The sequence below is a fragment of the Deinococcus hopiensis KR-140 genome, from assembly GCF_900176165.1.
GTDB classification, from domain to species: domain Bacteria; phylum Deinococcota; class Deinococci; order Deinococcales; family Deinococcaceae; genus Deinococcus; species Deinococcus hopiensis.
This window is the reverse complement of the sequence record NZ_FWWU01000011.1, coordinates 165640-280982: the sequence shown is the minus strand read 5'-3', so window position 1 is coordinate 280982 and position 115343 is coordinate 165640. Positions and strand designations below refer to the sequence as shown.

Below are 115343 nucleotides of genomic sequence, written 5' to 3'. Positions count from 1 at the left end.
GACGGGCTGCCCGCTCGATGTTGACCACCATTTGGGCAGGGCCGTAGTAGGTAAGGCCAAAGCTGACGATACCGAGCGTGCCCGAGCGCTGCGTGACCAGGCTGCGGGCCGCCTGGTTTGGCTGATACTTTAGCGTTTCAATGGCCTCCAACACCTTCTGACGGGTGCTTGGCGCGACGCTCAGGTGTTCGTTGATCACGCGGGAAACGGTCTGATGGGAAACGCCGGCGTGCCGAGCAACGTCGTGAATGGTGACGCGTGAGCCTGAGACAAATGGGGGCATCGCTTCTCCTGTTATCGTTCTCAGCTTAAGGAGGGGAGTGCATAGGGTCAAGTCATTTCATTTCTAACAACCTCTCTTGTCACGGGGGGTTGGCAAAGGTTATGGCAAGTGTGTTGGGGGAGGGTGGCGCGGAGCCGAGTGGGGGAGACTCCGGAGCTCCCCGCTCCCGCTGCAGGTATCGGTTTTGCGGTGAGGCTGTGTCACCGCCTCACCCTGGACTACCAGGACCCCGAAGAACTTCTGTTGGAACGGGGCACGGCCGTCACTGCGAGTCCGTGCCCACTGGGCGCATGAAGTTCAGTTGCCTCGTCGCCCGCGACCGGCGCCGCCGGGGTTCCCGGGAGCATCTCGATGAAATGTGCGTAGACGTTGGCGGTACCAGACGCTGGCTGTGGCAAGCCGTCTATGAACACGGCACCGTGTTGGACGGCTTTGTTGTAAGTACACCTGGATACGAAGCTTCCAAAACATTCTTCGTACGGCTGCTGGGGGAATACGACGTGGCAGGGTGTGGGTGCGGCCGTAAAAGGCCCTCTGCGGCATGGGCCTTTCCTTCGCTCACGGCTGCCCAGGCTCAAGCAGATCCGCTGGGCCCCCGCTCCGTTCCTCATGGCGGTGCAGACTGAGCCCTGCCCGCGCACGGTACGAATGCCTGGGTTCTGGCAACCTCACTGTAGCGAGTCCAAGGAGCCCAGCAGGTGGCCTGCTGCGGTGCTGGGCGGCTGTGGTAGTGATGCCGTCATTCTACGCTTCATCACCGTCATATCTCTGCGGTACTGGCGAGACGTTGGCCGGACGTCCAAACATCTGACCAATCGCTGGCTTCCCGTCGTGGCTGCCTCCTGGGCGTCTGGATTGCCGCGTAGCGTGGTGTTTCCGTTGGGTCCATCAGCAAACTGCACAAGACGGTGGTGAAGCCAACAGGCCCCCAGGAGCATCCTCGCTCCTGCCCGGGTACGAGAAACGGAAGCAGGAGTCAGGTCCTCCCGGCAGCACCGCGCTCGCGCAGCGTCTCGATAAACTCAGCCTGCAACTGCGCTGCGCCAGACACGCCTCGCCGCTCGTGGAGTGCTGCCGGGAGGACCTGCTGCGTGGTCCCCTGTAGGAAGGAAAGGGGGATGGGGCTCGTGCTGGCCCCATCCCGTTCCATCAGCCCCTTATCCTTTGAGCCCGGCCGTCGCCATTACCCCCTCGGTCACGCGCCGCTGGAAGATCAGGTAGGCGAGTGCAGTGGGTAGGGCCGCGGTGACAGCCGTGGCCATCGTCTTGGCATAGGCCACCCCATACGCGGACTGCACCTGGGTAATTCCGACTGGGATGGTTAATTTGGGCGGATCATTCAGCACGATGAAGGGCCACAGGAAGTTGTTCCAGGCAGCAATGAAGGTCACGATGGCGAGCGCCACGGTGATGCTCCAGTTCAGCGGGAGGAAGATACTGAAGAGTACCCGCCATTCTCCAGCGCCGTCGATGCGCGCGGCGTCGCCCAGTTCGGGGGGAATCTGGTCGAAAAACTGCTTGTAGATCACCACCGCGAGGGGCGCAGCCAGTTGCGGCAGAATCAGCCCGGCGAAGTTGTTCACCAGCCCCATTTTGTTGATCAGGATGAAGAGCGGGATCAGGCTCGCCTGAAACGGAATCATGAATCCCACCAGCACCAGCAGGTACAGCCAGCGGCGTCCCCGGAAATCAATTTGCGAGAGGGCGTAGGCACACAACAGTGAGAGCAGGAGCACAAGCACCGTGACCGTCAGAGAAGTCAGGAGGGAATTGGCGTACCAGCGCACCAATGGGCTGTTCTGGAGGATGTAGGTGTAGCTGCTCAGGTCAATAGGGTTCGGCCAGAAGGTGGGGGGGCTGGCGATGGTGTCATTGTCGGGCTTCAAAGACGTGACGACGGCCCAATACAGCGGAAAGACCCACAGGCCAGCCAGCACGACAGTCAGCGCAGTCACGACGCCACCCCAGAGCCGGGAGAGCCGGGCGGTGGGGGAAGCGGTACGGACGGCCTTCGTGGTCAGGGTCGTCATTTGCGTTCCCCCCGGTTCAATACCTTCGACTGGAGCAATGAGGCAGCCAGGATAATCACCATAAGCACCACCCCGATGGTCGATGCGTAACCTCCGTGCTGCTGTTGAAAGCCTTCACGGTAGGAGTAGAGGAGCAGCACGAGCGTCTTGTCAAAGGGACCTCCCGCCGTGAGCAGGTAAACTTGGTCGAAGATCTTGAACTGCGCGATCAGCTGTAACAGCAGCACCAGGCTGGTGACTGGCCAGAGATTGGGCCAGGTGATCGACCAGAAAAGCCGCGGCCCCGACGCTCCATCGAGGGCGGCCGCCTCATAGATCTCCGGCGAGATGTTCTGGAGGCCGGCGATAAAGAGCAAGATGTTGAAGCCCACCGTCCACCAGATGGTCACAAAGGCGACTGCAGGCATTGCCCACACCGGGTCTTGGAACCAGGCGGTGGTGCTCCCAGTCAGCGTGTTGACGATTCCAAAATTTGAGTCCAGAACCCAGTTCCAGATGTTGGTAACCACGCTGACCGGCAGGACGTACGGGAGGAAGAAGCAGGCGAGCACCAGGCCCTTGAGCCGCTTGAGCCTCACGACCAAGAGGGCCAGGCCCAGGCCGACGAGCGTGTTGGGGACAACCGTGAGCAAGATGAAATACAGCGTGCCCTTCAGCGCCGTCCAGAACGTGGGCTCCTGGAACAAGCGCAGGTAGTTACTCAACCCAACGTACTGTCCTTCCCCGGTGAGGTCCGCGTCAGTGAGACTCAGTTGCAGCACCCGAAGGGAGGGGTAGATCAGAAACACCAGGTAAATGAGGACGAACGGCGCGACCATCAAGAGGGCCGTCAACCCTCGCCTGCGGAGTTGGATCTGCCTCTCCTGGCTGGCCAGGCGCCCCGGCTTGGAAACGGTTTCGAGCATAACGCCGGGTTTTCCTTTCTCGTGGGAAACGGGGAAGGCAAAAGGGGAAGGCCACGGCTGCCTTCCCCTTTTGCCTTACTTGTTGAAGTTCAGCAGGGCTGTCTTGAATTTGCTGATGGCCTGGTCAACGGTGAGCTGCCCCAACAGGACTGGCGTGAAGTTGTTGCCAATTGCATCGTAAACGGGGCCACCTACGCCGAAGATGGGCAGGGTAGGTTCGAGGGTCGCGTCTTTGGCCGAGACCGCGCTGTACTGCGCAACAGGCTGCAGCGCCTTGAAGGATGTGCTGCCCTGAGTAGGGAGGTATGCGGGAATGTGACCGCCACCTGCCCAAGTCAAGCCGCCCTGCTTCTGCACATATCCGACGAACGTCATCACGGCCTTGAGCTTCTCCGGGCTGAGTTGCCCCTTCGCATTTGCGGGGATGGCCAGCATGTGGGAGTCCGCCCAGGTTTTCTGGTTTGCGTATAGCTTCGGAAAGCTCACCACACCGTAGTCGAACTTGAGGGTACCCTTCGTCTTGGCATCTACCATGGTGGGCACTTCCCAGTTGCCGTTTGCCATGATGGCCGTGCGCCCGGCGGTAAACAGCGCCACATTTGCTGGATACTGGGTGTTCTTGGGGATCAGTCCCTCCTTGGCCCAGTCCGCCATGACTTGGAGGGCGACTTTGCCCTTGGTGTCAAGATCTGTGAGGTCAAGTTTGCCATCCCGCACCAGCGTCCCGCCTTGTTGCAGGAACAGGGTGTACCACAGCCGCCAGACGTTGGCGGGGTCCTGGTTGGTGCTCAGGCCCAGGGGGGTGACGCCGGTCTTGGCCTTGATCTGGCGCAGCAACGCCGTCATGCCGGCGACGCTGTTCACGCCCACAAGTTGCCCATTCGCGCCCAACACGCCGGCTTTCTTCAGCAGGTCCTTGTTGAGGTACAGCACGAAAGTGTGGGTGTCGAGCGGAACTGCGTACCAGCTCGCCTGCCCCGCTTGGGCCTTGGCATCGGTGAGCATCGTATTGGCGAGGTTGGTCTGAAAATCAGCCGGCTTCAGGCCTCCCTGAGCCAACTCAGCCGCCGTGAGGGGACGCAGATCTTTGCCACGCAGGCCGGCGGGCAGGTGTGAAAGGTGGTAGGTCATCACGTCCGGGACCTGTCCGGAAACCACGCCGGTGTGCACCTTCGTGTAGAAGGGGTTCCCCCAGGTCTGTGTCGTGCGTTGCACGACGATGTCCTTCTGCGAGCTGTTGAATGTGTCAACGATTTGCTTCATGCGGGCACCGTCCCCACCGCCGAAAAAGTCCCAGAACACAATTTTGGTCTGTGCCTGTGCAGCAGAGGAGAGGGCGGCGGACATAGAAAGGCCGAGGGCAATCATCGTGTGACGCTTCATACATTCCTCCAATGGAAGTAAGGGCATGGACCAGACAGATTAGAACTGCCTAGAACGCAGGGGATGGCAAACAAGACCGGTAGATCGGCTGTAGACAGGCAGCAAGGTGGCCCGCCAAGTCGAACTTTTTATACATGTGAACGGTCACAGAGTAAGCAATTCCTGAAAGACTGTCAAGCGAGCTGGGTGTGTCGCTCCAAAGCATGGCTCTTGATCTGGAACAGCCTCCTGGTTGCTGTTCTGGTCACCTGTCTGGTTAGGCAGTTTGAGCTCTCGACCAGCGGTCGTACTTCCCCGCAGCTCTACAAGGCGCAGTTCATCGTTTGACGCAATCAATCTTTCCCGGGCATACTCGTTCAGTACGCGCCGGTAGCTATCCTGCACACGAAATTCAATACGATTGCGTGCCCGACATCCTTTATGGGTAAGGTCGTGCAGGACATCTTTATTAGACCTCTTGCGAAAGTGGTGGGCGAAGCTGGCAGTGTGGCGCGAGACCGTCTGAGACATACGCTGAAGATGAATCGCAAGCCGTTCCGTCGACGCACCGGGGTGTACCCAGCAACCTTTGCTGAGAAGGAAGAGGTGCTGGCCCTGCGCGAAGGACAGAAGAAATCTGGCCGCCCAGCCGCGCCCAGCGTGGCTGGGTAACTGCTGATGACGCTGGAATTCTGGCGCGAGTACTGGACCTTCGCGCGTCTCCGCGACGGGGCCGGGGCGTGCACGAAATGACCGTGTACCGCACGGTAGAACGCATGGAAGCGGCCCTGATCGCCAGTGCGCGGTTCCAGATGCTCAAGAGACGCGTGTTTCAGGAAGCGAAGCCCGTGTACAGCATCGACCGCGACGATGCTGCAGAAGTGCCGTGTGAACGGCCCAAAAAAAGCAGTGCGATTGGTAGAGCGGCGAGAAAAAGCGGCACATCCTGAAATTTCAGCTGCTGATCTGCACGGTGACGCAGCGCATCCTCAGCACCACCACGAGCGCTGGGGCCGTTCATGACCTGGAACTGTTGGGTCAGTCAGGCGTCCGTTTTCCTCACCAAACGGCGCTCATTGGAGACGCCGGGTATCAGGCCTGTGGAGAAGCCACAGGCCCGCCATCACTCCCCATAAGGCGACGCGAGCGCCCGCCTCTGTCCGCTGAGCAGCGCCAGGACAACCGTGTCCTGGCGCTGCTCAGCAGGGGGCCCTATATGTGATCCGTCACATGAAGATCTTCCGCGTCCAGGGGGCGTGTGCCGATATCGGCAGCGTCGGTTTGCGCTCCGGGTTCAGCTTATCGCGGCGCTGTGCAACTTCACCCAAGCCTGCCAATCATGACTTTCGCAAGAGGTCCAGTGTTACCTTCTCCTGCCTTTGAGGCGAAATATACATTGCGTTCGACCATGACGTTTGGACGAACCCCGGTTTCCTCGTCACACGGCCGCTCGCTGATGGCGCTCTTTTCGCTCCCCTGGGCGTACGGCTCTTCCTCCCCAGCTCCTGAATCGAAAACCTGGAGCGGCGTCAGCGCGCGGGCGTTTCTCTGGAATACCTGAAATACAAATCCAAAAGCGAAATGTCTTGGAAGAACTTGACCGTGTCCGGAAAGCGGGAGTGACCTTGAGAGGGTCTGCATCGCGGGTGGCACTCCAGGCAAGCACGGTACACACCTCCTGCCCAGGGAGGTGTGTACCATTGGGGAGAAATGCTGTGGTGAATGAAGTCAAATGCCACGTTACCAACAGCCCGGCTTCCACACCTGTGACGCCCCTGGTCCGGGAGACCACAGCCAAATGTGCCTGGGAAGTCCTGTTGATCTGTGCGTGAATTTGTAACGCCACTGAGCCAAAAGTTCACCCTGATCCAGCTCCACTGTCACCGCAGGCCGCTGAAGATGCATTCGCGCCTGGAGCTGGATCAGCGAGCCCGGAACAGGGGAAGCAGGCGTGGCTCGCCAATGCCAGCTTGAAATTGAAGTGAGGACGTTGGCCAGTTGGTTCCGCGCACAACTTTGCGTGGGGAAGTCGCTTCTCCAACTTGACCGAGAAGTTCTGCCTCTTCTCCGGGCGCTTCGGTATCCGGCAGTCCCCAGTCTGAGCCCAACACGTTCGGGGTATCGCCCTCTGGTGGCTGCTCGCCGCATTTGTCAGGTCACTCGTGATGCCCCGTCTCCGCCACCTGTGCAACACTTCAGGGGTTGCCACCGTGAACAGCCCCGACCAGCCCAAATACCGTGAGGTGTACGCTCGAATACGCGACAGCATCCTGACCGAGCAGGTGCGCCCAGGCGGACGCCTCGCCTCGTCGCGCCGCCTTGCTGAGCAACTCGGCGTTGCCCGTGCCACCGTCGAGCAGGCCTTTGACCAACTCGTCCTGGAGGGCCTCATTGTGCGGCAGACGGGGAGAGGAACCTTCGTGGCCGACCGCGTGCCGCATCTCCCCCGAGGGGTTGCCCCCCTTTCAGAACGGCCGACCCACCCGGCCATCCTCTCCTGCCGGGGCACCGCCCTCCTGTCCGCAGGGGTTGCCCTCGGCGCGGACGTCGCGCGCGGGTTCGCGCCTTGTGTGCCCGGGCGTGACACCTTCCCCATGCACGTCTGGAACAAGTTGGCCCACAGCCAGGCCCGCCGACACGGCCGCCACCTTGCCGGGGGTGGAGAACTGGGCGGTCTGCCTGAGCTGCGCGAGGCCATCGCCGTACACCTCGGCAGCTCCAGGGGGGTGCGGTGCGCCCCCGAGCAGGTTTTCATCCTGAGCAGCACCCAGCAGGCCCTCGATGTCACGGCACGGCTCCTGCTTGACCCGGGAGAGACCGTCTGGATCGAAGACCCAGGCTACCTGGGTGCCCGGAGCGCCCTGCTCGCGGCGGGCGTCCAGCTCGTGCCCGTTGCTGTGGATGAACAAGGCCTCCAAGTGCAACAGGGCGAGCACGCCGCGCCCCACGCGCGCCTCGCATTCGTCACCCCCTCGCATCAGTACCCGCTGGGCGTCACGCTGTCCCTGGCCCGGCGCAAGGCGCTGCTGGAGTGGGCCCGCCGTGCGGGCTCCTGGGTGTTCGAGGACGACTATGACAGCGAGTTCCGTTACGACGGACGCCCGCTGGCCGCCCTGCAAGGGCTCGGCCCCGAGCGCGTCCTGTACGCGGGCTCGTTCAACAAGGTGCTGTTCCCCGGCGTACGCCTCGCGTATCTGGTGGTGCCGCCCGCGCTGGCCGGCCCCCTGCTGGCCGCCCGGCAGGTGATGGATGGCCCCCCACCGTCCCTGACCCAGGCCACTTTGGCAGCCTTCATCGCGTCGGGCGCCTTCACCTCGCACCTGCATCGTCTGCGCGGCCTATACCGGGAGCGGCGCGACGCCCTGCTGACCGCCGCGCAGGACCTCCCAGAATGGGCCGTGCTTCGGCCCACCGACGCCGGAATGCACGCCACGCTTCTCTTTGAGAATGGTTTGGACGACGTGCCCCTGTCTTACGCCGCTGCGGCTTGGGCACTGGATGTGCCGCCCCTGTCCCGGTACTTCCTGGGGCAAGCGCCAACCCAGCGCGGGCTGGTCGTGGGCTTTGGTGCCATGATGCCCGAGAGCATTGCCCAGGGAATGAAGGTGCTCGGCCGGGTGCTGGGAGAAGCGCACCTTGAAGTCCGGTAAATGGGTCTGGTGAAACCAACTGAAATGGTCTACCGTTCCAGACCGATGTGCCTCTAGCCTCCTGTTCAGGTTCGTCTGAAAGGAGCACACCATGACCATCACCCAGGCCCCCCACTCTTCCGTTCTCGAAACGCCCGCCGCCTCGCCTGAGGACGCCGGGCGTCACTTCCAGGCAAAGCTCAGCGTGGAAACCGACCCCGCTGACGTCTACTTGGACATGCACAAGGGTGTCACCGGCTTCCGGGTGCTCGATGTGCGCAGCTCTAAAGCTTACGCGGAGCGTCACGTCCCCGGCGCGATCAGCTTGCCCGCCCGGCAAATCAACGTGGAGACGACCGCCAAGTTCAGTAAGGACGAGCTGCTGGTGGTGTACTGCTGGGGACCCGCGTGCAACGGCGCTACGAAGGCTGGGGCGCGGCTGGGGGCATTGGGCTTCAAGGTGAAGGAGATGATCGGCGGCATCGAATACTGGCACCGCGAGGGGCACCCGGTCGAGGGGACGCTGGCGGGCGATGTCGAGGCGATCGGCTGAGCCCACATGACCCCAGAAACCCAGGGGCGGCTTCGCCGCGGCCTGGTCGCGCCAAGATGAGGAGGCCCCATCCTGACACTCTTCGCTCTGCACGGGTTCTACCACGTCGGTGTGGGCCCCGAGCCGGGCCTCACCTTTTGGGGACCGGACGAATTGCAGCGGGGGATCGCCGCAATGCTGGCGCACAACCAGGGAAGTACGGCAGCGCTGCGCAACCTGTGCCTGTGTGGCAAGCGGGGCTTTTGGGAGTGGACCTATACGTTTCCGGGCGGCCTACCGGAGCGCGGCTGCGACCTCCTTGAGTTCCAGGGAGAGCGCATTCGAGTGAAGAACGCCTTGCGCAAGGTGCAGGGGGGTGCGTGAACGGGGACCTGCCGAACGTGCGCGGAGTGGAGCGGCGCGACCTGGCACGGGTGGTTGAACTTTGTGGAGACCACGCGGCCTTTGAACGTGCTGCCTACGATCCGGCGGGCAAGCAGGAGCGGCTGGAGCAGGCCCTGTTCGGCGAGGTGCCCAGGCTCCATGCCTGGGTGGCCGAGCAGGACGGCGACTTGATCGGATACGCCACGGCGACCCTGGACTACGCAACCTGGGACGCTGCGCCCTTCGTCCATCTCGATTGCCTTTACCTGCGTCCGCAAGCACGCGGACAGGGTGTGGGACTGCTGTTGCTGGCCGAGGTGCTCGCGTTGGGAAAGCGGGCAGGCTGTGTCAACGCCCAGTGGCAGACGCCGCAGTGGAATGAGGACGCAATCCGCTTCTACCGGCGGCAGGGCGCGGTGGGGTACTCCAAGTGCCGCTTCATCCTTCCGCTGCGTTCCTATCGAAGCCCGGTGGACGGTCCTGTCTGAGCCGGGAAGGAGGCAGGTGAGGTCTTGCTGACTTCGGCACAGTGCAAACAGCTGGGTCGCTCCCCACCCATTGGTGGGGGTACGCCCTCTTTGGTATGGTCTGCTCGATGGCGCCGGCCTGCTGATGCAAGAACGGCAGCAGGACTTCGACAAGTTCGTTTTCGCTGTGGACCTGCCCGTGCACCTGAGGCTGGGGCAGTGGAGGCTGGCCGCTCAGACGTGTTTTACGAGGTGATGTGCGCCATCTTTTACGTGCTGCAAGACGGCTGCGCGCGGCGCAATCTTCCTCACGACTTCCCCGCCTGACAGACGGTTTACGGGTACTTCCGGCCGTTTCAAGAAGGTAGGACTGAGGAAGGGGTCAACCGCTTCCTCCTGCGCCGAACACGGCGCAAAGAGGAGTGTAGGCCGAAACTGGGTGCAGGAATCGTGGACAGCCAGACGGTCCGCTGCACCCCGCAAGCCGGGGTGAACGCGGGGAAGAAGCCCAATGGACGGAAAAGCCACATGGTCGTGGACACATTGGGCCAGCCGCTGATGGTGTAGGTACGTACAGGAGCACTTCAGCACAGTGTCGCTGCCCCAATTCTGCTCGCAGCGCTCTCCAACCGCTTCCCAGGATTGCGCTACTTCTGGACAGAGGGGGGACCCGGGCGAACTCGTCAACCGGGCGAAAGACGCTTTGTCTTGGACGGTGAAGATGGTCAAAGGCGTGGAGCGATCCTTCGCCTGGTTTGCCCGTTCCCGGCGCCTCGTCCGACGCAATGCGTGCCCAACAGAGACGACTGAAGCCTGGCTCTACCTCGCCAGGCCCACGCTACGTCGTCTCGGGTCTGCTTCCTGAGCCTTTTAGAGGATCGGTCAACAAGAGGACTTCTTCTTGACCGACCAGAGCGAGTGAACTTGAATGCGCATTGGAGAGAATGGAGCCGTGAGGGGTGCCCTTCTGCGCACGGCTCCCCATTCGGACAAATGCTCTAAAGCGCGCTCTTGAAGCGGCCTGACAAGCGGCGTTTGCGCATTACCCGCAGCGCTCAGTTTCTGGATCCTTTCGGGGAAAGCGGCAAAAGCCACCCAATCCTTAGAATTTCAGTCCGAGTCCGTTGGGATACTGGCCCCATTGGGGGGCACCTACCTGTGGACAGGACCTGCGCGGCTCTTTGGCCACCACCCGTACAATGCAGCCGGACAGGGCGCAGGTGTATCCGTCTGCTTGAAGGTTGGAGCACGCGTCACAACAGCGTATTCGGTCTTCGTAGACGTTATCAGGCACCCACGCTCCTACAACCTGGAACATCGGCGATGACAGCATTTGCGCAATGTGGGCCTCGGTCACCTGGAAGTCCGTGCGGCAACCCTTACAGCCCCGGCGTTCAGGCGGAATCATGCTTCCATGGCGGGGGCGACTTCCAGCACGGTCACCGACATACGGGGCAGGGTAACGCGGATGATTGTTCCTTCAACCGCAAATGCCTTAAATTCGCTGGGCATTACCACGCCGGGCGCTTCGAAGGTATTGTGCGCATCCCGGATTTCGGAATTCATGACTGTTCCGGTCACCAGAACCCCAGGGGCTGCAAGCCCGCGCAGATCCAAAGTGACCTCGTTTTCGGACAGGAGGTCGGCATTGCATAGGCTGATGTGGAGGAGGCCCTGAGCGTCCTTGGAAGTCGAAACAGACAGGCTTGGGTGAGGGCGATCTTCATTCTGAATCCCGACTGGGAGCGCGTGCGTATCGACAAGCAGTGCGTCTTGGTGGACCTTGTACATGTTAAAGACGTGATATGTCGGCGTAAGGATCATCTTTTCGCCCTCGGTGAGGATGACCGACTGCAGCACGTTTACCATCTGCGCGATGTTGGCCATGACAACGCGGTCACAGTGTTCATTGAAGATGTTGAGCGAGATGCCCGCCACCAGTGCGTCGCGAATGGTGTTCTGCTGGTACAGAAAGCCGGGATTTGTGCCGACCTCCACGTCAAACCAGGTTCCCCACTCGTCAACGATCATGCCAATGCGTTTACTTGGGTCGTAGCGGTCCATGATTGCCGCGTGCTTGGTGATGAGTTCGTCTATAAACCACGCCTTGCGGATGGTGGTGGCCCACTCATCCTCTGAAAAACCGGTTGCTGCTCCTTTTCCCTTCCAGAATTCACCGGGGATGGTGTAGTAATGAATGCTGATCGCGTCCATGAAAGGATGCGTGTCCTTCATTACTCTTTCCATCCAGTCGTAGTCATCAATGTTTGGACCGCACGCGATCTTGTATATCTTGTTGTCGCCGTAGTTGCGCACGAAGGTCTGGTACTGACGGTACTGGTCAGCGTAGTACTGCGGACGCATATTACCGCCGCAGCCCCAGTTCTCGTTGCCCACTCCGAAGTACTTGACCTTCCAGGGTTCGGCGCGTCCATTGGCCTTCCGGAGCTCGGCCATCGGAGACTCTCCGTCGAACGTCAGGTACTCGACCCATTCGGACATCTCCTGGACTGTCCCACTTCCGACGTTCCCCGAGATGTAGGGCTCGCAACCCAGCAGTTCACACAGCAGCATAAACTCGTGGGTACCAAAGTGGTTGTTCTCGACCATGCCGCCCCAGTGGGTGTTCACCATGCGTTTGCGCTGCCCACGGGGTCCGATGCCGTCTTTCCAGTGGTATTCGTCCGCGAAGCATCCCCCTGGCCAGCGCAACACCGGAACTCGAATTTCCTTCAGGGCCTCCACCACGTCGTTGCGAATGCCGCTGGTGTTGGGTATGGGGGAATCTTCTCCCACCCACAGGCCTTCATAGACACACCGCCCCAAATGCTCTGAAAAATGGCCGTAGACGTTGCGGTTGATTGTGCCTTTCGTCATGTCGGCGTTGATGACGACGTAATGTTTCATAAAAGCTCCTCTACTTGGCAGGGGCCTGCCCGTACGGCGGTGTTGCTCTCCCTGAAGAGACGGGAGAGCAACACCGTGGCGGCTTGGATGAAAGGCCGAAGTACCCAGTGCTTGGCGCCGGGCATTACTTCAGTACGGGCCAGTCATTGACCCAGCCAAGCCGTTCGATGCTCATCACCGGCGCGTAGTTTTGCTGGGCGTCGTACGAGTGATAGATCAAGTAGTCGCTTTCACCTTCGTGAAAGACGTCTTGACCTCCAGCGGCGTGCAGGTTGCCACGGCCGGTGAGCAGCACCGTGCCGCCCCCCTCATCCAAGCGCTCGCCGTTTGCATCAAGGTAGGGCCCAGACGGCGTTTTGGAGCGGCCCACCGCGATCTTATAGGTGCTGTTGGCCCCTTGGCAGCAGCTGTCCCACGACATGAACAGGTAGTAATAGTTACCGCGCTTCAAAATTGCTGGAGCCTCGATGGGGTTGTACATCACGCCGGGTCGGCTGCCCAAGGTGGTCACCAGCCCGGTAGGTATCCGCATGTTCCTCAGTTTCTGCAATTTCAATCCGGACCAGAACGATCCCCAGGTGATCCACCACTGACCTCCGTCCTGAAACACCATGGGATCAATGGCATTGTGGTCATCACCAGGCTCTGATTTTAGGATCGGCCCCTGATCGTGCCAACTCGCGGGGTCACCGGGATTGGTGCTGACAGCCAGTCCGATCGCCGAGTGGTTCTTCCCAAATTCGGAAACGGCGTAATACAGGTGGTAGGTGTCTCCGTTCTTGACGACCTGTGGGGCCCACAAGTGTGGGGTTTTGTAGTTGTCATTGGCCCATTGGGGAACGGCCACAGCACCGATGGGTTCCCACGGCCCAGTAATTCCACCCGTTGAGCGGTGCATCAAGATGCCCCCAGGGTCGTCCTCGGTTTGGATCAGTCCTGTAGAAAACACGTAGTAGATGTTGCCTGCCTTGAAGAGCGTTGGGTCATGTGCGCTGAGGTCGCCCGTCAGGGCAAGGCGGTGAGGTGCGGCGGTCTTGCGGACCCGCACGGTGGTCATACCACCTTCCCGACCACCCGCGTCAGCCACACTGGCTCCAATCGGCATAAGCGACAACAGGAGGGCAACAGTCTTGGAGATCTTCACGGCACTCCCTTTCATGTCGAGCAGAAAATGGACGTCGAGACTCCTGGTCGTCCATCAGAAAAGTGACTTGGCGGACGCCGCCGAGCTCGCCTCCTGGTATTTGGGCCGGCGCGCCAGGGTTGGTCCTTTAAGTCCGCCGGAATCCGCTGGATGCCAGACCGCTTGATCAAGAGGAAAAGAGGCAATGTACGGAAAGGCCGACCAATACACCTGCGTTGGCGCAATCCACCCACCTGAACCGCACGTCAGGCTGGATCAAACCGCGGCAGCGGTTGTGTGGCGAGCGGAATTCATAGGGGTAGGGGCCTCAGTCGGTCCCCGTACACGAGGAGCCAAGGTGCAGCGCCAAACAGCTGTCCCAAACCAGGGTCCTGAAGCTGCCGGCGTCCTCAACGCACGCCGTTACTCCCACCCGCTTGAGAATGGATGCGGAAAGCGGCTTTGCGGGACGGCTTAGGCGAGTAAAACCCTACGAACATCAACTCCGTATTGCGGAGCCATGGGTTGCTCCGATCCTCCTCTAAGGTGAGTGGCAGCGGCGTATCCGGGCCCTGTTGGAATTGCCTGCTCCACCAGGAGCCCTCGCCCAGGGACCGTTATTTACTCCTGCGTCAGTTATGTTAACGGTCCCAGAGTAAGCGAGCGCGGAATGCCTGTCAAGGCTTGTCGCCTCACCCTTATGTGGCCCAGCAGTGACGCGCGTTACCTGACTGGATAGCAATAATAATGGAGTTCGGTACGCCTGAACCCTTCGGCCAAGTACAGGACAGACCGCTCTAAAGGGGGGTCCTCTTGACTGTGAACGGTCACACCGTATGCTGTTGAAGTCCGTCTGCCAACCTGCCTGCTCCCCCGACTGCGGGGGAAGGTGCGCCGTACAAGCCTGTACTCCCACTGCATGTGGAAAGGATCCTCCCGATGACTCAGACCAGCGCCACCGTCTATCTCAACACCCAACGCGTCATCTCTGAGATTTCGCCACTGATTTTCGGCGGATTTGCGGAGCATATGGGACGATGCATCTACGAGGGCATCTATGATCCCCACTCCCCACTCTCCGATGAGCGTGGCCTGCGCCGCGACGTCATTTCTGCATTAAAGGAAACCAACTACCGCATCATGCGCTACCCAGGGGGCAACTTCGTCTCCGGCTACCGCTGGACAGATGGCATTGGACCCAAAGAGGACCGGCCGCGGCGCCGAGCCCTTGCCTGGCGTTCAATCGAATCCAATCAGTTTGGGCCGCATGAGTTCATGGAGTTCGCTGAGGAAATTAAGACTGAGCCCATGTGGGCTGTTAACCTGGGTACTGGCAGCATTCAGGACGCAGCTGATTTGGTTGAATACATGAATCTGCCGGCCGGCACGCTGTACAGTGACATGCGCGTAAAGAATGGACGCAAAGATCCCTACAGCATCAAATACTGGTGCCTGGGGAACGAGATGGATGGGCCTTGGCAAATTGGGCAGATGGACGCGGTCAGTTACTCGGACAAGGCCGTACAGGCCGCCAAGTTGATGCGGTGGATGGATCCCAATATCAAGACCATCGCCTGCGGATCCTCTGCGACCGCGATGCCTGGGTATCCCGAGTGGGACTTAACGGTGCTGGAACGCACATACGATCAAATTGATTATTTCTCAATGCATCACTACGCAGCCAACCCCTACCCGACCATCTCCAACACGGAGGGCCTGCCAATTGACACGGACTCCTACCTCGCCAGCAGTCTGCATTTCGAGGAGCATGCGGATACACTCGCTGCCGCCATCCGCGTGGCAAAGGCCAAAAATCGTTCGAAGAAGAACGTACATCTCTGCTGGGATGAATGGAACGTCTGGTATCGCGCCAAGGGAGGGGACGGAGGCTGGAGCGAAGCGCCGCACATCTTGGAAGAGCAGTACAACTTGGAGGATGCGCTGGTCGTCGCAACCTGGCTCAACACCTTTTTGAAAAAAGCTGATGTGGTGAAAATTGCCTGTATTGCTCAGATCGTGAACGTAATTGCGCCGATCATGACTCGGCGGGATGGAATGTTCAAGCAAACGATCTTTTACCCACTCACCCTATTCAGCAACCATGCCAGTGGCTTTGCCTTAGACGCTCTCGTCCGGGCTCCTCTACGCGACACGGCCCGATATGGCGGGGTTCCACAATTGGACGTTTCTGCCAGCTTCAACCCGGAGACTGGGGAAGGAGCAGTGTTCCTCGTCAACCGCTCGCAGACAGAGCCGTTGCAGGTGGATGTGTGCTGGGAGGGCACAGCTCCCAACAGCGTCGCGCGCGCCTGGCAGATGGGCGGTGAAGATCCATTTGCCTCAAACTCTTTCGAGCAGCCCGAGAACGTGGTCGCCCGAGAAATCAGCGTCCCTCGACTTGACGGCAAGCGTCTGACTCTGGAATTACCACCCCTGTCTTTTACCACTTTTTTGACCAGCCACTCGCCATCTTGAGAGTTCTCGGTGAAGCTGGGAACTGACCTCCTCACCTCCGGAACACGCCAAGGGGTTTAAGCAGATCGCCTGGAATTGCTCCGGCGGGAGCGGTCCCTGCGTTTGCAGGTCTCCTCGTTGAACTCGCCGCTCACCCCATGTCCCCAAGCAAGTACGCCGCGGATCAACCCGGCACTCTCGAAGCTCCTGCCGCATGCAGACGGGGCCGACGCTTTCCCCTGAGGAACGTGGCTGGGACAGTCTGGAGTCACTTCAAAGCGAACTGGGCAGGTGTGGCGGTACCCTTGCCCCGCCCCTCGCCAGATCTGAAAAGCCCAGGACGGGCGAAATTCTCCACGACACGGGTACAGGACAGTCAGGTGGACACCGCGTTCAGTGTGGACCAAATCGTGCCGGTCTTTTCCAGACTGGTCAGGTCCACCGGCAGTCCGGTCCGGAACGCTGATGGAGCTGCTGTCGCCACATGCCTTGCGAGGGCTGTCGGGCGTGTTGCCCGAATACCCTGCAGAGTTGCCGGGTGTTCCAGGAGGCCTGGTTGGGTGAGCGGCTGAGCGCTGAGGGGGATTGGACAGTCGCCAGAATGGGTGACGGTCTGCCAAGACCACCGAGCAACAGACCGAGGAATTCCCGGTGCCGCTTGCGGGAAAAGCAGGGCAAGCTGGCAGAACAAAGTTGTCTGGAACGCTGTTCTTTTCGGTCGACCCTGCACTACGGGACCAAAAGCACGTTCCAGACAACTATCGCAAATGTCACTCAAGTGACGTCCACTGGATTTTAGCAGTCTGGTGCAGGCCACCGGCGCGTATCGGACGGCGCTTTAACGGGACAGGCCTGCTTCTGGCTTAAGGGAAAATGGAGGGGACACGTCGGTACTGCCACGTTCTTACGGTTCCCCTGAGGAGCGCTTGAATGACTGTGGACCTCCGTTTGATTTACGTTTGCCAACGACGCACCGCTCAGAACTTCGCGGCCTACTTGACCGCCTTCTTGCGCATCAGTGGCTGAGCGTGAGCGTCTCTGCTGCTTGTTGAATCTGCAGTTCTCCCAGGTGGACGGTGCCGGGAAACTGAATAAGCTCCACACCGTACGGTGCAAGCGTAAGGGTCTGCGGCAGAGCTGCGCCCTTACCCAACCGGACGCCGCCTTCTGGAAGATTGAGGCGAAGAGACTCAGTTGGGTGGACGTTGAGCAGGTGCAGCACTTGCGTATCACCCAGTTGAGAAAGCGTGATGTCAAGCTGGGCAGGAATGCGGCAAGTTGGCACAGAAGCACCATTCAGCGCCAGCTCCAACAGATGGATCATCGCCGCCAGAGGAAAGTCGCCCCCGACGTAGTAGGCGTGCCCAGCACCGAAAGAATGGCGCGTGACGGCCGGACCACCAGCTATGAAGTCATCCTCGAATGTGGCGAGCGTCTCTGCCTCTTGAGGGTGAATCACTTCGGCCCATTCGCGAACATCATAGGTCTCCCCACTGCCGTTGAAACGAAGGTGATTGCGCTCGTCCGGCTGCATGACCATCCACTCTTCGACCCACAGTCCAAGAACGTCGTTGAGCAAGGCAGGATACCCGCCAAGGTGGATATGTTCGTGCTCATCGACAATCCCGCTAAAGTACCCCGTGACGAGGGCGCCTCCCTCGGAGACGTAGCGCCGAATGTTGTCGGCGGACGCCTGAGGCAGAAGATAACTGTTGGGCACCGTGACAACGTCGTAATCGCTGAGGTTGCCCTCCGGGTGAACGAAGTCGACGTTCTGTCCGAGTTGCCTCAAGGCCGCATACCACTTCTGCACAATGGGCATAAGCTTGAGTGTGGAGGGCTTACTGTCGATTTCCAGCGCCCACCAATTGTTCCAGTCGAACATGATGGCCACACGCGCAGGCACCTGCGCCCGAGTCAGTTCCGTCAAGGATTTCAGCTCTTGCCCCAACGCCTTTACCTCCCGCCAAGTGCGTGAACGTTCTGGGCCCACGTGCTGCACCATGCCGCTGTGGAACTTCTCAGCACCCGCGCGTGACGCGCGCCATTGAAAAAACATCAGCCCGTTCGCCCCGTGCGCAAGAGCCTGATGGTTGAGCAGACGCATCAAACCTGGCCGCTTCAACGCGTTGCGCTGACGCCAGTTCACCGCGCTGGTGGCCTGCTCCATTAAAATCCAGCGCTGACCGCCCCGCAAGGAGCGCATGATGTCGTACGTCATACCTGCCTCGAGATGAGGCGTGGGCCCACTGGGATCCGGGTAGGCGTCCAACGACACGACGTCTTCCTCCTGCGCCCACTTGAAGTAGTCCAGGCCGGGCAAAAACCCGAGGAAGTTGGTCGTCACCGGGATATGGGGCGTGACTCCACGCAGGACGGCCACTTCCATGCGGTACAGCGAGAGGATGTTGTCACTGGAAAAACGCCGCCAGTCCAGTTGCTGCGTGGGGTTGGCGTAGGTGGGGGCGCGGCGCGGCGGCTGAATTTCCGCCCACTCGCCGTAACGCTGACTCCAAAAAGCTGTTCCCCAAGCCGCGTTTAAGGCGTCGAGGGTGCCGTATTTCCGCTGCAGCCACCCGCGGAATTCACCGGCACAGAGCGCGCAGAAGCACTGGTCAATGTGACAGCCATATTCATTATTGACGTGCCACAACTTCAGCGCTGGGTGATTTTGGTAGCGCTGCGCGATGTGCTTTACCAGTTGCTGGGCATGGGTCCGAAACCCCTGGTGGCTGGGGCAGTACAGCTGACGTCCGCCAACTTCCAGACGAATCCCATCCGCAGTGACTGGTCTGGAATCCGGATACCGCAGGGACAACCACGGTGGGGGAGAGGCGGTGGCCGTAGCGAGGTTCACGTTGACGCCGTGTGCGTGCAGCAGGTCAATGACCTCGTCCAGCCAAGCGAAGTCGTAGGCTCCAGGGTGGGGCTCCAGATGGGCCCAGGAAAAGATGGCCAGTGAGACGAGGTTGACTCCAGCTTCCTGCATAAGAAGGGCGTCTTCCCGCCAGGTTTCTCGAGGCCACTGCTCGGGGTTGTAGTCTGCGCCGTAAATGAGGCCGCCAAAGGAGTTGATATCAAACATAAGTTACCCTTCTGGAAGGACGGAGAGCTTGACTGCGGCCACAGCGGGAGAGCGGACGTGACTGCAGGGGGACGGGAGGTGCCAGCGGAGCGCGCCTTTAGTCCTTGACTGCGCCGCCCGCGATACCTGCGACGAAGTGACGTTGCAATGCGAGGAACAGGGCCAGGAAGGGGAGGGTGGCGATGGTGGTGCCGACCATCAATGCTCCCCACGACACGCGCGTCAGGCCTACCAGGGTGCCCAACGCAACCGGCATGGTGTAGCTGTCCTTTTGCGTCAGGACGATCAGGGGCCACAGGTAATCGTTCCAGCTTGCGAGGAACAGCAAAATGGCGAGCGCCGCCAGGGCGGGGCGAACGACCGGCAGAGCGATTTGCCAGAAGGTACGCCACTCATTCGCGCCGTCTATACGCGCGGCGTGCAGCAGGTCGTCGGGCACGGTGAGAAAAGCCTGACGCATGTAGAAGATGCCGATGGTGTTGGCCAGAGTCGGGAGAAGCACCGCCCAGTAGGTGTTGCTCAGGTGCAGGTCACGCGCCACCAGGATGAACTGCGGAATGATCGTGACGAAACTGGGAATGGTCAGTGTCGCCAGGATTAGGCCGAACAGCACGTTCCGCCCTGGAAAGGTATATTTCGAGAAGGCGTATCCGGCCATACTGGTGAGCAGCATGCTTAGCAGCGTGTATAGGGTAGAAATCACGAGGCTGTTGCCCAATGCCCGAATAAAATTGGTGTCAGCCTGAAGCTGCTTGAAATTCTCTATAAAGGCGTTGCCGAACGCGAGAGGCGGCGCTGGGCTGAAAATGGCGCTGTCGGGATGGGTACTGAAGACCGCCATCAAATACAGGGGCGCGAGGAACAACAGCGCGAGGGGGATCAGGAGGGCGTGCAGCAAGACGGTGGACAGGCGGCGGCGAGCGTGTAGCCGGCGATTTGTATCATTGGGCTCGGATTGACTGAGTAGCGCTGACTGTGAGGTCACGGGTCCCTCCCAAACAGGCGCAGCTGGATCATGCTGACGGTGGCGGCGATGGCCGCGACGGTGTAAGCGACGGCACTGGCGTAACCGAAGTTGAACGAGCGGAAGCCCTGCTGGTAGAGGTAGGTTCCCAGCGTCATGGTCGCGTTTCCAGGCCCACTGTTGGTGATAAGCGCGGGTTCGGTGAACAGCTGTAAGGTCCCAATGACGCTCAGGACCAGGCAGAAGAGCAGGCTGGGGCGGAGCAGCGGCAGCGTGATCTTCCAGAACTGGTGCCAAGGGGTGGCCCCGTCAATGGAGGCGGCCTCGTACAACTCTTCGCGAATCCCCTGCAGACCTGCCAACAGGATGATGGCGTTGTACCCCGTCCAGCGCCACGTCAGCGCCAGAATGATCACGGTCATCGCCGGTCCGGACTGATTGAGCCAGTCCACTGCAGGCAAACCGACAGTCGCCAGCATCCGGTTCACCGCGCCGTAGTCCGTATTGAAAAGTAGGCGGAAGACGGCAGAATACGCGACGGTGCCGACGACCAACGGGGCAAAGAATGCGAACCGAAACAGGCCCCTTGCCCGCAGGAGGCGGCTGTTCAGCGCAACAGCGAGGGTGGTGGCGAGCATCAGCATGCTGGGCACCTGGATCACCAGGATCACCATTGTGTTTTTTAGGGCTGTTCGAAAGAATTCGTCCCCCAGCAGCCGTGACCAGTTGGCGAGACTGAAGGGAGCGGCCGCACCCAAGCGCGAGTCTTTGAAGCTCATCAAGAAGGAGCTGATGATCGGCCATGCCCAGAAGGCGAGGAAGATCAACAAATAAGGCAAAATGAACAAGTACGGTGCGGTGGGCCGGCGGCGTTTGGGACGAGACGGTCCCGGTGGTGCAGGAACGGTGGTCACGGGCGAACCTCGTTATTCACGAATAGAAGAGGAAAGGGCGGCGAGCGTGAGCCCCCGCCCTGAACCCTTGACGTTGCGCCTTACTTAGCGACCGGGAGGCCAGTGGCGCTGCTGATTTTCTTTGCCGCGTCGTTCAAGGCTTCGCCAGCGGTCTTATATTTCCCTTTGAGGTAGTCGGCCTGCACCACAATCATGATCTGCCGGGCGTCTTGGAAGTACTGGGTACCACGCGCTTGGGGAACGTCGCCGAGTGTCCCCAAGATGGTCTGCCAGACCTTCTGATTCCCCCAGAAGGACTGCCCCTGCGCGACGTAGGGGTCCTTGGTGGCAGCGAGCAGGCTGGGCACCAGACCCTCGGACTTCAGCATGGTCACCTGGCCAGCAGTGCTGCCCAGCGCATGCTGCAAGAAGGCAAAGGCCGCTTCCTTGTTCTTACTGTTGCTTGGGATGGCGAGCGCGCTGCCGCCTAGATTGGCAGCGCGGACGCCTCCAGCTTTGCTCGCGGGCATCAGGTAGATTCCCCATTTGCCTTTCTGGTCAGCCGCATTCGAACGGATGGTTCCCTCGTACCAGGCCCCATACATGGCGCTGGCCGTCTTGCCAGCCTTGATGTTGGTGATCTGACCTCCCCAGTCACCAGTCGCAAGCACCTTGGCGTCGTTGAGTTTCTTGATGGTATTGAGGGCAGTAACGCACCCAGCCTGGTTGATCGTGACCTGCGTGGCAGCGTTATCAAAGTAGAAGCAGCCGTTCTGATTGGCCAGCATACGGAACCATTCGTCGTCCTGACCATTGGCAATAGTTGCCATTCTCACCTTGTTGCCGAACTTGGTATTGAGTTTCTTCCCAGCTGCAATAAAATCGTCCCAAGTCTGAATATTCGTCGGATTAATCCCAGCTTGTTGATAGAGATCACGACGGTAAAATAGAACCACGGGGCCGGAGTCCCATGGCATCGCATAGCGCTTCCCATTCGCAGTAAGCTCGGTCCATTTGAATGCGGGGAAGTTTTTGGCGACCTTATCGGCACCGAGCGTGTTCAAGTCAGTAAAGCAGTCGGGAAAACGCGCCCAGAACACCTCGGCTTCGTTGTTCTCAATGGAGTACACGTCGGGAAGGTCGGTCCCACCGGCCGCGCACCCGGCCAAACCACGGTCATAGACGTTTTGGTTGCCCAGGTCCACGACATTCACCTTCACGTTCGGATACTTTTTGTTGAAGCTGGGGACAGTGCTTTGAAGGGCTTTGGCAGCCACATCCCACGACCAGATGGTGACGGTGCCGGAGAGATTACTGGCCTGGGCGGCAGCGGAAGTGGCGAGGAACAGGGTGGACAGCAGGACCAGTTTCTTCATATGACCTCCAGGGCTAAAAGGGGTAGACACACGGCAAAGGAGAGCAACCGGTTACCAATGGAGCAAGAACACAAGAACCGTTGTGCTGGCAACCGGTTACTGAGGAGTTCAATTTATCCCTAATGACACTCAAACCTTAGCAACCGGTTTCTCAAAAAGCAATCCCCTTTCTCGACTGCACACTGGGAAAGCGAGAGTGGTAAAAATACCCCACCCAGAATGCGCACCCAAAGGGCTGGTCCCTCCGGACAGCCGGGGCTGAGACGCTCCTTGCGCATCTGGTCTCAGCGGGACTTGGAGGGAGAAAAGGAACAGCCTCTTGCGATGGTTTCTTGCTCACCGTTGGACAGGAGCGTTTAAATGCTCGACGCAGCCCTTACAATTTTATGGCGAACCCCGCCCGTAGTCCCAGCGCCGCTTTCTCTTTGGGCAGATATACCCTCGAGTAAAATTTTCATTGATTATTGTGCCGAGTCAAGCTGTTGCCTGCTTAAATAAGAAGGTACGGAAAATAATAATGAAAAGTAATCCTGATTTCTGTTATAAATTCCTATGTTGAGTGAAAAAGATGGAACTGTGTAATGCCATCTCCATCTGGGGATGTATTATTGCCCCGCTAAACAAGGTGGACATGACCTTTTTGAAATAACTGGACTGTGTATGTTTTATGAACTGTTAAATTCGGAACGTGGGTATTTGACTGCTGTGCCTTGAGGGTCTATACTACAGCAACCGGTTTCCCAAGGGGGATTATTTATCCGTAAGAAAGCTCCAACCATCTACGACATTGCCCAGCGCGCGCAGGTTTCGGTCGCCACGGTTTCTCGGGTACTTAACGGGAAAAACACCGTTAACAGCGCCCTACGCAGCCGTGTGGAGGCCGCAATGAACGAATTGCGGTTCCGTCCCAATCGAGTCGCACAAACTCTCTACCATCATCGGTCCAACTCAATCGGTTGCATCTTGCCGGACATTGTCAACCCTTTTTTTGCTCAACTTTTCCTACAATTGGAAGTGGGTGCTTTTGAGCGGGGTTACACCATGATCATGGGGAACACCGTCAGTACGCGGGAGCTCGAGCGCACTTATCTGAGGGCGATGGTCGAGCGGCAGGTTGATGGTCTCATCTACCTTGGGGGGTTAACCAACGCCATTCATCCCTCCGAGGAAGACTTGCAAATGCTACAGGACTTGACCGAGCGGCTTCCCATTGTAACTGTTAATGGGGACCTTCCTGGTGTCAACATTGTCTCAAGCGTCAAATCAGAAGAGGCCGCCGGTATGCGCGCCATGCTCGAACATTTGAACCACCAGGGTCACACGGACGTCGCCTTTCTTGGTGGCCTGCAAGACGTCACGAACAGCATCGAAAAGCTAGAAGTTTACAAAGAGTTTCACCCAGACCATCCCACTGAATGGGTGCAGCTGACCGGACTCGATATCGGTGCAGGTGCTGAAGCCTTAAGACGTGTCTTTCAAGCAGCGCAAGTACCTACGGCTGTCGTTTGTATCAACGACCTTGTCGCAGCAGGGGCGCTGATGACAGCGCGAGAACAAGGTATCAACGTCCCTCAGGACCTCTCTATCGCTGGGTTCGATGACATCTTCCTTGCGCAGATTGTCGCTCCGCCCCTCAGCACGGTCAACCACAATTACAAGGAATTGGCCCGCATTGCGCTTGATGCACTTTTAAGTAGCATCAACGGACAACCTACCGAGCGCTCCATCCGCGTGCCCACCCTCTTGGTCAACCGGGAATCGATCGCTATGCGAAAGCCTTGATAGATTGAGTGCTGCGGTGTCACCGGTCCGGAAATGAGTTCGTTACGCTTGTGGATGTGACGGCACCCGACCAGACCGCGGGTGAGCCATTCGACTGTTACCAACTTGCGTTCAGATCAGCATCTGTACTGTGGGAAAATCACGAGGGAGCAGGGGGGAGGGGGCCAGCATCGGTGGTGCTGGTCCCCTCCCCCTGCTCTGCCACCTTGGATCCGGCACTTTCCCACCTGGTTGGCACCCTTCCTAACGCATTGAAGAGGTCAAGCCTTCCTGTAAAAGGTTTAAAGCAGCGTTGTTAGGGCAGTGGAAGGGTGATGACCCCCTCAAATTCTTGCAGCAACTGCAGTACTTCTCCGGATGACGAGTTCGGGTTTCAACACTTGTGGATTGGCGTGAGAGTTTGGAGACTCTACGGCCCTAAGGAGAGCAGCAAGGCTGAGGGCTCCAAGCGTTGCAAAGTCCTGCCGGACAGTTGTCAGTGGTGGATGAAAAAACCGGCTTTCTGGAATATCATCGTAGCCTACGATCGATACGTCATCGGGAACAGATATTTCACGTTCATGAAGGGCCCACAAGGCTCCCAAAGCCATCTGGTCGTTGCCCACAAGAAGGCCAGTGAAAGGGATACGGGCAGCAAGAAGCTCCTGTGTCAGGCCAAATCCACTGACTGCGCTCCAGTCGCCTTCCAATATGCTGACAGGGGCAAGTCCAGCTCCATTGAGAGCCTCCGTCCATCCATCAAGACGTAAACGGGCGTCATACCAACGTTGAGGACCAGACAGCAGTGCAATCCGTTCGTGTCCCAGCGATATGAGATGTTGAGCAGCCACGCAGGCCCCGGTCTTCTGGTCAATGGTTGCGCCTGAATTGCTATTCAATTCTGGAGCGTCCACCAAGACAAACGGTACGTCATCACAGAGCTTGCGGATCCGTTGCGTGTTTGCACCCTCGAGAGGTGCAATGAGGATAATCCCTTCTACATTCTGTCGGCGCAAGTCCAGAAGGGCACGCTCTATTTCAGCTTCTCTTAGCGCAGGGATACTTGCCAATGAAACACTGTACCCACGACTCCGCGCGGCCTGCTCGATGTTGACCATCATCTGTGCAGGGCCGTAGTAGGGGAGGCCAAAGCCGACAATTCCAAGGGTGTGGGAGCGTTGCGTGACCAGACTTCGCGCCGCCGAGTTCGGCTGATAGTGGAGTGCCTCGACGGCTGCGAGGACCTTTTTTCGGGTGCCTGGCGCCACGCTGGGGTGCTCGTTCATCACTCTGGAGACCGTTTGATGAGAGACGCCCGCATGCCGGGCAACATCGTGAATCGTAACGCGTGAAGATATGGCGATGCCGGACATGTTCTCTCCTGTGATCGTTCATACGATAGATGAATCGAAAGGTGGTTTCAAGTTTGAGGATGGCGACCCGGAGGCCCTTGAACGCTTGAATAATCTCTGGTCTTGATGGAGAAGCTTGCTCTTCTAGAAGTCCGTCACAGCCGAGGTTTTTTGTGCTGAGTCGCCCGATCTTCACCTGGAATTACCTCCCCCCCCATCGGTGCTTGTATCCCCCTGCCAGGGATATTGACATTGAGGGCGAGGCGCAATTAAGATGTTATCGTTCACAAGGAACAAAAATATATGCCCTGAAGGCAAGGTGTACCGTCAACCTCGCGTCCTTTTTGTCATTAGAAGCGGGTGGTTTCTCGTACGCATTTAAGAGGTGCGCTGTGAGAGGCAACCATGACCTTCTTCCGCATTCCTGGAGGGGAAAATGAAGATTCAAAGTGTTGTACTGTCCGCCGTCGCCGCTACGCTGACCCTCGCCCTCGCTCAGGGAGGTGCCCTGCCCAAGCTGGCGGTCAAGCCCAAGTATCGGGTGTGCTTCAACCAGTCGGAGATGGACAACCCCTGGCGCCTGGCGCAGACCAAGAGCATGCAGGACGAGGCCAAACGCCTTGGCTGGACGCTGATTTTCACCAACGCCAACGGTTCGGCGGCCAAGCAGGCAGCGGACGTGCGTTCGTGCATCGCTCAGCGCGTGGACGCCATCTTCCTGACCCCCCGCGAGGAAAAGCCGCTCACGCCCGTGGTGCTGGAAGCCAAGCGCGCCGGGATTCCACTGTTCGTGATTGACCGCAAGGTGGACGAGAAGGTGGCCAAGCCTGGTCAGGATTTCGTGACCTTTATCGGTTCGGACTTCTATCAGGAAGGCCAACGCGCCGCGGAATGGCTCGTGAAGGAAACGGGCGGCAAGGCGAAGATCATCGAACTGCAGGGATCTACGGGATCCTCACCAGCGATTGACCGCCAGAAGGGCTTTGCCGACTACATCAAGAAGTACCCTGGTATTCAGATTGTGGCGTCGCAGACTGGCAACTTTACCCGCGATGAAGGGCGCAAGGTGATGGAGGCGCTTATCCAGGCACACCCTGAAGCGACTGCCGTGTACGCCCACAATGACGAAATGGCGCTCGGCGCGATCACAGCGCTGGAAACGGCGGGACGTAAGCCCGGCAAGGACATCACGATCGTCAGCATCGACGGCCAGAAGTCCGCGCTCGACGCCATCATCGCGGGCAAACTTGGCGCGACGGTGGAGTGTAACCCCCGCTTCGGCGTCAAAGCCTTCCAGACCTTGAAGGATTACGCGGCGGGTAAGAAGGTTGCGGCCCGCCTGGTGAACGAAGACCGGTTCTTCGACAAGACCAACGCCAAGCAGATGCTGGCCTCCGCTTTCTAACCCTGCTGGAGCTTACACGCCGGCGAGCACTGCCTGATGGCTTGCTTCGCCCGGACCGCCCCGACACTCACGGATCACGGCATACATTTGCGTTGAAGACTGAAGTGCTGAGGGTAACCGGCGCCTCAACGAGAACGTCACTCCAGCGCGCCATCAACTTAAACCTGTGCCTGTATCAAGAGAGCCAACGTAGGGGTCAGGTGTGCCCAAGCACCTGACCCCGAGTCGTACCTCATCGGTGTGGCCTGGGCCGGCGCAAGTTCTGCTCCCTGGGGTAGGGAGCGGCGTGATCAGAATTGCTGCAGCCTGACAGTGACCAAGGCAGAGTGACACCGTTATCAGTAAAGAGGAACCATGACAGAAGACGCTCTCCTCCATATGTCCGGTATCAACAAGGCCTTCGGAGGTGTGCCTGCCCTAAGAGGAGCGCACCTGAAGGTGATGCGAGGTGCCGTTCACGCCCTGATCGGGCAGAATGGAGCAGGGAAATCCACGCTGCTTAAGGTACTGACTGGCGCTTACAGCAGAGACTCCGGCGAAATCCTCTTCGACGGCCAGAGCGTAGATTTCACTTCTCCCAAACAATCGCAACTCGCCGGCATCGCCACGATCTACCAGGAAGTCAATCTGGTGCGCCTCCAGACCGTCGCGGAAAACGTGCTGCTTGGCCACGAGCCGCGCCGTTACGGGATGATTGACTGGAAGGCCATGAACGCACAGGCGCGCGATCACCTGAACAAAATTGGGGTGAACATTGACGTCACTCGGCCCCTGGCCAGTTACAGCATTGCTGTGCAGCAAATGGTGGCGATTGCCCGCGCGCTGGCCCTGAACGCCAAACTCGTCGTCATGGACGAACCCACCTCATCCCTTGATGAGCGGGAGGTCGAGACCCTCTTCCAGGTCATCAACCAGTTGAGCCACAGCGGTGTATCCGTCATTTTCGTCTCTCACCGTCTCGACGAACTGTACGCCGCGTGCAGCGACATCACGGTGCTGCGCGACGGACAGACGGTATACGAGGGAGCCCTGAAGCTGACCAAGCTGCAGCTGATTTCGACCATGATTGGCCGGAACGTGCAGGAGGTGGCCACCCAGGGCCAGACGGGTTTCGTCCGTCACCAGCACGAGGATGAGGTGCTGCTCGACACCCGTCAGATGCGCCGCGCTCCTCAAGTACAGGACATCAGCCTTCAGGTGCGCCGTAAGGAAGTCGTCGGTATCGCTGGTCTCCTGGGGGCGGGGCGCACGGAAACAGTCCGCGCCCTGTTTGGAGCGGAGCCCGCACACGCGGGCGAGATCCACTTTAAGAACCGGAGCGTACGGTGGAAGACGCCCAGTGAAGCCATCGCAGACGGCATCGCCTTCTGTGGCGAGGACCGCAAGCACGACGGCATCATTCCCGACTGGTCCGTGCGCGAGAATCTTACGCTCGCCCTGCTGCCCCGACTGACCCGGGCGGGAATCGTTAACCGCGCTGAGCAGCAGCGCGTGGTGGAAAAGTTCGCCGAGCGGCTAAACGTCCGCTGTGCCAGTTACGACCAGCCCATCCGGGAACTGTCGGGGGGCAACCAGCAGAAGGTCTTGCTGGCCCGCTGGCTGTGCATGCGTCCAGACCTCTTGATTCTCGACGAGCCGACCCGCGGTATCGACGTTGGGGCCAAGGCGGAAATCCAGAATCTCATCAGCGAACTTGCGGGCGATGGTCTGAGCGTCCTGATGATTTCTTCGGATCTCGAAGAACTCATCGAAGGCTGTCACCGCGTGACGGTGCTGCGGGATGGACGGACCGTGGCCCATCTCTCGGAGAAGGAACTCAACGAAGAGAGCATCCTGAGCGCCATGGCCCATGGCAGCGCTGCCGACCCTGCTTCTGGGGAACAAGAACGGGTGTTGGTCAACGCAGGCGGCACCACTTCTGGAGGACTTCATGATGGTCGCTAATCCCAAGCTTCCTGTCCAGCGGCCCACCGTGCTGCTGACGCAGCACAGTGCCCTTTTGGCGCTCCTCGGCTTAATTCTGTTCAATATCTTGACAACGCCAAACTTCCTGACGTTAAACGCCCTCAACATCAACATGACCCAGACGGCGACCATCCTCATCGTTGCGGTCGGTATGACGTACGTCATCGCTACCGGTGGAATCGACCTCTCCGTGGGCTCCATCATGGCGATCAGCGGCGCAATTGCCCCCCTCCTATTTATTAGCAGTGGGCTTGCTCCGACCTTGGGTATTCCGCTTGCGGTCGCCCTTCCCATTCTGGCGGCTGGACTGTGCGGAGCCTTCAATGGCCTGCTGGTGACGCGCTTTCACATCCAGCCCATCATCGCCACCCTGGTTCTGTTTATCGCAGGCCGCGGTATCGCTCAGGTTATCAGTGGCGGCCAGTTGATCAATTTTCCCGATGAACGCTTCAAGTTTCTTGGAACAAGCTCGATTCTCGGCGTGAACATTCAGATCTTCCTGATGCTCATCATCGTAATTGTCGCCGTATGGGTTATTCGCTCAACACTGTTTGGCCGGTATGTGGTCGCTGTGGGTGGAAATCCGGAAGCCGCCCGTTTGTCCGGCGTACCCGTGGTGCGGACCAAAGTCATCGTTTACACCATCAGTGGCATGCTCGCGGGATTGGCCGGCCTGATTTCCATTGCCGTCAACAATTCATCCGATGCGAACCTGGTGGGGCAGAACATGGAGCTCGACGCCATTGCGGCCGTAGCCGTGGGCGGTACGGCCCTGAGTGGCGGCAAGGTGTCACTGTTTGGGACCATGGTCGGCGCACTCTTTATTCAATTGCTGCGCTACACCCTGCTGGTCAAAGGCGTCCCCGACTCCGTAGCCCTGATGATCAAAGCCGCCATCATCGTCATCGCGGTCGCTCTGCAATACCGCCGGAGGAAGTGAGTATGGCCGTCGCTCAACGTTCCCGAACGTCATCCTGGTCCGCTGTCCTGAAGCCCTTGTTGGGCCAGGGAGCGCTGATAGCCCTTCTCCTGCTCGTCGCCTTCGCGGCATTTCGCTACGAGGGGTTCCTGAGCGCCTACAACGTCAGCAGCTTTTTTCGGTACAACTCCATGTTTATGTTGATCGCCATTGGCATGACGTTCGTGATCGTTACCGGTGGAATTGACCTTTCTGTGGGCAGCGTCGCCGCCATGTCAAGCGTCATTGCTGCTCTGGCCAGCCCATATGGCCTTCTCGCGGGTCTCCTCGCCGGAGCGTTGGCTGGCGCGCTGGTCGGGCTGATCAACGGTCTGGTCATCACCCGGCTGCGTGTGGAACCGTTCGTGGCGACCCTTGGTGCTTTCCTTGGCGCACGCGGCATTGCCCAACTGGCCTCCAGGCAAAATGCAGTTTCGGTGGATCAGAACGGCACGTTTACGAAGCTGGGACAGGGGGACTTCCTGGGCCTTCCCATTCCCGTCGTCCTTACCCTCGTGATGTTGGCCACCGGCATGGTGCTCCTCCGGTACACCCGCTTCGGGCGCTACGCGCTGAGTATCGGCGACAATGAGGACGCTGCACGCTTGATGGGTTTCAACGTAGACAGCGTAAAGCTTGGAGTCTATGTCTTCTCGGGCCTCCTGGCTGGACTGGCTGGGGTCATCCTCGCATCGCAGTTCGGAGCGGGTCAGCCTGTCGAGGGTGTCGGCTGGGAATTGACTGCGATCGCAGGGGTGGTTGTCGGCGGAACCCTCCTTACCGGTGGTCGAGGTTCACTCGGCAACAGCATGGTAGGTGTTATCCTGTTGGGACTTATTTTCAACGTGCTTAACTTTGAAAACGGTAAGGGCATTATTTCTATCGATGTGTTCTGGCAAAATGTAATTCGAGGCGTGTTTCTACTGGTTGTGGTCGTTATGCAATCTAGTCGCCTCGCGCGCGACAATCACTGAATGGATGACGTAGAAGGGGTAAAAAAAATCTTGCCTCTAAGATTATTGTCTTCAAGGTCATCTCATGTAGGTGATAGATGACCGAATCCTCCAACCTCTCCCTGACTCCTTTTCCTCCATCATGTTAGCGTTAACTTTGGTCACAATAAGGCTGAAAACGATTGGTGTTGCCGAGTGGTGAATGTTCAATTCCATCCCCTGAAATAGCAGTGAGACACATCCAACCCCGCGAAGCCTCAAGAAAGAAGGAAATGTCAATGAACGAGACTTACACCATAGGCGTTGACTACGGGACTCTCTCCGGCCGTGCTGTTCTCGTCCGCACCAATGATGGGAGCGAAATCGCCAGCGCTATTCACGTCTATCCACACGCGGTGATGTCGGACTCCCTTCCAGGTGGGAACGTCTCTCTTCCTCCCGAATGGGCGCTACAACATCCCCAGGACTACCTCGACGTCTTGAAAAACACGGTTCCGACCCTTCTGCAGACCAGTGGCATTGATCCCTCTCTGATCGTCGGCATCGCCATCGACTTCACGGCATGTACCGTGTTGCCCACGACCGCCGAGGGCACGCCGCTGTGCTTTCTTCCGCAGTTCCAGGATGAACCGCACGCGTACGTCAAGTTGTGGAAACACCACGCCGCTCAGCCACAAGCTGACCGCATCAACGCTCTGGCGGAGCGGCGTGGAGAGTCCTGGCTCCCCCGTTACGGTGGAAAAATTTCCAGTGAGTGGGCGATCGCCAAAGCGCTGCAACTCCTCGAAGAGGCGCCCGAGGTCTACCGGGCCGCAGCGCGCTTTATTGAAGCCACCGACTGGGTGGTGTGGCAACTGTGCGGACGCGAGATGCGCAATGTCTGCACTGCCGGCTATAAAGCCATCTACCAGGATGGCGTGTACCCTCCCAAGGACTTCTTCGCTGCGTTGAATCCTGACTTTGCAGACGTCATCGAGGAGAAATTCTCCCGTGACCTGTATCCCCTTGGAAGCCGTGCCGGCGACCTGACAGCAGAAGCGGCACGCTTAACGGGATTGCAACCCGGCATCGCCGTGGCAGTCGGAAATGTAGACGCTCACGTCACAGCGCCCGCGGTTGGAGCGGTCAAGAGTGGGCAACTCGTGGCCATCATGGGGACCTCCACCTGCCACGTCATGAATGGTGACACCCTCACCAACGTGCCCGGCATGTGCGGCGTGGTCGACGGCGGCATTCTGCCGGGGACTTACGGCTACGAGGCCGGGCAAAGCGGGGTGGGGGATATCTTCGCCTGGTTCGTCCAGAACGCCGTGCCTGCCGAATACCAGGTGCTCGCTGACAAGAGGGGCCTCAGCCTGCATGAACTCCTGACGGACCTCAGTAAGGATCAGGAAGTCGGCGCGCACGGCCTCCTTGCGCTCGACTGGCTGAACGGCAACCGGTCGGTCCTTGTGGACGCCGACCTGAGCGGGCTGATTGTTGGCCTGACCCTCGCCACCCGTCCCGAGGACATCTACCGCGCGCTTGTGGAGGCCACGGCATTTGGTGCCCGCGTCATCGTTGAGACCTTTGAATCCTCGGGCGTTCCCGTTCACGAATTTATCGCGGCGGGCGGACTTATCAAGAACCCGGCGCTGATGCAGATCTACGCGGACGTTCTTGGCAAACCCCTCAGCGTTGCCGACAGCGCCGAAGCCCCGGCTCTGGGAAGTGCCATGCACGCTGCTGTCGCTGCTGAACTCTATCCCGACATCCAGGCGGCCGCGCGGAACATGAGCAAGGTCCGCAAGAACGCCTTCGTCCCCGACCCGCACAGGCACCACCTCTACACGCGGCTGTACAACGAGTACCGAACGCTTCACGACCTGTTCGGCCGCGCCGAACCCACCATGAAGGTCCTCAAGCGTCTGCGCGACGAAGCGCATGCCAAGGCCGAAAAATCCGGGCGACAAGTTGAGGTCCTCGCGTGAATAAAGTTGAACTCCGCGAACAACTCACCGCCCTGCATCAGGAGTTGCCGAGAAACGGCCTGGTGACCTGGACCAGCGGCAACATCAGCGCCCGCGATGGCGACGCGATGCTCATCAAACCCAGCGGCGTGACCTTTGAAGATCTCACCCCGGAAAGTATGGTCCGCACCGACCTGCATGCCCGGCGACTGGAAGGAACGCTCAGCGCGTCCTCCGATGCCGCCACGCACGCCTACATCTACCGCCACCTTCCGCATGTGGGTGGAATCGTCCATACCCACAGCCCCTACGCTACCGCCTGGGCCGCCAATGCCCGCGAGATCCCCTGCGTCCTGACCGCGATGGCCGACGAGTTCGGAGGCCCGATTCCCTGCGGCGGCTTCGCCCTCATCGGCGGTGAGGAGATTGGTGCGGAGGTGGTGCGCGTCCTCAAGGGGCACCGCAGCCCCGCCATCATCCTCAAAAACCACGGAGTGTTCACCATCGGACCAAGCCCAAGGGCCGCACTCAAGGCCGCCGTGATGTGTGAGGACGTCGCACGCACGGTCTTCCTGGCCCATCAACTCGGGAACGTGCAGCCCCTCGCCCAGGAACACATTGACTCGCTCTATGACCGCTACACCAACGTCTACGGTCAGCGCTAAGACCACTCCTTCGGTGTGATGCCAAGACCACTGGACGAAGAGGGGAACCGGGCACGCCTCGACAAAGACGTTTCTCACCCTTCTCTCCAACGCCCCCGCCGAAACGGTCCGCCCCTACTCCCGAAAGGAAACACGCCCTTGAAACACCTTGCTCGTCCCCAACTCTGGTTTGTCTGCGGTTCTCAGCATCTTTACGGCCCTGAAACGCTCGCGCAGGTCGGCAGCAACGCCCAACAGGTCGCGCGTGGCCTGGACGGCAGCGGCTCCATTCCCCTCGACGTGGTCTTCAAAGGGGTCCTGACGACACCCCAGGAAATTCGCCAGCTGTGCCTGGAGGCAAACGGCGACCCCCAGTGTGCCGGTCTGGTCCTTTGGATGCATACCTTCTCGCCCTCCAAGATGTGGATCGGTGGCCTGAGCGCTCTGAAAAAGCCCTTCTGCCACCTGCACACCCAGTTCAACCGGGAGTTGCCGTGGAACGAGATCGACATGGATTTCATGAACCTCAACCAGGCCGCGCACGGTGACCGCGAGGCGGGCTTTTTGCATACCCGAATGCGGTTGGAGCGCAAGGTCGTGGTGGGGCACTGGAGCGATCCCGAGGTGCAGGAGCGGCTGGGCGTATGGGCGCGGGCGGTCTGGGCCTGGTCGGACCTTCAGGGCGCCCGTTTCGCCCGCTTCGGTGACAACATGCGCTACGTCGCCGTGACTGAAGGCGACAAGGTCAGTGCGGAACTGCGCTTCGGCTTCGAGGTGAATACGTACGCCGTCGGCGACCTGGTTGAGCGGGTGCAGGCCGTGGTTGCAACTGAGGTAGACGCGCTGATCGCAACGTACGCAGACGAGTATGAAGTCGCGCCGGACCTGCTCCCCGGAGGCGAACGGGCGCCGTCCCTGCGCGAGGCTGCACGGATTGAACTTGGAATGCGGGCCTTTCTGGACGAAGGGGGCTTTAAGGGCTTCACGGACACCTTCGAGGACCTGCATGGTCTCGCGCAACTTCCCGGTATCGCCACCCAGAGGCTGATGGCCGACGGCTACGGCTTCGGGGGAGAGGGCGACTGGAAAACAGCAGCCCTGGTCCGCGCCATGAAGGTGATGGCGCACGGCCTGCCCGGCGGAACCTCCTTTATGGAGGATTACACCTATCACCTCGAACCCGGGAGGCACCAGGTGCTGGGGTCACACATGCTGGAAATCTGCCCGAGCATCGCGGTGGGTAGACCCCGCGTAGAAGTTCACCCTTTGGGCATCGGGGGCAAGGAAGACCCAGCGCGCCTGGTGTTCGGCGCGCAAAAAGGCCGGGCCATCAACGCTTCGCTCGTGGACCTTGGCAGCCGCTTCCGGCTCATCGTGAACGAGGTGGAGTCGGTAGAGCACCCGGAGTTACCGAATTTGCCCGTTGCGCGGGCGGTATGGGAATGTCTGCCGGATTTCAAGACGGCCTGCGCTGCATGGATCTATGCCGGGGGCGCGCACCACACCGGGTACAGCTATTCGGTCACGACCGAGCACATGGAGGACTTTGCCGCCATTGCGGGGGTGGAGCTTGCGGTAATCGACGCTGACACGCGTCTGCGCGACTTCAAGGGCAACCTGCGCCTGAACGACTTGTATTACGTCCTTGGACAAGGGTTGCGCGTTTAAGGCGAAGGACGGCATAAGGACAATCCCGACGTTGGGGAGAACCCCGGGTGTACAAGCCTTTCAAGCGTGCCAAGGGGCACGGTATGGGGCCTTTGGCGAAGGGTCAAAGCGGGAGAGGATATGCAGGAGCATTTTTTCTCTCGCTTTGATGCTTTGTGGTTCTGCCCTGGACCTGCGCCCGGAAAGCCAAAGAGGGGGAAGGGTACGCCCATCTCCCACTGGGGACGCACCCAGGGCAGAACAAGCAGGAGAAACCATGTCAACCGCTTCAACCACAAACGCGTGAGACCTGGCGAACGTGCCGCGCGTCTTGACTGAGGAATTCAAAATCACGGTGGAGAACATCGTTCACGCCGCTCGTCACGCCTTTGAACGCTGTGTGGAAAGGGAATCACAATATGCCCAGTAAACTCGAGCAGCTCCGAAAATTCTCAGTGGTTGTCGCCGACACGGGAGATTTCACGGCCATCTCCCAGTACCGACCGAGAGACTGCACCACCAATCCGTCCCTGATCCTCAAAGCGGCTCGGCAGCCGGAATCTGCGGAGCTCGTCAATGAAGTGGTAACCGACTGCGCTCGCCGGGGAGAGCGCACGGAAGAGATGCTCGATACACTTGCAGTGCGCTTCGGAGTGGAGTTGACGAAGCTTGTCCCCGGTGATGTCTCGACGGAAGTCGACGCCATGCTGTCATTCGATGTGACAGCGATGGTGACCAAAGCGCGGGCACTCATCGAGAGGTATGAGAAGTGGGGTGTGGACCGAGAGCGGGTGCTGATTAAACTGGCGGCCACCTGGGAAGGGATTCGGGCAGCGGAAGTGTTGGAGCGGGAAGGCATTCGCTGCAATCTCACCCTGGTCTTCAGCCTGGAACAGGCCGTTGCCTGCGCTCAGGCAGGAGTCTTTCTCATCTCGCCCTTCGTCGGCCGAATCACGGATTGGTACAAGAAGGCTGAAGGACGGAATTCTTACCCAGTAGACGACGACCCCGGCGTGGGCAGCGTTCGCCGGATCTACACGCACTTTAAAAGCCAAGGGTACGCGACCGCCGTTATGGGCGCTTCCTTCCGCAGTGCGGCCCAGGTGGAGGCGCTCGCAGGCTGCGATCGCCTCACGGTCAGCCCGACCTTGCTCTCGGATCTGGATCAGGACCAAGGGATGCTCACCCGCCGGCTCGGTTCAGCCCAGGCGGCCACACCCCCCACAGGTCCCATTACGGAGCCGGCGTTCCGCTGGTCTCTTCTGGAGAACCAGATGGCAGGTGAAAAGTTGACGGAAGGACTGCGAGTTTTCCACATGGACTATCTCTCGTTAAAACGCGAAATTCAGACCAAAGTGCAAGGACAAAAAGTCCTCACTTAAGTACACCGTAGTTAATCTTTAGATCAACCGAGCGGAGTGAGAAGCGGAGAAAGTGCAGCCCACCGGGAGTGGAGACTTTTCGGTGCCCTCCTGAAAAGTCGCAACGTGAGGTGCGGTGTATTTAACCCCTTGGACATCAGCCTGTGGCTCCATTGCCAAGCTTGCCTGCGTTGGCGCTGGGTCTGCTTCTTCAGCGCAGGTGCGTGAGGTGTGGTAAGCCGGGGCGGCCCATACTGGGGATCAGCACAAAGGCTTCGGCGCTAGCGTGACGGTCCTCGAACCACTCGCGCGGCGTGCCCAGCGCCTGGGAGATAGGAACCCAAAGGGCCTCGGCGGCGTCCTGCCCGCAGACACCCGTCAGTGCGCCCACGCCGAGGTCGAAGTAGAAGGCCGTCGTGATGGCGCGGCCACGCAGGGAGCGGTCCGGGTGATCGAAGGTCTCTCGTCCAGCGAGGTGGTGCGTCCAGCCGCGGACCTCAAACATCATGCCGGGGCCCGTTTCCTCGCGCAGTTTACGGATGGCGGACCTGAGAAGCGGCTGGCGCACGTCCAGAAAGCCGCCGGGAGTGCGAGTTTGCCGTTGCCGGGATTGACTCCCCGCCGAATGGCCAGGACGTGTCCACCGTGGACGGCCCCCGCCAGAGGTAGGCGGAAAGGGCGTAGAGGCCCAGAGTGCCCGGTACGCCCGAACGTCCCGCCACTCTTGAGGTCTCTGGGGTTGCGGCGCGCAGAGGCCTGGGCGCGGGACACCCTGAGGCTGCGGGGCGGCCCGGGCTTCCTAAGCTTTTCCTGTTTCTGGGCGACGGCCACTTTGATCCCCTGTACGGCTGGCGAGAGGGACTGCTGCTGGTCTTTTACGTGTTGGGCATGGTCCGGCCCCAGGCGTGGGGCCGGACCATGCCCAACACGAACGGCGCGCGCTCGCAGCGTGTGATGTGGGGCCAGCTCCTGTTTGCCCCGGGGCGGGCTGGTGCTGGCAGGCCTCACCGGCGAGGGAGTGGGCTTCACCTCGCTGTTCGTGCCGCAGGAGCTGGCCTTCACACCCCGGCGGAGGCGTTGCGGGAGGTCAACACCGCCTGTGACGCTCATCGCGCACCCTCGCGCGGGGTTTGGGGGAAAGGCCTCAAACCCCGCGCGGGGGTGCTGCTCAATGCGCTCCGGGGCTACCGGCGTGGAGCGCGCCCGCGGACCCTGCCGGGGTCGGGGGTGCCGGGTTTTCCGCTGCCTTGTGGTTCCAAGGGGCGTGGACTACACCGGCGCCTACGGCGTGTAGGCCAAGGGTAGAACTTGGAGTTTGGATTCGAGGGAATATCTGGATCTGGAGCGCCTCTTGCTACCCCTTCAGGGCTTGGAGCGTCTTTCCCTGGAGCACCGACCTGTTGATACGCGATCTCTGGGCGACTCCAGGTAGCTGGAGTCGCTGAGGAGGCCTTCTGTTCTATCCTGGCGGCAATGTTGAAGGTCTTTTGGCAGGCGGAAGATGCCCCACGGGGCGCAAAGGCCATAGGGCAGTGCGGCGGACAGCCTCATCTGAACCTTGGTGGTAAATCTCCTGCTTGTCGGGTCTGCGAGGCGCCGATGCCCTACTTTTTCACTGTAGATGTCGGTGAGGTGCTGTCAGGAAAATTGCTGAGCCTGTTCTATTGCATTTCATGCACAGGCAGTACAGTCCCAGAATTTCCGCAGACGCCTGTCAGCTCGCCCATACTGGCAGATGAAGCACAAGCTCTTCAAAAGGATTATCGCCTTTATCTCCATACTGACGAACATCCTCAGGGCAATGCCTTTTCGCCAGTGGTTGAGAAGTTCATTTATGGCAAATCCTCCAGAGCTGCTGGATATCAGTTCAGTAAAATTGGTGGCACTCCCACAAAATACTGGGGTAAAGATGACAACAACATACACAAGCTTTTGTTTCAAATCCGGGAGTATGACTATGTAAGGTTTCATCTGCAAGAAGGGAGTCCCATGCAACAAGCGTATAAGCTTTTTGATGGCGATCCTGAGCTCCGTGAAGAGAATGACTATATGCTTATTGCTGGAATTCCCATTTACATCTTCGCAACTCACGACGAGAAAGCAGCGTTCTTAGTTACGGGTCGATTCTAATACGACTTAAATGTGTGTCGATGCATCGTACTACCCGCGGTGCTTACAGCCATAGCAGAATGGCAGCCAAGGTAAGCCAACCTCCATAACTCAGGGCTCTCTTGTCATAACGGGTCGCGATGCGTCTAAAGCTTTTAAAGCGATTAATGAGACGCTCCACCTTGTTCCGTTCCTTGTACGCAATAGGATCAAAACAGATATCCGACCCCTGATCTTTGCGCCTGGGAATGATGACCCGAATCCCCCGAGCATGCAGGTACTTGCGGACGGTTGTGTAGCTGTAACCCTTATCGCCCACCAAGCGATCAGGACGAATCCGGGGACGTCCTCGTCCTGCCCGAATAACGGCACCTGTCTCCATTAGAGGTTGCAGGTATTTCGACTCATGGCGTTCCCCACCACTCAGGACGAATGCCATCGGCTTTCCTTGCCCTTCAGCACGAAGATGGATCTTGGTACTGAAGCCGCCTCGTGACCGTCCCAGCGCTTCGCCTTCCTGTCCTCCTCGTGCGCCAGCCGCACAATGATGCGCACGCACCACCGTGCCGTCTACGAAGTGCATCGACCAGTCGAGCTGACCTTCCAGGTCAGCCTGGCGTTGAAGTTCAGCCCAGACCTGTTGCCAAATGCCCTGAGCAATCCAGCGACGGAAGCGGCTGGCGATGGTCGTCCATTTGCCGAACCGCTCTGGGACGTCACGCCAGGGAGCACCCGTTCGCAGCACCCACAGGATCCCACTGACGATCGGGCGGTGGTTCAAATATGGACGTCCCAGGCCGAGCAGGGGGGGCAAGAGGGGCAGGGGGACGTTCCCACTGTGTATCACTGATTTCTTCCCGCCACAGCACGAAATTTTACTCGTACGGTCTCAAAGCTCAACCCTTTGCCTACACGCCGTAGAGGGGCAAAGCGAGCGGCCTTTTCGAATGTCGCCACCGATGAACGGCAGGTGGAAGGCACCGCTGTCACGGCGGCCTGCTTCAAGCGTGCGGAAGCGGGGCGGCGCTGCCGCAGGTGACGAGAGTCCTGTAAGCTTCTCTCCCTACACTGGAGGCCGTCGTGAGCAACAGGATAGACCGCCCATTCCCACACCACACCGCAGGAAACGTCGCCATCCTGACCAATCACCTCCATCCCTATCAGACGGTGGTGATTCAGGGGATCCAGCAGAAACTGGACAGCCGCGGGTGGGCGAGTACCGTGTATGTCGGCCGTGATCTCCAGCTGCCCCTTTCGGCTCCCAATCAAATTTTCGCTCGTATTCACCCGCGGCACCACCAGGGCGTCATTCTGCTCTCGGCCGCCCTCACGGCATCCCGCTCAGACTCGGAAGTCAGGACCTTCGTCGAGGCCCTGGGTTCCATGCCCGCCGTTGGTATTGGCCGGGCAATTCCCGGCCTCACCACCATTGGGACGGACAATGCCAGTGGAATGCAGCAACTGATGGCGTACCTGATTGACGAACAAGGTTATTCCCGGCTGGCCTTCATGCGGGGAACCGTCGGGAACCCCGATTCCGAGGAACGCGAACGAATCTTCCGGGACGTGCTGTACGGGCGTGGCCTGCCCGTCAGGGAGGAATGGATGCTGACAGGGCAGTATTCCGTTCAAACCGCCAGGGACGAACTCGACCTCCTGATAGGCCAGGGGGCCGACATTCAGGCCGTGGTGTGCGCGAACGACGAGATGGCCGCGGGCTGCATCCAGGCGATTCACCGCCGCGGACTGAGGGTGCCTGACGATATCGCTGTGACGGGTTTCGACGACAGTCCCCAGTTCCAATATGTGCTGCCCGCCCTGACCACGGTCCGCCAACCCATCCTCGAACAGGGTGAGATGGCGGCCCAGGCGCTGCTTGACCTGATGCAGGGTCAGGCGCTTCCTGACGAAGTGCGGGTGCGGAGTCAGGTGGTGGTACGCGAGTCCGCTGGCATGCCCCCGCTTCTCGGGGGGGCCGCACGTCGGCCGCTTCCCGCTGTGTGGCACGCCCTGGAGCAGGACGGACTGGCCCAGCTGCGGGAGTCGCTTGAGCGCAACGCCCTGTCTCCTTTTATTGACTTCTGGCAGAGCAGGCTGCTGACGGGCGTCTACCGAAACGAGGCGTTCTCCCGGTGGCACGACCTCCTGACGTTCTGGATTCGTCAAGTGGAGCCTGATTTGGACGCTGCCACGCTGCTGACATTCAACCAGTTGAAGATGTCCGCGTACGACGTCCTTTTTCGCGCGTTTCAAATGTCGCACGAGGAGCAGCGTCTGCAAGACCTGTACAACTCCACGTGGAGCCCCCAGCTGTTCAGTACCGAAACGCCCACACAGCTCCTGGAACAGATTGAGGATTACCTCAGCCGCATGAAGATCACCCGCTACCTGCTGGTGCAGACGGATACGGCGGGCAACACGGCGCAGGTAACGGCACACCGGGGAATACCACTGCCGAACACGGACCCTTTTCCACTGGAGCAACTGCTGCCCAGTGAACTGGCTGCGGAGTGGCGCTCCGGGCACCGCACCGTTACGCCGCTGGCCGTTGGAGACCGGCTGTTCGGTTGGCTATGGTACTGTCCTTCGGGCTTCGATGCCGGTGACGAGGCAGTGCTTTACAGTGCGCTCGGACGGGCCATTCAACTGGCGACGCAGCAAGAAGCGCTCCGGCGTCACGCGGAGCAGCTCGAACTGGAAGTTCAGGCCCGTACGGCCCGGCTGAAAGCGGAAGTGACCGAACGCACCAACGCGGAGAGGGCGCTGCAGGTGGCACACGAACATTTGCAACAGAGCGAGAGGCGCTTCCGCTCACTGGTGCAAAACGCCTCTGATCTGATTTTGGTTCTCGACGCCGAGGGAAGCATCCGGTACGTCAGCGCCTCAGCCAGGGCGATGGTGGGATATACGGCACAGGAAATGACGGGGCAAGACCTGCTGACCTACCTCTCTCCAGAACATCACGGTGAGGTTCGTCGGCAGATCACCCAACTGATCGCCGATGGACCAGCCACCACTTTGCGCCCCCGTTACCGCCTCCGCACGGCCCTGGGCGAAGGACGATGGTTCGAAGGGCTCATGACAAACCTCCTGAGTGATCCGGACGTCCGGGGGATTGTACTCAACTCGCATGACATCACCGACCGGATCGGGGCAGAAGAAGCGCTGAGGGCCAGCCAGTCGCATCTGCTGGCTGCCGAGAAACTGGCCAGCCTCGGGCGGCTCACCGCTGGACTGGCCCATGAAATCAATACTCCGCTGGCCGCCACCATGAATTACCTGAGCATGGCGCAAATGCTGATTCAGGAGTACCAGGAATCCATTGGCAATCCGGCAGTTACGCCGGAAGACCATGCGGCGATTGCTGGCGAGGCCCTGCAAGCCCTCAAAGACGCAACGAAGGCCACCAACCGCATCGGTGAGTTCATTCGTCAGATGCGCAGCCATACCCGGGGCAGTGTCAGCGGAACCAGTGAGTTCGATCCTGCCAAACTTGCCGCCGATACGCTGGCCATGCTCGCCCACCAGGCGCTCAGAAGTCAGGTTGAACTTCGACTCGAAATTCCCACCGTCAGGTTAAGTCTGTGGGGTGAGCCCGGCCGTTTTACACAGGTGTTGACCAACCTGGTCATCAACGCGATTCACGCCTGTGAAGCGGTTGAACGCCCTGGAAACGTCGTCGTCCGCCTGGTCAGTCTCGGGGACAACGTCTGCCTTCAGGTGGAGGATAACGGTACCGGGATTCCAGCGGAGATCGTCGGTAAAATTTTCGATCCCATGTTTACCACCAAAGACGTCGGGAAAGGAACCGGCCTGGGCCTCAGCATTATCCACGACATTGTCGGGGGTCACTTTGGCGGCTCCGTAGAAGTACAAACGGAGGTGGGCCGAGGCACCGTGTTCACGGTTCACTTCCTGCCCGGCCGCAACCAGACAGCATAGTTTTGGGGTCTGGCAACTCGTAAAGATTCGGGTTAAGCGGATATTTCACAATGGATTAACCCAGGCGGAGTGAGCAGGAAAAACGGTAAAGGCGAGGCGTGAAATCACCAAAGCGGAGCGGACCTGCAAAGCTGCGCAGCAGAGGGGAGGGGAGGGCTGATACGGAAACCGTATCAGAGCGCGTTTTACAAGCGCGTGGGGAGCGCAGCGGGCCAGAGGCCGGCCCCCTGTTGTTGATGAGACGCCAACGGTACGCCAATGACTTGACCCGGGAGCAGTTTAGGGAATTTGCTCCCGGCTGAGAGGCGGGCAGCAGGTCCAGGACAATAGACCTGCACGGGGCGATGTGTGCCCGCTTGTATGCGTACCGAACCGGCTGTTCCTGACGTAACCTCCCTGGAAAGCAGTTAACCGCTTCCTTAGAAGGAGAACATGGCACAACGGGGGGCGTAGCTCACAATCCAGCGCCGGGCGTCCTTGATGCCCAAACGCTCCGCTGTCCCCCACGGGGGACAGCGTGGGGTGAACGCAGGCAAAAAAGAGGAACGGACGGAGGGACCCACCGCTGTAGATCCCTTGGGCCTCCTCCTGGCAGTGTGGTTGAGTACAGGCGCGCTTCAGACCGTGTCGCTGCCCCTATCCTGCTGGGACGTTCTCCAAGCGCTTCCCAGCACTCGGGCGCTTCTGACCCGGTGAGGGTATTCCGGCGAGTTGATCACCTGAGCTCAGGGCAGCCAGGCACTGGCACCGTTCCTTTGTGCTTTGCACAGGGGCCTAGAATGCGGTGTGCCTTTCCTGCCCAATGACGTTACGCTTGCTCACCTGGGTGTGAACGTCACCTTCAGCGAGAGCATGTTTGAACTTGCCTCCAGAAGCGCTGTTACCGTTCAAGGTCGTGGAGCGGCTCCCACGCAGCTTGTGGTGGCGCGTCCCTGGGGCGGGATGTTCAGCAGGAGAGGACGGCGCCCATCATGACCTCCGAAGGTGCTGTCCCGGCAGGGCTTCTCCCGGAAATGAATCGGCTCCGCCACCTCCAGGCCGTCACGGCGGCCCTCGCCGGGGCAGTGACTGCGAACGACGTCGAGGCCATCATCTTGCAGCAGGTTGTGCCTGCCGCGGCCGCCTGCGGGGCGAGTCTGATCAAGGTGGTGGATGGAGCGACGCTGTACACGGTGGGAACCGCCGGCCACGGCCAGGCCTTTGAATTTTCGTGGCGCCGCTTCCCGGTAGACGAACACTTTCCAGAGGTGGCGGCCATCCGGACCAAGCGGCCGGTCTTTGCGTCCCTGGATGATCTGCGCCGGGACCACGCTCCAGTCCTGCCTCTGCTCGGGCCCGGTACCCACGCGGTGGCCGCACTTCCCCTGATTGCCAGCGGACAGGTGCTGGGCTGCCTGGCCCTCTCGTTCGAGCAGGAGGAGGACATCACGCCCGACCGGCGACCACACCTTCTGGCCCTGGTCGAGGTCAGCAGCCAGGCGTTGCGGCGCGCCCGGCAGTACGACGCCGAGCATGCCGCGCACGCGCGGGCCGCCTTGCTGGCCGAGGCCGGCACTGCCCTTGCCAAGTCGCTCGACGTCACGGCGACGTTGGAACGGATCACGGCGCTGGCCATCCAGCATGTCGCGGACTGGGCTGCCGTATACCTGCCGGACGATACCGGTCGGATGGTCGCCGTTGCGGCGGCCCACCCAGACCCTGAGAAAGTGAAGCTGCTGCACTGGTTCCTGGCCCAGGTCCCGCATGACCCAGAGGCGCCCGGCTCGCCCGCCTGGGTGCTGCAGACCGGTCATCCTGTGCTGGTGCCCACCGTTCCGCCCGGCATCATGGACGCGCTGCCCGAGAGCGAGCTTCGTGACGCGTTCTACGTCATGGGCCTCCACTCGGTGATGAATGTGCCGCTCACCATCCATGGCCGGAACATCGGAGTGCTGGGCCTCGCCACGACGCACCCGTCCCGGATGTACGGCGAGGCCGACCTGGAATTGGCCCAGGCGCTGGCGGGCCGGGCGGCGCTCGCGCTGGACAATGCCCAGTTGCATGAGGCGGCCGACCACAGCGAGCAGCGGTACCGCTCGCTTATCGACGCGACCCGGCAGGTCGTCTGGACGAACAGCCCTGGTGGCGAGATGCTCGGTGAGCAGCCTGGCTGGGCCGCGCTGACTGGGCAGACGCGCGGCGAGTACGAGGGGTACGGCTGGTCAGCAGCCCTCCATCCGGACGATCGCGCCTTTACCCTGGAAGCGTGGCGGCACGCCGTCGCGGGCCGCACAACTTTCGAGGTCGAACACCGCGTCTGCGCTGGAGGCGGCATCTACCGTCACTTCCATGTACGCGCCGTGCCCGTCCTGAACGGGGACGGCAGTCTCCGGGAGTGGGTGGGGGTGCATACGGACATCACCGAGCAGGTGGAGGCCCAGCGGACCTTGCAGGACCTCAATGCGTTCCTGGAGCACCGAATCCAGGAACGGACGCGCGACCTCCAGGAGAGCGAGCGGCGCTTCCGGAGCATCTTCGACAGCCAGTTTCAGCTGATTGGCCTGCTTGATCCAGAAGGCAGGCTCATCGAGGCGAACCGCACCGCCCTCGAATTTGCGGGAACGCAGCCGCACGAGGTGATCGGTCAACCTTTCTGGGCTGGGCCATGGTGGCGGCATTCCGAGGAGGGCCGTCAGGAACTGCGTGACGCCCTGCGCCGAGCTGCAGCGGGTGAGACGGTGCGCTACGACGTGGACATCCTGGATGCGGGTGGTCACGCCGCCACCATCGACTTCTCCCTCAAGCCCGTGCGCGATGAGCGGGGCGAGGTGATCTTGCTGATTCCCGAGGGCCGCATCATCAGTGAGGAACGTCGCCTCGCCGCCGTCTTGCAGGCGGTGGTGTCCAGCGCGCCGCTGATTCTGTTCGCCCTGGACGCCGAGGGCCACTACCTTATTTCGGCCGGTGCCGCGCTTTCCGCGCTGGGCCGGCAGCCCAACGAACTGGTCGGACAGAATGCCCTTGACCTCTACCGCCAGGTGCCGGAGGTGCTGGAGCCGATGAAGCGCGCGTTGGCTGGCGAGGAAGTCCACGAGATCGGCACGTTGCGGGGCATCACCCTCGAAAGCTGGTACCAGCCGATGCGGGATCAGCGCGGACAGGTGAGTGGCATGGTGGGCGTGGCGATCAACGTCAGCGACCGGGCACGGGCTGAACAGGAACGCGAGGAGGCGCGGGGCCGCGCCGAAGTGCTGGCTGCCCTGGGCGACGCCCTGCAGGTCGTTACCTTGCCTGACGAGGTGGTCGTGCAGGCGCTGGAAACCCTGGGGCCTGCGCTGGGGGTAACGGCCCTGATGGTGGTACCAGTCGCCGGGCCTCACGCAAAACCCATCACCATCTGGGGTGAGGTGCCTGACGTCGTCCGGGTTACGCTGGAGCAGAAGGAACGCGCCATGGCCGATACACCGGTGCTCGCTCAGGTCGTGGCGTCCGGCCAGCCGGTCTACCTGGAGGATTACGCGCGCGCGCCAGAGCACGCGCCTGGGCTCGACGGTATGGCATGCGCAATTGAACCGGTGCTGACGAGCGATGGCCCTGTGGTGGGTGCGGTGGTCGCCTGGCGGGCAGGGGGAGGTGAGTGGTCTGAGGGGCAGCGCGACTTGCTGAGGCGCGGCGCGGCGGCGCTCGCCCTGGCCTTGGAACGGGCGGAAGCGGCCACGAATCTGCAGGAGCAGAGGGACACGCTGGAAGCCACCAACCGGGAACTCCAGCGCAGCAACGCGGAACTGGAGCGGTTTGCCTTCGTGGCCAGCCATGACCTGCAAGAACCGCTGCGCACCATCGCCAGTTTCAGTGGGCTGATCGAGCGGCGGTATGCCAACGTGCTTGACGACCGTGGCCGGCAGTACCTCTCGATGGTCATAGGGGGCACCGTGCGGCTTAAGCAGCTGATTGACGACCTGCTGGTGTTTTCGCGCCTGAACGCCGATCGTGACCCGCTGCGGCCCGTGCGTACGGAAGGTCCCTTGAGGGAGGCGCTGAGCAACATCAGCGCAGCGGTTCAAGCTGCCGGCGCTCAGGTCACTGTCGCTGAATCTCCCACCGTGCTGGGAGACGAGCGTGAACTCACACAATTGTTTCAGAATCTGATAGGGAACGCCGTGAAGTTCCGCCGGCCTGGCGTGACGCCCGAGATCCAGGTGGGGGCCCAGGAGGAGGGGGCTGTCTGGCACTTCCACGTGCGTGACAATGGAATTGGCATTCCGCTGAAGTACCACGAGCGGGTGTTCGGCATGTTCCAGCGGCTTCATACGCGCGACGAATACGAGGGAACGGGCCTCGGGCTGTCTATCGTCCGCAAAATAGCGGAACGTCACGGCGGCCGGGTGTGGCTTGAGTCCACGCCCGGGGTGGGCACGACGGTGCATTTCACGCTGCCCAGCGTGGGCGGCGCCGATGTTTGAAGTGCTGCTGGTGGAGGACATGGAGGGAGACGTGCTGTTGGTTCAGGAGGCCGTCGCGGACCTGGACATGGAGGTGCGTCTCCACGTCGTTCGGGACGGCGTGGACGCACTCGCCTTCCTAAAACGTGAAGGGCCTTACATGGACAGGCCAGCCATGGGTATTGTGCTGATGGACGCCAACACGCCCCGCCGGAATGCCGTGGAAGTGTTGCGGGAGCTTCGCAGCGACTCGGCGTTGAAGTCGTTGCCAGTGGTGGTGTTCAGCAGCTCCGCAGCCTCACACGATGCCGAACTGAACCTCGCGGCAGGTGCGGACGCTTACGTTACGAAGCCCCTGGAATTCGAAGCGTTCATGCAGGCCGTACAGGGCATCTTGCGTCACTGGATGGGACGGGCGTCAGCATGAGAGCCCGCTCCAACGGACCCTTCCGCCGGGCCTTGCGCGGCCGTCAGCTCGCCCTGAAAGTCCACATCGTGGAAGCTGGCAGCGCTCTTCCCAGGGGCAGTCACCGTGTCCGACTTCTGCCCGGTGCCTCCACGTGGACGGGGCGTGCTCATGGAAACCGGGGGGTACTGGCCGGGTACCTGCGTAAGAAGTTCGCCCTCCTGCGCAGGTCTGGGCGGACGCCATCATGCGGGTGTAATAAGATTCCGGTTCATCCTATATGGAGTAGCGGGTTGACCTGAGCGGAGCGAGCAGGAAAAACGGTGACCGATAGGCATGGACTCACCGGAGCGGAGGGGCTGTAGTGGACTATCCGGAGACCGTATAAGAGCGCCTGAATCTGGAGCGCTCGGGCGTGGTCTGTTCAGCTTTTGGCGAATGCCGGATCTGATTTACGGGGGTTGTGGGGCCAGAGCGACGTACGGGGATGGCGGAGCGCCTGGCGTCAGGCAGGGCGCAATCGGCGGAAGCACCCAGGGCACGTTGCCCCCGGCCGCCGGATGGGCGTTCAACTGGAAAACGCCCCCAGGATTCCTGGCCTTCCGGCTGCATAATTTGACATGCATTGAATAACGCCCTATATTCAAGAAATCAAGGCGGCCCAGAGGCCGCCTTCTTTCGTGCCGCGGCACCACCGGGTACCAGGCGGAGACCCATGAGGACCGCCTCGGTCCCCGCTTCGGAAGAGGTGCCGCCCGGACGCGGGCGCCGCTCACCTGCCGGACCTGCTGCGTCTGAGGCTGCGCCGGTCCAGCCCGAGAAGGTCGGGTGGCCCTCATGCCGCGTGCCGCCGTCGTTATAAACGTGCCAGCTGCGGTCAATCACGGGTGACTTCACGCGGCGGCGCTTGTTGCAGTCACGCTGCCTACCCGGCCATACACTTTTCGGCGGTGGGTGACGTTCTGGTGCTCGGTCTGGGTGTGGGTGGCCTCATGGCGGGCAGGGCGCGGGCCGCCGTAGGGACCGGTTCCAGCCGCTCGACGAGGTCCGCGGTGTCTCAGGACGGGCCGCGACGCGGGGTTGCAGCGGGGGCCCACGGAAGGCTGGCTGCAGCGCGTGGATCCGGCAGTTCTCGCGGTGGCAGGCGGGCGAGGTGACGTCTGCGCGTGACGGGCACCCGCGCCATGTCGGCGCGCGGGGCATGGGTGCTCTGGGCAAAGCGCCGGCGCAGAACCTGGAGATTCACACGCAGACCCACATCTCGTCTCTGGCGCACACGCAAGCCGGCTGGACGCTGACCGCCGATGACGCAGCATCACGTTTGCGCGCTCCAGGAGCACGGTGAGGAGTACGGCGGTCAGGACCCACGACCTCGCCGCCTGGGTGGAGGTTGGCGAGGAGGGAATCACGTGGACGGGCATGCGCTGCCGTAAGGTTCAGCCCTCGGTCAAAGTGCACGGAGCAAGGCTCTGAATCAGGCACCGTTCACGTCCGTCCAGAATGTGCCTCCAGCCCTGCGTCCCCTTACCCGTTGTTGGACCTGGGAAGCCGCGGCGGTCATACGGGGGTCGTAACCCTATACCATGGGAGCGTTTCGCCCTTTTCCCATGATGAGTCAACCGCCGAAATCCCCTCCCCTTCCAGACACCCACGACGTCTTTGTTGGCGACGGTGAGATGAGCGCCCGGATGCGCGTTCACAACTGGGCAGCCACATCTCTCGGGCCATCCGAGGCGTGGCCGCAGAGCCTCAAGACAATTATCCGGACGATGCTCACGTCGCGCTTCGCCATGTGGATGGCCTGGGGCGAGGACCTCACGTTCTTCTGCAACGACGCGTACCTCCCGACGCTTGGCGTCAAGGGGGACTGGGCGCTTGGGGCCCGCGCGGACGTCGTCTGGGCGGAAATCTGGAAGGATATCGGGCCGCGTATCGCGCAGGTGCTCGGCACCGGCCGAGCCACCTGGGACGAGGGCCTGATGCTGTTTCTGGAGCGCAGCGGCTTCCAGGAGGAGACCTACCACACCTTCTCGTACAGCCCCGTGGCGGACGACGCGGGACGCACCGCTGGCATGCTCTGCGTCGTTACGGAGGAGAGCGAACGGGTCGTCGGCGAGCGGCGGCTGCGTACGCTGCGCGACCTTGCGGCGCGCATGAGCGAGGCCCGTACCACCCGGAACGTGCTCGCGGCCGTGGAGGCCTGCCTCGACTCCGATGGACACGATCTGCCCTTCGCCCTGATCTACCTGGCCGACGAGGACGGGCCGGGAGCGCACCTGGTCTCGGTCGCAGGTTCCGGCGCTCCGACCCGCAAGCTTGGGGAAGCCTGGCCGCTGGAGGTGACGTGGGACGCCCCCGATTCGCCGCCCTTTTCCGACCTGGCCCCCTTTGGTCCGCTTCCAGCAGGGTCCTGGGATCAGCCACCCGCGCAGGCCCTCGCGCTGCCGCTCGCACGGCCCGGACAGGTGAGCGCGGCTGGCGTGCTCGTCGCAGGCCTCAATCCGTACCGCCCCCTCGACGAGGGCTACCGCGGCTTTCTGGGCCTCTTTGCCGGGCAGGTGGCGACCGGCCTGGCCAGCGCGAACGCCTACGAGGAGGAGCGGCGGCGCGCCGAAGCCCTTGCGGAACTCGACCGCGCCAAGACGACCTTCTTCTCGAACGTCAGCCACGAGTTCCGCACGCCCCTCACCCTGATGCTCGGGCCGCTGGAGGAACTCCTCTCCCGCCCCGGGGCGCTCGCGCCTGACCAGCGGCGCGAGGTGGAGGTCACCCACCGCAACGCCCAGCGCCTCCTGAAGCTCGTGAATACCATGCTGGACTTCACGCGCATTGAGGCCGGACGCGCCGAGGCAACCTTCGAGCCGACCGACCTCACGGCCTTCACGGCCGACCTCGCGAGCGCCTTTCGGTCTCTCGTGGAGGGTGCCGGGCTGCGCCTCAGGGTGGACTGCGGGCCCCTGGGAGAGCCCGCCTACGTGGACCGCACCCTGTGGGAGAAGGTCGTACTCAACCTCCTTTCCAACGCCTTCAAGTTCACCTTTCACGGCGAGATCCACGTCACGTTGCGCCGTGAAGGTGGCCGCGCGGTCCTGAGCGTCGCGGACACCGGCACCGGCATTCCCGAGGCGGAACTCCCGCGGGTCTTCGAGCGCTTCCACCGCGTCGAGGGCGCGCGAGGCCGCTCCTTCGAGGGCACCGGAATCGGCCTCGCGCTTGTGCGGGAACTCGTGGGCCTGCATGGTGGCCTCATCGGCGTCACCAGCGCTGTCGGGGAGGGCACCACCTTTACCGTCGAGTTGCCGCTCGGCCACGCGCACCTCCCGGCAGAGCGCGTGTCTGATGCGGCGCGCGCTCCCGGCGGTATCAGCCGGACCAGTGTGGCCTTCCTGGAGGAGGCCGCCGTGTGGGGCGAAGAGGCTCCTGGTCTGCCCGAAGCTTCCACCATGGGCGGCGCGCAGGCGCGCATCCTCCTCGCGGATGACAACGCGGACCTGCGCGACTATGTGCGCCGACTGCTCGGGGACGCCTACGACGTGCAGGCGGTCCCAGACGGGGCCCAGGCTCTGGAGGCCGCGCGCGGTTGGGCGCCGGACCTCGTGCTAAGCGACGTGATGATGCCGAATCTCGACGGCTTTGGCCTGCTCGCTGCGCTGCGGGAGGACCCCGCGCTGCGGCACGTCCCGGTCATCCTCCTCTCGGCGCGTGCGGGTGAGGAGGCCCGCCTCGGCGGCCTGGAGGCGGGGGCAGACGACTACCTCGTCAAGCCCTTCTCGGCGAGGGAGCTTCGCTCGCGCGTGACCACCCACCTCGAGCTCGCGCGTCTGCGGCGCGAGGCGGCCGCGCGCGAACTCGGCGCGCGCGCTGAGCTCGAACGCCGCGTTGCTCTGCGTACGGCGGAGCTGGAAGAGCGCAACGCAGCCTTGGACGCCTTCGCCCGCTTCTCCGAGGCGGTCGGCACAACCACCGATCTGGGCAACCTCGCGCACGAGGCGATTGAGGTGCTGCGTGCCCGCTTCGGTGATGCGAGCGTGGCCGTCTATGCCCTTGAGAACGGCCTGTGGAAGGCGCGCGTCCACAGCGAGGACATGTCCCCGGAAGTCGTACGCGTTGTGACCGCGGGCCTCCCCGCAGACCTGCCGGTGTTCGCGCAAACCGCCAGGAAGCGCGAGCCGCTGTTCATCGACGCCTGGGACCCCGAGCGGGGCGGCGTGGAGAACTCGCAGGAGTACGGCACCACCTCCCTCTATCCGCTGGTCGTGGACGGCGAGGTACCCGCGATGCTCTCCACGGCCTTCAAGTCCAAACGGGAGTGGACTGAGCCGGAGAAGGCGGTCGTGCGCGCGGTGGGGCGCGGCCTCACCCTGGCCCTGGAGCGCGGCGCGGCCGCGGCGCGCCTCGCCGCACAGAACGAGGCGCTCGACGCCCGTACGCGCTTTCTGGAAGGCTTCGCGGCCCTCACGCGCGACCTCAGCATCGTCGACGATCCCGTCGCGCTCGTGCCCCGCGCGCAGCAACTTGTTCTGCCGCTCGTCCCGGGCGGCTACGCCGCCTACTATGAGCCCGAGATCGCCGACGGCGTGCCCCGCTGGCACCTTCGGAGCCAGGTCGGAGACCGCCGCGACGCTGAGTTGCAAGCGGCTGTGGAACGTGGGCTTCACCTTGAGGAGACCCGCAGTCTCTTTCAACCCTGGTCGACGGGTGAGGCGTATTACGTCAGCGAGTACGACCCGGGCACGGACCGCTTCGGGGGCTTCCGGGCGCGGCGCGGTGCCCTCGCGGCCCTGCCGGTGTTCGTGAACGGTACGCCGCGCGGCGTGTTCGGCATTGTGTCGTTCCAGCCCCGCGATTGGAGCGCGGCCGAGCGGGCGGTTCTCGAGACCGTGGTGCGCAGCCTGGGTCTCGCGATGGAACGCGCTCTGAGCGTCGCGCAACTCGCTCGGCGCACCCGTGAACTGGAGCGCAGCAACCAGGAACTGGAGCAGTTCGCGTACGTGGCTTCGCACGATCTCCAGGAGCCGTTGCGTACCGTCACCAGCTTCTCCCAGCTTCTCACGACCCGCTACGCAGCGCAGCTCGACGACCAGGCGCAGGTGTACGCCGGACACATCACCCGCGGCACGGAACGTATGGCGCGCCTCATCCAGGACCTTCTGGCCTTTTCGCGCGTGGGCACGCGCGAGGCACCTGCCGAACGGGTGGACACGGCCCGGATCGTCGCCGAGGTGGTGTTGGATCTCGGCGCACAAATCGGGGCGACGGGAGCGCGCGTCGTCGTGGACGGCCTGCCGTTCGTTCTGGGCAACGCCACGCTGCTCCGCCAGGTGTTCCAGAATCTCCTCGGGAACGCCCTGAAGTTCTGCGCGCCCGGCCGCCTCCCCGAAGTGCGCGTGTCGGGGGAGCGGCGCGGGGGAATGGTGCAGTTCGACGTGCGCGACAACGGCATCGGCATCGAGTCGGAATACCACGAGCGCATCTTCGCCATCTTCCAGCGCCTGCACCACCGTGACCAGTACGAGGGAAGTGGGATTGGTCTGGCCGTCGCCCGCAAGATCATCGAGCGGCACGGTGGTCGGATGTGGCTCACCTCCACACCCGGCGAAGGCAGCACCTTCTCTTTCACCCTGCCCACCGTCCACTGACAAGCACGCCTGAGAAGTGGGAGTACTTCGCTTTCGCGTGCCTGAGGAGACCCCGACAACCAGAGCGGGGCGGGCTGTTGGAGAGCGAAAGGGGTACGGCGAGGAGTCCGAAAGCCATGGCCAGGCGGCTTTTCCTGAGCGCGGGAAGCAGGGGCTGATCCCCAAGCAGGCGGAGATCAAGCGGCTGCAACGCGAGTTGGAGACCAGCCAGCAGGAGCGTGACAAGCTGAAAAAAGCGGAGACCCTCTTGGCCAAGGACCGGTGGGCGCCTCGTTGCGCGCTGCTGGAACGGGCTGCTCCTGTCGCCGGGCGGCCCGCCGCGTGCGGCGCGGAGCTGCGGTGCAAGATCCGCAAAAAGGACGAAACCACCACCGAGGTGGACCCAGCGCATCTGCCCGCCGAGGACCTGGTAGGCGGCCACTCCAAGCTCACGTCACCCAGTGCGGTGTGGATCGCGGGCATGCCGAACCCGCCCACACGAGAGGGCCGGCTCTCCCTTACGGGCGGCTGGACTGCTCACCCGGCCGGTGGTGGACTGGTCGGTGGGAGAAGGGCTGGTCGGTGACCTCCCGCTCCTGGCGCTGAACATGACCCTTGACCGGCGGCACCCCCCGCCCTGACTGATCCACCGGAGTGAGAGGGGCAAAGCCGATATACGCGCCGGACCTGCCCGGACGCCCCGGAAGCGCGGTGCGTGCTGGCGAGCATAGGCAAAAAAGGAGACTGTTTCACCAAGGCTGCTGAGGAGCGCTTCTTCTGGCCACTGCAGCGGGAACTGCTGTTGAATCACATGTTCCAGACGCGCCAGGAGGGCCGGTGACAGACCTTTGGGGATGGGAACATCTTCTATAACCGGCAACAACGGCCCTCTCCTGTGGGTTTCCGGACCCCGGTAGAATTCGAGCAGTTCACGGCACGCAAAGCGGCGCAACGGAGAGGATGCGCAACCGGGGCAAGCCCCTATGCAGTTTGTCGGGAACAGCGGTACTGGTGAAGCGCGGAAGTGGCGGAGACTGGCCCGTCCTGGACGCCTGGGTGGCTCACCTGCCACAGGCGTAGGCGTTCAGACCCCTGAAGGATAAGAGAGTGGAAATCTGTCCTGGTCGAAGTTCCCCTCGACATCCCCGAGCTCGGCAAACGGCTCACCCAGGGCCGGTAATCCACTGGGTCCCCGTATCTGAACGTCAGACCAGCGTGATACACGCGCCTGTACCCTTATGTAAGCGATGCCAGCCTCCTCTCCGTCTCTAGAAGCTTCCCTCGCTGTGCTTTACCGACTTGGTCAGACCATTCTTGATGCCGATGATGAGAAAGAGATTCTGGAGTTGGTGGCTCAGGCACCCGTTCAGGTCCTTGATGCCGATCGCGTTTGCGTCATCACGTTCACTCCGGACGGAGAGGTCGACCAGTTTGTGCATACCGGCCCTGGCAGTTCCTTCGTGCACCACGTCACTCGCGCAGAACTTGATGCTGGTTTGACCGGTTGGGTTCTGCGAGAGGGTCAGGTGGCCGTGTCACCTGCAGGACAAGATGACCCCCGCGAAAGCGCGGAAATTCAGCGCGTACGCCGTGAAACCCAGTGTGGTCATATCGTGGTGCTGCCACTCGCCCACAAAGAACGGATGCTGGGCACCTTGACGGTCGTAACGGGTGAGCATGGCGTGCCCTTTACCCCTGAAGAACTTGAATGGTTTGGTGCGCTGGCGAACCTGGCTGCCTTGACCTTGCAGCAGCGCCGCTTGTACCGGCAGTTGGCCCACCTGGCACAGTTCGATGCACTGACGAATCTACCCAACCGCTCTCTCTTTGAAGACCGGCTCAATCAGGCACTGGCCCGGACAATCCGCTCACGCACGTTGTGTGCCGTGCTGTACCTCGACCTTGACGGCTTCAAAGACGTGAATGATCAGTGGGGACATGACGTTGGCGACCAGGTCCTGTGCGAGGTCGCAGTACGGTTGCAAGGCACCATGCGGGCGACGGATACCGTCGCCCGCATGGGCGGCGATGAGTTCGTGGTGATTCTGGGTGATCTGCGAAGCATACAAGACGCTGTGCTCGTCGCGGAGAAACTGCGCGCAGCGCTGTGTCAACCAATCCGTGTACCGAACATGGACGTTACGCTGAGTGCGTCGATCGGGGTGAGCGTTGCGTTGACCCACGCGCAGACCCCAGAGGCATTGTGCCGCCTGGCAGACCAGGCCATGTACCAGGCCAAACGCCATGGCAAGAATCTGGTGTGGCTGGCACAGATGGAGGGCCTGGTCCCGAACAACCGGCGGGCACAGTTGGAGCAAGACCTGCTCGGTGCCCTGACGCGGGGCGAATTCTCCTTGCATTACCAGGAGCAGTTCGGAGCTCAGGGTGAGCGAACTGGTTTTGAAGCGCTGACCCGCTGGACTTCACCGCAGTGGGGCGAAGTCTCCCCAGCCGAATTCATTCCGATCAGCGAAGAGTCTGGCGCCATCGTGCACCTGGGAGCATGGGTGCTGACCCAAGCGACGACCCAGTTGGCGAAGTGGCATGCAGAGGGCCTGACCGATGCCATGATGGCCGTTAATGTCTCGCCAGTGCAGTTTCTGCGCCCGGATTTTGAAGACAGCGTGATCGCAGCCCTACAGCGCGCGCAATTACCCCCACACGCGTTGGAACTTAAGCTCACGGAGAACTTCGTCGCGTCACATCTGACCATTGTGGCGCCACGGTTGAAAGCCTTGCGGTCTATGGGTGTCCGAATTGCGCTGGATGACTTTGGGGCTGGGGCGTCGGTGCTGTCACAGCTGCTCGATCTGCCGCTGGACACCCTAAAGATTGACCGGTCCTTTTTGCGGCAGAGCGGCGTCCCCAAAGCACACCGAGTCATGGGCGCCATCACAGCGTTCGCCCGGGCGCTTAATCTTGAGGTGGTCCTCGAAGGTGTAGAAACGCCAGAGCATCTCGTTCTCGCCCACAAGCTGGGGTGTGACCGAACTCAAGGCTACCTCCAGGGGCGGCCGGCACCTCCCGAAGTTATTGAGAGACGCTTCAGTTCCTCCAGTCAAAGCGGGTGACCCACCAGATGCACCGCTGCTTCTTATAAAGAACGGAGCGCCCAAGATGTCAAGCCCAACACTCACCCGGAGTGCACCCAAGAGTCAGGTGCGTTTCACGCCGTACATAACCAGGTGATCGATATTCTCCTCCAGAACAACAACCAAACAGAGCTCGATCCAGCCAGGGACCGTTTTGCCAAAGTATTTTCCGCCAGTCCTGTGGGCATCGTGCTGACCGGCCTGCACAGCGGGCGCGTTCTGGAAAGCAACGACGCCTTCTTGCAGATTATCGGCTGTAGTCAAGAACAGTTTGTGGGTTCCACCAACGAGGAAATCAACCCGTGGGTCAATCTCGAAGACCGCTTGAGGCTGGTCGAGCAGATGGAGCAGAACGGCACCATACGCAACTTCGAAGCGCAACTGCGTCACGTTCCTACAGGAGGCGTGCGCCACGTCCTCCTGTCTGCTGAGCGGCTGGCACTGGAAGGCGAAGAAGTCATCATGTTGATGGCCCAGGACATCAGCAGCCGCAAAAGCGCAGAGGAAGCGGTCCTGGCCAGCGAACGCCGCTTCCGAGCGCTGGTGCAGAACAGCAGTGACACGACGACCGTGGTGAACCGCGGCGGGTACATCACGTACATGAGTCCTTCCATGACGCCCCTGTTGGGATACACCGCCGATGAGATGCTGGGCCAGAACGTCTTGAAATACATGCATCCAGATGACCATGATCAGATCAAGGTGACGTTCGCGCAGGCGCTGCACGGTGGTCTGGGAGCGACAAGACGAATGATCAACCGTTTTCAGCACCACGAGGGCGGTTACCGCTGGCTTGAATGGGCTGCGACCAACCGTTTGGATGATCCGGATGTCCGCGGGATTGTCCTCAACGCCAGGGACGTCACCGAACGTCATCTGGCGGAAGAAGCCTTGAAAATCAGCCAGACGACCTTCGCGGTCCTGTTTGAGCATTCCCCAGATGCCATTATCCTGGTCGACTTCCAGCCGGGTATGCCGATTGTGAAGTGCAATCAAGCGGCGGCGGCGATGGACGGGTATACCACTGATGAACTGATTGGGCAAAGCATTTTCAAGCTGCTTCCCAATGGTGAGGAGTTGCTCTCGAATCAAAAGGCGAGCGAAGGGTTCATGAACAACATCCGGGCGCAGGGTACAGTCCGGTTTGAGACCAGTCACAAGCGCAAGGATGGGAGTATCTACCCTGTTGATACCCACCTGACACTCATTGATGTGGATGGACAAGAGTTGTTGCTTTCGATTTACCGGGATGTCACCGCTCGCAAAGCGGCGGAGGAAGCGTTGAAAACGAGTCAAGCACAGTTGGTTGCCAGCGAACGACTCGCCAGCCTGGGACGCCTGACCGCGGGCCTCGCCCATGAAATCAATACGCCCCTGGCCGCGACCATGAATTACCACCTCGTGCTCCAGGGCCTACTTGAGGAGTATCGGGCCTCAATTGGCAACCCCGATGTGACTACCGACGATCACCGGGAAATCGCCGCAGAAGCCCTCGGGACCCTCGAAGAAGCTGGAAAAACCACGACGCGGATCGGCGAATTCATTCGGCAGATGCGCGGTCACACCCGGGATACCGTGACGGGAACGACCACATTTAATCCATTCAAACTCGCTGGTGATACCCTGGCCATGCTCGCTCACGAAGCGCGGGCCGCGCAGGTGGAGCTGCACCTCGAATCGCTTCGGGGTGAATTCCTGATTACAGGCGAGCCGGGCCGCTTCACGCAGGTGGTGACCAATTTGGTGATCAACGCCATCCACGCCTGCGAAACCGTGGGTCACCGGAGGCGGGTGGACGTGCGCTTCGTTCAGGAGGGAACTGTGCTGAAGCTGCAGGTGCAGGACAATGGTTCGGGCATTCCGCCGGAAGTGTTGCCGAAAATCTTTGATCCCATGTTCACCACCAAAGACGTTGGGAAGGGTACCGGGCTGGGGTTGGCGATCATCCACGACATCGTGCAGGGCCACTTCGGCGGGCACATTGAGGTCCACACCCAGGTTGGTACAGGCACCACCTTTACGGTGACCTTCCATACCTCGTCTTCAGCGTGAATGCCGCTGCCCGTGAAATCCGGCAGCTTCCATCCGGTCCAGAGGGTGCGGTTGCCCTCCCCGGCGTTCATAAGCTTGTCAGGAAGAGGATGGTAGTGTTTCACCGTATGCTTTGCTTGAGGCACCATGGCCAGAATACGTAATACCGTCAAAGCCTCTGGGCACACGTTGCTTGTCGTGGATGACGATGACAGCCTCCGCGCTACCATCTGCCGCCTGCTCGAAGTTGATGGTCATGAAGTTCTGTCCGCCGCGAATGGTGAAGAGGCCATTCAGGTCTGCCGCTCCAGGCAGGTCCACCTGATGCTGCTGGACTTCTTCATGCCCGGCATGACGGGCGAGGACGTGGTTCGGGCGGTGCGTACTTTTGACACGAACGTCCAGATTGTCTTGCAAACCGGCTACGCATCTGAGAAGCCGCCTCGCCAGATGCTGCGTGAGCTGGAGATTCAGGGTTACCACGACAAGTCGGAAGGTCCGGACAAGCTGCTCGTCTGGGTGGACGCCGCCCTGAAAACCTACCGGCATGTGCAGGCCCTGCACGCTTCCCGCAGCGGTTTGGAGTACATCCTCAAAGCCGCCCCAGAGTTGCACCGCTTGCAGCCCCTGGACGACCTGCTAAGGGGCATTCTCCTTCAACTCCAGGGACTTCTTGGGTTCTCGAGCGCCATGGTCGCCACCCTGGCTCCGGTCGAGGAGATCACACCGCTGAGTGGAGTCGTCCTCACCACAGAATTGCACGATTTCACCCTGAGAATTGGTACCGGACGCTTCGATCAGGCAGAGTGGGCCGCTTTGTCTCCCGAAGAGCAGGCGCTGATCCGCAGTACGGTCGAACACGGCGAATTGCATCTGGGCACGCAGGTGGTGCTGCCACTCAGGGTGGGTGAGCGCATCCTTGGGGCGGTGATGGTCGATCATCCCCACCCTGGAAGCGGCGATCTGCATCTGCTGGAGATCTTTGCCACCCAGGCAGCGGTGGCCATCGATAACACCCGGCTGTACAACCTGGCGACGACGGATGACCTCACGGGTCTGATGAATAAGCGTGCTTGGCTCGCCCGATTGGAGGAAACCACCCAACTGGCCACACGGCACGCGCTTCCAACGAGCGTCTTGATGCTGGACCTGGATCATTTTAAAGCTGTAAATGACACCTACGGACACCTCGTGGGTGACCGCGTATTGGCCACAGTGAGTGGTTGTCTTGTGCGGCACTTGCGCCGCTCTGACGTTGCTGGGCGGTACGGGGGTGAGGAACTGGTGGTGCTCTTGCCACACACGCCGGCGGCCGGGGCGCTGATTATCGCCGAGCGGCTCAGAAGTGCCATCGCCGAGCTGGCCTTCATAAGCGGGGGGCAGGCCGTTTCCCTCACGGTGAGCGTTGGGGTGGCCAGCTTGCTGAGTAATGAAGGACAGGTACCTGAGGATGTGGCCTTGGACCTGCTGTCGCGGGCGGACCAGGCGCTGTACCAGGCCAAGCACCAGGGCCGCAATCGCGTGATGCAAAGTGCTGATGCGGCTGCCCGCTGAGCGTCAGCCTCCCTGTGTTTCTGAAGCAACAGGGGAGGCTGGCACGTCCATCACACCCGGAATCAAAGTGCAGGCAGGCGGGGTTCTTCCAGCGCAGTTCCACCGGGTGGGCGAAGGGGAGCTTCGAGAGAGTCAGCGCGAAGACGCGCGGCTTCAGGAATGACCAGCGGGGGGTCGGTGAGCGCACACACCAGGATGAACGGAGGTGCGCCTTGAGACGGACGCAGATTTCCTCGGTCCAGATCCGGACCGCAGCCTCGCCGGCAGCGGGGCCGGGGGAAACGAGACCGGGGTCCCGGCAATAGGCGAACGGACTCGCGCCGCCTTTGAGGGAGCAACAGCCGGGTGACCCGGCCTCCCTGGGTAGAGGCCAGGGCGTCGTGATCGGCCGCTACCCGCAGGGCTGACAGGGGCAGAGCCTGGCCGAGGACCGGCAGACACCAGTGCTCCACAGTGTCATCCCCCGGCTGAAACTCTGCCGTTTGAAGGAGACGTGCAGCGCTCCGGTTTGCATGACAGGCTGCACATGGGTGCGCCACCGCTGTTCCATTTTGCCAGTGCGGGAGAGGAGATGCAGGTGCAGGGTGCCACCTGACCACTGGACGCCTGATGAGGACAAATGGCGCAGCATCACGAGCAGGGAGAGGATTGCCCCCTCACCCAAGAGGTGAAGGAAGCAGTCGGATGGCGTCATGAGGCACAGGGTGCAAACTGCCGGGTTTCGGCCGTCAGGGGGCTGCAAAACGGCGGAGCTTCCAGTTGTGAGCTTCCCCCTGTTGGGCATGAAATTCAGGGAGACAGTCCACTGGGCCCAGGTGGTCTTGTCCGAAGCGTGTTCCCCAGAAATCTGAAGGACACCTCCGACTTCCAAATCCCACGCCAGGAACCCGCTTTCCTCCCACTCGCGCTGCGCGGCTTTTCAGGTTGGCTCAGACCCCATCACTGCGTAGACGACGGGATAGGAGTCCGTATCATAAGGATTCCGGTTCAGCAGGGATGAAATCAGGGGCCAACCCAAGTGGACGTGCAACGCTGCGCCGCAGCGCGAGCGGGAAAAACGGTGACACAGAGGCGCAAAATCACCGGAGCGAAGGGGATGGAACGGATTGTCCGGAAACCGTATCAGTCGTCCAGGTAGTCCCGCAACGTTCGCTGCTTTCCTTGGTGGTACTTGAGTTTACGCAGCGCCTTGTTCTCGATCTGCCGGATCCGCTCCCGCGTCACCCCGAAGTGTTGCCCCACTTCCTCCAACGTATGTTCCTGACCATCCGCCAGCCCCTTGCGCAGGCGCAACACCTGCGCCTCCCGGGCGTCCAGCATGCCCAGCATGCGCTCGATTTCCTCGCCGAGCAGCACGCCCGTTACCTGATCCAGGGGAGATTCGCGCGTATTGTCCGGAATGAAATCTCCGTACGTGCTGTCGCCCTCATCCCCCACTGGCGAAGCCAGGCTCAGGGTGTCCTGCGTGATCTGCCGCATTTCCTTCACGCGTCCCGAGTCCCAGCCGGGTCCCATTGCCTCGGCGATCTCCTCCGCGCTGGCGTCCCGCCCCAACTCCTGCCCCAGACTCCGCGCGGTCCGGGAGAGTTTGTTCAGGGTCTCGGTCACATGTACCGGCAGACGGATGTTCCGCCCTTGATCGGCGATGGCGCGGCTTACCGCCTGCCGGATCCACCACGTGGCATACGTCGAAAACTTGAAGCCCTTGCGGTACTCGAACTTCTCCGCTCCGCGAATCAGACCTGCGCTTCCCTCCTGAATGAGGTCCAGCAGGCCCATGCCACGGTTGCTGTACTTCTTGGCAATGCTGACCACCAGGCGCAGGTTGGCCTCAATCAGGTGCTGCTTGGCGGCTTGGCCGTCCTCCACGACACGGTGTAGGCGACGCCGTTCCCGGGCGTCCAGATCCGCCTCTGTCTGCAGGCGCTGGCCGGCCTCCTCGCCCGCTTCCATGCGGCGGGCGAGTTCAATCTCCTCGGTGTGGGTGAGGAGGGGCACGCGCCCGATCTCGTGCAGGTACTGCCGCACGGGGTCCATGCTGACGGCCAGGGGCACGTCCGTCAGTTCCAACATGACCCGCTCGTCCTCCTCAGGTTCGGCCGTAACGTCCTCTTCAACGTCTTCCTCGTCCAGCGGGACCTCAGCGCTGGGGCCGTACTCCAGCACTTTGGCGAGCAGTTCCTCCGCCTCGGGCGTCAGGCGTTCGTCCTCTTCGAAAGCAGCACTCCGCTTTCGCGCTCCGGGAGGCACACTCACCCTTGGTCCATTCGCAGGAAAACCGTCATTTCCCGCAGCGTAGCTCAGGCCCACGTTTCCAACAGGTCACCCAACAGGGTTCCAAGGCGCAGCACACCCGGAGAATCGTAAGGACCACCGTTTGCACCACCACGGTGTGTGGGAAAGTGCGGGGTGGCGTGCCCCCGACCGCAGGGCCCTGTCACCGTTGTGATTCAGTGCACGTCATGTCCTGACCGGAAGACGGGGGACGCTCCGGGGAAAAGAGGACGCATGACGCGAACGTGGAACTGGAGTTCAGTCGATTTTGCGCAGGTGGAGTTAAGCCTCGATCATAGGAGGCACGACCATGACCCCCCGCAGAACCTTCACGGTCCTTCCTCAACGTCGAGTAGGACACTTCAAGGTCCTGGTCTGGTGCATGCGGCAAACGCGACATGCTTCTGAGTACAGCGTTCCTTCTGAAGATGTGCGAGGCGTGGCCCACGCGCTCTTCCCTGCACATGTCGGTTCTGAACGGCAACGACATCCTTCAGCTCCTCTCATCTCCCGAGGTGGGAACTGCTCCCCCAACCGACTAGACTGGCTTGATCCAGTGCGGGAAGGCCCAGTACTACAACTCCCGTGACGTTACAAGCCAGTACATTCTCACCCACAGGAGGAAACCATGAGCTTTCTCAACCGTCTTAAAGATATGGCCCAACAGAGTCTCAAAGAAGGTCAGGACGCTTTTAGCCGCTTCAACAATCAAGTATTTGCAGATGCTGCCATGGCTGCTTGCGCTCTGATCGGTGCAGCAGACGGCACAATCGACCAACAGGAGCGCAGCAAGACCAGTAGCTTTATCGGCTCATCCGACAAGCTGAAAGCATTTGATGTTACTCGCCTTCGCAGCAAGTACGACGAGTACTGCGATAAAGTCACGCGCGACTTCGATTTTGGTAAGATTGAACTGATGCAGGTGATCGGCAAACTCAAGAAGCCGGAAGAAAAACGTGCTGTGGTGCAACTGGCCATGCTCATCGCTGGTGCAGACGGCACCTTTGATGAGAAGGAGCGCCTCGTGGTCCGAGATATTTCGAACGCCTTGTCGCTCGACCCAGGGGAATTTGGCGTTTAAGGCGGGTGGCCACAAAGGAGGGGAAGCGGGTGATCTCGCTTCCCCTTCTGTCGCTGAAACAGCTCCTCCTCAGCGGCCGGCATCCTTGGCGTCATGCTCACTGGCATTTTCGTGAAGTTCAGCCTTCCCACGATCGACCAAGCCCTTGCCCTTTTCAACGGCGCTCTCCATAGAATTGTTGGGGTAATGCTCCAGGAAATCCTTCCAAAGTCAGCCGCCCAGTTGTGGGGGTAGGCCACACTGGAGGGAAAGTATGGGGAAGCAACGGAAAATCTAGGCAACGGACACGAAGGAGCAGATCGTCCTAGCGGTCTTGGGCAGTCAGCTGAGCGTGGCTGAAGCTGCGCGGCAGCATGGCGTCAAAGAGAGCTTGATCCACACCAGGAAGGGCCAGTTCCTGGAGGCGGGCACGGTCCGCCTCGCCGGAGATTATCAGGGCGACCGGCAAACCGAGCTGGAACGCGAGGACGAACGCCTGAAAGTGCTCGTTGGGGAGAAGGAACCCGCTCTCTAGAACGCAAAAAAAGCACGGCGTCTCTGGGTCTGGCTCTGCTCCTCAGCATCTCTGAGGAGTTCCTTGAAGACCATCTGCACCTGAGCCTGGCCTGCTTCGCCGCGAAGCAGGTGGCCCAGCCTGGCGTGCAGGCGGCACTTCAGGGGCCTACGGCCTCCTCGCTCAGCTGCCACAACCGCCGGGCGGCGTCGCCGTCCAGTGCCTGCCGGGCGGGCTGGGCCATCCGCTCGTTCACGAAGTACCGTCCGCTGACCAACAGGCTGGGGTCGCTGGCGACGCGAAGGCTCGTCTGGGCTCCCTGCTCCGGGGTGACGGTGAAGCGGTCGGCAAGGTGGAAGCGGTTGGAAAGGCGAAACAGCCTGGCTTCCAGCCCAGTCATGTCCTGCCCGAAGCCCGAGCGCACAAAGCCCGGATGAACACTGTGGCTCAGGATGTCCGGCTCGCGCCGCGCCAGTTCAAGCGCGAAGAGGAGGTTCGCCAACTTACTCTGCCCGTACGCCCTCCACCCGTTGTAGCCGCGCCTGAACTGTGGGTCGTCGAAGTTCAGGCGCGCGAAGCGGTGCGCGACGGACGAAACCGTGACCACGCGGGGGGTTTGCGCCCGTCGTAAAAGTGGGAGAAGCTCCCGCGTCAGGAGGAACGGGGCGAGGTGGTTGAGGGCCCAAGTCATCTCGATGCCCTCGTTCGTCTCCTGCCGCCTGCTGTAGAGGGCGCCTGCGTTGTTCACAAGTACGTCGAGCCGGTCCTCGCGCTCCCGAAACTCAGCGGCGGCGCGGCTGACCTGCGCGAGTTCGGAGAGGTCTGCGAGGAGCGTTCCGGCCGCCCCAATCTCTGCGGCGACCCGCGCTGTCTTCTCTGGGTTGCGGCCCACAATCATCACACGTGCGCCCATCTTGGCGAGACCTCGCGCGGTCTCCAATCCGATGCCGTTGGTGCCACCCGTAATCAGGACGGTCTTTCCTACCATGCGCTGGGTCATGAGGTAGGGTAGCAAGGGCGCGGCTCCCCTGGCCGTCAGCATGTTCCTGCTGGGCCTGGGCTGAAACCTCGCCTTCTTCACCGGCAGCAAGGCAATGGCGCGCACCCACTGCCCAGGGTGTGACCGATGAACTGGGCTCCATTCCGGCAGGAGTCAGGACCCGCTGGGCGGCATGGTGATCGCCCATACGGGCTTTCCGGTGCTGGCCCGCCGCGCCGCCCTGGCTCTTCTTCCACCTGTTACCGCCCGACGCTATGGGCAAGGGCTAAGATCTTGTACTCGAATGCAGCTTTTAGGGCCTGTAACTCTGGTATCACGTCGAGCTGAGGAGAAAGTGCATGAGAGTAACGCAATATAATCCATAACGTATGACTGTGGTGGTGCGAGACGTGGATTTGTTTATGTGTTTGTACCGCTTTGGCTTGCCATTTGCCTTAATTGCTGGTGGAATGATTACTTTCAAATGTTTAACAGTAAGAGCCAATTTATCTTTCTAGTGGATGTGATGAGGCATGATCAAGATTATTCACCGTCCCTTCTTCGATCTCTTTAAATTTACTGGAATACTTCTATGTCGGAGTAATTATAGTGAATGATGAAGATGTATTTATATAGCAGTGATGTGTGGGAATGTGAGTTATTATATGCACCAGGCGTAAGATGTGGACTATGCAGTTCTATGGCTACAGCTTAATTATGATTCTAATTGCCATTCTTCACCGTGCATTGTGATCTGGTTCTTTCTGCCAGATTGGGAGTATGAGAAGGTTACTCGCTTTGGTCATCCTGTTACTACGCACCTCGTCTGCCACTCAGGCAATGATCTGCGGCGCCATTGACCAGGGTGCAGATCTTGAAATCATTCATCTGCGCAGAGCTCATCCAGCAAGGTGTCCTTGCGAATCCGAACGGCCGGGCGAATGCCTTTGCGACGCATAAAGCGGAACCACTCGGCACCGATGAACTCCCGGTCCACCACCAAGCCCTTCCAGCGCGCCGCTGGAAGGGCCTCCAGCACTTTAGACACAACCCACATCCGCACCCGGGTACCGCTGTTGCCCGCATGATCCAGGGCCACCCAGTACAGGGGGATCGTGAATCCGTGAACGACCGCACCCAACACCAGGAGATTGAGGGGAGATTCCCCATGTTCCCAGGTGGTGCGGTCCAGACTCATGAGGATTTTTCCCGGGGAAGGTGCGCCAACAGCAGGGCCAGGAAGACCTGAGCCGTGAGCTGCTCGTCGTGGACGGCGCGTTCCACGCGCTGTTTCTTAGCCTCAGTGGAACTGGCTCCCGGCAGATGAGGACCAAGGTCGTGGTGGTTGACACTCTGGGCAGTAATCATGGCCTTCATGCACATCCGTAGCGCGCTGGAGGATGTCGATGCGCAGAAAGGGCACATAGGTTTTAAAGTGAGCCGTCAATTCATGCGGGATTAAGATGAGTCTAGAACGTGCTTGATCCATGGAAAGAGAGTCAGCGACTTTACTTCCTGAGGGCAACTTCTAAGTATTTCACATTCTCGTACGATTAGATCTTCGACTTCTTGAAGATCTCCTATTGTTTTATTAGCCAATGGTACTTTCAGTTTCATGACCATGGGTTCTGCCGGGGAAAGCTCAGGTGTATAGGCTGGAAATGGGGGTAGAAAAATATTGGGAAGAACACTGAGTTTCTTACTCATGTGCCACCCCGCTTGGTCGAGTAGAAGCACAATAAGCTGTCGACCCTCAGGGTAGACAGCCCGACTGCATTCTCTCAGAGCGATTTCCATTGATGGGATGTTGACGGTGGGAAAGATCAGGAATTCACTTTGGCCCGTCTGAGGTTCAACGAAAATGTAGGTGTAGAGCCATTGATAACGCCAGCGTTGAGCAATCACAGGCCGCTGCCCCGAAGCGCCCAGAGGCGTTTCAACACTGGCTTAAGGCCAAAACGTCCTTCGTCCTGTACCTAAAGGAGGACTTGCTTCTCGGGGTGAGCGGCTCGAGCAACGCTCAGCGCCGCCTCGACTTTTTTATGAACGCCTCCTGTTCTTTGGGAGAAGCCGCCTCCGTAGGCGTCGGTCGAGGAACCTGAATAGGAAAGCCAAGTCTTTTCAAGTAGCCCCAGGCACACACCTCAGTCACTTCAATCCCAAAATGCTCCTGGATGTGCATCTTGACTTTCTTGCTGGTCCAGAGACCACCCGAGAGGGGTGGTCCCTGAAGAGCCTGAAATAATGCCTCTTGCTGGTCTGGATTGAGAGCAGGATCAGACTTGTTAAACTGACGCTTATCCAGAAGAGCCTGTTCGCCGTTGGCATTGTAGGCAGCAATCAACGTACTGATCGTTGTACGCGAAAATCCGGTCGCGTCAATGATCTCTGGAATTGACTTTCCTTTGCTTTTGAGCCAGATAATTTGCCAGCGGGAGCGTTCAATAGGACGTTCGGCTTGGCGATACGCCACTTCAAGCTCTTCAGATGTATGGTGCGAAATCAAGGCTGCAGCTCTCATATTCGGAACTCATCTTAACTCAGTATCAGAGGTGCAGCAAGGATGAGGTGTGGGTCGCATACCTCAACACACCGCCCCTCATCGTCCCTGTCCAGGGACACACAAGAAAACAAGTCTTCATCGTCCAAGACGGAAAAACGAAGTTGTCATCTACTGAGACTGCAGGCCTTTCTCGTTACTCTCCAGCAACGGGAGATGCGCCCCACCGCCTCTGGGGAAAGTCGAACATCCAGTCGGCCCGACTCAGTGTGTTGTACCCCAGGATCAAGTTCATGGGTCGCTCCAGGCGGGCGTTGACCCCCGACAGCTCCACACCCGCAACGCGCTGAGGCGGAAACGCTATGTTCCCAATGACCATGGCCGTCATCAAAAACATGGGCGTACTCATGCTCATTCCAGTGGCGTCGGTTCCGGTCGAGGACCCTGCCTCCTGAAAGAGTTCTGGGTACTCCCGGACAAAATCCAGATCCACAACGGTAATTCCGGCTCCCGTGTCCCACACCGCCTGTGCCTCCAGGGCTCCGAACCAGACGCTCACATACGGATGGGCGGCTTTGTCAAGCCACAACTCCTGATTCAGGCTGCTTTCTACGGTAAACCTGGCGGGGTCCACCCAGACCCGCCGCTCGCCAAAGCGGAAGAGAAGGCAGTGCTCCTTGAGCAGGTCCATGCCGATCAGTGGGTGCCCAGAGGTCTGACCAGAAGTGCGGATGACGGTCATGTCGGTCCGGACGATAGGACCGAGGACGACCCTGGGAACGGTGATCAGGTCTTCGTGAAATGCAGAGAAGACGCCCGAGCCACGGTGATTACCGGCGGTAGGATACGTGGCGGTATGGGCGTCGTAAGGGAGGGTGGTCCTTGCTGCCCCGGTGTCGAGCAGGAAGTGGTAGGGGCGCCCAGCGACGACGCCGGCCACAAAGATTTCAGCAGCGCCGGGCTCTTCGGCGTCGGGCTGAACAATGAGCTCAAAGGTGGTCATAAGGTGCTCCTGAAAACTTGCCGGGTGGTGGGTCGGATGAGCTGGGCGGGTTCCAGAGCGCCGTAACCGGTGGAGAAGGGGAAGCGACGGTAAGCTCCTCCCGGTCGCAGCGAGTCGCTGCAGTTTTGTTCATACTGCCTGCCAGATCCCTTTGGCTGTCCTCGACGAAATTGACAGGAGATGGCGGCCCACTTCCTGAACCGTTCAGGGACGTCTCACCAAGGTGCGCCAGTTCGTAGGACCCAAACAATTCTACTGATGATCGGCAGATCGCCCAGGTGGGGACGCCCTGGATAAATCAGGGAGGCAAGAGGGGCTCTAAGCGTTTCCACTGGGCATCCATGGTTTCTGGGCGTCGCCGCACGAGAATATACGGCGCTGCCGGTGAACTCTACTCCTGGCCCACAGGCCTTAGGCGCAGGGCAAGCTGTACGCAGGGAAGAGATCCTCAACTCCCACAGGAGTTCGGTCCAGCAGGGCTACCACGCAAGGCCTTATGTTTCTAAGTATCCAGAAATCTAAAGACAGGCACATAGGCGTTCCACGGCCATCATCCGGTGCTTCGCTTTTTAAAATGGGTATGGAGAATGCAGAGGTACGCGCGTTCTTTGGCAAGGTCCGTTCCACCAGAGCGACCTCTACCGTGGGGGCCTTTTTCATCCACCTCCTATACCCCTCAAAAACATTTCGAGGCCGCTTGCTGACCTTCCCAGCGCCTCATAGAATTCTCACCCACCAAACCACTCCTCCATAGCCTCGGTTGTGTCAGCCCCACCTCCACGCCCCTCCGCAAATCCTCCACTTCATCAACGGGCAACCGCCCCGGCACCCTCATTGAGCACTGCCCCGATCCCACCGTCAGCGTCCTCACCCACAACCTCACCATTACCGCCGAGTGCAGCGCCATCCTCCAAGACCACCCCTTCCTCAACCGCGAAAGGCGTTCCTTTTGTGGGCGTCGGGGCAGCGCCGGCGGCGGGAGGGGACGAGCGCAAGCATGCCTGCAGTCTAACTGTTACTTAGAGTTATAAGTAACAGTAAATCCAAACCAAGGCGGCAAGGACGCCTGTGGTGGAACAGCAGCCGGACCCCGGAGCAGGCCCCGAATTGGCCTCAGCCGCTGTGCGTTGTCTCTGCGGCAGCGTTGGCAGCCGGAAGGTTTTGGACGCCGGGGGAGTTGAGGGCCAGAACAGCGACGTCGGCCCCCCGATTGTCCATGGCCAGGCATTGGTCGGTGAAGTCGCGCACTCGGAGCGCAAAGGGACCGTCACCGAAACCGCTGCGCCCAAGGTGTGGGACGCCAGCGCATGCCCACGCTTCCAGGGCGACAGGCAATGCAATGTGTTCCTCAGGGCCGATCATTCGCAGGTTCTCTGACGTGCGCCTGAGATGAGGCCTTTAAAAGGGAAATGAAGCGATTGCCAGCAGCGCGGGTAAGGCGCGGTGGATGTCAAGGTCCTTGACACTGGGCAGGAGCTCAACGTCACGAACGGCCACCTTCAGGCAACACCACCTTTCGACGACGCGCAGGGACGTCAAGAGATAGGAGGAGGGTGTCAGACGGCCAGGGCTCGTCCGCCTGTCGCCTGTCGCCCGCAGGGACCGGACAGGAGCGGGCGGCAGTCCGCGGGGCGGGCTTTCCTCGAAGCCCATGCCACCAAGGAAGTGTCCTTGGAGCCGCTGGCCCGCGTGACTGGGTTGAGCCCATTTCAACTGATTCGGGTGTTCCGGCAGGAGGCGGGGTTGCCGCCGCATGCCCCCGAGGTGCAGGCCCGCAATGCTGCGGCGTCATCGTGGACATGGACGGTCGTTCCCTCCGGGAGTTCGAGGATGGCCAAGCGCACCTCGGCCTCAAGCTCCACGTGAATGGGTCCCAGCGGAATGGGCACCGGTCCCCAGACCCACTTGAAGTCCACCAGGTTCGGGTAAAAATGTGCGGCGGTAAAACCAGGAGCAGCGGGCGTGAGCCCAAGGAGTCCCGCACAGCAGGCGGGGGTGAAGTCTTTGGAGAAATTCGCCAGGACCGTTGATCTCGTGCGCTGCAGGTGCCCAGACTGGGGCAAGTTCGGGCTGGGCAGCAACGCCAGTCTGCCGACTTGTTCAGCCACCTGAAGGTCCGGGCTCACGCGACTGACGCTTCAGGCGCTGACCGAGCGGCGCAAACAGAGCAGCGTACTGGTGACCGCGGCGGCCAGCCCCAGCAGTGCCAGCGTTCCGCGCGCTCAGCCTACTGCGCTTCTCAGACTTCACGAACCCGTGTAGGTGATGCGGTAGATCAGGCCATTGCCGTCATCCGTGAGAAACAGGGCTCCGTCGGCGGCCACCTGCAGGTCCACCGGGCGTCCGGATGTGGTGAGGCCACCTCCCTCCAAGAAGCCGGTGAGGAAGTCCTTCACCTCGCCGGTGCCCGGATCGACCGTGATCACCTTGTACCCCGACTTGGGCAGGCGGTTCCACGAACCGTGCAGGGCCACGAACATCTGCCCCCGGTACGCGGGGGGAAACGCCGTGCCCGTGTAGAAGGCGAGCCCAAGGGGCGCGCTGTGGGCGGTCGTGGTGGCGAAAGCGGGCTGGGCCGCGCGGCAGTCCACGGCCTGCTCGGGAGCAAAGCTCTGGTCCCGCACCTGCTCGCCTCCGGCGGAATAGCAGAAGGGCCAGCCGTAGTTTCCTCCGTCCCGCAACCGGAAAAACGCCTCTGGGGGCACGTCGTTGCCCAGCAGGTCACGCCCGTTGACGGTGGCGTAGAGGGTACCGCCAGACCATTCCAGACCCACGGCGTTGCGCAGCCCCGTCGCGTAGGGTTTGCCGTTTTTTCCGTCGGCATCGTAGACCCATACGGCGGCCCGGCGGGGGTCGGACTCCAGGCAGGCATTGCAGGTGCTGCCCACCGCCACGTACATGCGGTCGTCAGGTCCGAACACCAGCGTGCGGGTCTTGTGCAGGCCTTCTGCAGGCAGATCGAGGATTTTTTCAGGCGCTCCGCTGGCACGCGTGTCTCCCGGCGCGTAGGGAAACCGCACCACGCTGTCGGTGCCCGCGACGTAGAGAAAGCCGCCGTGAAAGGCGAGGCTGTGCGGAGCGCTGAGGCCACTGGCAAAGACTTCCCGGCCCTCGGGGACGCCGTCGCCGTTGCGGTTGGGCAGCACGTCCACCTGCCCGGCGCCGCTTTCGGCGACGAACAGGTCCCCGTTGGGGGCCACGGCCATCAGACGAGGTTTGTTCAGGCCTGAGGCGTATACCGCCGCGTGAAAACCCGCAGGCAACGTCAGCCCCGTGTCCGGGCGGGAGGTTTGGGGCTTCTGGACGATGGCGCACGAGGTCAGCAGGAGGCCCAGAAGGCCGGTGAAGACCCCAGCGGTCTGCAGTGAAGAACCCATGCCTCATCTGACCCCGGGGCCATGAGGTCCGCTCATCGCCTGACTAAAGGGAGCAGACCGACAGTACGCCCTGCAGAAACATCGGGTACAGACTTCGGTGGGATCATTTGCGGGATGATTCCATCTGAGCGGAGGCGAGAAGAACGGGTCCAGACATGGAGTCGGCAAACTGGTGCTTTCCCGGGTTGTCAGTAAAACAGATGGACTCCATCTGAAAAAGGGCCGGAGATCACTTGACCTCCGGCCCCACGAAATCTTCAGAGATCTACCCGTTAAGGTTGTACACGTCCCCAGTAATTTGTTGACCGTACAAGTAGAGAGGTTGCCTTCTGAGTGGCAAGCGTAGCAGTTGCGGTCGAAGGTGCCTTTCACCACGCCGTCCATCAGCAAGTCCGCGTGCTTCTTCCAACGGAAGTTCTCGTACCAAGACGGCGCATTGCAAGCACGTCGGTGCGGATCTATGCGTCCTTGGCAAGCAGCTCAGGCGTGATGTTTACCGTTCCAGGATTACCGCTGTAGTTCAGGCGCCGGAAGGTTTCACCCCAATGACCGCGTTGCCGTACACCTCGCGAAAGCGCAGCTCCACCTTCTTGCTCGGGATGGCGGTGCAGCGGCGGGTCTGGTCGGCGTAGGTCCGGTGAACGCGCATGAGTGAGTCGTCCCGGTAAGTGGTGGTGTGGGCCACCGACATCAAGCTGCTGAGCGAGATGTGCCGGGCGTCGAAGTAGCGCTGGAAATTCCCGCTCTTAGGCACCGCGGTCTGAGGCCCTGCCGGGCCACCCGCCGCATATACCGTGATGCGGCTTGAATTCATCACCTCTTTGTCGCGTGTGGACATGCCGGCAGTGCCCCGCTTGAAGTAAGGTTCACGGCCGCTTCCAGTTTGCTGCTGGCACTGGAACGGACGCGGAGGAGAAGCATACGCCCCGGCGTTGTGCCCGGGTCATCACTGCCTGGACTGCGGGACGCCCCATCTTGTACGCACCAATGGCAAGGCACAGCGGCCTGTTCGGGGCGTGGAAAGGGGACCAAATCCACACACGGACCTGGCCCCCCTCCCCCTTCACCCGTCGGGCCTTACCAGAACACCGTCGCCACCCCCGAAGCGGGGAGCGTCTGGGTGACGGACTTGCCCGCCCAGACCATCTTGAAGGTGGCCGCAACGCTTCCCTGATTAAGCACCACGAGGGCCTTGGCCCCGTTGGCGTTGCGGAAGGCCACCCCAATAAACCGCCCGTCACTCGAATCTGTGGTGCCGATGCGAACCGCGCCAGGCCACACGAAGCGCGCGAAGTGGGCGAGGGCGTAGTACTCCTCGTTGTAGGTCACGGCTCCATTGGTCTGGTTGATGGTGATCACGCCCCGGCAGTTGGAACAGCCCCCCGTGTGCGGATTGCCGCTGGGGTCCTGCGCCAAGCTCCAAAACAGCACCGTCTTGGCCCAGTTCCGGGTGCCGCCGATAAGCATGTTCTGCATGTTCCACTTCAGGTTGGCGCCGAAACTGCTGTTGGCGAAGGTGCCTGAGCATTCGGTGAGGTAGATGTCCTTGCCCGGGTAGGCGCTGTGCACGCCGCTCATCGCGCTTGGGTTGCCGCTGTAGCAGTGCCACGCCGAGCCCGCATAGGAGGCCTGGCCCTCGTTCATCACGGCTCTGGGGTACCAGTCCATGTCCCAGTTGTGGTCGAAGGAGAGGAGTTTCACGCCCGTACCGCCCATGCGCGGAGCGAGGTGGTCGCGCACGAAATTCAGTTCGTCGTACCACTCGTACTTCATTCCGGGGTAGCTGCCAGGCTCGAACTGGGGCTCGTTCTGAACTGTCATGGCGTGGAAGGGCACGCCGTTTGCCGCATAGGCGTCGTACACCTTGCGCAGGTACGTGGCGTACAGGGGGTAGTACGTCTGGTTCAGCTTACCGGTGTACAGGCTGCCGCTCGTCTTCATCCACGCGGGGGCGCTCCAGGGCGTGCCCATGTACTTCAGGCCCGAATCGATGGATTTGGCCTGTTTGGCGATGGGAATGATGTAGGCGAGGTCGTGGCCGATAGAAAAGCGCGTGAGGTTGGGGTCCGCCGCGCCGTCGTCGTAGGTGTAGTGGCTCAGCGCCATGTCGCTGCCCCCCAGCGGCAGACGCAGGTAGCTGATCCCCGCATTCCCGTCGTTGAACCCGAACAGGTTCTGCATGACGGTGCTCCGCTGCGCCGCCGAGAGCTTGTTCTGGATCAGCCACGCCGCCGAGTCGGTCAGCGAAGCGCCGAAGCCGTCAATGGTCTGGTACGTCGTCCCCTCACTGACCGTCAGCGTGGAGGGCGTGACCGAAGCGTCTGCCGAGAAGCTCCGGCTGCCGTCCCATGAGATCAGGCGGCTGCGGTCCGGGTACGTCACCCACACGTCGGCGGCGGTGGCCGACTGGCCGTGCAGTGTCAAGCCCGGCTGGGGTGAAACGCCCGTCTGCGGTGAGGAGGGCGGCGGAGCACCACACCCCGCAAGCGCGAGGGTCAGCAGCAGAAAGGGACGGAACTTCGCGTAAGACATGCGGGTCTCCTTGAAGAGAGGGATAAGAACGCTGGGGCGACGGCGTGGCATGGACTTCATCCAGGGAGGTAAGCGCTTTCCCGATGCGCGAAAACCATGCATACCAAAGAGAGAAATCGGTATGTAAGCGCTTACAAATTATTGAATTGAAGAGGCCTCGTTTAGGGTACGTCCCACCCTCCAACAAGTCAATCTGGAGGGGCCCGTGTCATGAGCGGTAAAGGACTTGACCTTGCCGCCTCTCAACACGGCGGGGAGGGCATGATGCGGCAGGGCCGCTGTCAGATGCTGCCGCTCGCGGTATTCTCAGCCCTTCTTGCGCCCCCTTGCGTTGGAGCGTACGGTGGGAACGGGGGCCGTCGATTCCCGCTCCACCAGCGCGGCCCGGAAGGTGGGCATGCTGGGCTGCTCCCCGCGCAGCAGTGCGAGCACCATCGCTGCCGCCGCCTGGCCCATGTCCCCGGTGGGTTGCCGAACGGTGGTCAGCGGCGGACGCTCGAAGGCGCTGCCGGGAATGTCGTCGAAGCCCACCACCGAGAGGTCGGTGGGCACCCGCAGGCCCCGGCGAAACAGCGCGAGTTGCGCCCCCGCCGAGGACTGATCGTTGGCGGCAAAAATAGCGGTGAAGGGCACGCCCGCCGCAAGCAGGGCCTCGGTGGCCGCGTGGCCGCCCGCCTCGCTGAAGTCGCCGGGAACGATCAGTTCAGGAGCCTCAGGGACGCCCGCATCCCGCAGCGCCCGGCGGTAACCGGCGAGGCGGGCCCGAGCGTCGGCGTGGTCCTCCGGGCCTGCCAGATGCACGATGCGGCGGTGTCCCAGGGCCAGCAGGTGGTGGGTGGCCTGCTCGGCCCCCACGGTCTGGTCCACCTCCAGGCACTGGCCCTCCAGGCCGGGCAACTCGCGACCCAGCACCACCAGCGGCATTAACCCTGCAAGCTCGCGTAGGCGGTCCAGGGGCGTATTGCCGCCCAGCACGATCATGGCATCTACCCGCCGCGAGACGAGCAGGTCCAGCGAGTCGGATGCGCTGCTTACCCGCCACTCCTCACTGGCGAAGACCGGGTGGTAGCCGCTGCCGCCGAAGCCCCGCTCCACCCCACGCAGCACAGCGCTGTAAAACGGGCTGGCGATGTCTGGGGTCAGCACGCCCACGCTCATGGTGCTGCCGCGCGCCAAGGCCTGCGCCATCATGTTGGGGCGGTAACCCAGCCGCTCAATGGCTTCCATCACCGCCGCGCGTTTGTGGGCGCTGACCGTGCCCGTGCCGTTGATGATCCGGGACACGGTGGCCGTGGACACCCGCGCGGCGCGGGCCACCTGTTCCAGGGTGAGGGATTCGGGCAAGGTCAGGGCTCCTTCCCCGGCAGTGTAGAGCCTTGAACGGCGAGCAGCCCCCGAGCCCCGCGCTGCGCGGCTCCCTGCGTACGGCGCGCAAAGGGGGAGGCAAAGCGCTGCGTCAGCGTCTGAACTGAAACCAGTTGAAGTTCAGGCCGCCGTCGCGGAACACGGCGTAGACCTTCTGAATGCCCGTTGAGGCCTCCTGGAGATCTGCGCGCAGCGTCTTCCAGGTCTGCCAGCCGCCCGTGCCTGGAGCGGTAACGGAAGCGAGCAGGGGACCGTCCGGCGCGTCGAGATGGAGTTCGAGGGTTCCCCCCTGGGCACCGCTCGCCAGCCGGAAGTCCACGCCCTTCCCTTTGCCTGTGCCGAAGTCCACGCGTTGAAAGGCGAGGTAGTCTCCCCCATCCGTGTGGCCCACGTCGCGGCCCCCACCCTCGTCGCTGCTGGACTCGGTCTGAATGCCCTGCACCGCGCTGTAGTTTTCGGCCTCGATGCGGGTGTAGGCGTCCAGCGGTGGCGCGGTGGGGGCCGGCGCGTCCGAGCCCATGCCCGTCCAGGTGTAGGTGGCGACCGAGGCGGCGGGCAGCGTGGTGTAGAACGACGAGCCATTTTCCTTGACCTTGAAGGTCAGCGGTGAGGACGCCGTGTTGAGCACGATCAGCGCTTTGCTGCCGTCCGGGTTGCGGAAGGCCACGCTCTGCAGGGTGCCGGCGTCGGCGTTGTAGGTCGCGCTGCTTACCCGGTAGGCCCCGGGACGCACTGCCCGTCCGTACTGCGCCAGCACGTAGTACTCGACGTTCCTGTCCACCTTGCCAGTATCTTGATGGATCGTCACCACGCCCCGGCAGTCGCCGCAACCACCCGTGTGCGGCCCATGGTTCCCGTCGAGCGCCAGGTTCCACAGCAGCACCGTCTTGGCCCAGTTGCGCGGCGCACCGATCAACAGATTCTGGGTGTTCCACTTGAGGTTGTCGGCGAAGTTGTCGGCCCAGTACCCGCCCGAGCATTCGGTGAAGTAGAGGTTTTTGCCCGGAAAGGTGTCGTGGACCTGGCTCTGCGCGTCCACGTCGCCCCCATAACAGTGAAAGGCCGTGCCGTCGAGGTCGCGTGAGGCCCCCGCGTCTTGCAGCAGTTCCAGCGGGTAGGTCCACTCGTCCCAGTTGTGGTCCCAGCCGATGATCTTGGTGTTCAGGCCCGCCTGCCGCAGCGTTGGCCCCAGGTGGTCGCGGATAAAGGCGGCGGCCTCCCCGGCTTCCACGCGCATGCCTGGGTAATTGTCGGGCTCAGCGTGCGGCTCGTTCTGCACCGTCACCGGATCGATGGGCACGCCCGCCTGGGCATATGCCTCGATGAACCTGCGGAAATACTGGGCGTAGACGGGGTAGTTCTCAGGCTTCAGTTTGCCCTTGATCAGGCTGTCCGTGGTCTTCATCCAGCCCGGCGCACTCCAGGGGGAGGCCATGAACTTGAGGCCCGGGTTGATCTGCCGGGCCTGCTGGGCAACTGGCAGGATGTACGCGCGGTCGTGCTCGACGCTGAAGTGCGCGAGGGTGGGGTCCGTCTGTCCAGCCGGCACGTCGTCGTAGGAGTAGTGGGTCAGGGCGAAGTCGCTCGCACCCATCGGCAGCCGCAGCCCGTCCAGTCCAGCCCCAGCGGTGCCAAAGAGGTCGCGCAGCAGGGAGGTCCGTGCGTCGGCGCTGAGCTTGTTCTGAATCAACCACGCGCTGGCGTCTGTCAGGGCCGCGCCCACCCCGTCCATCTGCTGGTCGGTGCGGGTGGTGTCCACCGTGACCGTGGGGTAGGTCTCCCCGCCGTCGCGGCTGAAGTGGGCGCTGGACTCGGTGCTCAGGAGGCGCGACTGGTCGCCCGTGGTGAGCAGCACGCCCACCGCGCTGGCAGGCTGAGTATGCTCCCCACCACCGCTTCCGGGAACCGTGACGGGCTGGCAGGCCATGAGGCCGAGCGTGAGGGCCATGAGGCCGGTGGTGGGGGCAAAACGTAGGCGAGGTAGACCAGAAAAAGACATGGATTCTCCTTCGCTGCTTCACCCGGAAGCAGTCCTGAGCGGTACGGAGGCCACGAAAAGCGTTTTATTTTGTAAGCGCTTACAAGCGCAGCAGAAAAGAAAGTACGCCTTGGCCTGCCGTATTCCGCACGGACAGTGGCTCCAGAGTGGAGGTCTACGCTCTGCTGTAGCGCGACATTAGAACGTTGGTGCTGGGTGTCAAGCAACAAGGTCGGGGGGCGTCTCCTGCAGCGAGGGAAACCGCACGACCTCACGCCATGCCCTATCCCCACGAGCATGACCTCGACCATTACGCATTTTTACGTTCAGGACGGCAGAATAAGAATGAAATGACGGAAAAGAAAAAGGTTCAGTGGCTACCGACGGGGTGGACGGTGGCTCCTGCAGCGACGACGCCCGAAGGCTTGGGTTCCCGGCCCAGCGTTGCCGTGGCGTTGAGGCGCGCGGTGGGGGGCAATCTCTGCCTGGCGACCCATGAGGGCGTGCTGTACATTGCGCCGGTTTCACCCGGTGCGGTCGTGACGGACGCCGACCGTGACGTCGCTCAGGCGCTTGGCTATTGGGGGCCTCTGCCGATCTACGCGCCCGTCTGACCTTACACCCACCGTTCCGGTCCGTTGGCGTGGGCCCGGCAGGAGCACACCAACATGGGCGAGAAACGCGGCATCCCCAACTATGAACAGGTCCCATCCCCCTCACCGCCCTCCTGAAATGCAAGGGCAAGGACGCCGAACCCTCTGTACGAACGCGCGCTGCGTCCGCACCGCGCCAGAGCCCGAGGCGCCGTGACGGCCCCCGGTCTTCCCCACTCTGCCAGCCTCCACCTCACCGGCTGGGCCGCTCTCTACGAGCGCGGTGTGCGCATCCGCACCAACCGGCAGACTGAGGTACCCCAGCGCGTCACGGTCCACCCGGCACCACTCCGGACGACACCTTGGCCTCCGCAAGGGCGGACAACACCAACAAGGCGCCGCTGAGCCTGTTCAGCAGCGCCAGCCCCGCCGATCTCAAGGGGGTTTTTCATCACGTCTTTCGTGAAAGACGCGGTGCGCGCCCGGCAATGGGTGGCCGCCCGTGCGCCTGACCACCCCCCGCTTCAAAGGCGCGGATGGACCATGTCCACCGAGAGCGTCATGCCGGTCCTGTACGCGCTGCCCCGCACGTTGGGCCAGGTCGGCGCCGGCCCCTTGCGCGGGATTGAGCGTGCCGTGAACCTGGAGCGTCCCTGGGGCACCTCAAAGGGAAGCTGGGACTGACGCAGTTTGGTTGGCTGTCCCTTGGCGCCGTCGGTGGGCGGTCCCGCCGGAGTCAGGGTGAGCTCCACGTCTCCGTACTCGGGCATCTCCCCGGCTTCCGGAAGCCCGAGTTGGGCAGAGAACCGTGCACCGTCCTCCCCACCACCCAGCGGCTTACCGGTGAAGGGTGAAGTCACGCACCGCGCCGTCCTTGCCCAGGAAGGCGGCCGTACCGCTCACCTCAGGGTCTATTACCGCGTTGTCGGCCCCGACACACCCACCTGTTGTGAACACCTCCAGGGGGTTCTTCACCACGCAGGTCATGCGGAAGGGGGGAGGTCTTCGTGGGTGCCACTCGCGTCTGGCTCTGCGTGCTGGCGTACGCATGGGAGAATCTACACGGAAAGCGCGAGGGTCAGTCGGGCCGTGCTGGCAGCGTAGGTTCTTCTTCTGTGCGGGGCAAGGAGCGCTATTGCAGGTCAGCGGAACGAGGCGCGGAGGTTCGTCCTGGTGCCCACTCAGGGGTTGTTCAGGAAGAGTTCGAGGGTCTGGCCGGAGTGGCTGTCATCGGTAAACTCCGCCAGGACGCTGCTCGCCTCGCCCTTCTGCTGGCGAGAGCCGAGCAGAAGTCGCTGCTTGACTCCGTTCAGGATGTGCGTGGCGCTGACCCTGTACCGTCCCAGCGAGATGTTCGGAACGCCAGACCCCATGACGAACTTGCGTGTAAAGGGTGCGGTGCTGCCCGCTGCGTTCGGGCCGTCGGGGGTGAAGGTGAATTCCAGGCTGTCGTAATCGACTTCCACCGCTGAGTGCGCCACGTAGGTGTACACCTTGCCGGTCGCGTTCGTGCTGGCTTTATAAGTGAAGTTCCGGACGGCGCCTTTCGAACCGTCGAAGGGCGTGTCGTTGTCCGGCTTGAGGCGCACCTCGAACGGCTGTCCACCGGCCTCTCCGCGCAGGTAAGCGCCTGCGTTCCAGGTGCCGGACCGGTGCGCGAGGGCGATGGAGTATCTCCCCTGGTTGTCGGACTTCCCCACAGCGTTCACGTTGTAGTAGGCGGTGTGGTCTGCGAAGACCTCGGCCCCGGCGATGGGGTTGCCCTTCTCGTCGCGCACCTCGCCTGTCATGACATAGGGCCCGGCTTTCACCCCAGCCGTTCCGGCTCCAGCGTCCGTGACACGCGCGAGGCTGACCGCCGTCTGCTTGCCCTTCGGGGAGATGTTGAATCCAGTGAGGGTGCTGCCCTTCAGGAGGGCTTTGACCGTCTGCACCTCTTTCGCATACGTGTACTTAAAGGTCACGAGGCTCTTGGCGGCATCCCAGGTGCCCCGAAAGGGAAAGTCAATCTTGCCCAAGCGTAAAACACCGACGACGCTGTTGCCCTGGACCCTGAAATTGGCGTCCAGCCCGTAGAAGCCATCGAGCTTGCCCTTCCAGGCACCACTCAGGGTGCTGGCAGGCGCGGCGACGGGGGTTCCGGTGAGGGCAGTGGACACAGGGGCGACGGACAGCGCGAGGAGGGCGAGGGCCAGCAGTCGGGCGTGGGTCATGGTGGTCTCCAGTGGCGCAAAGCGGGTGCGCTTGAACTGACCAGATGATGCAGCGGGCAAGATGATCGGCCGATGGTGGGTGAAGCCCTCTGCCAGCACCGGTTTGGCTGTTCAGGCCACCCGGCATCCCGTCATGTGGTCATCGTCCCCCCGGCGTCACCGTAGGGCCATGCGCAGAACACGCCGACCACTGGCCCTCGCCGCCGCCCGCCTTCCTCGCCTTCGCCCACCCTGGCTGCTGGGCCGTGGATGTCGCTGAGCAACCAGACCATCCCTGGGCCCCGAGGCGGAGATGCGCAAACAGGGTCGGCAAACGTTTGTACGGATACCTGCAGGTCCGCTGCGCGACTGCACGGCCCCGGGCCTGCCCCTGGGCGGCAGCCTCGCCATCATCAAGTCGCTCGAAGACATGCTGATGGCGATGGCGCCCGCCTGCTCCCTCCTGTGGGTAACCTCAACGGAGGCGGGGAGAGCGCCTCCTCTCCTGCCACAGCCGCCACAGTGGCAGCGCCCAGGAGCTCAGGCCCACGGTTGTGCACAGCCCCGGCGCCCACGCCGGCCATCCACTTCCTGCGCCGTACAGGGCCACCAACACCAGCAGCAGCCCCCGCGTGAAGGGGTGGGCGAGGGCGAGGAGCACGGCGCGGAGGCAGAGGTCGATGAGGGCGTCCATGGACGTACCGTAGCGGCGGGCGGATGATTGAGCCGTGATGCCCACGCCGAAAAGCCCAGACCTTCGGAACCAGGACTGGGATGGACACAGCGAGGTCAGGGTGGCTTGGTACTGAACGACATGCGGATGCCGCATATGTTGTTCCCGGAGGTGTTCACCGCTGAGGGGCCCCGCGCCCCGTTGCCCTCCGCCTGCACGAGATAGGTGCTCTCCTGGCCAAGGGTGACGGACTTGCGCAAAGTCCTGCCCGCTAGTGGGTCACTTGCTTTGGGTATAGGCTTTTAGGGTGCCGCGTGTCCAGAAAAACCCTTTACGAACCCTGACCGAAGAGGAACGCGCGACCTTGGAGCGATTGAGCCGTTCGCATCACACCGCAGCGATTGTCGTCGGCCGGGCGAAGACGATTCTCGCGGTGTCGACCGGCATGGCCTATACCGAAGCGGCTCGGTTGTGCGGACGACGATCCGGTGAGGGGGTCGCGCGTCTGGTCTCCCGCCTCAATCAACACGGGTTAAACGCACTCGAAACTCGTCCAGGTGGACGTCCTCCCGTCGTCTACGGTTCCGCTGAGCGGAACCGTATCTTAGAGACAGCGCGTCGTACCCCCGATCGGGAGCAAGACGGCACGGCCACCTGGTCTCTGGTGACCCTGCAAAAGGTGCTGCGTCGTGAACCCGGATTTGAACGCTTGAGCACGTTCACCATCTTGGGTGTCTTACACGAAGCCGGGCTGACCTGGCAGCGGGACCGAACCTGGTGCGAAACGGGAAAGGCCAGACGACAACGCAAAACCGGCGTGGTCATTGTCCACGATCCAGATACCGAGGCCAAAAAAAAACTGATCGAACGCGCATACCTTGAAGGGGAACAAGGTGGCCTGGCGGTGTGGGTCGAAGACGAAGCCGGACCCTACCAGGCCATTTTCCAGCCTGGGAGCGCCTGGCAACCTGCAGGACAACCGACGCGTCTCCCACACGAGGATGTCCGCGCAGGGACGGCGAAGTTGCTGACCCTCTTTCATCCTGCCAGCGGTCAGCTCCGTGTTCGTGGAGTGACCAGCTGTACGAATGCGGTGCTTCACCCTTGGCGGCAACAGACCCTCTCTGAAGTGCTCCAACGCCTGCCGGTGGCAACGGTGTTGCCACCGGCAGACAACCGTGCGGTGTGGGAAAGGTGGCAAGAAGGACTGAGCGTCAAATTCACGCTGCTCGACACCTTGCCTCCTCTTCGAATGTTATTGGTACTCGACAATCTCGTCGGACATAAGACACCAGACCTGGTCTGCTGGTTGATGCGGCATGGCATCATGCCGCTGTACACGCCCGTCGCAGGCAGTTGGCTCAACATGGCCGAGTCCATCCAGCGCATCCTGGTTCGTCGAGCATTGGCCGGTCAATCGCCGACCAGCCCGGCACAAATCATCCAATGGCTGGAAGCCACTGCTCGAGGATGGAATGCACATCCCACTCCGTTCGTTTGGGCTGGAAAAAGAAGGGCTCGCCGTCAGCGAGCCTATGCCAGGCGACACCCCCTGGGAGGCTCGGGAGCGACGACCCTTCAGGTCGTTCAGTGAATGCCTACACCCATGCCAAGTGACCCACTAGTCCTGCTGATGGGCACATGTGAGGCGTTCTAAGGCCGCGATTACCGCAGGGTCAAATTGCCGGCCAGCCTGCGTCCTGATTTCGGTCATAGCCGCCTCAAACGACCAGGCCTGCTTGTAGGGCCTCTCGCTGGTCAACGCGTCCAATACATCCGCGACCGCCACAATTCGGCCGGTGATGGGAATTGTTTCACCGGCCAGGCCCGCCGGGTAACCGGTGCCGTCCCAGCGTTCGTGGTGGGTACGCGCTATTTCTTCGGCCACCATGACCAGCGGTGAATTTCCCCCTTCCAGAATGCTCGCTCCAATGGTGGTGTGGGCCTTGACCAACTCGAACTCTTCCGGGGTCAGGCGGCCTGGCTTCAGCAAGATCGAGTCGGAGATGCCAATCTTACCTACGTCGTGCATAGGTGCGGCGCGCCCAATCAAGGCGACCGTTTCGTCAGGCAGGTTCAACTCCCGGGCAATACCAGCAGCGGTCATCGCAACGCGGTTCATGTGTTCACCGGTATCATCATCACGGTATTCGGCGGCGCGTGCGAGCCGCGCCAGAATCTCGAATTGCGCCGCTTCCACCTGATCCCGTAGGGTTTGGTTGTACCCGCGAATGATGGCTTCATCCTGCTTGCGTTGCGTGATGTCGAACGCAGCGCCAATTAGCCCAGCCGCGTTTCCGCTCGGATCACGGTACACGTCTTTGCTCGTCCAGAAGTGCCGGTAGGTACCGTCCGGGAATTTTTCAGTGAACTCCGTGACCATAGGTGTTCCGGTTTCCAGCACAGCCTCGTCTCGCTGACGCCGGGCAGCCATGCTGGCAGGAAAGAAATCTTCGTCTGTTCGGCCCAGGATGGCCTCCATCGGTTGACCAAGCCGGGCGGCACCAGTCGTGTTCATCATCACGTACTGCCGCTCCAGATTCTTGACGAATATGGTTTCCGGAACACTGTCAACCACTGCCCGCAGCAGGGAGTAGCTGGCCTTCATGGCCTCACGCGCAGCGCGCACTTCGGTGAGGTCACGGATATACACCGTGAACAGCTGCTCGTCATCCACGTAGAAGGATGTCACGGTGTACTCGCAGTGAAGGGTCTCTCCTCCGCGCCGCAAAATGGGCAGCTCGATTCGGCGTTGCCCAGCCGTCTGCTCCTGACCAAGCTGCGCAACGCCGAGTTTGTGTCGGTTGTAGTCGCCGGGCGGCACGATTAATCTCATCAGGTCCGCACCCAGAACGTCCTCACGGTTGTAACCGAGCAGCTGTTCGGCGCTTGGGTTCCATTCGAGAACGCACCCGTCATGGTCCACAATGACCATCGCGTCCAGAGAAGCCTTGACCACCGCTGTATGAACATGCCGTTCGCGCGCCTGTTCAGCAAGGGCACAGCGCAACTCCAGCTCGCTGACAACGCCGTCCGCCAAGGCCTGCAGGGTGGCCGTCTGTTCTGGCGTCAGGGAGGGGCGTGGGACCGTATCCAAAATGCAAAGTGTACCGACTTTGTGACCGTCCGGCGTCACCAGAGGCGCTCCCGCATAAAAACGGATGTGAAGTGGTCCCGTGACCAACGGGTTTTGCGCGAACCGCTCGTCGAGCGTGGTATCTGGCACGATCAGGACGCCATCGTGCTCCAAGGCATGCGTGCACATCGAGATTGAGCGATCTGTTTCCCGCATGTCAACGCCGTAACACGCTTTAAACCATTGCCGCCGGACATCCACCAAGGACACCAGGGCGATCGGCACACCGTACACCTGGGCTGCAACCTGCACGGCCCGGTCAAAGGCAGCTTCGGGAGGCGTACCGAGCACCGCGTACCGGCGCAGTGCGGCGAGCCTCGCCGCCTCCAGGGGGAATGTGGAGAGATCACCGAGCATTCCTTAAAAGGTAGGTGAGTACCTCTCTCCCAACTCTGACGCTGGGAGAGCGTTGCGCCTGGACCAGAGCACCTGTCCGAATGAAGCGGTGGGTGGAAGGGCACCGCTCACCGCTTCATTCTCTCCAATGCGCATTCAGGTTCGCTTCCCCTGCGCGGTCAAAAAAATCCTCTTTTTGACAACTGCTTTAGCGGGCATGCCGAGCAGGCCGGCCTGCTCTTATTCGGGGCATCGCCGCAGCCATTTCAGGAAGTTGGGCGACGAGAGTTACGTTGCTGCGTTCTCCTGAAGCCACCGGAATAACGCTTGTTGTTCCTCAGGGAACGTCATACCGAGGTGCTCAGCAGCCCACACGACTGCGCAGAGGGTGTCGGGGGCTGCCAAACGCTCCATCAGCGTCTGCTCGGCAGACGTCAGGGGACGACCATCGCCGGTGAAAAGGGCACCTGCCAGATCAGCACGCGTAATGGGGGCCCGGAGCCAGACCCTTATGATGTCCTGAACGGAGAGCCTGGAGCGTGCGTGCTCAAAATCAATCCCCGTGAACCCGGGAGCGTGTTTGGGATTGAGCAACCAGTTGCGGGCGCTGTGGCCGTCATGCCGGGGTACAACGGCGGGGAAAGCGAGAATAAGGAGTTCTGGGATTTGTGCCCCGATCCAGGCAAGTTCCCCAGACGAGCAGGAGTCCCGACGCAGCTTCGGGCGTATCAACCGGGAGCTCGCCCCTCGTTCATCTTCTGAATCCTTCGGCGTGGGAGGAAGACCGTGCAAGTGCCTTGGCCAGAGTCCGGCCTGGGGTATGCGGTGCGTTCGGTGTGCCTGTCCGTACGGAGGCCGTCAAGAACATGTCCCTCGCCGGCACCCAGCGCCAAGATGCGGGGGACCTCATCCAACCCCAGCAGCGGTCGGTGGAGCTCAGCCTTCAGGCAGTTGAGGTAGCCACCGCCGATAGGCCCGAACTTCACGGCGGAACTTGTGCTCTTCGCGGTGCCTCTTTGCAAAGCAGCGGTGACCGGAGGTGACGTGCACTTCCCATACCTGCGACTCGCCATGCTTCCGGCTGCGGCCAGCGACATGAAGGGCAGACCCAAAACGGACTCGGGCAGGGGCGTGAGAGGGCCGTTCAAGGCGGCGGGAAGGGACACGCTGATAACCCTGTCCGGTGCTTTTCCCCAGGGTTCCCAGGGCTACGCCACCGCCCGGGCCATCAAAACGCGCTCCCTGGGCCTCGTCACCACCTGTGAAGGCTTCGCTCTATCCCGCGCTGCACATCCGCTGGACTGCGGGTAGAGGTCATGGGGCAGAGGGGGAAATATACGCGAGCCGGTTCTTCTCCACCTCCCTGGCGCCCACTCCCAACCATAAGGATTCCGTGAATCCGTGATGAGATAAGGGGTCAACCCGAGCGGACGTGCAACGCTGCGCCGCAGAGCGAGCAGGAAAAACGGTGACACAGTGGCGTGGAATCACCGGGGCGAACGAAATGGATGATCCGGAAGCCGCCTCACCTCGTCACTCTCTCCCCTTCCTCAACCCCACATCACTGGTGAGCGCTGCTCATTCGGCGTGTCCTGTACCGTCCACAGCGCTCACCCAGGCTTGACGCCTCCCGAAGGGGTCTCTGGGAGACTTTCCCAGCTTGAAGACTGGTTTCGTCCGGTGCGTTTGGCGCGGTACAGCGCCTGATCTGCCCGTCCGATCAGCACTTCGGGGGCCGTCTGGATGGTGGGCGTCAAAGTTGCGGCACCGACGCTTACAGTAATGTGCGGCGCGACGCCCGACTTCTCGTGCGGCAACTCCAGCTCACGCACGCGGGTGAGCAGTCTCTGCGCCACAAAATCCGCTCCGGTGGCGTCCGTACCCGGTAGGATCATCACGAACTCCTCGCCACCGTAGCGGGCGGTGAAGTCGCTGCGGTTGCGCCCGCAGGTGCTCAGGGTCCTGGCGATCTCCTTGAGGCATTCGTCGCCCGCGAGATGCCCGTAATAATCGTTGTACTGCTTGAAAAAATCGATGTCGCACAGCAGCAGGCTGATAGGGCGGCGGGCGAGTTGATGGTTCGCCCACTCCCGCTGAAGGTAAGACGTAAATGCTGCCCGGTTGAAAATTCCCGTGAGGGCATCGGTGGACGCGGAGACGGAGAGCTCTTGGTTCAAAGAGCGGAGGATGTTCTCGGCCCGCAGGCGTACGGCAATCTCGTCTTGCAGTTCCTGAGTGCGCTCCCGGACTTCCTCCTCGAGCTGCTGCGTGTACCGATGCTGCTGCTGCGCCGAGTGCAAGTGATGAAGCCCTGCGCTCAGTGTGTACCGTACCTGCTCGACATTGAAATGGTCTACGGGAGGTTTCTCGAACAGCAGTATCCCGAAGTGCAGGTCTGCGGTGTGCAGCGGGAGCACCAGCCAGTGCCCACGGTTCAGCTCATGCAGGAGCGCTTCTGGGAGGAGCTGCCTGCTGGGGTAGGCCTTCCCGGGCGCTGCGCCGTTCAGCGAGGTGCTGAGCAGGGACGCTGTGGACGCCGGCTGTGAACCCGCCTCCTTAAACAGCGCCACCGCATACCGGTCGACGTCCAGCGACCGCATGTATTTCCCCACTTCGGCTTGAAAGGTTTCCAACGTATCGTGGGAGGAAAGGGAAAGCTCCAACTGGGAACTGACCTGATTGTTGCGGCTCAAGGCCTGCTGTGCAGATGAATGGCCGGGATCGGGCGGCGCGATCATGCGCAGGGCCACCATCAGGAGCGACGCCAGGCGAGAAGCCTGCATAGCCGATTGTGGCAGCGTGGTGGCGTGGGCGCGCAGTCCCAGCATGATGGCTGCGAGCCCTGCCTGGTCGTAATCCAATTGACGCACCTGCTTGCGCCAGCATTCCAGGAATGCCTTTGCGTTCACCTGGTCTTTCGCTGCCAGCAGGAATGCGGACAGCAGTTCCTGTTCCACCTGCACCTCACAGGTTTTCACGATCCACTCCGGCAGGGCGCCGCACGACTTGCGCTTCTTGAGCGTCGCTGCCAACACCACTTCGTCGGGAACGTCCCATCCTGCCGTCAGGTCCAGGAGGAGTTCTGCCGCCACCCTGCCTTTCTCGCGGGTCGGCTGCGCCACCGTCGTGAGCGGGGGGGAACTGTGCCTCGCCTCGTCCACATCATCGAAGCCGACCACAGCCACGTCCTCTGGGACATGAAGCCCCAACCGGGTGAGCGCGTCGATGACTCCAAAAGCCATCTCGTCATTTGCGCAGACCACCGCTTCAAAATCCCGGTCATGCTCCAACAGCTTCGTAATTTCTTGCGCCGCTTTGGGACCGAAAAAATCACCCGTCAGTATTCTGTGAGGTGGAATGCTCATTCCATGCGCCGAGAGGTAGTCGATCACCGCATCGCGCCGCAGCTGGCCCTCTTCGTTGCCGGCCATTCCGCCCATAAACACAAACCTCTTCAGGCCCTGACCGTGAACCAGGTGCGCCATCAACTCGGTCATTCCCCGGACAGGGTCCACGCGTACGCTCGGAATGCCCGGCAACGCCCGGCTCACCGCCACCTTCGGCAGGGGGAACCTGCGCAGGAAGTCCAGAAATGCCCCGTCTCCGACCTGCCGGGCGATCGACGCTGCACTGACGATCATTCCCACGTACCGCTCAGGATCAAGCAAATCGTAGACGTCGTTCGCTTTCTGGTACAGCGGCGTCTCTGGTTCCAGGTGACGGCCAACAAAGGTTACTGAAGACACCCCAGCTGCGTTCAGGGCTTCGTGGTAACCGTGTTGGAGTTGAAGCTGGTAGTCATAAAGGAAATCCACCAGGATGGCGACGCGACGCGGCTCGAGCAATCCCAACTGGAGGTTGTGCACTTTCCCATTCTACGAAGCGGCTATGACAACATTCCAACGTCAATGCGTGAAAAAGGCGGCATGGTTCGCGTGCCCCAGCGCCGGATTCTGTGGCCCGAAGAGGAGGTGACGCCAAGGAAAACGGGGAGCCCTCTGCAGTATGTCAAGGAGAGGAGCTGACTGCCCTTCAAAACGTGTGCAGGAAGTGAAAAAGTCGGCCCCAGTCGGGTGTATCTGCGATGAGCGCGCCCAGGAGCAGGGCGCCCTCACGATACCTTGCAGACCGCCTTGCGGTCTGCGTTCCCCTTAGATGCCCGACGTCTGTCGGTCTTCGCTGCCCTGATTCTCCCAGTGATCCAGGCACGGACGGTTGTCCTGTACACGCTGAAGAAACACGGTACCAGCGTCTTGAGAACATGCGATTTTCGTTTCCTGGGAGGCTGTTTGCACGCTTTGCCGTGTCCTTTCTCCCGTGGACTGGCCCAGTTTTGCGGACGACGCTGACTGGAAACTCGGCTCAGGGTGGGTGTACGCCACCAGGTGGGGCCACCCCACCGCTGGGCGAACTCGTCGGGCGTCAGGTACGCCAGGGAAGAATGGGGTCTGGCGCGCTTGTAGAACGTTCTCCAGCCGTCCGGTAGGACCGGAGCGTGCCGAGGGGAGTGAAAGACCTCCAGGTTCGGCAATCTACCGCGGAGTCGGGCGTGGAAGCTCTCGGCCACGCCGTTTTGCCAGGGTTTTGCGGGGTCAATGTTTGATGCCTCCCTCCTGCACGGCCAGACCCTGAGATCGCGGGCGATAAACGCTGAGCCGTTGTCGCTCCAAATGAATGCCGCGGCGCCCCGTTTCCGCATGATCTCGACCAGGACAGCTTTCACGTCCGAGGACGTGAAAGCTGTGCCACAACGCAGGGCCAGGGATTGCCGGGTAAACTTATCGGTGAGCGTCAGGATTTTCAGGGGTTGTCCCCCCAGGGTCTGGTCGAAGACAACGTCATAGGTCCGGACCTGGTTCGGCTGCGCGGCTTTCATCAGGATGTGCTGTCCTGTACGGATTTTTCTCGCCTTGCAACGGGTGGGAAGCGCAAGACCCCCACTCTTCCAGAGGCGATGCGCCGCCTTGCACTTCACCTGAACACCGCTCTGGCGTCAGGGTCTGATGTCCGAGTCCTGGGAATGACGCATTACCCTGCTGGCCCGCTTCTCGAAGCCAACGTTGCAGTGAAGAGATGCCGATTCCCAGATCCCGGGCGGCTTGTGTCACCGTCATTTCTGGCCGCTGGGCAAGCTGGACGGCTTCTCGCTTGAATTCGGTCGTGGAAGTCCTGCGCGGGGTCATGGTCGTGCCTCCTGTGATCAAGGCTGAACTCCACCGGTGCAAAATCGACTGAGCTCCAGTACCGGTTTGAGGCAAAGTGGTGGTCATGGGGGCAAAGCCAAGGGCGAGAAACCAGCCTCGGTACAACCGTTACTGCGTGGGCAGGAGCGCATCGGCGGCCAGGAGCAGGTGGCTGACCCACCTCAAGGCCACACCGGCGTCATCCGAACGCTTCCCCCTCCGCTTTCGGCGTGCCTCTACCGCTCCCCCCTCCAGCGCGTGCGTGAAGAACCCGCCCCATCCGGAGGGACAGGCGTGACGGGCCGTGAGCTTCAGGAGGCGTCTTGTTTCGGCACAACGGGGATGCACAGGGCGCGCTCGAAGAGGGCGCAGGTGCCCTCCGTGTCCTTGGTCCTGTACTTGAACAGGGCGGCGGGGAGCTGGTCCGGGGCGGGTTTGAGGCCCGCGCGTTCCAGCTCCGCGCTGCGCGCAAGGTGGGCGGGGTGGGTGTCCTTGTAGGTGGGGATGTCGCGTTTCTTACCCATGTGGTGTGCTCCTGCTCTGGTGGTGCGGACGACTGAGGCGCGCGGATGGGCAGGGAACCGGAAGAACCGGGGCGCCGGGCCTGCGTGACCTCAGTGCCCGCGATGCGGGGGAGTGGAGCTGTCTGTGTCTCGCGGCATGCAGGTGCAGGAGTTCCGTCACGGGCGGGGAGGAAATGAGGACGGTGTTTTGTCCGGGTGGGAGCCAGCGGAGGCGGAGCGACGGGGACATCAGACCTTTATTGTGCCGCGTAGGGTGTGTGCATCAAGAGGGGGAGAGAGTAGCTTGGGAGGACGCGTCCTGCTGACCTGTCCCCGACCGAGATGGCTGAGCTGTTGGACGCCGCGTACCGGGACGACCGGGGGCTGGAAGGAGAAGGCCTGGAGCCGGAGGACCGTCAAGCGCTCGCGGCCTATCTGTACTTCGGGAAAACTCAGGGGCCGCTGAATAAGCCCGTACAGGGACAACCCCTGAATAAGCAAGCGGGGAGTAGGACTGCTGCCAACTCCTTTCGGATCGCCGGTACCGAGTCACCCATAAGGTCATCGGGTTGGCTGAGTCGCAACCATTGCAGAAAGAGGAGGGCCACCATACAGAGCAGGGCATGATGGTGTAAGCCGCGCCATGAGCGACCCTCAAAGTGATCCAAGCCCACCTCCTGTTTCAATTCCCGATGGGTCAATTCACAGGCCCAACGCTGCTTCATCACCTCAACGAGGTGATGAAGCGATGTCTCGGGGGGAGGTTGCAGGCGTAGTATTTCCGTTCACCGCCACTCCGTTCCTCCCCGATGATCCAGGCGGGTTGACCTGGTAAATGCTGACCTTGCCGGTACTCCAGCCCATCAGCGAGGCAAACGTACTTGGCTGCAAATCGGCCAGAAAGAGCGCCTTTCGTCCCCTGCCGCCACAAGACCCGATGCCAGACGGCATGGGTCAACATCTCTTCAGCGGTTTGACGTGGATGAGACGGTGTGGGGGATTTGGATCGCCGTCCGTGATTGGAGGTGACACTCGGCAAGAGCTGAACATCGGCGGGATCAGCCTTTTGAGAACGATAGATGCCCACGGACCATTGAAGGTTCCGCGCACTGAGCGCTTGCCGAAAAGGCGCGGTGGCACCGTAACCTGCATCGGCAAGCACCATGCCAAAGTTCAGGTGTGGTCGGACGCGGTCAAGTTCCTGAATGGCGACAGCCCACTTGCTCTGCGGTTGCTGGTGTTCCTCAGGAACACCAGCAGCAATCATCCGTTGAGGGTCACCTGTCCAGTCACGAGGCAGAAAAAGGCGGAGACTCACGGGAACGGGGAGATCGTGTTGGGCCAGCGTGAGCGAGATCAAGCATTGGCACTGGGTCAGTCCACCCACCTGTCCGGAGTACTGCTTGGCAACCCCGACCGACTTGGTTCCAGATTTGGTCAAGCAGGTGTCGTCGATGATGAGGACCGCATCTTTTCCGCCGAGCATTTGGTTCGCTCGCTCAAGGAGGAGGGGTTCAAGGACAGCGGGGCTGTGCGTGATGAAATGTTGGAACCGATCCTCGCCGCCAGGAGCGACCATATTGGCCATGGGAACCATACTTTTCCGGTGCGCCATGCTGCACAGCCCTTGAACATAAAGCGCCGCGAGACGACTTCGTGCCTTGTGGTGCAAATGAGTCTGGAAGGGTTTAAACCAGGTCGGGAAATGGCGGGTCCAGCTTGGCAGTTGTCGACGCATAGGAGAAGGCCAGCATCACCGACGCTGTCCCCCCTGTCACCCTGCTGAATTTTCCCGAAGTACAGCTATCTGGGGTCCCGTGAGGACGTCCGTGCAGCGGCCTGGGAGGTCTGGCAGGAACTGTTCCCCGATGAGCCGGAGTACGCGGTGAGCGCGGACATTGAGTACTGGTTGGACGTGGAGTCTACCGAAGCCTTGCCCGGAGTGATGCGGTTTGTGGATCAGCCGTTCCATCTCCTCTGGGTCACCGTTTTTCCCGGTTGCTCCGCTCGGGTTGGCCTGTGGGTTGAGCACCGATGCGCGGCGTGACGGACGTTCAATCCGGTCACCCCGTTCAGCAGCATGAAGGATCGCTTGCGGGAGTGCGCGCAGGGCCGGGGTGGGTGTGGCGGACGCTGCGCACGGTTGCTGGAACACCGAAGAGGTGATCGTCCTGGAGGTGTGCAGATGTGGAAAGGGGGCTCCTCCCGCACCTCGGTGGGAGGCGGGCGGAGTCAGGCCTGGAGACGACAAAGCGCCCTTTGAGGGCGCTGGAAGCCTGTCTTGGCTGGCTTCAGGGGTAGAGGTCAAATCCCGCTTCGTCCAGGAGCTGCTCGAGGCGTTTCTTGGCCGCGTGGATCTGCGGCATGGTTTCCGCTTCGAAGTAGACCTTGATGGGGCGGCCCACCCGGGTTTTGCCGAGATCCCAGGTGATGCCTTCGTAGGCCTGGTCGTCTTTGAGTTTCTGGAGGGCCGCCTTGACGGCTTTTTCGGGGATACCAGCGTGAATGGCCATATCGTCTTTGAGCATGGACTCAGGGTAATGCACGGGGGTTGCCGCAAGGGGCTCGCGTTGAAGCAGGGCTCGAGAGGCAAGTTGGGTGGCGTTCGCGCAGCACGCCGGGGAACCTGGGAACAACGTTCCCTGAAGCCACATCCCAGGTGTACCAACGCGGGTCTGACCGTCTTCTGGCAGGGGGATCTGTGCGGGTGGAGATGGGCGCTCGCGTCAAGGGGTGAGCGCCCGCGCCAGCATAAAAGCCCTCGAAGAGGGCTGCCCGCCGACTTCACCCGGTCGGCTCTTGTTGTGGGATGAAATGAGCGTACCCGTGACACCCAGGACAAACATCCGCCAAATGGAGGAGCCGGAAGGTTGTCGCAGAGGGGGCTGGTCGTGTGGCGCCTTGAGTGCTGTGCGCGCACGGCCGCGAGGATCAGGCAGACCAGGCTGGCGAGGACACTGACGGCCAGGAGGGAGACCGTGTGCAGGAGTGGCGCCAGGGAGAGGGTAAAGGGCGGGAGCGACACGCCCGGGTTGAGGGCAATGAAGCCCGCAGCGCTGAGGAGGGCAAGGAGGATGAGGACCCAGGGGGAGCGGACGCGGGGGTTCTGGAGGGTATAGCCGGTGATGGCGAGCCTGGCGCTGAGGCTGGTCGAGAGGAGGACGAACGCGCTCTTGGAGAGCAGCGGGGTCAAGTTCACGGGTGCTTTAGAAGGGCAAGGGAAGGGTGGATCGCTGCCTTTGCCTGATTGCAGGGCAAACGGAGGACCAGAGGTGCTGGGAATGCGTCTCCACCCTTCCTTGAAGCAGGCCGCCACCGCAGGGCGTGGTCTTCAAGAGGAGGGTGGACCGTTGGCGTTGGGGGCGCGGCCAAAAGTCGCTGACACCTCCGCGTGTTCCTCGTGGACGGGGGACCAGCGGACCTGCATGTCGTGCACGGGACGGTCAAACAAGCCGGGGCCTCGTCCTGAGAACAACTGCTCCCAGTCGGCCGGATCCAGCGCCTTCTTGAGCCGGGTGGCGTAATTCTGCACGAGGGCGTTCTGGTAGTGCTTGAGACCGTAGTCGTGCGCACCTGGGTCTGTCATGACGGTGAGGCCTCGGCCCTCCCGGACGTAGAGGGAAACGCGGTCCCCAGTGATGAAGGCGAGTCCGGCCTGCCAGGCGGCTTCGAGGTGGGCTTCCTTGCGGCTTGCCCGGGTTTGCGCGTACGCCTCGCGGTTCTTTCCGAGACGGACGCGTGTGCCAACGTCTGCGTTCGTGTAGGCCCGGGTGGCAAGCTGGGACGCGGTGCGCTCAAAGGCGGCCTGGACACCCGGCACATCACCTTGCAGGAGCGCGAGCAGTGCCTCTCGGAGGAAGAGCATGCCGTAGCGCTCGGACCGACTGGACTCGAAGGACGCGCCGCTCAGATCGAGCGTGCCGTCGTACCGGAGCAGGACGTAGTTCTTGATCTGGTGGCTGAGCATCGCCTGGGCGCGGCCGTCAAACTCCAGCGTGATGCCTTCCGGCAGCGTGGCGGAGACCTGCGCGATGAGGTCACGTTCCGCCTGCTCCCCGATGTGGGCCCGCGTGCTGAAGTACACACCATCCGTGTCTGACTCGATGAGTTGGACGTCGCGGGCTTCGAGTTCACTCGTGACTTGCTGCAGGAGGGCACGGCCCCGGGCGGTGACCTGGTCGGCGGCCGCCCGGTCTCCCATTCGGGCGAGTCGCCCTGCACCCAAATACCCATAAGCGGCATTGACGACGAGCTTCATGGCGTCCTGCATGGCGTGGTGCTCGCGGCGTTCGGCCTCGCTCAACGCGGCGTTCTTCGCCTGCCGTTTGTGATTCAACCGTTGAGCCGTCAAGTCACTGACGATGCGGTTGAAAGCCTGGAGTTCGTCCTGCTGAGGTCCAATCCCCTGGGCGCGAATGATGCTGGGGTACATGCTCGCCACGTCTGCCTTGACGACGTGCGTGAGGACGCCTTCCGCGTGGAGTTGCACGTGACCGCCACGGTGGGGCTCCTGGTGCCCGGGATCTGAAGCCGGGAAGGGCCGTCCTGCTTCGTGGTAGGCGCGGATGAGCATGGGCTCCAGCACGCCTTTGGCCGGGCCTGCCCGGGTCAAGCGGTGGTACGGCCGGGGCGTGAGCCGGGCCAGAGCGAAACTTGGAGCAAGGACGATACGGGCAAGCGCGTCGACTTCCTGTACGTCTTGCAAGGCGTACTGCCGAACGGCCTTTGGGTTGTCGCGGTAGGTGCTCACGATTTCCGCGCCCTCGATGTACACGCGGTCCTCAGGAGCAATGCCGTAGTACTGGGCGACGGCCTTTAAGCCACTGGACGGGAGAGGTAAGCGGCGAACGGCATCCAGGGTGTCCAGGATTTCTCGTCCCGCGCAGGTCCAGACGGGCGTACGGCTTCCATCCTCGATGGTCCAGGGGAGGCCGTCACCAGTCCGGCCGAGTCGGAAGGGAATACCGAGCTTACGGGCCCGGGCCGTGATGAAGGGCAGGTCGAAGCCATGGATGAAGTGGTTCTCGATGACGTCCGGATCACGGGTCTGGATGAGGTCGAGCAGTTGCTCGATCATCTCCCCTTCCTGGGCGGCTCGGCGGGCTTCGAGCAACGTTTCCAGACCCCGGTTGTCGCGGACGGCGATCAGGAAGATGCGGCCTTGCTCTGGGCTGAGGGCGGTGGTTTCGAGGTCGAATTGCAAGCGGACGGGGTGATCGAAGGTGAGGCCCTGATGATAGGTCTGGCGGGTGGTGATGAGGTACTGCTCCGCAAAACCCAGGCGGAGGTAACCGCTTAAGTCACCGAGGGAGAGGCGGCGGGTCTGCTGGCGTGCGGCCGTGGCGCTCCGCAGGATCTCGGTTTCGAGGTGACGGGGGCTCGGGCCGCTGAGGAGGTAACGGTACGCCCGTTCTGCGACGTTGCCATCTGGCGCGAGGTCCTGGGCGTGATATGTGACGCTCTCCCGTGGAGGATCCGGCGTGATGGTGAGCTGGTCGCCGAGGTGCTGCAGGTCGTGCAGGTGCCGGGCGTAGATCCAGCCGCGCTGCTGAACATGCCGGGTGTGCAGGATTCCGGCGTCTGCTTCGCGCTGCCAGACGGTGACTTGCCCATTGGCGGTGGCGTGGACGGAGACGATGCCAGCGTTTGTCAGGGGGCGCGCCGTCAGGGTGGGGAGTGGGACGGAGCGGCGGACCATTGCTGCGAGACAGCGTACCGGGTCTTGGCGTCAGGGATTGACGTATATTCCCGGACGCGCGTTAAAAGAAGCCGCCCGTGGGGCCTGGCCGGGGAGCGCCTGGGACTTTGGCAGCCGCGTCACGGGCTTGTACGGCGAAGCTGGTCCGCGCGTTCATTCTCTGGATGTCCTGCATGACCCTGCACCCACTCAAACGTGAGCGTGTGAGGCCAGGCGGTCAGGAGGAGGGCCTGCCAGAGGTCCGGGTTCTTGACGTTCTTCCACGTCCTGCGCTGCGAGTTGCCCAGCCCGCCTTTCTCGAAGGCACCGATCACGGACCTGGAATCACTGACGACTGTGGACCTGGCAGGGCGCGTAAGCCTTCGGGCAGAGCGCTGAGTTCCATGAGGTTGTGTGGTCTGGGTTTCGCCGCCGGAGGGTTCTTTGCGGTGGGCGTCCAGGGTGAGGATGCAGGCCCAGCCTCCGGGGCCAGGGTTGCCGGAGCAGGCGCCGTTCGCGACGAGGCGGACGGCCGGGCGGTCTTCAGGCATGGGTGCGGCGGGCATCCGAGGGTGGAAGAACCTCAGTTTGGGGATGGCCTGGTTCCGGGTTGGATGCTCTTTGGTGAGGGCAACGTTTGCTCTTAGGATTGACGGTCAGCATGAAAGGTATGCCTTACCAGAATGTCGAGGAGCTGCCACAGTCGCAGGTGGATCAGTACACGGCTCATCAGCAGGAGACGTTTTTGAAAGCGTTCAATCATGCCTTTGAGGAGTACGGCGGAGATGAGCACCGTGCTTTTGCGGTGGCCCACACGGCAGCGAAACGAACGGGCGAGAAGGAAGCGCGAGGCGGCCAAGCCTGCGCTCACAGACCCGGTCCATGCGGTGTGGAGGTCGTGGAGGTGGGTGTGGAGCGTTTACCAGGCGTTTTGGTCATCGATGATGGCGCGCAGTTGCGCTTGACGGACTTCGTCTTCCGGTAGGAAAGAACCGTCCGGAGGCGACGCCCAGAGACGGGCGATTACTCTGGCCGCTTGAGCCGTGACCTGGCCCTGCTCCACCTGCACGAGCGTGAAGCGTTCCTGCGAACCCGCGAGGATCTGGGTGATCCAGGAGAGGTTGCCAAGGCTGCCCTCGTCCTGCTGGGTGGGGAGTCCGTACGGCGTAAGGCTCTCGGGTCCACCGGGGACGGCGAGGCTGCCGCTGTGCATGACCTGCCAGGTGTCCTTCAGGCCGAAGTCCACGCCGAGTTGATCGGGGGTGAGGCGTACGAGGTGTCCGGGGTAAACGGTAATCGTGACGGTGGCCTGTTGATGGTGGAGGCTCGGGGGCAGGTCGTCGTTTTGGGGCATGCCCTTATGGTGTCATGGGTGAATTGAGGCGTGGAGGAACGGCTGGTCCGGGGGTTCAGTGCCCTCGCCTTGATTGGGGGACGGGCGGTGTGGCTGTCCCCTTCACGCTGACCCACCGGAGTCCAGACAGCGTGGTGTGCGGTGAGCGCCCACTGACATTCCCTTCAGCAGATTCGCCTCCAGTTTTGATCGCTCCAACATCCAGCACCGGGTCGCGAACAAGGAAAAACCCAAAGGGCAACTCCTGAACTTCATTCCGGCCAAGCACCCCCGGGATGCCGGCGTCGTGTACTGCCTCTCAAGGCGTTCCATTAAAGAAACGGCTTCGTGGCTTCAAGGGGCTGGGGGGCAGGCGGTCCAGAGGCGCTGCGGTGAGGCGGGTGCCGTGTTGGGGAAGTGTTGTCGAGCCAGAACGTCTTCTGGGACAGTCGGGGCGCAGCGCAGGGCATTGGGTGGTGGGTGACGTTCGACCAGCGCCGCCTACTTAAGCTTGAGGCCGCTCAAAGCGCGATCGTCTGGCCGTCCTCCGGGACGAGCAACTGCGCGGCGAAGCCCTGCTCAGCTCCAAACGCGCGCAGCTCGCTCCGAGACAGCACCGCGTGCGCCACCCCTTCCAGATGCGTGGCGATCAGCGTGGCCTGGGGCGCGGCCCGGTGCACCGCCAACACGTCCTGCGTGTTCATGATGATCGAGCCCAGCCCCGTGATCTGGGCGTCCCCAGCATTCAGGACGATGACGTCCGGCTGATGGGCTTTGATCGCTTGCGCCACCTGCCCATTCCACAGGGTATCCCCAGCCAGATACAGCGTCTTCTCGCTGGGATGCTGGAACACCACGCCGCTCACCTCACCCAGCAGGCCGCCGATGGCCGCGATAGCGGCGTCCGAGCCATGCTGGCCCGCTGTTTTGCTCAGGGTGATGCCTTCAAATTCGGTCGTGTCGCCGAGCATCCGGACGTCGGTGAATCCAGAGGCCGCCACCAGCCGCCCGTCTGCGTCATGCTGCACGAAGACGGGCAGGTGTTTGGGCAGTTGCGCTTTGGCCACCTCATCCCAATGGTCAAAGTGCGTGTGCGTCACGAGGACCGCGTCCACCGACGTCAGCTCGTCGAGCGGTACGACCAGACCCACGGTCGGGTTGTTCAGATGGCTGTTCGGTGCCCCCTGCAGGCCAGGGTAAGCGCCCTGTTCGGCCAACATGGGGTCAATCAGGAACGTTTGGCCGGCGTAGGTGAGCTTCAGGGTGGCGTTGCGGATTTGTTGGATCTTCATGGGGACTCCAGAGGTGTGGGCAAGGACGCGCGCCCGGAGCGTCCGGGGCGCAGGGGCGGCAGCAGAGCTCAGCCCCTGAAGCGGACTGGACTGTGGTGGGTTTGTGCCTCGAGGCGCTGTGCGCCGGCGAGGAGTTTGTCACGCAGGCGCTGCAGAACGGCAATCTGCGCTTCGACATCGGCAATTTTCAGGGCGTACAGGGCGCGCACTTCCCCTGCTGGGGCGTCCAGCGATGTGTGACCGTACCGGAAGCAGGGCACCCGCTCCCGAATCTCCTCCAGCTTGAAGCCGGCCTTGAGAAACAGCTGAATCAGTTGAACGCGCTCGACATCGTCCACCTGAAAGGTGCGGTACCGGTTGTCCTCGCGGGCGGAAGTGAGAAGGCCAAGGCTGTCGTAGTGGCGGATCGCCCGGACGCTCACGCCCGCCGCCTTTGCCAGTTGACCAATACGCATCGTCTCCACGCCCTTAGGGTAAACCCTGACATATGTGTCAGAGTCAAGAGGCAGTGAAGCCCAGGGGTGGCGCTTGCCCTCCGTGCATCAGGGTGAGGTCGTACAGCGCCATGAGCCAGACGGAGAGATTGATACCGGGTTCCGGCGGGCCCATGCAGACCAGCCCTCCACCTCCTTCAGGAAAGGGCGCGTCCTCAGCGCTGGGCAGAAGCTGAGGAAAATGACGCTTCAACACATGCTGAACGTCAAGCAAGGCACCTCGCACAGCGCGGAGTCACGGGGGGCCTGTTCACGTCAAGGGATGACGGGAATCGGGATTAGGCTAGACGCGGAAGTCAACATGACCCATACATCGACCGCTGATTCCGCTCTCCCCAACTCAGTTCCTGAACCCCTGGCTGGGGCACCGCCGATTAACCCGGCAAGTGATAGAAGCCTGCCCAGCTGCCCAGCTGCACACCAGCACCTCCGGTACAAAGTTTTGGGCAACTTGCCTGGGAGATTCATGGACAATCGGAGGAGATCGTGGTTGGTCTCATCCACGGCACTTGGGGCCCTCTCACGCGCGAAGCCCTCCCCAGTACAAACAAGGTGGATCTGCTCCGCGCCTGGGCTAAGCGTCCGCATAGCGGCCGAAGTGCCAGACGTTGCCCTCTGCCGGTACAGCGGACGGATTGCATCCCATCGACAGAACGGACCCCTCCTGGAGACCGCCCTGGGGAAGATTGGGAATGGGGTCCATCACCGGGCGCAGGGCATGGTGTACCTGCGTCTGCTGGGAATCCAACCGACAGATTTATGGGAAGGCAGAAAAGATCCCTGAAGACCGCCGAGAACTCAAAACAAGGGGCAGGCGGCAGGCCACGTCAGGCTCGCTTCAGCGCCAGCGTCCCATTTTGCCGACGCCACGCCAGCACAGTCTGGTCGTTCCACGGTCCACCGGGAAAGGGGTACACCACACGCAACTGCTCGATCAGCGCCGCCGTCCACCATCATCCCACCGTACTTCGCTGGCTTGCCATTCCAGGGCGCAGGCCCTCCGCCCACGGCGGCAGTGGTATCCAGTTCACCGCGCCCTTGATGTGCTGTCCGCGTTGGATCTGTGCCTGTGCCAGCACCTACAGCTTCCCGTCCGGCCCGGCACCGAGAGGGCCGATATGCCCCTGGTCAGCAGGCTGATGGCTGAATACCGGGTCTCCTGCCCGGGTCTGCGTCCTGCCCTGATCGGTAAACGCCTGCTCCATGCGGCGCGCCCAGGGAATCGTCGGTACGGGCTTCCGGTTCGTTCGCGTGAAGTGGCTGTAGATATGCCTGCGCCCGAACAGTTCGCGGTCCTTCCATCCGTTCGCCTCCTCCACACCGGTCTGGGGACTCACCGCCGTGGAGGGAGACGGTCCGCCTCACCATCCGTGGGGGCCGTCCCTCCAGCGCTGACGATCTGGACCGCCGTGCCCTTTCCCAACGCGCTGATCCACGATGTTCCCGAAAACATCGAAGTCTAGAGGGTGAAAAGATGCCCATCCAAAATAGAAGGTCTGGTTCTGTGGCGAGCGAACAAACAGGCTGAAGAAGTACGTGTGGGACGTTTATTGATGACGAGGTAGCCGCATCCCCAGTTCCGAGATTCCAGATCCAGCCTGGCAGCAGAGAGCTGGGAAGGGTGCTCGAAGTTGATCAAAGGTCTCTCCGCTGACCAGCAAGAAAACAGGCTCTGGGTCGGGTGTTTACGCAAATACCAAAATCAGGTCACTCAAGTTGGATCGTGATCTTGGCAGCTTCTAGCTGTACTTCGGGGAAATTCAGGAGGAACTAGGGAGGCCAGCATCGGTGATGCTGGCCTCCTGCTATGCCACGTTCTTTGCCCCCTTGGACCCGACATTTTCCCACCTGGTTCGCACCCTTTCTGACGCACTTTCGCCACCGTGCAGGGCGCACTTGGGCACCGTTGTACGTGCGTGGACTGTGCAGCGGTGCGTCCCGGAAAAGCATGCAACCTCTGGCTGCTGTGGTGGCTCCTGGAAAAGAAGACCACCTCCAGCACTTCATCACCGACAGTCCCTGGCCAACTCGTCCCCTGGAAACGCTGCTGGCCGAGCGGGCCCAGCAAATGCTTGGAGGCAAAGACGCCGTCTTGATCATTGACGATACCTGCCTGACCAAATTTGGGACGAAATCCGTGGGGGTTGCTCGCCAGTATTCGGGACAGGTGGGCAAGATCACGTCCTGTCAGTGTCTGGTCTCCCTGACCTTAGCCCAGCACGAGGTCCCTGTTCCCCTGGCCCTCCGGCTCTTCCTGCCACAGGACTGGACCAGCGATCCGGCGCGTCTCCAGGCTGCTGGTGTTCCAATGGAACACCAGCAGCCACAGACCAAATGGGCGTTGGCACTCCAGGAACTGGACCGGGTACGCGAACACGTCACCTTCGGCATGGTCTTGGCGGACGCTGGGTATGGCGTGACGGCTCAGTTCCGCCATGCCCTCACCACGCGCGGACTGCTGTGGTCGGTGGGTGTGACTCGCACACAGACGGTCTATCCCAAGGACGTTCGCTTAATCCCTATCCCCAAGTTCTTTCGTGGCAGAAGACCCAAGCACCCCACCCCCTCCGAAGACCGGCAATCGGTGGAGGACGTCCTCAAAGGTGCTGCATGGCAGCACCTGGTGTGGCGACACGGGACCAAGGGTCCCCTCTCAGGACGCTTTGCCGCTGTGTACGTGCGTCTCGCCGATGGAGAGGAAAATGCCCAGGGCCAGCACCTTCCCGGGCAGGCGGCCTGGATCATCGGTGAACAGCGACGGGGAGAGGAACGCAAATACTACGTCTGTAATCTCCCCGAGAACACCTCTCTCTCTCGGCTGGTTGAGGTGACCAAGCGCCGCTGGCCTTGCGAGTTGACCCACCGGGAGCTGAAGGACGAAGTCGGTCTGGACCACTTTGAGGGCCGTTCCTGGCAGGGCCTCCATCACCACGCCGTGCTTTGCATGCTGGCCCTGACCTTCCTTCAATGGTTGCGATTGACCCAGCCCGATGACCTCAAAGGTGACACTGTCCCCGCTATTCGAGCGGAGGTGGCAGGGGACCTGCCCCTGCCACCTCCGTGCCAGCAATGCCGCGCCTGCACAGCTTTATTCAGCGGTCCCTGAATTTCCCCGAAGTACAGCTAGCGTTTGCCCAGCACGTCCCCACACGTCAGGAGGCTTCGACATGTCAGGGTCCACCGCATTGATCCAACTTCAGGAGCAGCCCACGCTGAGCATTCGGGGACAGGTTCGCATCGCGATACTCGGCGCTGCATATGGCGAACGCCTGAGCGCCCTGCGGGTCTACCTCTTGCAGGAAGGGATTTGGGTCACGGGCAGTCCCTTCGTCCGGTATCACACCTTCGGTGAGGAAAAGGCAGACGCTGAACTGGGTGTTCCCCTTGCGCAAGCATGGCCAGGGCTGGGCGAGGTCAAGGCTGGGCGGCTACCAGGTGGGCCAGCCCTGGTCACCGAGCATATCGGTGCGCACGTTGAACTCGGAAAGGCCTACAGGCGAGTGCAGCAAGCGGTGACGGCCGGAGGGTTTACGCCAAACGGACCGGCGTGGGAAGTCTATAAGTGGATTGACGTGACGCATTTTGGAGGCCCTGGGCGGGAACACGGGTTTGCAGCGAGTGAGGGTCATACGCGTCTGGTTCAGCCTCTGCTTGCGTAAGTGCAGGGCGGTATGAGCCGATCACGTCGCTCGGCGCTCCGCAGATACGTGGTTTGCCTGGTCTTGGTTCAGGGGATGGACCCTGCCGAGCGGCAGGGCTACGAAAGGGGTTATGTGGGTGACGTGGAAGTGAATGGACTGCAGTTGTACTTCAAAGTGCAGGGTGAAGCGCTCCGGGTGATCTGGCTTACGCTGAACCCAGTCGGCGCAGTTGCTGGGCAGCAGCTCACGACCCTGGGAGCAGCGTGATGGAACTGAAAACAGTCTGGTCCTTTGATGGAACCCGAATCGCCTACGACCGTTTGGGGAAGGGAACACCCGTGATCCTCATCGGAGGGGCTCTGAACGACCGAATGAGTCAAAGGCAGATTGCCATGCGTCTCGCTCCAAACTTCAGTGCTGTCTGCTACGATCGGCGGCAACGGGGCGAGAGCGGGGACACGGCGCGAGGGCTCGGCGGGGTACAGGAGCGTGTCAAGCGCGAAATCGGAGACCTGCGGGCCCTCCTGCAGGACGTCGGTGGTTCAGCGTTCCTGTTCGGCTTTTCGTCGGGGGCCGCCCTGGCGCTGCAGGCTGCAGTGGAGCTGCCTATCGATCGACTGGCGCTGTGGGAAGCGCCTTATCGGCAGGACCCTGACGCGCCGGAGCGTCAGCGGGTTTACAGCGAGCACCTTGAGGCCCTGGTGTCGGCCGGCCGGAGAGGTGACGCCGCGCAGCACTTCATGACCTTGACCGGCACCCCGGCAGAACGAATCGCCCAGTCCCGTTCCGCCCCCTGGTGGTCCAAGGTAGAAACCCTGGCCCCCTCACTGGTCTATGACGCGGCAGCGATGGGAGACGGCCGCGTGCCCGTTGAAGTGGCGGCGCGCGTGCAGGCCAAGACGCTTGTCCTGGCAGGGGGCATGTCCAGCCCCTGGATGCGGGATTCGGCTGAGGCGCTGGCAGCGGCATTGCCTGACGCTCAGGTGGAGATCTTGGAGGGGCAGAATCACATGGTCGATCCCGCCATGATTGCGCCGAAACTCGTGCAGTTCTTCAGTCGGTGAGCCATAAGGGTGCTGTCCGCCGCTCGGTCGGGTCGACACCGGTGCCTGATCCCCGCGGGGAAGTTGCCCACTCCGGGCGGGGAGGTGTCTCCCAGCCCGTGCCGCCTTGACCAACAGCATCAGGACAACCTCATTCGGCTCGGTGCCCTTCTTGCCGCTGGGCGTCTCCTCCGCCAGGTGCTACCCGGGAGGGGTGCGCAGCTTCCCGCACCCCACATCCGCAACGCTTTCCAAGTGGGTCGGAAGGCGTCACCCATGCTGCGTAAGGTTCGGATGAGCCGCGATCTGCCGCCGCGTCGCGAAGCTTGTGGTGCGGAGGTTCCTCATCTGCGCGTGCAACGTATTGGGCGCCAGAAGGGGGGCACCCTTCCAGATTCGGCGTTCGCGAGTACACACGCTGGGGACAGGAGGAGCAGCAGGTCAAAGTCCCTGGGGAAAGATGCACTTCACGGCCCGCAGAGAGGCACAACCGGAGGTGCGAACGCCGTTCCAGGCGTCCAATGGAGAACACCCCGTCTGTACTGGGTTGCTGACGGCGCAACGGAGCCCCGACTCGGGCCAGGGGTTCGGTCCCTCCGGGAAGAACGGCTTTGTACGGCGCGGAGGGGAACGCAGGGAGCGGTACCCCGATCGAACCCGTGGGGCGAAAGACCTGAGGTGCGCGTCGGGGAAACGGGCGTTCCTCGCTGTCCCGAGCGGCGGTTCCGCGTTCGGTGGTTGACAACCTGTGGATGGAGGCGCCGTTTCACCTCGGGTCTGGTTCCATCTCCTGACGCCTGGATGTCCGCGTGGCGCGGCAAAAGGAGGTATGCTGAGCTTTCCTTCCTCGTTTGCGTTATATTCCGCGCGAAAGCCTGTACGGCCTTCTGGGCTTCTCGCAGCGGTTGCTGTGGTAGATGATCTTCCCGAAGGGTCAGGTGCAGCCGTACCCCTTCGTTCAGGGCGGCGGCATACGAAGGGCGTAGATGGGAGGCCAGCGTTCCCGCGAGCGATACACCGGTGTACGCCTCCAGCGCTTCAAGGTGACGCACGCCCCAAGCCACTTTGCCCACCCGGCGCGCCAACATCGGGGCCCACACCTGCGCGCAGCAACGTCAGGGTATCGACCGCTTCGTACAACCCGCCCGATTCTAAGCGAGGCGTAATGCCTCCAAATCCAGAAGCGGTCCTCGTACCATTGAGGGTCCCGCACATCTTCCGGCGGCACCCACTTGCGAGAGGAGCCCCGGCGAGCGCACGTACGCCGCGCGTGATCCTGCGGTCTGGAAGGCGTCCGAGAGACGAATGAACCTCAGGTCGACGTGAAGCGGCTGTTTGCCGTACAGGCGGATCGGCAGGCATATCCCCGAGCGTGCGCACAACGCAGCAGCGCTCCTCAACGGTCTCCGGATAGGCGTCGTCCAACCATACGAGCACGAGATCAACGTCGGAAAAAGCGTCTCCGCCGTGACGGAGTGACGCGGCGATCAGAACCGCGGCAACGCGTTCGTCTCGGGCGAGCCGCTGTACGGCGTGTTCCGTGAAGGCGTGCTGAGCGCTCGTCATAGGTTCTCTCCTGGACTGGGACCCGTATGTCGCCGTTGGTCATCGTGGGTTGGCGCCGCAGCGGCCATCTCTCCTGTGTGCTCCTCGCAGGTGCCGAGCTGCAGCCACGCAGCGGAGGCGGCTGAGGCACACCACGTGGTCGAGGCAGCGGCGGCACTGCTCGCAAGAGTTGTGCACAGGGAAGAAAGAGGCGCGCGCCCTCTCGCTCCTGTTCTCCCCGTCCACGAACGAAAGCCAAGCAGGGAAGCCACAGTGCCCAAAGCCAGGCCCCTCGGGAAGTATGGAAAAGGAGGGACTGGCGCCACCCGCTTCTGAGTTTTGCCTGGGGCAGGCGACCCAGGCAGACCTTGGGCGATGTCCAGCTTCGCGAACTCCGCCGCAAGGGCACAGTCCATCAGCTGCCCTATAGCGTCACACGTGTGACGTAGGCGGAGTACGAGAAACAGTTCGGGAAGGCAAGAACTTTGTTTCGCTGGTGTGCGGGTAAATCTGGCGGTGAGCGCGAGACCAGGCGGTGCGCTCAGATGATGGGCATTTTGAGCCGCTACGATCAAAACGTGAGGAAATCAAGTCCTGCAATTTCCCGGCGCGTGACGAGCGTCGATGTGGCGCGTCTGGCGGGCGTGGAACGCTCAACCGTATCGCTGGTGTTGAACGGTAAAGCCGCGGGTCGTGTGACACCTGCCGTGCAGGCGCTTGTTTGGCAAGCGGCCAATCAACTTGGCTACCTGCCGAATGCTGCGGCGCGTACCCTCCGTCTGGGGGAGCCGCGTGCGGTGGCCCTGGTCGTTCCCCAGGCTGTCAACCCGTTTTTCGCTCCCGTCCTGCATGGCGCCACAGTGGAGGCGCGGCGGCGTGGCCACGCGGTGGTGCTCATTGACGCTGAGGACGACGGAGCGTGGCGTGGGCGTCTGCTCGACACCGTATCGAGGCAGTCGGTCTCCGGTCTGCTCCTGTGGAGTGCGCTGAGTGACGCAGAACTTGGTTCTTGGCGGGGCCGGACCGTGTTAATCGAGGACGTTCGCGCTGGCGCGCCATCTGTGATGCTCGACGTCGAAGGTGGGGCCCAACAGGCCGCCCGGCACCTCGTGCAGTTGGGGCACCGACGCTTCGGCCACTTGGCTGGCCGCTCCTCGCATCCCACGTTCACGCGCCGGAAAGAAGCGTTTCTCCAAACGCTCCGGGAAGAGGCGGTCGGCTTCGAATGGAGTGAGATGGACGCACCATTTGATCTGGACGGAGCGACGCGGGCGGCGGCCGAACTCCTGCGAGGCCCTAGACGACCAACGGCGCTGTTTTGCGACGATGACCTGCTCGCGGCTGGCGCTTACAAAGCGGCGCGTTCCCTGGGCCTGCGTATTCCGGCGGATGTCTCGGTCGTGGGCTTTAACGATGTGCCGTTGGCCCGCGCGTTGGAGCCGGAGTTGACGACGGTGGCAGCGGAACCTGACGCACTGGGGATGCGGGCGGTGGCCACGCTCCTGGATCTTCTCGAAGGGCTGGAGGTTGTGCCCTCGATGCTGGTGCCGCGCTTGGTGGTTCGTGGTTCCACAGCCTCACCTGCGGTGTAGCGAGGCCTTGTTTTGCAGCGGGTCTCAACGTACAGTTAGTCACACGTGTGACTCAAGGGTTGTGCCTGTCACGCAGAATCGCCTCTCTACACCGCCAAGGAGACTCGGATGAGGAAATTCATCATTGATACCGACACGGGAAGTGACGACGCCGTCGCTCTCGTGATGGCTCTTCAGCACGAAACGGTTGAGGTCCTGGCCCTGACGATCGTTGCCGGCAACGTTCCTATGAAGCAGGGCGCCCAGAACGCCCTGTATACGGTGGAGTTGTGCGGCCGAACCACGCCGGTCTACGAAGGTCTGGCGGCTCCGATTCTGCGCCCTCTCCAGACGGCCCAGTTCGTTCACGGTGAAGACGGCATGGGCGATATCGGCCTTCCTCTGTCTGGCCGCGTGCCGGCCACTGGGCACGCCGTGGACGTTCTCGTTGACACCATTCACCGCTTCCCCGGCGAAATCACGCTCGTGACCCTCGGCCCGCTCAGCAATATCGCCGCAGCGCTGCTCCGTGATCCGAGCATTTCCAGCAAACTGCAGGCTTGCTACGTGATGGGGGGGGTGGGTCAGGGGCCTGGCAACATCACGCCCGTCGGGGAGTACAACATCTGGGCTGACCCAGAGGCCGCCGATATCGTCTTCAGTGCGGGCTTGCCGCTGACCATGATCGGTTGGGACGTCTCCTGGAAATACGCGACGTTCGCGCCTCACGACGTGCAGCGCCTGCGTGGGCTCGGAACTCCCCTCGCTCAATTCTGCGTCGATATTCAGGCGGTCTTAGAAGCGTGGGCCAAGGAGAACACCAGTATTCCCGGATTTGATCTGCCCGATCCGATCGCCATGGCTGTGGCCCTGGACGAGCAGGTCGCCACGACCGTCCGGGAACTGTACGTCAAAGTTGAAACCCACAGCGAACTTTGCCGCGGGCAAACGGTCGTAGACCATCTGCGCTCCACCCAGCAGCCCCCAAACACCCGTGTCGTCCTGGAAGCCGATCGCGACCGCTTTATCGACATGCTGCACCGCGCAGTTGCGGTGTCCCCGCGTCTGGCATGACCGGCAATCACTTCCGTTTCTTACCGAAGGTTGAGCTGCACCTCCACCTCGATTGTTCACTTAGCTTTGACGCTGTACGCACCCTCAGTCCCAGCGTCACCGCTGCCCAATACGTCGCCGCTTACGTCCCGCCGTCCAGAGTCACGGATCTGGCTGACCTGTTGCGGCGCAATGCCCGCAGTCTGGCACTACTGCAGACACCATGGGGCCTCCGCGTGGCTGTACATGATCTGATGCGTCAGCTGCGTGATGACGGCGTTGTCTACGCGGAACTCCGCTTTGCGCCCCTACAGCATCTCGAAGGCGGGCTCCAGCCGAAACAGGTCGTGCAGACCGTCAATCACGCATTGGAACAGGCGATTCGGGAGACCGGCGTCGAAGCAAGGCTCCTGCTATGCACGTTGCGCCACTTTACTGCAGCGGATAGCCTGCGCACTGCACAGCTTGCGCACGCGTTCCAAGGCACATACGTGGTCGGGCTCGACCTCGCGGGTAACGAAGCGGGCCACAGTCTCGACGCGCACGTCGCTGCTTTCGACTATGCCCACCGGCACGGCCTGTCCTGCACAGCACACGCTGGCGAAGCGCGTGGTGCCCAGAGTGTCCGCGAGACGCTCGACCGGCTCCACCCGTCCCGCATAGGACATGGAGTCCGCAGCATCGAGGAGCCCGAATTGCTGTGCGAACTTAAACGTCGCCGCGTTCATCTGGAAGTATGCCCCTCCTGCAACGTCCAGATCGGAATCTTCGGGTCTCTCGCTGCACACCCGGTAGACCCGCTGTACCGAGCCGGAGTTTCCGTTGGCATCAACACCGACACCCGGACCCTCACGCCCACCACCCTGAGTGCGGAGTATGCGCGGCTGTCCGCTGCGTTCCGCTGGGACCATAGCGATTTCCTCCGCAGCAACCTCATGGCTCTGGACGCCAGCTTCGCCGAACCGGCCCTGAAAGCCCGACTCCGGCCGGTGCTTGAGTGCGCGTATGCCTGAGCTTGCCTGCCCGCGCACCATTACCATCACCGTGTTCAGCGGCATCCTCTACCCTGACTTTGAAACGGCTTGCTCCCATTAGAAGTCGTGTTATGGATAGCTTTTTGGCCACACTGCCCCCAAACCAGGCACAGTGGCTGTCTGAGGTGCTCCGGGCTGATAGACAATGCCCTGTTTTGAATTCAAGGCACTGGGTGAGCCACAACATCTCCTGATGACTTCCTCATGTGGTTCCGGGACCAGCGTGGGTTTTTAGCTGGGCAGTCGCAGGAAGACTGGGATGCAGGGCGGCGCGTAGCTCTATCAAAACATGAGGGGAATGCACGATGTCGGGAACCGACACGCGAAGCCCCATACCCCACCCTGCTCCAAGACAGCATCCCAGAAGCTCTGGGGTGGTAAGCCGTAGCCGTCATACTCGGCCGTTTGCCCACAACGAGAACGTCGCAAACTGAGCCCCCACATCAGTTGCTTTCCGGCGTGTTGATGCATTGCTGCTTCGCCTCGAGCATTTGTCCGAATGGCGCCGTGCAGAGTGCCCTTCCACGGGCGGCGCCATTGTCCACCATGCCCTTTCAAGTTCGCTCGCCCTACCGAGTCACAAAGAAGTCCACACTTTGACACATGCTCTAAGAACGAGCAAGTGGAACAGGGGTATGGGAGGAAAGCCACAGGTTACATCTTCTCTTTCCCCCGCCACCTGCGTGCCCTGGGAGCAACCTAACCGCGGTGCAACCTGTAGTGAGGGTGAGCCGGTTTTGCACAGATGGAGATAAGCCTCGAAGATAGGGGGCACGATCATGACGAATCGCAGAATCCATACCGCCGAGTTCAAGCGAGATGCAACCCAACTCGCCCGAACCAGCGGCAACCTCTCGGGCACGGCCCGCGACCTGGGCATCCATGTCTCCCTGCTGCGCAAGTGGATGAACGCCGAGCAGGAGAAGGGCGAGTCGGCTTTTCCTGGTCAGGGGAAACAGGTTCTGACCCCAGAACAGCAGGAGATCCAACGGCTTGGCAAAGAGAACGAAATCCTGCGCCAGGAGCGTGAGATCCTGAAAAAAGCGGCGGCCTTCTTCGCCAAAGAGACCACGCGCTGAGGTATCAGTTCATCCAGGCTCACCGCGAGCAGTACCGCCTGGACGCCTTGGTGCCGGGTCCTGGAGGTCTCCGTGAGCGGGTACCACAGTTGGCGAAGAAGGCCGATCTCGAACCACAAGCAGCAGGATGCGCTGCTGAAGCAGCGCATCCACGACGCCCAGCAGCGCAGCAAAGGACGCGACGGGGCACCACGCATTCATGCCGAATTGCGAGCCGAGGGCGTGGGGGTATCTCGGAAGCGGGTCGCGCGTCTGATGCGTGTCAATGGTCTCCGGGCCAAGGGAAAGCGCCGCTGGGTGCGAACCACCGACAGCTCCCACACCCTCCCGGTCTGCCCAAATCTGCTGGACCGTCCGTTTGAGGTCCAGCAACCCAAGCAGGTCTGGGCGTCCGACCTGACGTAGCTGCCGACGAAAGAAGGCTGGCTCGACCTGGCTGTCACGCTCGACCTGCACTCCCGAGCGGTGGTCGGCGACGCAATGGACGCTCAGATGCCCGCTCCCCTGCCGCTGACAGCTCTTCAGATGGCTGCCAGGCGCCGTCTTCCCCCACCGGGTCTGCTGCATCACAGCGACCGGGGCAGTCAATACGCCAGCCGAATCTTTCAGGAGGAACTGGCCCGCTTGCGGGCCAGGGGCAGTATGAGCCGCAAGGGGGATTGCTGGGATCATGCCGTCGTAGAGAGCTTTTTCAGCTCCCTGAAACGGGAGCTGTTCGAGGAGGCCATCTTTGAGACTCGGGCAGTCGCCAGGCAAGCCGTGTTCGAGTTCATTGAGGTCTTCTACAACCGTCAGCGCCGCCACTCTACCCTCGGGTACTTGACGCCCTGGGAGTTCGAACGCCAAGCTACAGCCGCTTAACTCCAGCTACGCACAATCGGGGCAGGCCCAGTTGAGGGCTGTCCCGTCCATTCCCACTCCGGTGTAGCCCTCCCGTTGTGCCCGCCTGAGGGCATGCGCTTTGATTGTAAGCAGGATGAAGCCCCGTAGGGGGTTTAAGGAAAGTCTGAACGACCACATCACCGAGATCACGGGTCTTTGCTCGAAGCCACCCGTAACGTCAGACTGTCCCAGTTGGTGGTGTACGAAACGCGCACTTGCCCTGTTCCCACAGGGGTCGTCTGCCCCCTTGCAGGGCCGTTCAGCTCTCCTTGGGAAGACGCGAACAGATCTGACGGGTCGTCCCCGGATCATGGGACCTTCTCTAAGTTGGCCGCATAAATCCACGGCGCGTCTCTTCTCCTTTCCAGTTGCCCTCCCGAGCTCCTCTCTCCCTGTACGGGAAGCGCGGAGCCCGGCGTTTCCCCGCAGCCTGGCCTCATCCATTCCCGGGATAGGGCTGGGCGGAGGGGCAATCCCTCAGGCTGCCCGTCCATCCCTGCTCTTCCCAGAGGCAGGTCCGAAGACCGGGCAGAACAGGCCGAGATGGTCCTGGCCCTGCTGCTGGAGCGGCTCGGAACCCATGATCTGGGTACGCAGCTTGCGGGTGGCCAGACTGGCAGATCAACTCGGCGGTGCCCTCGGCCTGGATCAGGGCGAGCGGCAGACCCTCCACTGGGGCGCGCTGCTGCACGACGTGGGCAAACTGTTCGTGCCCGTGGGCTTGCTGAACAAGCCCGCACCGCTCACTCCTGCTGAGCGGACCTGCCTGAACCTGCACGCCGAGCGCGGTGCGGACCTGCTCGCGCGTTATCCGGTCCTGCCCGCAGGGTAAGCGTCATCTCGCGCCACCACCACGACGCCTGGGAGGAAACAGGAGACCTGCCCTGCCAGGACAAAACGCCTTTGTCCGCGCGTACGTTCCTCCTCGCGCGCACCGTGATGGTGGCCGAGGTGTACGGCGCTCTGGTGTCTGAACGCCCCTACAAGCCTGCCTGGTCCGCCGAGGAGGCGCTGCGTGAACTTCAGCGGCAGGCGGAGCTCCGGCCCGATCCGGCCCTCATCCGGGTGCTCGGCAACGCCTGGAGCCGGCGTGCCCCTGAAGGCCGCCAGTTCAGCCGGAAGGTGGGCGCGGGGTCTACTCCTCCGCGCCCACCTCCTCTTTTGGCCCATACGCTGGAAGGGGTTGAAGTCCAGTCTCCGCTCTGGCGAGAAGCGGTCCTGACCTGAGCCCCCGCTTCTGCGAGCTGTGTTCAACCCCTGTGGGACGCACCCCCCTTTCCCGGTGCGCCCCACCCGTGCCCAGCCTCGCTGCCCGGCAGGCTTTACGGCAAGAAGGCCGCCCTGACTGCGTCCATCAGGGGATCACGGCTGCCGACAGGGGCGTCTTTCAGATACCCCTGGTTGATGTTCCAGACGATGGCTCCGCCCAGGCCCTTTTGCCGGGCGTACTGGCCCTTGAGGGTGATGCTCTGCGGGTCCTCGTAGGAGACGAAGTTGCACTTCTGCGGTCCCAGGCCTGAAGAGGAGCTCAGGTACGGGACCTTGGCTTTGTCGTCCCAGGTTTTCGCCCCGGCGCTGGCGTACTGGGTCATGATGTTGGCATAGCTCATTACGTTGTCGTCGGCCACGAGCTTCATGGTGGCGGAAGACTGATTGGGGCCGGTAACGCCCGTAAAGCAGCTGCCGAAAAAGCCGATGCCCAGACCGATCTTGCTCAGCGGCACGCCCACGTTCGCGTAGGCGTCGACGCTCGACATGACGCTGCTGGGCGTGCTGCCGGTTTCACCCGCGAGCGCCCCAGAGTGCCACGACTGCCAGCCACCGTACACGCCATTCATTGCGTAGCTCATGATGTTGATGCGGTCGAATAGGGGGGCAATCTGGCCGAAGTAGGGCCGCGCCTCCCAGCTGGGGAAGTTGGCGTTCACCCAGCCCACAGGCAGGGTCAGCAGCAGGTTCGGACGCCGGGCCTTGAGTCCCTCGGCCAGGGCCTTCAGGGAAGCCTCGTCACCCGTCTGGATCGGTTCCCAGTCGAGGTCCAGCCCGTCCGCGCCGTACTCGTCCACCAGCTTGAGCAGGTTGTCAATGAACCGGGCGCGGTTGGCACTGTTCGCTGCACCCACGAAGTCCCCATAGGTTCCTGCGCCGCCCAGCATCAGGATGACCTTGCGGTTGTTGGCATGGGCCCGCTGTACAGCGGCCTTGGCCCATAGTGGTCCATTCACGGTGTCGATATCGAAGGTGGTGTTGAGGGTGCCGTCGCTGTTGGGCGTCACGCGGCCCAGCATCAGGTGCGTCAGCGCGCTCCAGTTCACGGCGTCCAGCGGGTAGAGGCCGCGCAGGTAGCCCACGTAATACCCCATCACCCATGTGTTGCCGCTCGGCGCGGGCAGGGGTGGGGGAGGCGGAGGGGGCGGGGGTGCAGGTTCGCCCACCTTGACGCCATTGACCGTGAAGACAGAGGGTAAGGGGTTGGAAGTGCCGTAAGGGTACTCGCCCATAAAGCCGAACGACACCGTGCCGCCTGAGGGGATGTTGCCGTTGTAGGAGGCGTTTTTGACCGTTACGGCCTTCCCGCTTTGCGTCGGGGTGCCGTTCCATCCCCCCGTGATCCGCTGATCCCCGTCGAAGCTCCAGCCCAGGGTCCAGCCGTCCACGGCCGGACCATTGTTCTTCACGGTCACGGTGGCGACGAAGCCAGATTTCCAGTCGCTGTCTACCTTGTAGGTCACGTCAAAGGCCGCCTGGGTCGGAGGGGTTGGCGTGGGGTCCGGATTGGGGCTGGGACTGGGGACAGCGCCGCCTACAGTAATGGCGATCTCGCGCGCAGTCGTTGCGCCCCGGGCGTCGGTCACCATCAGGCGGACCTTGGTAATTCCCGCCTGCTTGAAGGTGTAGGGCTGCGTCTTGGGCGAGACGCAACTGCCGTAGTTCAGGTCGCCGTAGCCGTCGCCGTTGATGTCGAGCACGCAAGAAAGCGTGTCGCCATCGGGATCGGACGCCTGAAGGGTGAGGGTGGTATCGAGAGGCGCGGGGCCAGTCGTCTTGGAGGCACTGAAGGCCGTGATGGTGGGGACACGGTTGGTGGCCTGCGGGGTCAGCGTCCTGCTTGGCGCGGCTTGCTGTCCGCAAGATACGAGCGCCGTGAGCAGGAGCGATCCGAGACCCAGATGGGTTTTAGACATGAAGCCCTCTAGAGAGTTTGATGGAAGCGGAGGAGCGGAGGCACCACGCGGTGGTACGCGGTCAAAGGGGCAGGGCTGTAAGGAAACGAACCTCCTTCTCGTTCTGCAGTAGGTGGATAAATGGGTTCCCCGGCCTGGGACCGGACGCCGGAGAACGGAGCGAAACGAAAACGGTCCCCTGGACTGGGTAATTGGGCAAAGCGGGAGCTTCCCTTTTCTCCCGCTCAGGAAGGAAAGCAGACGCACGATGATTGGAGCGTGACGCTCCCGCAGAGGGGGTACTGGCTGTGTTCACCCACCGTCTGGCGTAGAGCCCCAGGTACGGCAACTGCAGTCACACGAGGCTGGGTGAGCACGGGTACGGGGCCGTCCCAGGTCACTCTGCACCGGTCCAGTATTCCAGGGCCGCCACGCCAGACTCCTGATCGAACTGGAACTCTCCGATCTTGTCGTATCGCAGGTACATCCCCTGACGGGCGCTTCCCCTGAAAATCTCCGGTCTCTTGGCGCATTTGTCCGGATTGGGCCGTGCGTGGAAGGGCAGCCCTCACGGCGCCCTTCTCCCCCATGCGCATTCAGCTCCGCTCGCCGGGCTCGGTCAAAAAGAAGGCCTGTTTCTGACACGTGCTCTCATGTCGGTGCCAGGCCGTTTTTCGAATGGCTTCCATTCGGCCTGGGCTCTGGCGAAAAGGCTCGCCGAACCGTCGAAACCGAGGTCCAGTTCGGTAAAGGGCGTGAGCCGCATCATGAATTCCACCTCGGCGCTCAGGTACAGAGCGATAGAGACCCGTCTCCGCTCCGCCACCGGGCCGAAGTAATGCGCCTTGGTCCATTCCCCGGCGTAGATGCGCTGCTCGCGTTAAGTGGAGGACGTGGTGCGGGTGACTGCCCTGGCAGTCACCCGCTCGCTGCCCAGAGCGGTCGAGCGGGCCATTGCCTCCTCCCCTTGGAGAAGGGCCGCAACTCGTCGATGAGCTTCTGATCAATCTCACGGACCTGCGCGTTGCTGGCCTCCTTGTCCTTGTTCACGCAGAAGTTCGGGTTGGTGCTGAGCCTGCTGAGCAGGGTGGTCGCAGCGTGACACTCCGCTTCGCATGCCGTCGAGACCGCGTTGCGCCGGGAATACGACGCGGGGCGCCTGCCGTACGGGAGTGGCTCACCATCCCGGATGTCCGAGAGCCTGAACTGATCGCCCGGATGGAGGCTGAAAGGGCGAACACCTCCGGGCGAGTGCCACAAACAGGGGATGGAGCAGGAACTGGTGGGCTCCGAACAGGAGGGTGAGCGTTCCGATGGCAAAGAGACGTCGTGAAGGTGCGAGAGCCCCGCTGAATTGTGTCAGAGGTGAGGTTGATCGGCATATCGAAACGAGGAAAGACCCCGCGGGGAGCGGGGTCAGCGGGGTGGGGAGGGGATCAGGAGAGGCACTTAATCTGTTTGTAGGAGCGGGTGGAGACCGTTGGGGCGGGTTGCTTGCTGTCGGTGGCTTCGAGGATCAGGGTGAAGTCACCCTCGGGGCATCCGGCGAAGACGTCGCTGGTCTTGAAGTTCTTCTTGATGGTCTGCCCCGCCTGGGTGTTGTTCAGCGTTCCCGACATCAGCACCTTCTGGGTGGCCGCGTTATTGCCCTGCTGCACCTTCAGGGTGTAGGTCACGGCGTCGTTGTTGGCGTCTTTGAGCAGGGCGACGACGGGGATGAGATCGCCATCGTAGTAGCTGACGCCTTTGTCGGGACTGGTGATGTTCGCGCTGGC

General features: G+C 61.7%; 82 protein-coding genes and 7 pseudogenes (2 of these 89 only partly in view). 44 read left to right on the top strand and 45 right to left on the bottom strand.

What is annotated here, in order from left to right; genetic code table 11:
• A protein-coding gene (locus B9A95_RS31170) for a substrate-binding domain-containing protein (RefSeq protein WP_084051456.1) crosses the window boundary here: on the bottom strand, window positions 1-283 show its 5' end (the start). It extends 752 nt beyond the left edge of the window; only the first 283 of its 1035 coding nucleotides appear in the window; it begins with the start codon at window positions 281-283; its stop codon lies off the left edge, out of view.
• A gap of 101 nt (window positions 284-384) precedes the next feature.
• Here B9A95_RS31170 and B9A95_RS37515 point away from each other — a divergent pair, with 101 nt between their 5' ends.
• Window positions 385-909, top strand: coding sequence for a DDE-type integrase/transposase/recombinase (locus B9A95_RS37515; protein WP_425429999.1), 525 nt, complete (start codon window positions 385-387; stop codon window positions 907-909).
• Window positions 910-1259: 350 nt separating this feature from the next.
• Here B9A95_RS37515 and B9A95_RS34365 read toward each other — a convergent pair whose 3' ends face one another.
• The 4 genes from B9A95_RS34365 to B9A95_RS31155 form a co-directional block, all read right to left on the bottom strand.
• Window positions 1260-1433, bottom strand: coding sequence for a hypothetical protein (locus B9A95_RS34365; RefSeq protein WP_170928895.1), 174 nt, complete (start codon window positions 1431-1433; stop codon window positions 1260-1262).
• 7 nt (window positions 1434-1440) lie between these two features.
• A complete protein-coding gene (locus B9A95_RS31165) occupies window positions 1441-2313 on the bottom strand; it encodes a carbohydrate ABC transporter permease (RefSeq protein ID WP_084051455.1) in 873 nt (290 codons plus the stop codon).
• Complete coding sequence (locus tag B9A95_RS31160) at window positions 2310-3218, bottom strand: carbohydrate ABC transporter permease (RefSeq protein WP_084051454.1); 909 nt, start codon at window positions 3216-3218, stop codon at window positions 2310-2312. Before B9A95_RS31160 ends, B9A95_RS31165 begins: the two co-directional genes overlap by 4 nt.
• 75 nt (window positions 3219-3293) lie before the next feature.
• Window positions 3294-4601 carry an extracellular solute-binding protein gene (locus B9A95_RS31155; protein ID WP_170928894.1) on the bottom strand — a complete coding sequence of 436 codons (1308 nt, stop codon included), beginning with the start codon at window positions 4599-4601 and terminating at the stop codon, window positions 3294-3296.
• A gap of 519 nt (window positions 4602-5120) precedes the next feature.
• Between B9A95_RS31155 and B9A95_RS36500 the strand changes: the two genes are divergently transcribed.
• From B9A95_RS36500 to B9A95_RS37505, 8 genes are all read left to right on the top strand, one after another.
• Window positions 5121-5252: a hypothetical protein gene (locus B9A95_RS36500; protein ID WP_281255917.1), complete on the top strand. Its 132-nt coding sequence runs from the start codon at window positions 5121-5123 to the stop codon at window positions 5250-5252.
• A gap of 68 nt (window positions 5253-5320) precedes the next feature.
• On the top strand, window positions 5321-5530 hold the full coding sequence (locus B9A95_RS35985; RefSeq protein WP_245808611.1) for a hypothetical protein: 210 nt from the start codon (window positions 5321-5323) through the stop codon (window positions 5528-5530).
• Between the two features lie 23 nt (window positions 5531-5553).
• Complete coding sequence (locus tag B9A95_RS37510; RefSeq protein ID WP_425429998.1) at window positions 5554-5802, top strand: hypothetical protein; 249 nt, start codon at window positions 5554-5556, stop codon at window positions 5800-5802.
• 988 nt (window positions 5803-6790) lie between these two features.
• Window positions 6791-8230: a MocR-like pyridoxine biosynthesis transcription factor PdxR gene (gene pdxR / locus B9A95_RS31140; RefSeq protein ID WP_170928893.1), complete on the top strand. Its 1440-nt coding sequence runs from the start codon at window positions 6791-6793 to the stop codon at window positions 8228-8230.
• A 91-nt stretch (window positions 8231-8321) separates the two neighbouring features.
• Window positions 8322-8762, top strand: coding sequence for a rhodanese-like domain-containing protein (locus B9A95_RS31135; protein WP_084051451.1), 441 nt, complete (start codon window positions 8322-8324; stop codon window positions 8760-8762).
• Window positions 8763-8873: 111 nt separating this feature from the next.
• Window positions 8874-9125, top strand: a complete 252-nt coding sequence (locus B9A95_RS31130) for a nuclear transport factor 2 family protein (RefSeq protein WP_084051450.1) — start codon at window positions 8874-8876, stop codon at window positions 9123-9125.
• Entirely contained in the window at window positions 9122-9613 is a 492-nt protein-coding gene (locus tag B9A95_RS31125; protein ID WP_084051449.1) for a GNAT family N-acetyltransferase, read from the top strand. Before B9A95_RS31130 ends, B9A95_RS31125 begins: the two co-directional genes overlap by 4 nt.
• A 429-nt stretch (window positions 9614-10042) precedes the next feature.
• Complete coding sequence (locus tag B9A95_RS37505) at window positions 10043-10159, top strand: hypothetical protein (protein WP_425429997.1); 117 nt, start codon at window positions 10043-10045, stop codon at window positions 10157-10159.
• An 837-nt stretch (window positions 10160-10996) separates the two neighbouring features.
• Here B9A95_RS37505 and B9A95_RS31115 read toward each other — a convergent pair.
• Together B9A95_RS31115 and B9A95_RS31110 are read right to left on the bottom strand one after the other, a co-directional pair.
• Window positions 10997-12499 (bottom strand): alpha-N-arabinofuranosidase, encoded by a 1503-nt coding sequence (locus tag B9A95_RS31115; protein ID WP_084051447.1) that lies wholly within the window; start codon window positions 12497-12499, stop codon window positions 10997-10999.
• Between the two features lie 124 nt (window positions 12500-12623).
• Entirely contained in the window at window positions 12624-13556 is a 933-nt protein-coding gene (locus B9A95_RS31110; RefSeq protein WP_084051478.1) for an arabinan endo-1,5-alpha-L-arabinosidase, read from the bottom strand.
• 1005 nt (window positions 13557-14561) lie between these two features.
• Here B9A95_RS31110 and B9A95_RS31105 point away from each other — a divergent pair.
• The gene (locus B9A95_RS31105) at window positions 14562-16097 is read left to right on the top strand and encodes an alpha-N-arabinofuranosidase (protein ID WP_084051446.1); all 1536 of its coding nucleotides are present in this window, start codon (window positions 14562-14564) and stop codon (window positions 16095-16097) included.
• Between the two features lie 994 nt (window positions 16098-17091).
• Here B9A95_RS31105 and B9A95_RS31100 read toward each other — a convergent pair.
• From B9A95_RS31100 to B9A95_RS31085, 4 genes are all read right to left on the bottom strand, one after another.
• Complete coding sequence (locus B9A95_RS31100) at window positions 17092-19161, bottom strand: beta-galactosidase (protein WP_084051445.1); 2070 nt, start codon at window positions 19159-19161, stop codon at window positions 17092-17094.
• A gap of 97 nt (window positions 19162-19258) precedes the next feature.
• Window positions 19259-20146, bottom strand: a complete 888-nt coding sequence (locus B9A95_RS31095; RefSeq protein WP_245808610.1) for a carbohydrate ABC transporter permease — start codon at window positions 20144-20146, stop codon at window positions 19259-19261.
• Window positions 20143-20904: a carbohydrate ABC transporter permease gene (locus B9A95_RS31090; protein ID WP_245808609.1), complete on the bottom strand. Its 762-nt coding sequence runs from the start codon at window positions 20902-20904 to the stop codon at window positions 20143-20145. Before B9A95_RS31090 ends, B9A95_RS31095 begins: the two co-directional genes overlap by 4 nt.
• A 215-nt stretch (window positions 20905-21119) precedes the next feature.
• On the bottom strand, window positions 21120-22394 hold the full coding sequence (locus tag B9A95_RS31085) for an ABC transporter substrate-binding protein (RefSeq protein WP_084051443.1): 1275 nt from the start codon (window positions 22392-22394) through the stop codon (window positions 21120-21122).
• Window positions 22395-23114: 720 nt separating this feature from the next.
• Here B9A95_RS31085 and B9A95_RS31080 point away from each other — a divergent pair.
• Window positions 23115-24176: a LacI family DNA-binding transcriptional regulator gene (locus tag B9A95_RS31080; protein WP_084051442.1), complete on the top strand. Its 1062-nt coding sequence runs from the start codon at window positions 23115-23117 to the stop codon at window positions 24174-24176.
• A 323-nt stretch (window positions 24177-24499) separates the two neighbouring features.
• Here B9A95_RS31080 and B9A95_RS31075 read toward each other — a convergent pair whose 3' ends face one another.
• A complete protein-coding gene (locus B9A95_RS31075; protein WP_084051441.1) occupies window positions 24500-25528 on the bottom strand; it encodes a LacI family DNA-binding transcriptional regulator in 1029 nt (342 codons plus the stop codon).
• Window positions 25529-25943: 415 nt separating this feature from the next.
• On the opposite strand from B9A95_RS31075, the gene B9A95_RS31070 reads away from it, so the two are divergent.
• The 8 genes from B9A95_RS31070 (at window position 25944) to tal (ending at window position 36410) form a co-directional block, all read left to right on the top strand.
• Window positions 25944-26912 carry an ABC transporter substrate-binding protein gene (locus tag B9A95_RS31070; protein ID WP_084051440.1) on the top strand — a complete coding sequence of 323 codons (969 nt, stop codon included), beginning with the start codon at window positions 25944-25946 and terminating at the stop codon, window positions 26910-26912.
• 354 nt (window positions 26913-27266) lie between these two features.
• Window positions 27267-28856 (top strand): sugar ABC transporter ATP-binding protein, encoded by a 1590-nt coding sequence (locus tag B9A95_RS31065; RefSeq protein ID WP_084051439.1) that lies wholly within the window; start codon window positions 27267-27269, stop codon window positions 28854-28856.
• Complete coding sequence (locus tag B9A95_RS31060) at window positions 28843-29817, top strand: ABC transporter permease (RefSeq protein ID WP_245808608.1); 975 nt, start codon at window positions 28843-28845, stop codon at window positions 29815-29817. The genes B9A95_RS31065 and B9A95_RS31060 overlap by 14 nt, the downstream gene beginning before the upstream one ends.
• A 2-nt stretch (window positions 29818-29819) precedes the next feature.
• Entirely contained in the window at window positions 29820-30809 is a 990-nt protein-coding gene (locus tag B9A95_RS31055; protein WP_084051438.1) for an ABC transporter permease, read from the top strand.
• Window positions 30810-31066: 257 nt separating this feature from the next.
• Window positions 31067-32758: a ribulokinase gene (gene araB / locus B9A95_RS31050; protein WP_084051437.1), complete on the top strand. Its 1692-nt coding sequence runs from the start codon at window positions 31067-31069 to the stop codon at window positions 32756-32758.
• The gene (locus B9A95_RS31045; RefSeq protein WP_084051436.1) at window positions 32755-33402 is read left to right on the top strand and encodes an L-ribulose-5-phosphate 4-epimerase; all 648 of its coding nucleotides are present in this window, start codon (window positions 32755-32757) and stop codon (window positions 33400-33402) included. Before araB ends, B9A95_RS31045 begins: the two co-directional genes overlap by 4 nt.
• 138 nt (window positions 33403-33540) lie before the next feature.
• Entirely contained in the window at window positions 33541-35049 is a 1509-nt protein-coding gene (gene araA / locus B9A95_RS31040; protein ID WP_084051435.1) for an L-arabinose isomerase, read from the top strand.
• Between the two features lie 398 nt (window positions 35050-35447).
• Window positions 35448-36410 (top strand): transaldolase, encoded by a 963-nt coding sequence (tal, locus tag B9A95_RS31035; RefSeq protein ID WP_084051434.1) that lies wholly within the window; start codon window positions 35448-35450, stop codon window positions 36408-36410.
• Window positions 36411-36600: 190 nt separating this feature from the next.
• Here the strand turns inward: tal and B9A95_RS31030 are convergent.
• Window positions 36601-36972, bottom strand: a pseudogene (locus B9A95_RS31030) (hypothetical protein); the annotation flags it as partial.
• 890 nt (window positions 36973-37862) lie between these two features.
• Between B9A95_RS31030 and B9A95_RS33015 the strand changes: the two are divergent.
• Complete coding sequence (locus tag B9A95_RS33015) at window positions 37863-38519, top strand: hypothetical protein (protein WP_139807190.1); 657 nt, start codon at window positions 37863-37865, stop codon at window positions 38517-38519.
• Window positions 38520-38562: 43 nt separating this feature from the next.
• Here B9A95_RS33015 and B9A95_RS31025 read toward each other — a convergent pair.
• Window positions 38563-39364 (bottom strand): annotated as a pseudogene (locus tag B9A95_RS31025) (IS5 family transposase).
• Window positions 39365-39578: 214 nt separating this feature from the next.
• Between B9A95_RS31025 and B9A95_RS31020 the strand changes: the two are divergent.
• The 8 genes from B9A95_RS31020 (at window position 39579) to B9A95_RS30985 (ending at window position 59562) form a co-directional block, all read left to right on the top strand.
• The gene (locus B9A95_RS31020) at window positions 39579-42440 is read left to right on the top strand and encodes a substrate-binding domain-containing protein (RefSeq protein ID WP_084051432.1); all 2862 of its coding nucleotides are present in this window, start codon (window positions 39579-39581) and stop codon (window positions 42438-42440) included.
• Between the two features lie 971 nt (window positions 42441-43411).
• The gene (locus B9A95_RS31015) at window positions 43412-46882 is read left to right on the top strand and encodes a PAS domain-containing protein (protein ID WP_084051431.1); all 3471 of its coding nucleotides are present in this window, start codon (window positions 43412-43414) and stop codon (window positions 46880-46882) included.
• Window positions 46875-47288, top strand: coding sequence for a response regulator (locus B9A95_RS31010; protein WP_084051430.1), 414 nt, complete (start codon window positions 46875-46877; stop codon window positions 47286-47288). Before B9A95_RS31015 ends, B9A95_RS31010 begins: the two co-directional genes overlap by 8 nt.
• A 1586-nt stretch (window positions 47289-48874) precedes the next feature.
• On the top strand, window positions 48875-52906 hold the full coding sequence (locus B9A95_RS31005; protein ID WP_245808607.1) for an ATP-binding protein: 4032 nt from the start codon (window positions 48875-48877) through the stop codon (window positions 52904-52906).
• A 37-nt stretch (window positions 52907-52943) separates the two neighbouring features.
• A complete protein-coding gene (locus B9A95_RS31000) occupies window positions 52944-53471 on the top strand; it encodes a hypothetical protein (RefSeq protein WP_084051429.1) in 528 nt (175 codons plus the stop codon).
• A 661-nt stretch (window positions 53472-54132) separates the two neighbouring features.
• Window positions 54133-55956, top strand: a complete 1824-nt coding sequence (locus B9A95_RS30995; RefSeq protein ID WP_084051428.1) for a putative bifunctional diguanylate cyclase/phosphodiesterase — start codon at window positions 54133-54135, stop codon at window positions 55954-55956.
• Between the two features lie 114 nt (window positions 55957-56070).
• The gene (locus tag B9A95_RS30990; protein ID WP_084051427.1) at window positions 56071-58029 is read left to right on the top strand and encodes a PAS domain-containing sensor histidine kinase; all 1959 of its coding nucleotides are present in this window, start codon (window positions 56071-56073) and stop codon (window positions 58027-58029) included.
• 126 nt (window positions 58030-58155) lie between these two features.
• A complete protein-coding gene (locus B9A95_RS30985; RefSeq protein ID WP_084051426.1) occupies window positions 58156-59562 on the top strand; it encodes a GGDEF domain-containing response regulator in 1407 nt (468 codons plus the stop codon).
• Window positions 59563-60684: 1122 nt separating this feature from the next.
• Here B9A95_RS30985 and B9A95_RS30975 read toward each other — a convergent pair.
• Window positions 60685-61818, bottom strand: coding sequence for a sigma-70 family RNA polymerase sigma factor (locus tag B9A95_RS30975; protein WP_281255915.1), 1134 nt, complete (start codon window positions 61816-61818; stop codon window positions 60685-60687).
• 646 nt (window positions 61819-62464) lie between these two features.
• On the opposite strand from B9A95_RS30975, the gene B9A95_RS30970 reads away from it, so the two are divergent.
• Both B9A95_RS30970 and B9A95_RS30965 read left to right on the top strand, forming a co-directional pair.
• Window positions 62465-62917, top strand: a complete 453-nt coding sequence (locus tag B9A95_RS30970; protein ID WP_084051424.1) for a tellurite resistance TerB family protein — start codon at window positions 62465-62467, stop codon at window positions 62915-62917.
• Between the two features lie 298 nt (window positions 62918-63215).
• Window positions 63216-63431, top strand: coding sequence for a transposase (locus B9A95_RS30965; protein WP_281255918.1), 216 nt, complete (start codon window positions 63216-63218; stop codon window positions 63429-63431).
• Between the two features lie 139 nt (window positions 63432-63570).
• Here the strand turns inward: B9A95_RS30965 and B9A95_RS30960 are convergent, their stop codons facing one another.
• The 11 genes and pseudogenes from B9A95_RS30960 to B9A95_RS30910 all read right to left on the bottom strand — a co-directional run bounded on the left by B9A95_RS30960 (window position 63571) and on the right by B9A95_RS30910 (window position 77165).
• Window positions 63571-64410, bottom strand: coding sequence for an SDR family oxidoreductase (locus B9A95_RS30960; RefSeq protein WP_084051473.1), 840 nt, complete (start codon window positions 64408-64410; stop codon window positions 63571-63573).
• 862 nt (window positions 64411-65272) lie between these two features.
• Window positions 65273-65757: pseudogene (locus B9A95_RS35980) on the bottom strand (transposase); the annotation flags it as partial.
• A 90-nt stretch (window positions 65758-65847) separates the two neighbouring features.
• Window positions 65848-66318, bottom strand: coding sequence for a transposase (locus B9A95_RS37500; RefSeq protein WP_139806664.1), 471 nt, complete (start codon window positions 66316-66318; stop codon window positions 65848-65850).
• 91 nt (window positions 66319-66409) lie between these two features.
• Window positions 66410-66910, bottom strand: a complete 501-nt coding sequence (locus B9A95_RS30950; RefSeq protein WP_084051422.1) for a helix-turn-helix domain-containing protein — start codon at window positions 66908-66910, stop codon at window positions 66410-66412.
• A gap of 175 nt (window positions 66911-67085) precedes the next feature.
• Window positions 67086-67892: a retropepsin-like aspartic protease gene (locus tag B9A95_RS30945; RefSeq protein ID WP_084051421.1), complete on the bottom strand. Its 807-nt coding sequence runs from the start codon at window positions 67890-67892 to the stop codon at window positions 67086-67088.
• 1709 nt (window positions 67893-69601) lie between these two features.
• A complete protein-coding gene (locus B9A95_RS30935) occupies window positions 69602-70018 on the bottom strand; it encodes a hypothetical protein (RefSeq protein WP_084051419.1) in 417 nt (138 codons plus the stop codon).
• Between the two features lie 120 nt (window positions 70019-70138).
• On the bottom strand, window positions 70139-71269 hold the full coding sequence (locus B9A95_RS30930) for a PQQ-dependent sugar dehydrogenase (RefSeq protein WP_084051418.1): 1131 nt from the start codon (window positions 71267-71269) through the stop codon (window positions 70139-70141).
• Between the two features lie 520 nt (window positions 71270-71789).
• Entirely contained in the window at window positions 71790-72107 is a 318-nt protein-coding gene (locus B9A95_RS30925; RefSeq protein WP_084051417.1) for a hypothetical protein, read from the bottom strand.
• 239 nt (window positions 72108-72346) lie between these two features.
• On the bottom strand, window positions 72347-73801 hold the full coding sequence (locus B9A95_RS30920; protein WP_170928889.1) for a glycoside hydrolase family 30 protein: 1455 nt from the start codon (window positions 73799-73801) through the stop codon (window positions 72347-72349).
• A gap of 306 nt (window positions 73802-74107) precedes the next feature.
• Window positions 74108-75145: a substrate-binding domain-containing protein gene (locus tag B9A95_RS30915; RefSeq protein WP_084051415.1), complete on the bottom strand. Its 1038-nt coding sequence runs from the start codon at window positions 75143-75145 to the stop codon at window positions 74108-74110.
• Window positions 75146-75257: 112 nt separating this feature from the next.
• The gene (locus B9A95_RS30910) at window positions 75258-77165 is read right to left on the bottom strand and encodes a carbohydrate-binding protein (protein WP_084051414.1); all 1908 of its coding nucleotides are present in this window, start codon (window positions 77163-77165) and stop codon (window positions 75258-75260) included.
• Window positions 77166-77494: 329 nt separating this feature from the next.
• Here B9A95_RS30910 and B9A95_RS30905 point away from each other — a divergent pair, with 329 nt between their 5' ends.
• On the top strand, window positions 77495-77758 hold the full coding sequence (locus B9A95_RS30905) for a hypothetical protein (protein ID WP_084051413.1): 264 nt from the start codon (window positions 77495-77497) through the stop codon (window positions 77756-77758).
• Window positions 77759-78261: 503 nt separating this feature from the next.
• Here B9A95_RS30905 and B9A95_RS30900 read toward each other — a convergent pair.
• From B9A95_RS30900 to B9A95_RS30890, 4 genes are all read right to left on the bottom strand, one after another.
• Window positions 78262-78597 carry a hypothetical protein gene (locus tag B9A95_RS30900; RefSeq protein ID WP_139807188.1) on the bottom strand — a complete coding sequence of 112 codons (336 nt, stop codon included), beginning with the start codon at window positions 78595-78597 and terminating at the stop codon, window positions 78262-78264.
• Window positions 78575-78712 (bottom strand): hypothetical protein, encoded by a 138-nt coding sequence (locus B9A95_RS34360; RefSeq protein ID WP_170928888.1) that lies wholly within the window; start codon window positions 78710-78712, stop codon window positions 78575-78577. The genes B9A95_RS30900 and B9A95_RS34360 overlap by 23 nt, the downstream gene beginning before the upstream one ends.
• 206 nt (window positions 78713-78918) lie before the next feature.
• The gene (locus tag B9A95_RS30895) at window positions 78919-79950 is read right to left on the bottom strand and encodes a hypothetical protein (protein ID WP_084051472.1); all 1032 of its coding nucleotides are present in this window, start codon (window positions 79948-79950) and stop codon (window positions 78919-78921) included.
• A 454-nt stretch (window positions 79951-80404) separates the two neighbouring features.
• Window positions 80405-80623, bottom strand: a complete 219-nt coding sequence (locus tag B9A95_RS30890) for a hypothetical protein (RefSeq protein ID WP_084051411.1) — start codon at window positions 80621-80623, stop codon at window positions 80405-80407.
• A 286-nt stretch (window positions 80624-80909) separates the two neighbouring features.
• Between B9A95_RS30890 and B9A95_RS30885 the strand changes: the two genes are divergently transcribed.
• Window positions 80910-82196, top strand: coding sequence for an IS630 family transposase (locus B9A95_RS30885; RefSeq protein WP_084051410.1), 1287 nt, complete (start codon window positions 80910-80912; stop codon window positions 82194-82196).
• Window positions 82197-82223: 27 nt separating this feature from the next.
• Here the strand turns inward: B9A95_RS30885 and B9A95_RS30880 are convergent, their stop codons facing one another.
• Together B9A95_RS30880 and B9A95_RS30865 are read right to left on the bottom strand one after the other, a co-directional pair.
• Window positions 82224-84095, bottom strand: coding sequence for an HD domain-containing phosphohydrolase (locus B9A95_RS30880; protein WP_084051409.1), 1872 nt, complete (start codon window positions 84093-84095; stop codon window positions 82224-82226).
• A 1589-nt stretch (window positions 84096-85684) separates the two neighbouring features.
• Complete coding sequence (locus tag B9A95_RS30865; protein ID WP_084051406.1) at window positions 85685-87940, bottom strand: diguanylate cyclase domain-containing protein; 2256 nt, start codon at window positions 87938-87940, stop codon at window positions 85685-85687.
• 218 nt (window positions 87941-88158) lie between these two features.
• On the opposite strand from B9A95_RS30865, the pseudogene B9A95_RS33000 reads away from it, so the two are divergent.
• Window positions 88159-88392: pseudogene (locus B9A95_RS33000) on the top strand (IS4 family transposase); the annotation flags it as partial.
• 111 nt (window positions 88393-88503) lie between these two features.
• On the opposite strand, the pseudogene B9A95_RS37495 reads toward B9A95_RS33000, so the two are convergent.
• From B9A95_RS37495 to B9A95_RS30820, 7 genes and pseudogenes are all read right to left on the bottom strand, one after another.
• Window positions 88504-88950 (bottom strand): annotated as a pseudogene (locus B9A95_RS37495) (integrase core domain-containing protein); the annotation flags it as partial.
• Window positions 88913-89257 (bottom strand): transposase, encoded by a 345-nt coding sequence (locus B9A95_RS37490; RefSeq protein ID WP_170928887.1) that lies wholly within the window; start codon window positions 89255-89257, stop codon window positions 88913-88915. The pseudogene B9A95_RS37495 and the gene B9A95_RS37490, both read right to left, overlap by 38 nt.
• A 311-nt stretch (window positions 89258-89568) precedes the next feature.
• The gene (locus B9A95_RS30850; protein WP_084046006.1) at window positions 89569-89781 is read right to left on the bottom strand and encodes a hypothetical protein; all 213 of its coding nucleotides are present in this window, start codon (window positions 89779-89781) and stop codon (window positions 89569-89571) included.
• 431 nt (window positions 89782-90212) lie between these two features.
• Window positions 90213-91498: pseudogene (locus B9A95_RS30840) on the bottom strand (IS701 family transposase).
• A gap of 553 nt (window positions 91499-92051) precedes the next feature.
• On the bottom strand, window positions 92052-92288 hold the full coding sequence (locus tag B9A95_RS30835) for a hypothetical protein (RefSeq protein WP_084051401.1): 237 nt from the start codon (window positions 92286-92288) through the stop codon (window positions 92052-92054).
• Window positions 92289-93091: 803 nt separating this feature from the next.
• Complete coding sequence (locus tag B9A95_RS30825; protein ID WP_139807186.1) at window positions 93092-95458, bottom strand: DNA polymerase domain-containing protein; 2367 nt, start codon at window positions 95456-95458, stop codon at window positions 93092-93094.
• Between the two features lie 119 nt (window positions 95459-95577).
• Window positions 95578-95988, bottom strand: a complete 411-nt coding sequence (locus tag B9A95_RS30820; protein ID WP_084051399.1) for an RNase H family protein — start codon at window positions 95986-95988, stop codon at window positions 95578-95580.
• Window positions 95989-96098: 110 nt separating this feature from the next.
• Between B9A95_RS30820 and B9A95_RS30815 the strand changes: the two genes are divergently transcribed.
• Window positions 96099-96422: a ChaB family protein gene (locus B9A95_RS30815; RefSeq protein ID WP_342744645.1), complete on the top strand. Its 324-nt coding sequence runs from the start codon at window positions 96099-96101 to the stop codon at window positions 96420-96422.
• Here B9A95_RS30815 and B9A95_RS30810 read toward each other — a convergent pair.
• From B9A95_RS30810 to B9A95_RS30790, 4 genes are all read right to left on the bottom strand, one after another.
• Complete coding sequence (locus B9A95_RS30810) at window positions 96357-96791, bottom strand: hypothetical protein (RefSeq protein ID WP_084051397.1); 435 nt, start codon at window positions 96789-96791, stop codon at window positions 96357-96359. The two genes, B9A95_RS30815 and B9A95_RS30810, sit on opposite strands and share 66 nt — an antisense overlap.
• Window positions 96792-97291: 500 nt before the next feature.
• Window positions 97292-98062, bottom strand: coding sequence for an MBL fold metallo-hydrolase (locus B9A95_RS30805; RefSeq protein WP_084051396.1), 771 nt, complete (start codon window positions 98060-98062; stop codon window positions 97292-97294).
• 68 nt (window positions 98063-98130) lie between these two features.
• Window positions 98131-98517, bottom strand: coding sequence for a MerR family transcriptional regulator (locus B9A95_RS30800; RefSeq protein WP_245808614.1), 387 nt, complete (start codon window positions 98515-98517; stop codon window positions 98131-98133).
• A 1118-nt stretch (window positions 98518-99635) separates the two neighbouring features.
• Window positions 99636-99893, bottom strand: a complete 258-nt coding sequence (locus tag B9A95_RS30790) for a hypothetical protein (RefSeq protein ID WP_084051393.1) — start codon at window positions 99891-99893, stop codon at window positions 99636-99638.
• Between the two features lie 470 nt (window positions 99894-100363).
• Between B9A95_RS30790 and B9A95_RS30785 the strand changes: the two genes are divergently transcribed.
• The 10 genes and pseudogenes from B9A95_RS30785 to B9A95_RS30740 all read left to right on the top strand — a co-directional run bounded on the left by B9A95_RS30785 (window position 100364) and on the right by B9A95_RS30740 (window position 111631).
• A complete protein-coding gene (locus B9A95_RS30785; RefSeq protein ID WP_084051392.1) occupies window positions 100364-101662 on the top strand; it encodes an IS701 family transposase in 1299 nt (432 codons plus the stop codon).
• A 61-nt stretch (window positions 101663-101723) separates the two neighbouring features.
• Window positions 101724-102215: a GyrI-like domain-containing protein gene (locus tag B9A95_RS30780; RefSeq protein ID WP_084051391.1), complete on the top strand. Its 492-nt coding sequence runs from the start codon at window positions 101724-101726 to the stop codon at window positions 102213-102215.
• Between the two features lie 12 nt (window positions 102216-102227).
• Window positions 102228-102464: a hypothetical protein gene (locus B9A95_RS32990; protein WP_139807185.1), complete on the top strand. Its 237-nt coding sequence runs from the start codon at window positions 102228-102230 to the stop codon at window positions 102462-102464.
• On the top strand, window positions 102464-103261 hold the full coding sequence (locus B9A95_RS30775; protein ID WP_084051390.1) for an alpha/beta fold hydrolase: 798 nt from the start codon (window positions 102464-102466) through the stop codon (window positions 103259-103261). The genes B9A95_RS32990 and B9A95_RS30775 overlap by 1 nt, the downstream gene beginning before the upstream one ends.
• Before the next feature lie 2135 nt (window positions 103262-105396).
• On the top strand, window positions 105397-106377 hold the full coding sequence (locus tag B9A95_RS30770) for a LacI family DNA-binding transcriptional regulator (protein ID WP_170928885.1): 981 nt from the start codon (window positions 105397-105399) through the stop codon (window positions 106375-106377).
• A gap of 108 nt (window positions 106378-106485) precedes the next feature.
• Window positions 106486-107430 (top strand): nucleoside hydrolase, encoded by a 945-nt coding sequence (locus B9A95_RS30765; RefSeq protein WP_084051388.1) that lies wholly within the window; start codon window positions 106486-106488, stop codon window positions 107428-107430.
• The gene (gene add / locus B9A95_RS30760) at window positions 107427-108422 is read left to right on the top strand and encodes an adenosine deaminase (protein ID WP_084051387.1); all 996 of its coding nucleotides are present in this window, start codon (window positions 107427-107429) and stop codon (window positions 108420-108422) included. The genes B9A95_RS30765 and add overlap by 4 nt, the downstream gene beginning before the upstream one ends.
• An 800-nt stretch (window positions 108423-109222) precedes the next feature.
• A pseudogene (locus B9A95_RS30750) lies at window positions 109223-110383 on the top strand (IS3 family transposase).
• A gap of 601 nt (window positions 110384-110984) precedes the next feature.
• Window positions 110985-111236 (top strand): HD-GYP domain-containing protein, encoded by a 252-nt coding sequence (locus B9A95_RS34355; protein WP_170928884.1) that lies wholly within the window; start codon window positions 110985-110987, stop codon window positions 111234-111236.
• Between the two features lie 71 nt (window positions 111237-111307).
• Complete coding sequence (locus B9A95_RS30740) at window positions 111308-111631, top strand: hypothetical protein (RefSeq protein ID WP_084051384.1); 324 nt, start codon at window positions 111308-111310, stop codon at window positions 111629-111631.
• 95 nt (window positions 111632-111726) lie between these two features.
• On the opposite strand, the gene B9A95_RS30735 is transcribed toward B9A95_RS30740, so the two are convergent.
• The gene (locus B9A95_RS30735) at window positions 111727-113589 is read right to left on the bottom strand and encodes a glycosyl hydrolase family 18 protein (protein WP_084051383.1); all 1863 of its coding nucleotides are present in this window, start codon (window positions 113587-113589) and stop codon (window positions 111727-111729) included.
• Between the two features lie 1415 nt (window positions 113590-115004).
• Window positions 115005-115343, bottom strand: the 3' portion of a protein-coding gene (locus tag B9A95_RS30725) for a hypothetical protein (RefSeq protein ID WP_084051381.1). It continues 1887 nt past the right edge of the window; 339 of the gene's 2226 nt are visible here — the last part of the coding sequence; its start codon lies off the right edge, out of view; the stop codon is at window positions 115005-115007.

Excerpts from the sequence above, each read along its gene's own strand:
- B9A95_RS37515 (WP_425429999.1), top strand. The coding sequence starts at position 385 with ATGGCAAGTGTGTTGGGGGAGGGTGGCGCGGAGCCGAGTGGGGGAGAC.
- B9A95_RS34365 (WP_170928895.1), bottom strand. The coding sequence starts at position 1,433 with ATGGAACGGGATGGGGCCAGCACGAGCCCCATCCCCCTTTCCTTCCTA.
- B9A95_RS31165 (WP_084051455.1), bottom strand. The coding sequence starts at position 2,313 with ATGACGACCCTGACCACGAAGGCCGTCCGTACCGCTTCCCCCACCGCC.
- B9A95_RS31160 (WP_084051454.1), bottom strand. The coding sequence starts at position 3,218 with ATGCTCGAAACCGTTTCCAAGCCGGGGCGCCTGGCCAGCCAGGAGAGG.
- B9A95_RS31155 (WP_170928894.1), bottom strand. The coding sequence starts at position 4,601 with ATGAAGCGTCACACGATGATTGCCCTCGGCCTTTCTATGTCCGCCGCC.
- B9A95_RS36500 (WP_281255917.1), top strand. The coding sequence starts at position 5,121 with ATGAATCGCAAGCCGTTCCGTCGACGCACCGGGGTGTACCCAGCAACC.
- B9A95_RS31135 (WP_084051451.1), top strand. The coding sequence starts at position 8,322 with ATGACCATCACCCAGGCCCCCCACTCTTCCGTTCTCGAAACGCCCGCC.
- B9A95_RS31115 (WP_084051447.1), bottom strand. The coding sequence starts at position 12,499 with ATGAAACATTACGTCGTCATCAACGCCGACATGACGAAAGGCACAATC.
- B9A95_RS31110 (WP_084051478.1), bottom strand. The coding sequence starts at position 13,556 with ATGACCACCGTGCGGGTCCGCAAGACCGCCGCACCTCACCGCCTTGCC.
- B9A95_RS31105 (WP_084051446.1), top strand. The coding sequence starts at position 14,562 with ATGACTCAGACCAGCGCCACCGTCTATCTCAACACCCAACGCGTCATC.
- B9A95_RS31100 (WP_084051445.1), bottom strand. The coding sequence starts at position 19,161 with ATGTTTGATATCAACTCCTTTGGCGGCCTCATTTACGGCGCAGACTAC.
- B9A95_RS31090 (WP_245808609.1), bottom strand. The coding sequence starts at position 20,904 with ATGAGCTTCAAAGACTCGCGCTTGGGTGCGGCCGCTCCCTTCAGTCTC.
- B9A95_RS31085 (WP_084051443.1), bottom strand. The coding sequence starts at position 22,394 with ATGAAGAAACTGGTCCTGCTGTCCACCCTGTTCCTCGCCACTTCCGCT.
- B9A95_RS31075 (WP_084051441.1), bottom strand. The coding sequence starts at position 25,528 with ATGTCCGGCATCGCCATATCTTCACGCGTTACGATTCACGATGTTGCC.
- B9A95_RS31070 (WP_084051440.1), top strand. The coding sequence starts at position 25,944 with ATGAAGATTCAAAGTGTTGTACTGTCCGCCGTCGCCGCTACGCTGACC.
- B9A95_RS31065 (WP_084051439.1), top strand. The coding sequence starts at position 27,267 with ATGACAGAAGACGCTCTCCTCCATATGTCCGGTATCAACAAGGCCTTC.
- B9A95_RS31060 (WP_245808608.1), top strand. The coding sequence starts at position 28,843 with ATGATGGTCGCTAATCCCAAGCTTCCTGTCCAGCGGCCCACCGTGCTG.
- B9A95_RS31055 (WP_084051438.1), top strand. The coding sequence starts at position 29,820 with ATGGCCGTCGCTCAACGTTCCCGAACGTCATCCTGGTCCGCTGTCCTG.
- araB (WP_084051437.1), top strand. The coding sequence starts at position 31,067 with ATGAACGAGACTTACACCATAGGCGTTGACTACGGGACTCTCTCCGGC.
- tal (WP_084051434.1), top strand. The coding sequence starts at position 35,448 with ATGCCCAGTAAACTCGAGCAGCTCCGAAAATTCTCAGTGGTTGTCGCC.
- B9A95_RS33015 (WP_139807190.1), top strand. The coding sequence starts at position 37,863 with ATGTTGAAGGTCTTTTGGCAGGCGGAAGATGCCCCACGGGGCGCAAAG.
- B9A95_RS31015 (WP_084051431.1), top strand. The coding sequence starts at position 43,412 with ATGACCTCCGAAGGTGCTGTCCCGGCAGGGCTTCTCCCGGAAATGAAT.
- B9A95_RS31010 (WP_084051430.1), top strand. The coding sequence starts at position 46,875 with ATGTTTGAAGTGCTGCTGGTGGAGGACATGGAGGGAGACGTGCTGTTG.
- B9A95_RS31005 (WP_245808607.1), top strand. The coding sequence starts at position 48,875 with ATGATGAGTCAACCGCCGAAATCCCCTCCCCTTCCAGACACCCACGAC.
- B9A95_RS30995 (WP_084051428.1), top strand. The coding sequence starts at position 54,133 with ATGCCAGCCTCCTCTCCGTCTCTAGAAGCTTCCCTCGCTGTGCTTTAC.
- B9A95_RS30985 (WP_084051426.1), top strand. The coding sequence starts at position 58,156 with ATGGCCAGAATACGTAATACCGTCAAAGCCTCTGGGCACACGTTGCTT.
- B9A95_RS30970 (WP_084051424.1), top strand. The coding sequence starts at position 62,465 with ATGAGCTTTCTCAACCGTCTTAAAGATATGGCCCAACAGAGTCTCAAA.
- B9A95_RS30960 (WP_084051473.1), bottom strand. The coding sequence starts at position 64,410 with ATGACCCAGCGCATGGTAGGAAAGACCGTCCTGATTACGGGTGGCACC.
- B9A95_RS30950 (WP_084051422.1), bottom strand. The coding sequence starts at position 66,910 with ATGAGAGCTGCAGCCTTGATTTCGCACCATACATCTGAAGAGCTTGAA.
- B9A95_RS30945 (WP_084051421.1), bottom strand. The coding sequence starts at position 67,892 with ATGACCACCTTTGAGCTCATTGTTCAGCCCGACGCCGAAGAGCCCGGC.
- B9A95_RS30930 (WP_084051418.1), bottom strand. The coding sequence starts at position 71,269 with ATGGGTTCTTCACTGCAGACCGCTGGGGTCTTCACCGGCCTTCTGGGC.
- B9A95_RS30925 (WP_084051417.1), bottom strand. The coding sequence starts at position 72,107 with ATGTCCACACGCGACAAAGAGGTGATGAATTCAAGCCGCATCACGGTA.
- B9A95_RS30920 (WP_170928889.1), bottom strand. The coding sequence starts at position 73,801 with ATGTCTTACGCGAAGTTCCGTCCCTTTCTGCTGCTGACCCTCGCGCTT.
- B9A95_RS30910 (WP_084051414.1), bottom strand. The coding sequence starts at position 77,165 with ATGTCTTTTTCTGGTCTACCTCGCCTACGTTTTGCCCCCACCACCGGC.
- B9A95_RS30905 (WP_084051413.1), top strand. The coding sequence starts at position 77,495 with ATGACGGAAAAGAAAAAGGTTCAGTGGCTACCGACGGGGTGGACGGTG.
- B9A95_RS30895 (WP_084051472.1), bottom strand. The coding sequence starts at position 79,950 with ATGACCCACGCCCGACTGCTGGCCCTCGCCCTCCTCGCGCTGTCCGTC.
- B9A95_RS30890 (WP_084051411.1), bottom strand. The coding sequence starts at position 80,623 with ATGGACGCCCTCATCGACCTCTGCCTCCGCGCCGTGCTCCTCGCCCTC.
- B9A95_RS30880 (WP_084051409.1), bottom strand. The coding sequence starts at position 84,095 with ATGCTCGGTGATCTCTCCACATTCCCCCTGGAGGCGGCGAGGCTCGCC.
- B9A95_RS37490 (WP_170928887.1), bottom strand. The coding sequence starts at position 89,257 with ATGACCCCGCGCAGGACTTCCACGACCGAATTCAAGCGAGAAGCCGTC.
- B9A95_RS30850 (WP_084046006.1), bottom strand. The coding sequence starts at position 89,781 with ATGGGTAAGAAACGCGACATCCCCACCTACAAGGACACCCACCCCGCC.
- B9A95_RS30835 (WP_084051401.1), bottom strand. The coding sequence starts at position 92,288 with ATGCTCAAAGACGATATGGCCATTCACGCTGGTATCCCCGAAAAAGCC.
- B9A95_RS30825 (WP_139807186.1), bottom strand. The coding sequence starts at position 95,458 with ATGGTCCGCCGCTCCGTCCCACTCCCCACCCTGACGGCGCGCCCCCTG.
- B9A95_RS30820 (WP_084051399.1), bottom strand. The coding sequence starts at position 95,988 with ATGCCTGAAGACCGCCCGGCCGTCCGCCTCGTCGCGAACGGCGCCTGC.
- B9A95_RS30815 (WP_342744645.1), top strand. The coding sequence starts at position 96,099 with ATGAAAGGTATGCCTTACCAGAATGTCGAGGAGCTGCCACAGTCGCAG.
- B9A95_RS30810 (WP_084051397.1), bottom strand. The coding sequence starts at position 96,791 with ATGCCCCAAAACGACGACCTGCCCCCGAGCCTCCACCATCAACAGGCC.
- B9A95_RS30805 (WP_084051396.1), bottom strand. The coding sequence starts at position 98,062 with ATGAAGATCCAACAAATCCGCAACGCCACCCTGAAGCTCACCTACGCC.
- B9A95_RS30800 (WP_245808614.1), bottom strand. The coding sequence starts at position 98,517 with ATGCGTATTGGTCAACTGGCAAAGGCGGCGGGCGTGAGCGTCCGGGCG.
- B9A95_RS30785 (WP_084051392.1), top strand. The coding sequence starts at position 100,364 with ATGCCACGTTCTTTGCCCCCTTGGACCCGACATTTTCCCACCTGGTTC.
- B9A95_RS30780 (WP_084051391.1), top strand. The coding sequence starts at position 101,724 with ATGTCAGGGTCCACCGCATTGATCCAACTTCAGGAGCAGCCCACGCTG.
- B9A95_RS32990 (WP_139807185.1), top strand. The coding sequence starts at position 102,228 with ATGAGCCGATCACGTCGCTCGGCGCTCCGCAGATACGTGGTTTGCCTG.
- B9A95_RS30775 (WP_084051390.1), top strand. The coding sequence starts at position 102,464 with ATGGAACTGAAAACAGTCTGGTCCTTTGATGGAACCCGAATCGCCTAC.
- B9A95_RS30765 (WP_084051388.1), top strand. The coding sequence starts at position 106,486 with ATGAGGAAATTCATCATTGATACCGACACGGGAAGTGACGACGCCGTC.
- add (WP_084051387.1), top strand. The coding sequence starts at position 107,427 with ATGACCGGCAATCACTTCCGTTTCTTACCGAAGGTTGAGCTGCACCTC.
- B9A95_RS34355 (WP_170928884.1), top strand. The coding sequence starts at position 110,985 with ATGATCTGGGTACGCAGCTTGCGGGTGGCCAGACTGGCAGATCAACTC.
- B9A95_RS30735 (WP_084051383.1), bottom strand. The coding sequence starts at position 113,589 with ATGTCTAAAACCCATCTGGGTCTCGGATCGCTCCTGCTCACGGCGCTC.